We start from the raw sequence: 115,343 nt of genomic DNA on the forward strand, positions 1-115,343 counted from the left end.
AAACCATGGGTGTGTGATAGCCGGCAGGTGTTGCATTCGTGGGGTTGTGGGGTTCATTTTGTCAATACTGCCGTGTTGGCCAACAGTAAGAAATCACAGGGTTAGTGGAAGTGGTCTGGAACGGCCTGTCGTAGAGGGTGAGAATCCCGTACACGAAAACTTTGTGACTGTTGTAATGGAAACCCAAGTAGCACCGGGCCCGTGAAATCTGGTGTGAATCTGTCGGGACCACCCGATAAGCCTGAATACTCCCTGGTGACCGATAGCGGACTAGTACCGTGAGGGAAAGGTGAAAAGTACCCCGGGAGGGGAGTGAAATAGTACCTGAAACCGTGCGCTTACAATCCGTCAGAGCCTTCGAGCAGTTTACTGCTGGGGGTGATGGCGTGCCTTTTGAAGAATGAGCCTGCGAGTTAGTGGCATGTCGCGAGGTTAACCCGTGTGGGGTAGCCGTAGCGAAAGCGAGTCCGAATAGGGCGATCGTAGTGGCATGCTCTAGACCCGAAGCGGAGTGATCTACCCATGGCCAGGTTGAAGCGACGGTAAGACGTCGTGGAGGACCGAACCCACTTAGGTTGAAAACTGAGGGGATGAGTTGTGGGTAGGGGTGAAAGGCCAATCAAACTCCGTGATAGCTGGTTCTCCCCGAAATGCATTTAGGTGCAGCGTCGCGTGTTTCTCACCGGAGGTAGAGCTACTGGATGGTCTAGGGGGCCCACAAGCTTACCGAAATCAGCCAAACTCCGAATGCCGGTGAGTGAGAGCGCGGCAGTGAGACTGCGGGCGATAAGGTTCGTAGTCGAGAGGGAAACAGCCCAGATCGCCAGCTAAGGTCCCTAAGCGTGTACTAAGTGGAAAAGGATGTGGGGTCGCGAAGACAACCAGGAGGTTGGCTTAGAAGCAGCCACCCTTGAAAGAGTGCGTAATAGCTCACTGGTCAAGTGATCCTGCGCCGACAATGTAGCGGGGCTCAAGTACACCACCGAAGCTGCGGCATTCACGCAATAGCCCCCCTTCACTCTGCGGAGTGTTGGGCAGGTGTGTGGATGGGTAGGGGAGCGTCGTGTGGCCATGGAAGCGGCAGGGTGACCTAGCCGTGGAGGCCACACGAGTGAGAATGCAGGCATGAGTAGCGAAAGACGAGTGAGAAACTCGTCCGCCGAATGACCAAGGGTTCCTGGGCCAGGTTAATCCGCCCAGGGTGAGTCGGGACCTAAGACGAGGCCGACAGGCGTAGCCGATGGACAACGGGTTGATATTCCCGTACCCGTGTGAACGCGCCCATGGTGAATCAGTGATACTAACCATCCTGAAGCCACGAGAAGACCTTCGGGTCTCGAGTTGGTGGATGCATGGGACCTGATCTGGTAGTAGCCAAGCGATGGGGTGACGCAGGAAGGTAGCTGAGCCAGTCAGTGGTAATACTGGTGTAAGCGTGTAGGGCGTGACCTAGGCAAATCCGGGTCGCACATAGCCTGAGACGTGATGCGTAGCCGATTGAGGCGAATTCAGTGATCCTATGCTGCCGAGAAAAGCCTCTAGCGAGCTTTCACACGGCCCGTACCCCAAACCGACACAGGTGGTCAGGTAGAGAATACTAAGGCGATCGAGATAACTATGGTTAAGGAACTCGGCAAAATGCCCCCGTAACTTCGGGAGAAGGGGGGCCCTGTCTGGTGACGACATTTACTGTCTGAGCTGGGTGGGGCCGCAGAGACCAGTGAGAAGCGACTGTTTACTAAAAACACAGGTCCGTGCGAAGTCGTAAGACGATGTATACGGACTGACGCCTGCCCGGTGCTGGAAGGTTAAGAGGACCGGTTAGTTCCTTCGGGAGCGAAGCTGAGAATTTAAGCCCCAGTAAACGGCGGTGGTAACTATAACCATCCTAAGGTAGCGAAATTCCTTGTCGGGTAAGTTCCGACCTGCACGAATGGCGTAACGACTTCTCAGCTGTCTCAACCGTAGACTCGGCGAAATTGCATTACGAGTAAAGATGCTCGTTACGCGCGGCAGGACGAAAAGACCCCGGGACCTTCACTACAGCTTGGTATTGGTGTTCGGTTCGGTTTGTGTAGGATAGGTGGGAGACTGTGAAACGGTGACGCCAGTTATCGTGGAGTCGTTGTTGAAATACCACTCTGATCGAATTGGACCTCTAACCTCGGACCATGATCTGGTTCAGGGACAGTGCCTGGTGGGTAGTTTAACTGGGGCGGTTGCCTCCCAAAATGTAACGGAGGCGCCCAAAGGTTCCCTCAGCCTGGTTGGCAATCAGGTGTCGAGTGCAAGTGCACAAGGGAGCTTGACTGTGAGACTGACAGGTCGAGCAGGGACGAAAGTCGGGACTAGTGATCCGGCACCGGCAAGTGGAAGCGGTGTCGCTCAACGGATAAAAGGTACCCCGGGGATAACAGGCTGATCTTCCCCAAGAGTCCATATCGACGGGATGGTTTGGCACCTCGATGTCGGCTCGTCGCATCCTGGGGCTGGAGTAGGTCCCAAGGGTTGGGCTGTTCGCCCATTAAAGCGGCACGCGAGCTGGGTTTAGAACGTCGTGAGACAGTTCGGTCTCTATCCGCCGCGCGCGTTAGAAACTTGAGGAAGGCTGTCCCTAGTACGAGAGGACCGGGACGGACGAACCTCTGGTGTGCCAGTTGTTCCGCCAGGAGCACCGCTGGTTAGCTACGTTCGGAAGGGATAACCGCTGAAAGCATCTAAGCGGGAAGCCTGTTCCAAGATGAGGTTTCTCACCCCCTCGAGGGGGTAAGGCCCCCGGCAGACCACCGGGTTGATAGGCCAGAACTGGAAGTGCAGTAATGCATGCAGGTGACTGGTACTAATAGGCCGAGGACTTACCACAAAGAAGCTACGCGTCCACTGTGCGGTATCTGAAACAACACACAGATACTGATGAGAAACCCTGTTTTCTCCATCCCCCAACACCAGAAACTGGTGTTGACGGGTGGTGAAACCAGGTGATCAGAAGAAGGTTACTGTGACAGTTTCATAGAGTTACGGCGGTCATAGCGAAGGGGAAACGCCCGGTCCCATTCCGAACCCGGAAGCTAAGCCCTTCAGCGCCGATGGTACTGCACTCGACAGGGTGTGGGAGAGTAGGACACCGCCGAACACACATTAGAGAAGCCCCCCAACCAGTGATGGTTGGGGGGCTTTCTCGTACCCAAAACACCCCCCCCGAAACACCCCCCGACTTCGAGCGAACGGCACTGTCGTCGCCTCAGATCGACCCAACGTACCGTTCGCACCATCAAGGGCGGGAGCACCCCCGCCGGCACCCCCGCATCGAGTGAACGACACGCTAACCCTCTTCAACGAGATGAACGGTACGTTCACACCATCAGGGGCGGGAACACGACTGAGGACGACAGGCGCTTTGCCCGGATCAGTCGATGCCGTCGGCGGTGGCAGTCGCATACTTCGGCCGGCCAGCCGGCAGATACCTCTGAATCGTCACGCCCTTTGATGTGGCTCGCGATTCGGCCAGCTCGAGTGCGATGTCCGGTCCGGAGTCGGGAAACAGTCGCGTGCCCTGGCCTACCACCACCGGAACGATCAGCAGGATCATCTCGTCGACCAGATCGTTCGCGAGAAGCCAGCGGCACAGGTTGCCACTGCCGTGCACCTGAAGCTCACCGCCGGGTCTGGCTTTCAGTGCGCCGAGAGCTGTGGCGGTGTCACCTGAAAGGGCCGTGGTGTTCTTCCATTGCGGATCGGTGACCGTTGTCGAGGCAAGATACTTGGGCCGCGAATTCAGGGCGCTTGCAATGGGGTTGACGTCGGGATTCTCGAACGCGCCCCAATAGCCGGCGAAGATCTCGTACGTGTGTCGCCCGAACAGGAACGCGTCAGCTCGCTGGTAGACCTGGACGAGATAGTCCATGGCTTCGGTGTCCACCAATGGCGCGGACCAGCCGCCCCGCTCGAATCCGCCACGGCGATCTTCGTCCGGCCCACCGAGTCCTTGCATCACTCCGTCGAGAGTGACGATGGTAAAGGTCGTCAGTTTCATAGTCGTACCCATCTCCCAGGCGTCGTCGGATTTCCGCTGTGCCGATATAGACCGTCGAGAAGCGGGAAAGTCATCGAGCGAACGTGGCGTTGATCGCCTTGGATCGACCGAACGTGCCGTTCGCTCAGGGGGGAGGTGGGGTCAGGGCTGCACGGGCACGGAGTCTGACGGGCTGGTCTCGGACTCCAGAGCGTCGCACGGAATCGCGAGCTCGGTCTGTTCGAGGCGGCCGCGAAGGGTGATGTTCTCGGTGATCGACCACTGTGCAGCCTCGGCGCTGTCAGCGGCAGCCACAGCCCGACCGGATGCGGCGACGTTACCCGGAACCGTCTTGGCGACCTCGGACAGTCGCGCCGCTTCGTTGACGGGATCACCGATGACGGTGTACTCGAATCTCTCTCGCGCACCGACGTTCCCGGCTACGGCAACACCTGCGGCGACGCCGATTCCCGCGCTCACTTCCGGAACCTCGGCACGCAGGCGCTGCTGAATCTTGCGGGCAGCGGCGAGTGCGCTGCCGGCGTGATCGTCGAGTGTCGTCGGCGCTCCGAAGATCGCCAGCGCTGCGTCGCCCTCGAACTTGTTGACGAATCCGCCGTGTGCGTCGACCTCGTCGACGATGACGTCGAAGAAACGGTTGAGTAGAGCGACCACAGCCGTAGGGGAGTTGGTGGCCGCGATCGTGGTCGATCCGATGACGTCGACGAAGAGAACGGCAACGTCACGTTCTTCACCGCCGAGTTCCGGGTTTCGGCGAACCGCGTTTGCGGCAACCTCGTGTCCGACGTGGCGCCCGAAGAGGTCGCGTATCCGCTCTCGCTCGCGCAGACCCTCGGCCATGCGATTGAAGCCGGCCTGCAGTAGTCCCAGTTCAGTTCCGTCGTACACGACGACGGACGCGGTGAGGTCGCCACGGGTGACTTGTTCCATTCCTCGTCGCACGGACCGAATGGGGGCCGCGGCGGACCGAATGTTGATGTATGTCAGCCCGAGTCCGACGCACAGGGTGATTCCGCCAATGACGAGGATGGCGATCGCGAGGGCTTGCCACGATGCAGGCCGGATGAAGCTGAAGACCGCCACGAGCATCAAGCCGGTGACGGGGACTCCGCTTCCGAGCAGCCAGACGAGGATTGTCCGGCCGGTCAGTCCGAGAACGGCAGCCTTGCGGGGTGCTCCGGATTCGAGTGCACGCGCAGCAATCGGGCGGAGTGCGAACTCGCTGAGCAGGTAGCAGAAAGCGCACGTGGTGATACCGCTGAAAGCCACGGTGAACAGAACTTTCGGAATAGTGTCGGGGTCGACGATTCCGTACATGGTCGTGAAGGTGATGAGCGCGGCCGTCCACAGGACGGCTTGCACTCGGGTCAGTCGCCACGGCCCGCGCAGCGCCGCGCGTTGATTCTGCTCTGTCGGTGGGTGATCCTCGGTGGCCCATCGAAGATCCCGCATCAGCCGTTTGGTGCCCCACAGAAGTCCGATGAGAAAGACACACCCGATGAAGACGGGCACGGCAATGAAGTTGATCCATGCGAATTCGGGGTGGATGATCTCGGGTCCGGGAACCACGAATCCGATGAGCACGATCGCCAGTACCGCTCCGATCAGGTTTGTGACCAGGAGGGGCGCGGTGAGTAGTGCCTGGACGCGGATTCGGCGGCGCCTGGGGCTTTCGTCGGTGGATCCGAGCAGCCACGACCCCAGGGGCGCACTCGGGACACGGCTTCGCTGCATAGTGTGTCGAGAGTAGTCGTAATGATCGCTTAGGGTGGTCCGGTGCGCCTAGTTATTGCTCGTTGCCGTGTCGACTATGTGGGACGCCTGACCTCCCACCTCCCTACCGCAAGACGACTGCTGTTGGTCAAAGCCGACGGCTCGGTCAGTATCCATGCCGACGATCGGGCGTACAAGCCGCTCAACTGGATGAGTCCGCCGTGCTGGTTGGTCGAGACCACCGGGGACGGCGACGACATCCTGTGGGTCGTCACCAACAAGGCGGGCGAGGAACTGCGGATCACTCTCGAAGAGGTCGAGCACGATTCGTCGTATGAACTCGGTCTCGATCCGGGATTGATCAAGGACGGTGTCGAGGCACACCTTCAAGAACTTTTGGCGGAGCATGTCGAGACACTCGGCCCCGGCTACACGTTGGTGCGGCGTGAGTACATGACGGCCATCGGGCCGGTCGATCTTCTGGTCCGAGACGCGGACGGTGCATCGGTGGCGGTGGAGATCAAGCGTCGCGGCGAGATCGACGGCGTCGAGCAGTTGACGCGCTACCTCGAATTGCTCAACCGCGATCCGCTGCTCGCGCCGGTCACGGGAGTTTTTGCAGCGCAACAGATCAAGCCGCAGGCAAAGACTTTGGCCAACGACCGTGGGATCCGTTGCCTGGTCCTTGACTACGAGGCCTTGCGGGGCACCGAAAGCACCGAGTTCCGCCTCTTCTGACGCTGTTTAGACTCGAACCATGCCGCGCCGCAAACCTTCGCCGAAGCAAACCCGTCGAACGGATACTCGGCGTGCGCGGGATTCGAGCGCGGAGTCGGCGTCACCAAGCGGTGTGTTGTTCGGCGGGGCGCTGGTCCGGGAGGAACCCGGTCCGGGCGGTGAAATGTACATGGTGAGGCCGATACCCGGCTCCAACGCGACGAAGTTCTATCGCTGCCCCGGTTGTGATCACGACATCAGGCCCGGCGTCGCTCACGTGGTGACGTGGCCTTCGGAACCGGGCGGCGCGAACGAGCGTCGACACTGGCACACCGGATGCTGGTCAGGCCGCGGTACGCGCAGCCTGACCAGACGGTGGTCCTGAGCGTCGATCAGTTCCTGGACTGGGCTCGCTGCTCGACGGCGCGGGTGTCGATCTCGGCGGTGTTCGTCTCGTCCGAGTCCTCGAGAACGTCGTCTTCGTCGATACTCGGTTCTGATTTGACCGGATCTGCGTCGACCTTATCTGCGTCGGCCTTCTTGTCTTCGATCTCGAGATCTTCCTCGGCTTCGACGATGACCGGAGCGGGCGGTGCATCGAGGAGTTCGCTCTCCCGGTTGACCGATGCGAGCATGGCCGGAACCGAATCGAGTTGTCCGCGAATGCCCAAGAGCTGAGCCAGGATTCGGCCTCGGAGAACGCGCAGTTCTTCGGTGAGTTCCTTCGCGTGAGCGATCTTGCGCTCGGACTGATCAGTGGCGGCCTGCAGCCTGCGCTGAGCCTCGTGCGACGCATCGGCGAGTCGACGCTCGGCCTCTGCTTTGCTCGACGACTCCAGCTCGTTGACGGCGGCGACGACCTTGGCGCGGCGCTCCGACATCGAGATGTCGAAGTCTTCGCGGATCTGAGTGCGCTTGGCCTCGGACTCGGCAGCCAGTCGATCCCGCTCGGCCTGCGCGGCTTCGACGATCCGGGCGGCTTCGGTACGGGCCTGCGCCATGGTCTGCTCGTGCATGGTTTCCATCGCGTTGCGACGGTCCTCGAGTTCGGCGATCAGCGACTCGTAGTGCCCACGTAGGCGAGCGCCGTCCTGTTCGGCGATGGAGGTCATCTCGGCTGCGTCGGCCTCGGCCTTCGCGCGCACCTCCGAGGCCTCGTCGGAGGCAAGGCGCAGCATGCGGCTGATGCGATCGCTCATGCCCTCCGCAGTGGTGGGCGGTACCGAGAGGCGGTCTACGTCCTTGCGGAGGTCGTCGATGTCGTCGCGTGCATCGTCGAGCTGCTTGGCGAGGTCACGGGCCTGCGCAGCGGCTGCATCACGATCAGCCGCGGTAACTCGCAGCTCCGCGTCGAATCGCTCGAAGTAGTTACGTACCTCGTCGCGGTCGTATCCCTTCCGTGCGATCTGGAACGGAAGTTGGATCGAACCGCGGTCCTGCTCGTATGCCATGGCGACAATCTACCTGGCATACGAGCTGGAGTCGGGTCTGCTAGTGGCTCGCGTCGGGTTCGACCAGTTCCACCAGGACGCCGCCGGCGTCCTTCGGGTGGATGAAGTTGATGCGCGAGTTGGCCGTACCGCGTCGGGGAGCGTCGTACAGCAACCGAACCCCGCGGTCGCGAAGCTCGGCGGAGATGGCGTCGATGTCGGTGACCCGGTAGGCGAGCTGCTGGAGGCCGGGGCCGCTTCGGTCGATGAACTTGGCGATGGTCGAGTTCTCGTCCAGAGGCGCGAGCAGCTGAACGGCAGTGGATCCGGCGGGGGAGCCGACGACGGAGAGCATGGCCTCACGCACGCCCTGCGATTCGTTGATTTCCTCGTGGGTCGACACCATGCCCAGGTGCTGCGTGTACCACTCGATTGCCACGTCGAGATCGGGCACCGCGATCCCGACGTGATCGATCGCGACGACGAGGTCGGACGACAAAGGTGCGAGTGCAGAACTGGGGGAGGTCTGTGTCATACCTTTCACGGTAGCGCTACCGTTTGAGGAGTACACGTCGGGATGTGACTTGGCTCTTAGGCCGCACGGAACCGACGACTATCTCTCTTTTGCAGCCGGAGGAAATCGTGACCAGTTCTGTGATTGTTGCGGGAGCTCGTACCCCGATGGGTCGACTCCTCGGATCGTTGAAAGACCTCTCCGGGTCCGACCTCGGCGGCATCGCCATCAAAGGCGCCCTCGACAAGTCCTCAGTCGCACCCGAACAGGTCGACTACGTCATCATGGGACAGGTCCTCACCGCCGGCGCCGGCCAGATGCCCGCCCGCCAAGCCGCCGTCGCCGCCGGCATCCCCATGAACGTCCCCGCCCTGAGCATCAACAAAGTGTGCCTCTCCGGCATCGACGCCATCGCCCTCGCCGACCAACTCATCCGCGCCGGCGAATTCGACATCGTCGTCGCCGGCGGGCAGGAATCGATGTCCCGCGCACCCCACATGCTCGAAAAAAGCCGCGAAGGCTTCAAATACGGCGACGTCACCCTCCGCGACCACATGGCCTACGACGGCCTCCACGACATCTTCACCGACCAGGCCATGGGCCTGCTCACCGAACAAGTCAACCAACAAGAAACCACCCACATCACCCGCGCCGAGCAGGACGCCTTCGCCGCCGCCTCACACCAGAACGCGGCCCGCGCCTGGAAAGACGGCCTCTTCGACAACGAAGTCGTCCCCGTCTCCATCCCCCAACGCAAGGGCGAGCCCATCGTCTTCGCCCAGGACGAAGGCATCCGCGCCGACACCACCACCGAATCCCTCGGCAAACTGCGTCCCGCGTTCAGCAAGGACGGCACCATCACCGCCGGCTCCGCCTCCCCGATCTCCGACGGCGCCGCCGCCGTGATCGTGATGAGCAAAACCAAAGCCGAAGAACTCGGCCTGACCTGGATCGCGGAAATCGGCGCCCACGGCGTCGTCGCCGGACCCGACTCCACCCTCCAGTCCCAACCCGCCCGGGCCATCGCCAAAGCCTGCGCGAAGGAAGGCATCGACCCCACCGACCTCGACCTCGTCGAAATCAACGAAGCATTCGCCGCCGTCGGGATCGCCTCCACCCGCGAACTCGGCCTCGACCCCGCCAAGGTCAACGTCAACGGCGGCGCCATCGCCGTCGGCCACCCCCTCGGCATGTCCGGCGCCCGCATCGCCCTGCACCTCGCCCTCGAACTGCAACGCCGCGGCGGCGGCATCGGCGCAGCCGCACTCTGCGGCGGCGGCGGACAAGGCGACGCACTCATCGTCCGCGTCCCCAAGGCCTGAGTGTCTAAATACACCTGAACGAGCGCTCTCGCTCGGCGACGCCCCGTGGTTTTGCTCACACAACTACGGGGCGTCGTAGTTGTTCGGGCACAATGGCCTCATGGCGAACATCTTTGACGTATCCACTCCCGCGAAACGCTTCCGTCTGGTGGCGTGGTGGGAAGCTGTGACCTGGGCGGCCTTGCTGGTTGCCATGTTCTTCAAGTGGGTCCTCGGACACGAAGAAGCGATTCGCATCCCCGGAATGGTCCACGGAACCGCCGGCTTCCTGGTGTTCATCGTTGTTGCACTCCTGACCGCGTGGTCGCTCAAGTGGGACGTCAAGACCACGATCCTTGCGCTGATCTCGAGCGTTCCGCCCTTCGGCACCGTCATCTTCGAACGCTGGGCAGTGCGAAACGGCAAGCTCGGTGAGCTGTCCACGGAGTTCGATGCGTCCAAGGGCAACGCGGCGCTCGTCTGAGTGCTGCATCCCTCTACGTAGCTTCTCGCAACTCGTGACAAACTGGGAGCCGTGACTCGACCAGGTTCCAGGCCCCCCGCGCGTTCGTCCGCAGTTGCTGCCGCCATGAGCGGCGCAGTCGACTTGTCCGCCTTCAAAGAGCGGGCCACGGCCCCACCACCGCCGCGTAACACCAGCGGCGACGGGGCCGTTTCTGCTGTCTCCGGGGCAGTGATCGAGGTGACCGAGGAGAACTTCGAAAGCGAAGTCCTGCTGAAGTCGAGCCAGGTGCCGGTGATCGTCAACATCGGTGGCCGCGCATACGAGCCCTCGGTCGTATTCACCGAAGTTCTCGAATCATTTGCAGCGCGAGCCGGCGGCAAGTGGATTCTTGCCAACGTCGACGTCGACGTGAGCCCTCGTATCGCGCAGGCATTCGGTGTGCAGTCGGTTCCGACGGTTGTTGCTGTCGCGGCTGGTCAGCCGTTGGCCGATTTTCAGGGCGCTCAGCCAGAGGCGCAGCTCAGCCAGTGGTTCGACGCAGTCCTCCAAGCTGTCGAGGGCAAGTTGAGTGGGCCGGTCTCCGACGCGGACGAACCGGTGGAGGAGGTCGAGGATCCTCGCTTCGTGGCCGCTGAAACCGCGCTGGACGAGGGCGATCTCGACGCCGCCATCGCTGCGTACCAGGAAATTCTCGACGCCGAACCCAACAATGTGGAGGCCAAGAGCGCTGTCCGCCAGGTGAAGTTCATGGCTCGGGTTCAGGGTGTCGATCCCGAGTCGATTGCGGCCGCGGATGCTGATCCGTCCGATCTCGAACTGCAGTTCGCTGCGGCCGACCTGGAAATGTTCGCCCAGCAACCCGAGGCGTCGTTCGCCCGCTTGATCTCGGTGGTCTCGCGAACTGCCGGCGACGACAAGGCTGCCGCTCGGACGCGCCTGCTCGAACTGTTCGAACTGTTCGACCCGGCAGAACCGATCGTCATCGCGGCCCGTCGTAAGTTGGCTTCCGCTCTCTACTGACGTGTGGACCGGCGGTCGCTACTCCGTGTAGCGGCTGTCGCACACTTCCCGGCCACCGAGAACGCCGGTCCGGAACGCGTCGACACGTGCGAACCCGCTCGGAACCGTCTCACCGTTGACGTCACTGGCAGCCAGGCCGTCGGTCAGCAGCCCCGATACGGCTTCGTCGAGGTCGCCGGGGGAGAGTGTGACCTGTGCTCCGGACGCCGCGGCGTTGGTGGGACTGAGCGCTGCGGTGATGACGCCGGACAGGCAGGCGGCGCGCAGGGCAGTCTGCGGAGTGTCGAGCGATTGGCCGTTCTCCTTCTGCATCGCGAGGGTGTACCTCGACGCGAGCAGGACATAGGCGTTGTAGTCACCGGTGATGTTGGTCTGGATCAACTCGCGTCGCCCGACGCGACCCGGCGTGCCGCGCTCGGCAAGGTCGTCGACGCTGATTCCGATGGTGTTCGTCGACGGGCAGTACGAGACGGGTTCGGTCGCAACGGCATCGCTGCACCCGGTGTCTGCGCCGGTGAACACGACCTTCGGTGGCTGCGGTAGATCGAAGATCGCTTGGAAGGTCTTCACGAACTCGTCGAGAGTTGCCTCGGTGACGGGCAGTTCTCCGGAATCGTTGCCCTCGGCGAACTGCTGCGGGAGGTCTGCACGCCGTGACTCGATTTCGTCGGCGTCCATCTTCGCGCACGCACCGGCGCCGTCGGTGAAGCCGATCTGAGTGGCGGTGACGCGCTCGAACGCCGAACCATGGTGGCTCTCAGGATCATTAGGGTCTTCGTCGCGGATGGCGACCGCCGACGCCAACACCTTGTTGAGTCCGTCGGAGGTGTTCATCGTGAAGTGCGCGGCCTTGTCCTCGGCGACGTGCCGCAAGAAGGCGCCACCGAAACAGTCGGCTTGCTGTTCGCGCACCAGGGCTGCGTCTCGTTTACCGCCGACGATCCCGGCCTTGCGTTGAACGGCATGGCCGTACTCGTGCGCAAAGATGAACGCGACGGCCACTTCACCGAACTTCTCCCGCACCTCGGGCAGCAGCAATTCACGATCCCAACCGATGGTGTGATCGATGCTGCAGTACCCGGCGTTGATGAGTTCTTCGGTGGTCTCCTCACAGAAGTCCGGGCCGTTCGATTCGGTGGGGTCCCACGAGATCAGCTCGTCGACCGGTTCGAAGGGCTTGTCGAACAGAGCCGGGTACTCGGCGGCCCAGTAGGTTTCGATGTCTGTGATGGCGTTGGCTGCCAGCGCGTCGATGTCCCCGCCGTCGGTGCCGGTGATTGCTCGGTCGGCGTTGGGGGCTCCCGGACGCAACCCACTTGGTCCTGCCGTTGCGTCGAGTCCGGCGACGCGGAAGGGATCGTGATAAATCGAGACGGCGTGGCCACTCGTTCCCTGGGCACAACCGGCGAGCAGTGCTGCCACTGCCAACAGTGACGACGTGACAATGACTACTCGCCGGCCGACCATCAACGCTCCAGACTTATCCAAATCGCTCCAGCAGCTGGCAGCGCCACCTGTGCGGAGGCTGGCCGACCGTGCCACGAATGCGACGTTGCTGTGACCGCTCCGAGGTTCCCGACTCCGGAGCCGCCGTACACCTCGGCATCGGTGTTGAGAATTTCCACCCATCGGCCGGGCTCTGGTAGCCCGACGCGGTAGCTCGAGTGCTCACTGCCCGAGAAGTTGAACAGGCAGGCGACAATCGAACCGTCAGTACCGTAACGCAGAAAACTGAGGACGTTGTTCTCGGTGTCGTTGGCGTCGATCCAGGAGTATCCACCGGGCGAGGTGTCGAGGGTCCACATGGCCGGATGACGTCGGTACGCGGAGTTGAGATCGCCGACCAGTCGCTGGACGCCGCGATGGAGAGTGCCGGTGTACTGATGGTCGAGCTGCCACCAGTCGAGGCCGCGTTCTTCCGACCATTCCGCACTCTGACCGAATTCCTGTCCCATGAACAGCAGTTGCTTGCCTGGATGCGCCCACATGTATGCAAGCAGTGAGCGCAGGCCGGACGCCTTGGCGAAGTCGTTGCCGGGCATCCGGGTCCACAGAGTTCCTTTGCCGTGCACCACTTCGTCATGGCTGATCGGTAGCAGGTAGTTCTCACTCCACGCGTACATCAGTGAGAACGTGATCTCGTGATGGTGGTAGGTCCGGTGTACCGGGTCGTGACCGAGGAACCCGAGGGTGTCGTGCATCCACCCCATGTTCCACTTCATGTTGAATCCGAGGCCGCCGACATTGGTCGCCCGAGTGACTCCGGGCCACGCCGTCGACTCCTCGGCGACGGTGACGACTCCTCGATGGTTCTTGTGGACGGTGGCGTTCATCTCCTGCAGGAACGCAACGGCTTCGAGATTCTCGCGGCCGCCGTGAATGTTGGGAGTCCATCCACCTTCCGGGCGTGAGTAGTCCAGGTACAGCATCGATGCGACAGCGTCGACGCGAAGTCCGTCGATGTGGAACTCCTCGAGCCAGAAGAGTGCATTGGCGACGAGGAAGTTCCGCACCTCGCGGCGACCGAAGTCGAATACGTATGTGCCCCAGTCCAACTGCTCGCCGCGACGCGGATCGGCGTGCTCGTACAGGGGAGTTCCGTCGAAACGAGCCAGGGCCCACTCGTCTTTGGGGAAGTGTGCAGGCACCCAGTCGACGATGACACCTATCCCTGCGGCGTGCAGGTGGTCGACGAACCAGCGGAAGTCGTCCGGGGTGCCGAAGCGGGAGGTCGGTGCGTAGTACGAGGTGACCTGGTATCCCCACGATCCACCGAACGGATGCTCGGAGACGGGCAGCAGTTCGACGTGGGTGAATCCGGTTTCGGTGACGTAGACGGCGAGTTGCTCGGCCATCTGCCGGTAGTCGAGTCCCGGACGCCACGATCCGAGGTGCACCTCGTACACGCTCATCGGGGACTGCGAAGGATCGACACCGGCGCGGGTTTCGAGCCAGGCCGCATCGTTCCACTCATGCGAACTGGTGGTCACTCGCGACGCCGTCGCCGGCGGGACCTCGGTACCGAATGCCATGGGATCGGCCTTGTCGCGAACGGAGCCGTCGTGGCCGTGGACCCGGAACTTGTACAGCGAACCGACTGCGATGTCGGGCAGGAAGAGTTCCCAGACCCCAGTGGATCCGAGGACTCGCATGGGGGCGAATTGCCCACTCCACCCGTCGAAGTCGCCGACGACGGTCACGCCGCGGGCGGCCGGAGCCCAGACGGCGAACGAGGTGCCGTCGACGGGGCCGTCCGGTGTCTCGTAAGAACGCGGATGTGCACCGAGGATGTCCCACAGTCGTTCGTGCCGACCTTCGCCGAACAGGTGTAGGTCGAGTTCACCGAGAGTAGGCAGGAACCGGTAAGGGTCGGCTGCGAGAACCGTGTGTCCACCCGGGTACGTCACGGAATAGCGATAGTCGATCAGGTCGGGGTAGGGGACCAGAGCCGCGAAGATTCCGTTCGAAACATGTTCGAGAGGAAAGTTTTTGCCGCCGATGACGGCACTGACGGACTCGGCGTTGGGACGCAACGCTCGCAGAACGGTGCCGTCGGCGTGGGGATGGGCGCCGAGGACACTGTGCGGATCGTGATGTTCACCGCGCGCCAACAGCTCCAGATCGTGATTGTCCGGTGCGATACCCGAAGGGAACTTCTCGGTTGACATCACTTGCCTCCACCTGCGCGGTGCGCATTGCGTGCTTGGTAGGCCAGAGAGATCCGGGCCGGATACGGAACGGGTGGGAGCGCGAGGATGTGCGCCACCGAACGCCAGGGCTCGAGGCGGACGAAATTGGCTTGGCCCCAATTGAACTGCTCACCGGTTACCTCGTCGAGCACGGTCATGTGGTCGTGCCATTCGCGTCCGAGCGCCGGCATGTCCAACCAGACGGTGCCCTCTTCTGCAGCGAACGGGTTGAGGTTGATCACCGTCAGGACGGCGTCACCGGTCGAGGCGTCGAACTTCGAGTAGGCGATCAACGCGTCGTTGTCGATGTGGTGAAAGTGCAGGTTCCGCAACTGTTGCAGGGCCGGATGTGCACGCCGGATGCGGTTGAGCGCGGTGATCCACGGCTCGAGAGACTCGCCTCGCGCTGCTGCTTCGGCGAAACGGCGCGGCCGAAGTTCGTACTTCTCGGAGTCGAGGTATTCCTCGCTGCCGGGGCGAACGGCTTGGTGTTCGTAGAGTTCGTAACCGGAGTAGACGCCCCACGTCGGCGCCAGGGTGGCGGCGAGAGCTGCTCGCAGTGCAAACATTCCGGGCCCACCGTGCTGGAGGGACTCGTGCAGGATGTCCGGCGTGTTCACGAAGAGGTTCGGTCGGGCTTCGTCGGCCTTCGCCGCCAGCTCGTTACCGAATTCGGTGAGCTCCCACTTCGCAACTCGCCAGGTGAAGTACGTGTACGACTGTGTGAACCCGCGCCGGGCAAGGCCGTACATGCGCGCCGGACGAGTGAAAGCCTCGGCGAGGAACAAGACGTCGGGGTCAGTTTTCTTGACCTCCGAGATGAGTGTCTCCCAGAAGTTGGGCGGCTTGGTGTGCGGGTTGTCGACACGAAAGATCTTGACGCCGGCACTGATCCAGTGTCGGACGACTCGCAGGATTTCCTTGTCCAGACCGCGAGGATCGGTGTCGAAGTTGATCGGGTAGATGTCCTGATACTTCTTGGGCGGGTTCTCGGCGTAGGCGATGGTGCCGTCGGGAAGGACGTTGAACCACTCCGGATGCTTCTTGGCCCATGGATGATCCGGGGCACACTGCAGCGCGAGATCCAGTGCCACTTCGAGATCGAGCTTGCGGGCCACAGCGACGAAGGCCTTGAAGTCCTTGAGCGTGCCGAGTTGCGGGTGAACAGCGTCGTGCCCGCCGTCGACCGAGCCGATGGCCCACGGCGAGCCGACGTCACCGGGTTCGGGAGTGAGAGTGTTGTTGCGTCCCTTCCGGTTGATCTCGCCGATGGGATGGATCGGCGGAAGGTAGACGACGTCGAAACCCATTGCGGCGATGCGGGGTAGGTCTTCGGCCGAGGTTCGGAAAGTGCCGTGTTGCGGCACCCCGTTCTCGTCCCAACCGCCCGTCGAGCGGGGGAAGAACTCGTACCACGATCCGAACAGTGCACGGTTGCGATCGACGACGACGGGGTGCGACTCGCCCTTGGTGACCAGTTCACGGAGCGGAGTGGCGCGGAGCAGTTCGGCGACGTCGGAGGCGAAGGCCGGCGCGACGCGAGCAGTCAGTGCCTGATCGCTGCGCAGCGACGCCGTGACGGCCTCGAGCCTGGACCTGTTGCCCCGCGGTACCTCGTGCGCGGCCTGTTCGAACAGGCGCGCACCGATTTCCAGGTCGTTGGCCAACTCGGCCGCCCCTTGCCCGACGGCGAGCTTTGCTTCCACGGCGTGCTTCCAGGTGGCGATGGGATCGCTCCACGCCTCGATCCGGAACGACCACATGCCTTCGGCGGACGGCGTGAACACCGCGTCGACGGTGTCCGGTTCGGTCCCGGGATCCATCGGAATGCGCAGCGGCTTGGTACCGCGCGGACCACGCACGACAAGAGTGGCGGAAATGGCGTCGTGGCCTTCTCGCCACACGGTGGCGTGCACTGGGAAGACTTCACCGACCACGGCCTTTGCCGGATAGTTACCCGAGATCTCGGGTACCACGTCGTCGATACCGAGGCGTCCTGACACGGGAAGCTCCATTTCTGGTGATGGATCGCGGTAAAACTTTCTTTCGCCGGGTTCAACCGTAGTGGGTGCGGCGCTGGAGTGCTGATAACGACGAATTCGGGTCTGTCGGTGGTCAGGTCGGCTCGGGCGTTCGGTTCCACCGGACAGAGTGCAAGGAACTCGACTAGGGTTCGCGGGGTGAAAGCCTTGCGTCGGTTCACTGTCCGAGCCCACCTTCCGGAGCGCCTCGCCGCGCTCGGCCCCCTGTCCACCAACCTTCGGTGGTCGTGGCATCCCGAGACACAGGATCTGTTCTCGCGACTCGACCCCGAACTCTGGCAAGCAGTCCAGTTCGATCCGGTCCGCATGCTCGGGGAAGTCGACCCCACCCGTCTCGACGAACTCAGCAGTGACGAGGCATTTCTCGGTGACCTCGACACTGCAGCAGCCGATCTCGATGCTTATCTGAGCACCCCGCGTTGGTATCAGTCCCAGCAGGCCAAGGGCACATCGTTAGCCGGCGGAATTGCGTACTTCTCCATGGAGTTCGGAGTCAGCGAAGTTCTGCCCAACTACTCCGGTGGATTGGGCATCCTGGCGGGCGATCACCTCAAGGCCGCGTCCGACCTCGGGCTGCCGCTCATCGGCGTCGGACTGCTCTACCGATCCGGCTACTTCCGCCAGTCGCTGACCGCCGACGGTTGGCAGGCCGAGCACTACCCGCCGCACGACCCTCAAGGGTTGCCTCTTCGTTTGCTGACGGACGCAGGCCCGGCTTCCGAAGACGGATCGCCGGTCGTCATTCACGTCGCCATGCCCGGTGGCCGGGTGCTGCGTGCGCGAGTGTGGATCGCTCAGGTCGGACGAGTGCCGTTGCTGCTGCTCGATTCCGACATCGCCGAGAACGACGCGGATCTGCGCGGCGTCACGGACCGTCTCTACGGCGGGGACCAGGATCACCGCATCAAGCAGGAGATCCTCGCGGGTATCGGCGGCGTCCGCGCGGTGCGCGCCTACACCGCGGCGTACGGATTGCCCGATCCCGAGGTGTTCCACATGAACGAGGGGCATGCCGGATTCCTCGGCATCGAACGGATTCGGGAACTTGTCACCACCAGCGGTCTGGACTTCGATTCGGCTCTGGCCGCGGTCCGTGCCGGAACGGTCTTCACGACGCACACTCCGGTTCCCGCCGGAATCGACCGCTTCCCGGCGGATCTGGTCCGTCACTACTTCGGCGGAGCGAACGGCGAGAACGAATCGAGTTTGCTTCCCGGCCTGACCGTCGACCGCATCGTCGGGATGGGGCGTGAAGCCGATCCGTCGATCTTCAACATGGCGCACATGGGTCTTCGCCTGGGCCAGCGAGCCAACGGCGTCTCGAAGTTGCACGGCATCGTCAGCCGCGACATGTTCAACGGTCTCTGGCCGGGCTTCGACGCCGACGAGGTGCCGATCGGTTCGGTCACCAACGGTGTTCACGCGCCGACGTGGGCGGCGCCGGAGTGGATGGACGTGGCCAGGCGGATCGTCGGTCAGGAGCAACTCGAAGAAGCACGCGGGTGGGAGCGCCTGCACGAGTTGTCGGCAACCGAACTGTGGGAAACACGTAATGCGTTGCGCGGCAAGTTGGTCGACGAAGTTCGTCGTCGCGTCCGAGCGTCCTGGCTCGAACGCGGCGCGACCGAGGCCGAACTCGGCTGGACCACTGGAGTATTCGATCCCAACGTCTTGACAGTCGGATTCGCGAGGCGCGTTCCGACGTACAAGCGGTTGACGCTGATGCTGCGTGATCCCGAGCGTCTGCGTGCGATGTTGCTCGACGAGAAACGTCCGGTGCAGTTGGTGGTGGCCGGCAAGTCGCACCCCGCCGACGACGGCGGTAAGGCACTCATCCAGCAGGTCGTGCGGTTCGCCGACGAAGCGGATGTGCGTCACCGCATCGTCTTCCTGCCTGATTACGACATGTCGATGGCCCGCTACCTGTACTGGGGCTGCGACGTGTGGCTCAACAACCCGCTTCGCCCCCTCGAGGCGTGCGGTACTTCCGGCATGAAATCCGCGCTCAACGGCGGCCTCAACCTCTCCATTCGCGACGGATGGTGGGACGAGATGTACGACGGCGAGAACGGGTGGGCCATTCCGACGGCCGACGGTGTTCTCGACGACGTGCGGCGTGACGATCTGGAAGCCAGCGCCCTCTACGAACTTCTCGAGCACGCGGTACTGCCGACGTTCTACGACCGTGATGCAGCCGATCTGCCGACGCGCTGGGTCGAGAGGGTTCGCCACACTCTCGAGAATCTGGGCCCGAAGGTGTTGGCATCACGCATGGTTCGTGACTACGCCGTCGACTACTACGCCCCTTCGGCGGAATCAGCTCGAGCGGTAGTGGCGGACGATTTTGCCGGCGCGCGTGAGGTGGCCGAGTTCCGTCGTCGCATCGAATCGCAGTGGCCGTCCGTCGCCGTCGAGCAGGTGGACGGTTCCGGACTGCCGGACACTCCGGAGATCGGTGCGACCATCTCGTTGAAGGCCAAGGTCCGTCTCGGCGGCTTGTCGGTCTCGGATGCCCAGGTACAGGCAGTCCTGGGACGCGTCAGCCCAGGCGAGGAGCTCACCGACGTGGTGACGTTCCCGATGACACACTTCGGCGCCGAGGACGGAACCGAGATCTTCGAAGCCGAGGTTGCGCTTCCGGTCTCCGGCTCCGTGGGATACACCGTGCGGGTGCTGCCGCATCACCGGTTGTTGGTCGATGCGTCCGAACTCGGGTTGGTGACCACTCCGAGCGTCTGACGTATTGCATTCTGCCCCGGTCCGTTCGGTCGGTACCGGGGCAGAATTGTGCCCGCGTGAGAACTGGGTCAGCGACGTGAGTCGCGGATGCGGGCGAGCGCCTTGCGGACGACTTCGGGGTTGGTCGTCTCCCAGAACGGAGGCAGCGATGCGCGAAGGTAACCCGCGTATCTCGCCGTGGCCAGACGCGGATCGAGCACGGCCACCACGCCCTTGTCGTCGGTGCTACGAAGCAGACGGCCGACGCCCTGTGCCAGGAGCAGCGCCGCGTGATTGGCCGAGACGCTGAGAAAGCCGTTACCGCCATGGGATTCGATAGCCTGCTGGCGAGCCATCAACAGCGGGTCGTCCGGGCGCGGGAACGGAATCCGGTCCAAGATGACGAGGCTCAGTGACGGACCCGGAACATCGACGCCCTGCCACAGGGACAACGTGCCGAACAGTGACGTGGGTTCGTCCTTGGCGAAGGCCTTGACGAGGGTGCCGGTGGCGTCGTCGCCCTGGCACAGGATGGGGGTATCGAGGCGTTCACGCATCGCCTCCGAGGCGGCTTTGGCGGCGCGCATCGACGAGAACAGGCCGAGGGCGCGTCCGCCCGCAGCCTCGACGAGTTCGGCGATCTCGTCGAGATAGACCGGGGAGAGGCCGTCGCGGCCGGGCGTAGGGAGGTGGCGGGCAATGTAGATGATGCCGGCCTTTGCATGGTCGAAGGGCGACCCGACGTCGAGTGAGTTCCAGCGGAAAGCCGAAGCGTCAGAAGGTGCTTCGGTGCCGATGGCGGTACCCGAGTCGGGGCGCGCGGACGATTCCGCAGGAAGACCCCAGTTGACGGCGAGACCGTCGAACGATCCGCCGACGGTCAGTGTCGCGGAAGTGAGAACGACGGTGGATTCGGCGAACAGTCGCGAGCGCAGCAATCCGCCGACGGAGAGCGGAGCCATCCGGACGGAGCGCCGCACCGATCCGCGGAACTCGTCCGAGGACAGCCAGACGACGTCCTTGCGCTTGGCCGGGTCGGGTTCGTCGAAAGCGGTGAGAATACGCACGGCACTGTCGTGGACGTCGTCGACGGACGAGAGTGCGGCGTTGCGGGCCGCAGCGGCTTCGGGGTCTGCGGCTGCCATGCCCGGTTTGGCCGGACCGATAGCGGTGCGCAGCGACCAGGCCGCGTCGCGGATCGCAGCCAGTGCGGGTGCCGCCCCGTCCGGGAGGCCTTCCCAGCGACCTGGGCGCAATTCCTCGAGGAGTCCAGCCCACCCCTCGCCGGCAGCTTCGAGGCGATCGGCATCCTGTTCTTCGGCGATCTTGCCGCAACGCCGGGCCGCGGCACTGATCGAGGCGGCAGTGAGATCGGCCGTGGCGACGCCGGTGACGCGGTCGACCAACTCGTGGGCCTCGTCGATCACCACGACGTCGTGGTCAGGCAGGATCTGGATGCCGGTGATGGCGTCGATCGCGAGCAGTGCGTGGTTGGTGACCACTACGTCGGCCTTCGACGCCTCGACTCGGGCGCGCTCGGCGAAGCAGTCCTCACCGACCGGGCACTGGTTCTTACCGATGCATTCGCGGGAGGTGACACTGACCTGCCGCCACGCCTGATCGGATACGCCCGGCACCAATTCGTCCCGATCACCTGTTTCGGTGTCGGAGGACCATTCGGTGAGGCGGACGACCTCCCGGCCGAGACGCGAGACCGTGAACGGATCGAACAACTCGTCCTCGGGTGGCTGTTCGGACGCGCCGGTGTGGATCTTGTTCATGCACAGGTAGTTGTTGCGGCCCTTGAGGATTGCAAACTCGGCGCGTCGGCCGAGTGGCTTCTTCAGTGCATCGGCGAGCCGTGGCAGATCTCGATCGACGAGCTGGCGCTGAAGCGCGATGGTGGCGGTGGACACGACCACGGTGCGCCCAGACTCGACCGCATGGCGCAGGCTCGGAACGAGGTAGGCGAGCGACTTACCGGTACCGGTGCCGGCCTGGACGGCCAGATGCTCGCCGGTGTCGATCGAGTGCGCCACGGCGGACGCCATCGTCAGCTGACTGGTTCGTTCGGCACCGCCGAGCGACCGCACCGCTGTCTGGAGCAGTTCGGGAACGTTCGGGAGTTGATCGGCCACCCACGAAGGTTAATGGATCCCTACGTCAGAAACGTCCACGGATGATTCCCGGGGTAGTTCCCCGGCATTCGAGTCTTCTTGCGACGAGGCCTCGTCTCGCCCGATCAGCTGCACTCCCGCCTCCCGCATCTGCACCAATGCCGACTCGATCGTGGCGGTCGACACACCAGCGGTGAAGGGGAGAAGGACAGTCGTGGCGAACCCCGCGCGCGCGGCATCGACGGCCGTGGCCTTGACACAGTGATCCGTGGCAATTCCGATCACGTCGACGTCGGTGATCTCGTGGGCGCGGAGCCAGTCCTCGAGCGTCGTTCCGTCCTCGGCTGCTCCTTCGAAACCGGAGTAGGCCGCGCTGTAGGCGCCCTTGGAGAAGATCGCCGACCCGGCGACGGAAGCGTCGAACGCCGGATGGAACTCGGCGCCGGCTGTCCCGACGACGCAGTGAACCGGCCAGCTGTCGATGAAGTCGGGATTCTCGGAGAAGTGCGCCCCAGGGTCGATGTGGAAATCGCGAGTCGCGACTACGGCGTCGTACTCGTGGGAGTTGACGAAATCGTTGACGGCTCCCGCAACCGCAGCACCGCCGTCGACTGCAAGAGCTCCACCTTCACAGAAATCGTTCTGAACGTCGACAATTATCAGTGCTTTTGCACTCACTGGTGCTCACCTCCGGTGAATCGAACGGGCACAGCCGAGTCTCCGCGCGAGAGCTTGAGGCCTTCCCACGGCAGGCTCACGAGCCCTGCCTTCAGAACCGCTCTGCTCTCTTCGAGCGTCGGCGCGCTGTCGACGACCTTGCCTTCGCGAACCAGCGGGATCAGCAGTTCGGTCGCTCCGTCCGCCTCGGAGACAGGTGACGGTGATCCGGCGGGGTAGATGACTTCTTCGACGATCGTGCCGGTCGGACGCACTACGCGCAGTGCCTTCTTTGCGCCGCCGCGAGATGCCTTGTTGGTGCTTCTCTTCTCGACCGCGATTCCGTCGACCTCGACAAGTTTGTAGACCATGCCGGCGGTGGGGGCGCCAGATCCGGTGACCAGGGAAGTGCCGACGCCGTACGAGTCGACGGGTTCGGCGCGCAGAGCCGCGATCGCGTACTCGTCCAGGTCGCCTGAGACGACGATGCGTGTCTTGGTAGCACCGAGATCGTCGAGTTGTTGGCGTACCTGACGAGCAAGAACGCCGAGATCACCGGAGTCGATGCGAACTCCACCCAGTTCGGGACCGGCAACGGCGACAGCCGTTTTCACGCCCTCGGTGATGTCATAGGTGTCGACCAACAAGGTGGTGGATACGCCCAGAGCGGCGACCTGACCGCGGAATGCCGCTGCCTCGTCCGGACCGTCTTCGGTGGTGTGCAGGAGCGTGAAGGCGTGCGCGCTGGTACCTGCGCTGGGTACGTCGTGACGCCGCGCAGCTTCGAGGTTGGAGGTGGCGTCGAAGCCGGCGAGATACGCGGCACGTGAAGCGGCGACGGCGGCCTGTTCGTGTGTACGACGCGAGCCCATCTCGATCATCCGTCGACCGCCCGCTGCGCTCACCATGCGGGCTGCGGCCGAAGCGATCGCGCTGTCGTGGTTGAGGATCGAGAGAATCAAGGTTTCGAGGATGACGCACTCGGCGAACGTTCCGCGGACCGAGAGGATCGGTGATCCGGGGAAGTAGAAATCTCCCTCGCGGTAGCCGTCGATGTCACCGGAGAATCGATAGTTGCGCAGCCACTCGACGGTCGTGTCGTCGAGAAATTTTGCAACGATCGCCAGTTCAGGTTCACCGAACCGGAACTGCTCGAGTGCGTCGAGAAGGCGCTCGGTACCGGCGACGACGCCGTAGCGACGGCCGTCTGGCAGCCGCCGTGCAAATACCTCGAAACTGCAGTTGCGGAAGGCAGATCCGTCGGCGAGAGCCGCCGAGAGCATGGTCAGTTCGTACTGATCGGTGAGCAGTGCGGTGCTGGCACCGGCGTCGCGGATGTCGGAAATTTGCGTAGGCACGCACACAACTCTATGCGCGAGACGACGTGGGTGGGTGTTGTCGCCTCTCGTCGCGCCGTACCCTGGATACATGGTTTTCGGCGGCGCGACCGTGTCCGGCACTTACTCGGCGAACGTAACGATGAGAGGCGCTACGGCTTCCTCTCCTCAAGCCACGCCCGAGCAGTCGGAGGCTGTTTCGACCATCGAAGCCGCAGATCGGCCCTGGGTGACCATCGTCTGGGACGACCCGGTCAATCTCATGCATTACGTGACTTACGTGTTCCAGAAGTTGTTCGGCTACAGCAAAGCCAAGGCCACCGACCTGATGATGCAGGTCCATTCGGAAGGCAAGGCCGTGGTCTCGAGCGGTTCGCGCGACAAGATGGAGGCCGATGTTCGTCGCCTCCACGCTGCCGGTCTCTGGGCCACGATGCAACGCGACGACACCTGAGAAAAGCACTTTTTCGACCGATTTGTTCGCCTAACTCGTAGACGGGAGTCCGACGCGTGCGGACGTGGAGTAGGAAGAGTTCACTCGGCGGAGTGAAGTTCAAGTCCGAGATGGACGGCCACGAGGCGGCGGTTCTGCGCTCGCTCGTGGAGTCGGTGACCGGGCTTCTCGACGAGCGTGCGTCTTCGGCGCCGCAAGACGAGCTCGCCGCGCTGACGGGCCTTCGTACCGGAAATTCGGAGACGCCCGACAATCCGGTATTGGCGCGTTTGCTGCCCGACTTCCAGCGCACCGATCCGGACAAGGTCGCTCCGGACAGTGACGATCTCGACGACGCCGGTGCCAATGTCAACGGCGCGCTGCGCAGTTTGCACGAGCCCGAGATCATCGATGCCAAGCGTGAGTCCGCTCGCATGTTGTTGGCTTCGCTTCCGGAGGCCGGCGGCAAGGTTGTTCTCACGCAGGAACAGGCCGATGCGTGGCTGTCCTCGCTCAACGACGTCCGTCTCGCGCTCGGAACCAATCTCGGCATCGACGCCGACACACCGGAGAGCCTCGAACCCGACGACCCGCGAGCCCCGCATCTCGACGTCTATCACTGGTTGACGTGGATGCAGGACTCCCTCGTCCAGGCGCTCATGCCATGACCACAACGCGGACCGGGCCCACTGATTCACTGACAGATGTCGCCGGCCTCGCCGTCGGTCATCACCACAAGCTCGACGAGGGAGCCACTCTCGGAAGCGGCGCAGCCACCGGCTGCACGGTCGTGCTCGCGTCGGCCGGTGTGGTCGCCGGAGTCGACGTCCGGGGCGGCGGTCCGGGTACCCGCGAGACCGATCTGCTCGACCCGAGCCATTCGGTCCAGCAGGTCAATGCCGTGCTGTTGACCGGCGGTAGTGCCTACGGACTTGCCGCGGCCGACGGAGTGATGCGCTGGCTCGAGGAACACGATCACGGGATCGCGATGGGCGCTCCCGGCCAGGTGGTACCGATCGTGCCCGGCGCCGTGATCTTCGATCTGCCGGTGGGGGACTGGACCGTTCGTCCGACCGGCGATTTCGGATTCCTCGCTGCCGACACTGCTTCGCGCGAATTCGCCACGGGCACGGTCGGCGCGGGGGTAGGTGCCAGAGCCGGAGCGCTCAAGGGTGGGGTGGGAACGGCCAGCGTCGTGATCGCCGACGGCCCCGCCGAGGGGACGACGGTCTCCGCCTTGATCGTGGCGAATCCGGTGGGTTCGGTCTTCGACCCCAGAACAGGCCTGCCGTGGGGCGTCGGCTCGGACGGCGCGGAGTCGTTCGGCCTCAGGCTCCCCGACGCGTCCGAACTCGCGTCGGCCAACGCCGTTGCAGCCAAGGGAACCGTCCTCAACACCACGATCGGTGTGGTCGCCACTGACGCCGCCTTGACGAAAGCCGGGTGCCGACGCGTCGCCGTCGCAGGTCATGACGGCCTGGCCCGAGCGATTCGGCCCGCACATTCGCCGCTCGACGGCGACACGATCTTTGCGCTCGCCACCGGTGATCACACTCCGAACTCGGAGATCACGGTTCCGGACGCTTTCCCGAACGAACTGCCGATACTCGACGCGGTGTGCGCGGCTTCGGCCCAGGTGGTCGAACGTGCGATCGTCACAGCGATTCTCGACGCCACGTCGGTAGCCGGAATCCCGAGCTACCGCGAACTCTTCCCGTCCGCATTTCTCTAAGCAGCACTCCTGGAATCGGCGGTAATCTCGAATTGAGCCTGGTCGCAAGTGACCGGATCAGAAGACCGGATCGACGGTGGAGGACGCACACGATGACGATGGATTTCAACAGTCCGGACTTCGGCACCCGGACGCCGGCACGGAAATCCGGTCCGCCCTCGGTGTGGAAGCAGTCGGCCGTGTTGGTGGGCGGCTTCGCGATCCTGCTCTACGTGATCGAGATCGTGGATGTCATCTCCGGTCAGAACGTCCAGAACGCCGGCGTCACCCCGCGCACGCTCGACGGCCTGTGGGGAATCCTGTTCGCCCCGGTGTTGCACGACGACTGGGGTCATCTGATCGCCAACACCATTCCGGTGCTGATCCTCGGATACCTCGTGCTGGTGTCGGGAATTGCGCGGGGACTCGCGGCGACCGGCATCATCTGGGTGATCGGCGGCGTCGGGACCTGGTTGTTCGCCGGCTCGAACTCGAATCACGTCGGTGCGTCCGTGCTGATCTTCGGCTGGGTCACCTACCTGCTGGTGCGCGGGTTCTTCACGCGGAGTTTCACACAGATCCTGATCGGCGTTGCCGTCTTCGTCGTGTACGGCGGAGTGCTGTGGGGCGTTCTGCCGAGCGATCCACGGGTTTCCTGGCAAGGGCATCTGTTCGGAGCGATCGGCGGCGTGGTTGCCGCCTGGGCGTTGACGTCGGGGGAGAGGGCCAAGCGCGCCGGGTCGGCGCCGGCCGTTCGACCACCGAGTTTCTGAACGGACGTGGGTCACACCCTCACTGCGGTGTGACTTCGACGCGCCAAAACCACCAAGAGCTTTTTCCCAGACGGGTAGACGTGGCAGCATGACCGGTATGCGCATGACCGTCCTGGGGTGTTCCGGCAGCGTCACGGGTCCGGATTCACCGGCTTCGGGATACCTGCTCACGGCACCGGGAACTCCGCCGCTCGTGATCGACTTCGGCCCGGGAGTTCTTGGGGCGTTGCAGCGATACGCCGATCCGGGCGAGGTGACGATCCTGCTTTCGCACCTTCATGCGGACCACTGTCTCGACATGCCCGGCCTGCTCGTCTGGCGTCGCTATCACCCCAACCCGCCGGTCGGCCGTGCTCTGGTTTACGGCCCCACCGACACCGCGTGCCGCATCGGAGTGTCCTCCGCCGAGTGCGCCGGCGAGATGGACGACATCTCCGACACCATCGACGTCCGGCTCTGGGCCGAGAACGAGCCGGTGACGTTCGGTGAACTGAGCGTCGTCGCCCGCCGTATGAATCATCCACCCGAGGCCTACGGTTTCCGGATCACCGGCGCCGACGGCCGCGTCCTCGTCTATACAGGCGACACCGGTATGTGCGACAACGTCGTCGAACTCGCGCGTGGTGCAGACGTGTTGCTCTCCGAAGCGTCGTGGACCGACAGTCCGGATCGCCCCGAGGGAGTTCACCTCTCCGGTAAGGAAGCCGGCCGTGTGGCTGCCCTCGCCGGCGTCAAGGAACTTCTCCTCACGCACATCCCGCCGTGGACATCGCGTGAAGACGTGATCGCCGAAGCGAAATCCGAATTCTCCGGACCGGTCCATGCCGTCTCCGCCGGAAGTGTCTACGACATCTGATTCCCCTCACATTCGGTGCAGCGCTCACCGGGCGACCGCTAGGCTCACGAAGGTGACTACACGAGAAGACGGTAGGGCGGACGACGAGCTCCGCACGGTCAAGATCACCCGCGGGTTCACCAGTCACCCGGCCGGATCCGTTCTGGTCGAGTTCGGGAACACTCGCGTCATGTGCACCGCCAGCGTCGAAGAGGGTGTACCCCGCTGGCGCAAGGGCTCCGGCTTGGGTTGGCTGACAGCCGAATACGCGATGCTTCCCGCCGCCACGCACACACGCAGTGGCCGCGAATCGGTCAAGGGCAAGGTCGGCGGCCGCACGCAGGAGATCAGTCGACTCATCGGCCGATCACTTCGAGCGTGCATCGATCTCGCGGCAATCGGTGAAAACACCATCGCCCTCGACTGTGATGTCCTCCAAGCCGACGGCGGTACCCGCACCGCGGCTGTGACGGGGGCATACGTGGCCCTGGTCGACGCCGTGACGTACCTGCGCGCCGCCGACCTGCTCTCCGACCCTCAGCCCATCTCGTGTGGCATAGCGGCCGTCAGCGTCGGCGTCGTGGACGGACGAGTGCGTCTCGACCTTCCGTACGAAGAGGATTCGCGTGCCGAGGTAGACATGAATGTCGTGGCCACCGATACCGGCACGCTGGTGGAAATTCAGGGAACCGGTGAGGGCGCCACCTTCCCACGCTCGACGCTGGACAAGCTGCTCGACTCCGCTCTGGCTGGTTGTGAGCAACTTTTCGAGATCCAGCGTCAAGCGTTGGCCGAGCCGTATCCCGGGGTGCTACCCGAACCGAAGAATCCGGAACCCAAGAAGAAGTTCGGTGCCTGAGCTGTGAGCGTACGAGTACTGGTTGCCAGCCGAAATGCCAAGAAGCTGAAGGAACTTCACCGGGTGCTCGACGCCGCTGGAGTGAACGGAATCGAACTGGTCGGGCTCGACGAGGTCCCGCCGTTCCCCGAAGCCCCCGAGACCGGAGCGACGTTCGAGGAGAATGCGCTCGCCAAAGCGCGTGACGGAGCAGCTGCAACCGGAATGCCTTGCATCGCAGACGATTCCGGTGTCGAGATCGACGCACTCAACGGTATGCCCGGTGTGCTGTCCGCGCGATGGTCGGGCACTCACGGAAACGACGGCGCCAACACGGCTCTGGTCCTGGCTCAGCTGGGAGACGTGCCGGACGAGCGTCGAGGCGCGGCATTCGTCTCCGCCTGTGCACTGGTGATCCCCGGCGGCGACGAGACCGTCGTGCGCGGCGAATGGCGCGGGGTGATCGGCCGCGAACCAGCCGGCGACGGCGGCTTCGGATACGACCCCATCTTCCGTCCGGACGGCGACACCCGCTCGGCCGCAGAACTCACCCCGGCCGAGAAGGATGCGGCGTCACATCGAGGGCGCGCGCTCGTACAGCTCGTTCCCGCGCTGGCGGCACTGGCCGGCTGAACCGAATCCGAAAAGTAGAGCCCTGAACGCGTCTGCGCTCAGGGCTCTACTTTTTGAAACTCTCAGAGCTGATAAGCCTGCTTCACCTGGGCGGTTCGCTTGTGCTCGAACACGAACGACAGGAACGGGATCGTGCCGGCGAGCGCGGTGGCAACCGTCGTACCGGGCTTCCACCGGGCCTTGATCGCCAAGTCGATCGTGAATACGAGATAGAGCATGTAGAACAGGCCGTGGATCTGGCCGATGTAGAACAACCACGACGGTGCGTCCGCCGAATTGTCGAGTATCAGGTACTTGTAGACCATCTCACCGGTCAGGAACAGCAGCCAGAGGCCGGTGATCCAGGCGAGAACGCGGTATCGGACCAGCGCCGACGCAACCTTCTTTTGCTTGTCTGCGTTGACTGCGGGGGTAGCGATGCTCGCTTCCGAACCGGTACTCACGTCGTGCTCCTATCGGACTCGCGAGCGGCGAGCTGCGCAAGGTAGTCGTTGTATTCCAGCATTTGGCGGGCTTCAGGGTCGTCGACGTCGAGGTTCACATCGTCGAACTCGGCCTGCGGGCGTTGCGGCAAGAGGTCGGCGGGGATCTCACGCGGCTCCGCGGCGGCTTCCTCGGCTTCGGCCTCTTCGGGGTCCACGTCTTCGAGCTGAACGAACTTGCGGTACGCGTACACGACAAACGCCGCGAACAGCGGCCACTGGAACGCGTACCCGAGATTCTGTCCCGAGCCTCCGACGGCTTCGAAGCGCTCCCACTGCCACCAGCCGAGCGCGAGGCAGCCGGCAGCTGACACGATGACCAGCAGAATCAGCGCAGGTCGGCGTTTAGTAGCGTTCTTGGACACACTAAGACGGTACCTGAGAGCTATAGTGCCTCGCCCTGCGATCTCCGACACGGTGTCGTAGAAGCCGTGCCACGGCGTGTCGTAGAAGCCGTGCCACGGCGTGTCGTAGAAGCCGTGCCACGGCGTGTCGTAGAAGCCGTGCCACGGCGTGTCGTAGAAGCCGTGCCACGGCGTGTCGTAGAAGCCGTGCCACGGCGTGTCGTAGAAGCCGTGCCACGGCGTGTCGTAGGGGCCGTCCCGCAGCACCTGTGCGCTATGCCCATCCTCACCCGCAACGCCAGGGCACTGAACACATTCTCCCGGCTGTGCTGCATCGATAACCTCGGGGCGTATCCGAAAGCAGGGGAGTGTTTCATGCACATCAGAGTGATTCGCCCGGTCATCGACACCACACTGACTCCGGCGGTGACAGACGAGGTGGAGCACTGGGCGGCGCCCGGCACGACGGTCGACGTCGTGTCACTGCTCTCTGGCACGGCGAGCATCGAGTCCGAGTACGACGAGGCACTTGCCGGTCCCGGGATAGTGCAGAGGGTCGAGGAAGCGGCTGCCGACGGCGTGGACGGTGTGTTCATCACATGTTTCGCCGATCCCGGAGTGCATGCCGCCCGAGAGATCATCGACGCTCCGGTGGTCGGCGGCTTCGAGCCGTCATTTCTGACAGCGATGAGTCTGGGCGATCGCGTCGGTGTCGTGACCATCCTGCCGAATGTCGTGCCGATGCTCCGATCGCTCACTCGGCGGTATGGGCTCGATGGTCGGCTGGGCAGTATTCGAGTCGTGGACATGCCGGTGCTGGGCCTCACCGATCGGGAGGAACTGGTCGATCGACTGGCCGCACAGGCGTCTACGGCAGTGGAGAACGGTGAGGCCGATTCCGTCGTTCTCGGTTGCACCGGCATGCTCGGTGTGACCGGCGCAGTCCGAGACAGGCTGCATGGCAAAGGGATTCATGTTCCGGTTGTGGATCCGACGGCGTCGGCGATCACGTGGTTGGAGAGCTCGGTCCGTCTGGGGCTGACGCCGAGCCGGACGACGTACATGACTCCACCGGTCAAGGATCGAAAGCGCTGACCTTGCTCACGAGAACCGAAAAAGCCCCGCCGGATCAGATCCGGCGGGGCTCTTCGTTGTGCGCGAGGGGGGACTTGAACCCCCACGTCCTGAGACACTGGAACCTAAATCCAGCGCGTCTGCCAATTCCGCCACTCGCGCGCGGAATTCAAAGGATACGCGAGTGGAATCGCTCGCGGGCACACCACCCTGGTCGGGATGCGCCCGGGCGCTCTCACGCCGTTGTGGCAAGTGGATCCGCTGCCGGCGGCGTAGCGGATCTCTCCGATCGGCGCGGTTGCTCAGCGGTGCGTTGATATCGCCACGCAGCGTGGGTGAGCGTTTGAACATCGACATCGAGATGTTCGGCAACCGCAACGAGCAACTCGGCTGCGTCGGTGCTCGACAACAATTTCTCGCTACTGCTTGCTTCGGTGGCGAACCGTGCAAGCAGGTCGATCGAAGTTACCGTCAACCTCCCGGACAGGAACATCAGTGTCTCGAAGGTCCTGGGGCCGAGCCCCGGAACGGAGACGACTGCCGAACGGAGGCTTTCGGTGTCCTCGACGTCGGCACTGGACCGGCAACCGGAATCGACGAGCGCCTTGGCCGCACGAGCCGCACCCTCGGCTTTGGTGAAGTAGTTGCCCGGCACGCGCTGGCGATTGCCGAGAATCGTTGCGAGCTCGTCGCCACGGTCGGTGAAGGCGGCGAGGGCGGGCAAGCTGTCGAGGCGATCGTCGGCGGCTACCGAGCGGTGTGTGCGCCAACGGTCGACGACGGCGCGGACTCCGGTCTTCGGTGTTCCGTAGGCGGCGCGCGACGAGAAGATCGCGTCGAGAAGGGCGGCTTCGGACTCGCGCGGCCATCCCTGATTCCAATGCGGCCACGCCTCGCGCGGAAGCTCGGCGCCGATGAATTCGGCCGCTCTGACTACGTCTGTGTCTTTCATGATTTCTCCCCCCGAGAAGTTGTCCGGTGTGGACGCGCTGAACGTAGCGAGGGGGTCCGACAGATTGTGGCCCGGAACGCACGGGATCGACCGTCCGTCAAGGAGGTCACGAATTGGTAACAATAAATATGAGGGGTTCCTCAGGTTTCTGAAAATCCCGGTAACAGTCCCAGGCAGGGCGTTCGCGACCTACTCGCGAGTCACTTTCTCGAAGTCTCGTGAGGAAGATCACGGCCCCGAAAGTCCAGATTTCCAGGGTGCCGACAAACGTGAGGAAATCCTCATGATTCTGTGTAAACCTTGTCTTGCACGAACGCCCTGACTCCGTCGATTCTCTCGACGAATTCGCGAGCACTTCAGCCGGGCAGCACACCGCAAATCCCACCTCGCCGCAGAGGTGACCAGGAGAGGACGTACGCGTGACGATCGATGACACGACACCTACAGGAAACGGACGCGACTCGAAGGGTGGACGCCGTTTCGGCGTCGATGGGGGACAGTCCCGCACGACCAGCAAAGGTGCCCTCGTCGATTCGCTGAACAACGGCGTTTCCTACGCAATCGCTTTCGGTGGACAGGGCGCTCCCTGGCTCACCTCGCTCGAGGAGCTCAGCCGTGACAACGGACTGGAGCCCGTTCTGACCGATCTGGTCAACGACGCAGCAGCACGCCTCGCGCCCGTCGCACAGGATCTCCTCGTGGTTCGCCCGGTCGGATTCGATCCGATCGCGTGGATGCTCGAAGCCGAGATCGTCGACGAAGAAGAAGGTGAGAAGTCGGCCGGGCCTTCCGCTGCCGCGCTTACCGCAGCTCCGGTGTCACTCCCCGGCGTCTTCCTCACGCAGCTTGCGGCGTTGCGTGCACTCTCCGCTCAGGGCCTGGATGTAGCCGGTAACCCGCCGGCTGCCGTCATCGGCCACTCGCAGGGCCTTCTGGCCACGGCTGCCGTAGCCGCGCAGGGCAACGACGACGGTGAACTCCTCGCCGTCGCACAGCTCGTCGGTGCTGCTGCCAGCTTGGTCGGCCGTCGCCGCGGCGTCATCGCCGGCGCCTCCGCGAAGCCGATGGTTGCGGTCTCGGGCGTCGATCCCGAGCGTCTCGCCGCCATCGTCGCCGAGCTTGCCGAGGGTGTGGCGCCTGAGCGCGCGGCTGTCCTCGCCATCCGCAACGGCCGTCGCCGCGTCGTTCTCGCCGGGCCGCCCGCTCAGCTGGCACGCGTGCAAGAGCGTTGTGAACAGATCGAAGCCGAGGAAGCCCGCGAGCGTGAGGGTAAGAAGCGTGGCGGTTCCGTCTTCGCGCCGTCCTTCGATCCGCTCGACACCGAAATCGGCTTCCATCACCCCGCATTGACCGAGGCCGTCGAACTCGTCGGCAGCTGGGCGACCCGTTGCGGTCTCGACGCGGACCGTGCGCGTGAACTTGCACAGGGTGTCCTCGTCGATCCGGTCGACTGGGTCGAGGCTGTCGACGGCGCAATCTCCGCCGGCGCCAAGTGGATTCTCGATCTCGGACCCAGCGATCAGCTGACCCGTATGACGTCCTCTTCGCTGCGTGGACAGGGCATCGGCATCATTGCCGCAGCCACCCGCGGCGGACACCGCAATCTGCTCACCCCCGGTGCAGCACCTGAGGTCTCACGTTCGTGGTCCGAGTTCGCGCCGAAGCCCGTTGCGCTTCCCGGCGGCCGTATCGGCGTCGAGACCGCGTTCACGAAGCTGACCGGTCGTTCACCCATCCTGCTCGCAGGTATGACGCCGACGACGGTCGACGCCAAGATCGTTGCCGCGGCAGCCAATGCCGGTCACTGGGCCGAGCTTGCCGGTGGCGGGCAGGTCACCGAAGAAATCTTCGAAGACCGTGTCGCAGAGCTGAAGATGCTGCTCGAGCCGGGCCGCGCGGTCCAGTTCAACTCCCTGTTCCTCGACCCGTACCTGTGGAAGCTGCAGCTCGGTGGCAAGCGCCTCGTGCAGCGTGCCCGTACCGCCGGTGCTCCCATCGACGGCGTCATCGTCACCGCCGGTATCCCGGAACTCGAAGAGGCTGTTGCCCTCATCGACGAGTTGTCCGAGATCGGCATCACCAACATTGCATTCAAGCCCGGCACCGTGGCGCAGATCCGCTCCGTGATCCGCATCGCCAACGAGGTTCCGAATTTCCCGGTCATCGTCCACATCGAAGGCGGCCGCGCCGGCGGACACCACTCGTGGGAAGACCTCGACGACCTGCTCCTCGACACGTACGCCGAGCTGCGTACACGTCCGAACCTGGTCATCTGCGTCGGTGGCGGCATCGGAACACCCGAGCGCGCAGCTGATTACCTGACCGGTCGCTGGTCCGCCGCAGCCGGTTTCCCGGCCATGCCCGTCGACGGCATCCTGGTCGGCACCGCAGCCATGGCGACTCTCGAGGCCACCACCTCTCCCGAGGTCAAGCAGCTCCTCGTCGACACACCCGGTACGCCGGACTGGGTCGGTGCAGGTACCGCTGAAGGCGGAATGGCCTCCGGCCGTAGCCAGCTCGGTGCCGACATCCACGAGATCGACAACGCGGCTTCGCGTACCGGGCGCCTCCTCGACGAGGTTGCCGGCGATTCCGAGGCAGTGGCCGAGCGCCGCGACGAGATCATCGCCGCCCTCGACGTCACCGCAAAGCCGTACTTCGGCGACGTCGAGACCATGACGTACGCACAGTGGCTGCGCCGCTACCTCGAGCTGACCGTCGGCATCGACGCGGCGAAGGAATTCGACTGCGGCGCCGATCTTCAGGACGCCATCGTCGAGGCGACGTCGAGCCCGTGGCTCGACATCACCTGGCGTGCTCGCTTCGGCGAGATGCTCCAGCGCACCGAGGCGCGTCTGCACCCGGTCGACCGCGGCCCGATCCCCACACTGTTCGCTGACGCCGAGACCCTCGAGCGCCCCGAGGCTGCAATCTGCGCACTGCAGGCGTCGTACCCGGACTACTCGACGACCGTTCTGCATCCCGCAGACGTCTCGTTCTTCATCTCGCTGTGCAAGACGCCGGGCAAGCCGGTCAACTTCGTTCCCGTCGTCGACGGTGACGTGCGTCGTTGGTGGCGCAGCGACTCCCTGTGGCAGGCACACGATCCCCGCTACACCGCCGATCAGGTTTGCGTCATCCCCGGCACCGTTGCCGTCGCCGGCATCACCCGTGTCGACGAGCCGGTCGGTGACCTGCTCGATCGCTTCGAGAAGGCTACCTACGACGAATTGGTTGCTGCCGGAACCACTCCGGTGGCACTCGCGAGCCGTCGCCACCAGGATTCCGCACCCGGACTTCTCGACGCCGTTCTCTCGGCTCCTGACCTCCAGTGGGCCGGCCGCCTGACCCAGAACCCCGTCCGTCGTCTCGGCGACCTCGACGAGTGGAGTGCGGAGTCTGCCGACAAGGCAGTTCACGGCACCACCGGTTCCAGTCTGACCGTCGTCGATTCCTCGCACGTGCTGCTTTCGGTTCCGTTGGTGGCAGGCAAGTCCGTCGACATCACGATCACGATCCCCGAGTCCGTCGTCGACGGCGGCGCTCCGGTTGTCACCGAAGCCGACGCCGAAGGTGCGATGTCCGCGCTGCTGGCAGTTGCTGCCGGACAGGAACTTCCGACAGTCAAGAACGGCAAGGCCCGCCTCAACGTCGCGTGGGTTCCCGATCGAATCGCCGATCACGCCGGTGTCACCGGTTCTGGTCTGCCCGCCACGCTCAGTGTCAGCGGCAAGGCTGTTCCGGACGTCGTCGTCGGAGCATGCTGGCCCGCCGTCTTCGCCGTCCTCGGCGCAGCCAAGCTGGACAGTCTTTCCGTTATCGAAGGCATGCTCGACCTGGTCCACCTCGACCACACCGTCCACTTCGTCGGTGAACTTCCCTCCGAGACAAGCATTCTCGTGGTCAATGCCGAGGTCGCCTCGGTTCTCGACACCGACCTCGGTCGTGTCGTCGAGGTCAAGGTCGAGGTCGGTGCCATGCTCGGCGAGGGCCTCGACGCCCCCGCAGTCGTCACCATGACCGAGCGTTTCGCGATCCGCGGACGCACCGGTGCAGGCGAACTCGCCGACCCGGCTCGCGCCGGTGGATCGATCAGCGATGCGGCTGTCGACACCTCGCGTCGTCGTCGCCGTGACGCGAAGATCCTCGCTCCGGTCAGCATGGGCGCCTTCGCTCAGGTTTCCGGTGACCACAACCCGATTCACACCTCCGACAACGCCGCTCTGCTGGCCGGCCTCGGAACCCCGATCGTGCACGGCATGTGGCTCTCCGCCGCAGCGCAGCAGGTAGTCACCGCAGTCGACCCGGCCGAGACCCGCGTCCCGCCGCGCCGCCTGACCGCCTGGACCGCTCGCTTCCTCGGGATGGTTCGACCCGGCGCCGAGATCGACGTCCGTGTCGATCGTGTCGGTATCGACCAGGGCGCGGAAATCGTCGAGGTCGGCTGCCGCATCGACGGTGAACTGGTCATGGTCGCCACCGGCCGCACCGCCGCGCCGAAGACCGTCTACGCCTTCCCCGGCCAGGGCATTCAGCGCCCGGGCATGGGCCTCGACGCTCGCGCACGCTCCAAGGCCGCCCGCGACGTCTGGGAGCGCGCGGACAAGCACACTCGTAAGGCACTCGGATTCTCGATTCTCGCTGTCGTGCGCGACAACCCGGTGACCGTCAAGGCCCGTGGTGTCGAGCACAGGCATCCCGACGGTGTCCTGCACCTGACCCAGTTCACCCAGGTCGCCATGGCCGTTCTCGGTGTTGCCCAGGTTGCCGAGCTGCGCGAGTCCGGAACCTTCATCGAGGATTCGCTTCTGGCCGGTCACTCGGTCGGTGAGTACAACGCACTCGCCGCTGTCGCCGAGGTCTTCCCGCTCGAAGCGCTTCTCGAGGTCGTCTTCCAGCGTGGCTCGGCCATGCACCAGCTCGTTCCCCGCGACGAAGCCGGACGCTCCGACTACCGCATGGCCGCTATCCGCCCGTCGCAGATCGGTGTTTCCGACGACGACGTGCAGGGCTTCGTCGCCGGTGTCGCCGAGTCTTCCGGTGAGTTCCTCGAAATCGTCAACCTGAACCTGCGCGGCAGCCAGTACGCCATTGCCGGCTCGGTAGCCGGTCTCGACGCACTCGAGGTCGAAATCGACCGTCGCCGAGCAGAATTCGGTGGCAAGCGGGCATACATCCAGGTTCCCGGCATCGACGTGCCGTTCCACTCCACCGTCCTTCGCGGTGGCGTGGCGGACTTCCGTGTGTGCCTGCAGGACTTGCTCCCGCACGACATCGATCCGGACATCCTGATCGGCCGCTACATCCCGAACCTGGTTCCGAAGCCGTTCTCGCTGCGTCGTGACTTCGTTCAGGAAATCGCCGACCTGGTGCCGTCCGAGCCGCTGCAGGAAGTCCTCGCAGACTTCGACAGCTACGCAACGCGCACTCACGAGTTGTCCCGCATCATCCTGATCGAGCTGCTGGCTTGGCAGTTCGCCAGCCCGGTCCGTTGGATCGAGACGCAGGACCTGCTCTTCGGTGACGAGTCCGAAGGAGGGCTCGGGGTCGAACGCTTCGTCGAGATCGGTCTCGGCGCTGCCCCCACCGTCGCGAACCTCGCGTCGCAGACCCTCAAGCTGCCGGGCCGCTTCGGCTACCCGGTCGAGGTTCTCAACGTCGAGCGCGAAGCTGCGATCGTCTACGGCACCGACGTCGACCCCGCTGTCGATGACGACGACGAGATCGAAGCGCCTGCCGCGCAGGCTGCTCCGGCCGCCGCGGCCGCTGCTCCGGTTGCCGCTGCCGCGCCGGCTGCACCTTCGGGTGGACCGCGTCCGGACGACCTCACCTTCAAGGCGCCCGACGCCACGAAGGTCCTGATCAGCCTGTGGACCAAGCTCCGTCCCGATCAGGTCGGCCCCGCGGACACGATCGAGGCACTGTGCGACGGCGTTTCCTCGCGTCGCAACCAGCTTCTGGTCGACCTCGGCTCCGAGCTCTCCCTCGGTGCCATCGACGGGGCCGCAGACGCCGACATGGGCTCCCTGGGGGCAACCGTCGACAAGCTCGCCCGTACGTACAAGCCGTTCGGACCGGTGCTCTCCGATTCGATCAACGATCACCTGCGCAAGGTCTTCGGCCCCTCGGGCAAGCGTCCCGGCTACATCGCCGACCGCGTCAAGAAGGTCTGGGAACTGGGCGACGGCTGGGCACACCACGTCACCGCAGCAGTGGCTCTCGGTACCCGTGACGGCGCCAGCATCCGCGGCGGCGACCTCGGTGGCCTGAGCTCCGGCGCACTGGCCGACGCGGCAGCAGTGGACGCAGTCATCGACAGCGCAGTTGCCTCGGTCGGGTCTGCTCGTGGAGTCAGTGTCTCGTTGCCCGCTACCGGCGGCGGAAGCGGCGGAACCGTCGACGCAGCCGCTCTGGGTGAGTTCACCGAGAACATCACCGGTCGCAACGGCGTTCTGGCCTCGGCCGCACGCCTGGTGCTCGAGCAGCTCGGACTGAACGAAGAAACGGCAGTCGCGACGGTCGAGGACACCGAACTGGTCGACCTGGTCTCGGCTGAACTCGGCTCCGACTGGCCGCGTTTGGTTGCTCCGGCATTCGACGCGCAGAAGGCCGTTCTGCTCGACGACCGCTGGGCAAGTGCGCGTGAGGATCTCGCTCGCATTTGGCTCGGTGACACCGCGTTGTCGGTCGAGAACTTCATCGGTGCAGGCTCCACCGTCGCCGCACAGGCGAAGTGGTGGGCCACCCGTGCGAGCGACGAAGGCCGCACCGCACTCGCCGAGGTCTACACCCGCATCGCTGATGCGGCTGCTGCGGCAGAATCCGACGCACCCGAGTGGGCAGGCGAGGTCGCAGTAGTGACGGGCGCCAGCAAGGGTTCCATCGCGGCAGCGGTCACGGGCAAGCTCCTTGCCGGTGGCGCAACGGTATTCGTGACCACCTCGCGACTCGACGGTCAGCGTCTCGGCTTCTACCGCGACCTGTACCGCGAGAATGCTCGCGCCGGTGCCGCCCTCTGGGTGGTTCCCGCGAACATGGCGTCGTACACCGACGTCGACGCACTGATCGACTGGATCGGCAACGAAGCCACCGAGAACGCAGGCGGCGCAAAGAAGCTCATCAAGCCGGCCATGACGCCGACGATGCTCTTCCCGTTCGCAGCTCCCCGTGTCGGCGGCGAACTCTCCGACGCCGGCGCTCGCGCCGAAATGGAAATGCGCGTGCTGCTCTGGTCGGTGGAGCGCCTCATCGGCGGTCTGTCGAAGATCGGTTACGACAGCGACGTCGACACGCACCTGCACGTGGTGCTGCCCGGTTCGCCGAACCGCGGAACGTTCGGCGGCGACGGTGCATACGGTGAGGCCAAGGCTTCGCTGATCGCCGTGGTCAACCGCTGGAAGGCCGAGCGCAACTGGGCCGAGCGGGTCACGTTGGCACATGCGGTCATCGGTTGGGTTCGCGGAACCGGACTCATGGGTCACAACGATCCGATCGTCGACGCAGTCGAAGCTGCGGGCGTCCGCACCTGGTCCACCCAGGAGATGGCGACCCAACTGCTGAAGACGGCAACCCGCGAGTCGCGGCGCGCTGCAGCCGAGGCCCCGCTCGAGGTCGACCTGACCGGCGGACTGTCCGAGGCCAACCTGGATCTGGGTGCTTTGGCCAAGGAAGCTGCCGAGGTTGCCGAGATCGCCGAAGCTGTCGACGAAGCAGTGGACGAGTCCAGCATCCTGGCGCTGCCCGCGCCGGCTCGCATCGACGACTCGGTCAAGGCTCCGAGCTGGCCCGAACTGGACGTCACCCCCGCGGACCTCGTGGTCATCGTGGGTGCCGGAGAGCTCGGACCCTACGGTTCCTCGCGTACCCGCTTCGAGATGGAGGTCGACGAGCAGCTCTCTGCCGCAGGCGTTCTCGAATTGGCGTGGAACACCGGACTCATCGTCTGGGAGAACGACCCCAAGCCGGGCTGGTACGACGTCGAATCCGGTGACCTGGTACCCGAGGCGGAAATCGCCGACAAGTACCACGACGCAGTCGTCGAGCGTTGCGGCATCCGTCGTTACGTCGACGAGGGCGCGATGATCGACAACACCGCTCCGCTGCTCACCTCCGTGTTCCTGGACAAGGATCTGAGCTTCGTGGTCGGCAGTGAGGCAGAGGCTCAGGCCTTCGTCGAATCCGATCCGGAGAACACGACGTCGACGGTTTCCGCCGAGTCCGGCGACTGGACGGTCACCCGCCGCGCAGGCACCGAGATCCGCGTCCCGCGCAAGATGAAGCTGACTCGTAGTGTGGGCGGTCAGATTCCGACCAACTTCGACGTCACCAAGTGGGGCATCCCCGCCGACATGGCAGATTCGGTCGACCGCGTCGGCCTCTGGAACATCGTCGCAACGGTGGACGCCTTCCTCACCGGCGGCTTCACTCCGAGCGAACTGCTCCGCTGGGTACACCCGAGCCTGGTCGCCAACACGCAGGGCACCGGCATGGGCGGCATGACCTCCATGAGGAGCCTGTACATCGACACGCTGCTCGGCGAGAACCGTCCGAACGACATCCTGCAGGAAGCGCTGCCGAACGTCATTGCAGCGCACGTCGTTCAGTCGTACGTCGGCGGTTACGGCGCGATGGTTCATCCCGTCGCCGCCTGCGCCACGGCAGCGGTATCCGTCGAAGAAGGTGTCGACAAGATCCGACTCGGCAAGGCGCAGTTGGTTGTTGCCGGGGGGTTCGACGATCTGAGCACGGAAGGCATCATCGGCTTCGGCGACATGTCGGCCACTGCCAAGACCGAGGACATGCATGCCAAGGGCATCGAGGATCGCCGCTTCTCGCGGGCCAACGATCGTCGCCGCGGCGGATTCGTCGAGTCGGCTGGTGGCGGAACGATTCTCCTCGCTCGCGGTGACCTGGCACTCGAGATGGGTCTTCCCGTCCTCGGTGTGGTCGCCTGGGCCGGATCGTTCGCCGACGGTGTCCACACCTCGATCCCGGCACCGGGACTCGGAGCATTGGGTGCCGGACGTGGGGGAGCGGATTCGCAGCTCGCACTCTCGCTCAACGCACTCGGCGTGAGCGCCGACGACATCGCCGTGATCTCCAAGCACGACACCTCCACTGCCGCCAACGATCCCAACGAGGCAGAGCTGCACGAGCGCCTCGCCGGGGCATTGGGACGCAGTGAAGGCGCGCCGATGTTCGTGGTCTCGCAGAAGAGCCTGACCGGTCACGCCAAGGGTGGTGCCGCAGCCTTCCAGCTGATCGGGCTCTGCCAGGTACTGAGCCAGGGCATCGTCCCGCCGAACCGCAGCCTCGACTGCGTCGACGACAAGATGGCCGAATTCGAGCACCTCGTGTGGGCACGTCAGCCGCTCAAGTTCGGTGAGCATCTTCCGCTGCGCGCGGGCCTGCTGACCAGCCTCGGCTTCGGTCACGTCTCCGGACTGATCGCAGTCGTGCACCCGCAGGCATTCGTCGAGTCGGTTCCGGCCGACAAGCGTGACGCCTATGTTGCTGCGGCCCAGCAGCGGACGATCGACGGTCAGCGTCGCCTCGCGAAGGCGATGTGCGGTGGCGACAGCCTCTACGAGCGCCCGGCGGATCGTCGCCTCGGTGCCGACGGAACGCCGGCCAAGGCGTCGCGTCAGCTCGAAGCGGACATGCTGCTGAGCGAGGACGCACGACTCGGCGCAGACCAGGTGTACCGCTCGAATCTGCCCGGCTGCAAGTAGTAGTCACGGTATGGGAGTTCTGGGTATCGGTTTCGACCTCGTGACGGTGTCGGAGTTCGCCGAGCAATTGAACAGGCCGGGAACGGCAATGCTCGACAACTTCACACCGGGCGAGCGTCGAGACGCCGCTACCCGGAGCTCCGAACCGGCACGACATTTCGCCGCCCGGTGGGCTGCGAAGGAAGCAGTGATCAAGGCATGGTCAACTGCTCTCTTCGCCGGCCCACCGGTGCTGGGGGAAATGATCCACAATCAGATCGAGGTCGTCTCGGACGCCTGGGGGCGCCCCGGCATCCGGCTTCGCGGTGACGTGGCCAAACACCTGACCGGAGTGAAGATTCATATCTCGCTCACGCACGACGGGGACATGGCGGGCGCTTTCGCGGTCATCGAATCCGACCCGGAGTAGCGTTGCCGGACACGAAAGAGCCGGTCTCCCAAGGGGAGACCGGCTCTTTGTCGTTCGACTAGTCCTTCGTGCGGGATTCCTTCTCGGCGACGAGGAGATACGCGATCATCAACCTTTTCAGTTCGGCGACGGCGTCGGCATGCGACTGGCCGTCCTGAACCGAGAAATTGAGCATCGAATACACCACGTGGACAAGAACTTCCGCCATCATCAGGCGACGATCTCGCCGCGTACGAGGCGTCAACGGGCCGAGCATTTTCGCTACGGTCTCGGCGAACTGCTTTTCGTGAATGACTCCGGTTGCCCGCGTGGACGGCGTCGACTGCATCGCCAGCCAGACCTCGCGGCGCGACGGATCAGACGTCCACAGCCCGGCCATGTGATCGACGAAACTGTTCAGGAACCGCAACCAGTCGAGCGAGGGTACTTCGCCGCCGAACTGAGCAAGCTCGTGCTGGACCCCGACGAGGTCCTGGCGGTTCAATTCGCACACGATGACGTACTTGTTCGCGAAGAACTGGTAAAGCGTCCCAATCGGGACGTCAGCACGTGCCGCGACTTCTTCACAGGTGAACGATTCGAAACCGACATCGGTGAGGAGTTCCCGTGACGCAGCCAGGAGTGCGTCGAATTTACGCTGGCTGCGCTCTTGCGTCGGACGCTTGCGCGGCAGCAGTTCCTGCGGTTCTTCGAGGCTCTGGGGATTCTCCAGTGCTGGGTCGACTCGTCGCCGCGCGCGGTGACGAGTCGTGGGCTGCACGTCTTCCAGGCTATCGGTGTTTTCTGTCGAATTTGGGACTTGTGCATTATCCGGTGTCATCGGCCACCTACTTCGGCGGTCGTGATCGGTCGAAACGCACCGCGCAGGTGCGCGCACACGAGTCCCGATGCTGTTGCCACACCTCGATACTAGGTGACCAACTGTCCAGTAGCCGAAGAGGTTGCTGCGCGGTGTGGCGCAACGGCGATCCTGGCGCCTGCCTACGTCCGATTCGGGCAGACTGAGATTCTTCGGGCACACCGAGATTCGATGCCGAGGAGAGGGAGACGATGACGGAAGAACTGCGAACCGCGGTACGTGAACTCATGCCGCGTGCCCGTGAGGATCTGAGTGCACTTGTGGCGATGAAGTCCGTCGCCGATGCACGGCAGTACCCGCCGGAAGAATGCGCGGCCGCTGCGCATTGGGTCCTGGAGGCATTCCGGGCTCAGGGTTTCTCCGATATCGAGGCGATCGAGACCTCCGACGGTTCGGCCGCGGTTGTCGGGCGTCGACCAGGCCCGGGCGGTGCTCCGACCGTTCTGCTGTACTGCCACTACGACGTTCAGCCGCCCGGAAACGAAGAGCTCTGGGGCTCCCCGCCTTTCACGCTCACCGAGCGCGACGGACGGTGGTACGGACGGGGCGCTTCCGACTGCAAGGGCAACGTCGTCATGCATCTGACAGCTCTGCGAGCGCTCGCCGCAGCCGGTGTGGACCCGAGCGTCCACCTGACGCTCGTCGCCGAAGGATCCGAGGAGATGGGCACTGGCGGTCTCGAGGATCTGGTGCGAGAGCGGCCCGAACTTTTTGCAGCCGACATGATCCTGATCGCCGATACCGGCAACACCGAAGTCGGGGAGCCGACGATCACGACGTCATTGCGCGGGATCGCGAACGTTGTGGTCCACGTGTCGACGCTCGAGGGTGAGATTCACTCCGGTGTCTTCGGTGGACCGGCGCCCGATGCGATCACCGCGCTGGTGCACATACTCTCGACGCTGCACGACAGCGCCGGAAACACCACTGTCGAAGGCTTGACCAACGATCAGGAGTGGGCGGGTGTCAGTTATGACGGCGATCAGTTCCGCTCCGACGCCGGGGTGCTCGAAGGGGTGCAGTTGACTGGTTCCGGTTCGGTCGCCGAGCAGGTGTGGGCTCGTCCGGCGCTGACCATCCTGGGTATCGACTGCCCGCCGGTCGTGGGTTCGGCGGCGGCGATCACGCCCCGCGCGTCGGCGCGCCTGAATCTTCGTGTCCCGCCTGGCACGGATCCGGCGCAGGCACAGAAGTTGTTGACGGACCACCTCCGCGCGGCGGCGCCGTGGGGCGTCCACATCGAGGTCGTTCCGGAATCGACGGGATCGCCGTTCTCGTCCTCGACGGAGGGTGCAGGTTTCGCGCAGCTGAAGTCCGCGCTCACCGATGCCTACGGCCGCGAAGTCGGATTTGCCGGCCAAGGGGGATCGATACCGCTGTGCAGTGCACTGGCCGAGCAGTTCCCCGACGCGGAGATCGCGTTGATCGGCGTCGAGGAACCGCAATGCCGCATTCATGCGCCCGACGAAAGCGTCGACCCGTCGGAGATCGAGAATCTCGCTTTCGCGGAGGCTCTGTTCTTGAGCCGGTACGGGAGTTAGACCGACAGATCGCGTCGTAGCTTGGCGACGTGACCGGTGGCCCGGACGTTGTACTGGGCCACCTCGATCTTGCCTTCCTCGTCGACGAGGAACGTCGAGCGGATGACGCCCTGGACGGTCTTGCCGTACATCTTCTTCTCACCGAACGCGCCCCAGGCTTCGAGCGTCGCCTTCTCGGGATCGGAGAGCAGCGGGAAGGTCAACTCTTCGGTATCGCGGAACTTCGCGAGTTTTGCGGGCTTGTCCGGCGAGATTCCGATGACTTCGAGGCCGGCGCCGTTCAGCTCGGCGAGGCTGTCACGGAAGTCGCAGGCCTGCTTGGTGCACCCCGGGGTGCTGGCCGCCGGGTAGAAGTACACGATGACCTTGCGGCCGCGGTAATCGTGAAGGGAAACCTCGTTGCCATCGGCGTCTGGGAGCGTGAAATCCGGCGCGACGTCGCCGGCGGACAATCTACTGTTCTCGGTCACGGGAATCGAGGTTAGTCGAGAAATTGCGCGGCAGGTGGGCGCGAGGGCATTCTGCTCCTCTACGGTAGAGCGAAGTGTCGGCGCGCTGCGTCCGCACAGCAGACCCGCACACAGAGCAGCAGAACACAGACAAGTTGGAGGACACGTGCCCAGGGACACCGAGAGCATCGAACGCGAGATCGAGAAGGCGCGTAACCAGCTCGCGAGCACACTCGACGAACTGACGGTCCGCACCAACCCGAAGCGGCTGGTCGAGAACACCAAGAAGACGGTGCTCGCCAAGCTCAACGAGCCGGCAGTGAAGTACGCGCTGATCGCAGTCGGTTCAGTGGTGGGACTACTCGTGGTCCGGAAGATCATTCGCTGACCCGAGTTGTCGAAGACAGCACATGAAGAAGGCCCCCACCTGGTGAGGTGGGGGCCTTCTTGCAAGTGCGCCCACAGGGACTCGAACCCCGGACCCAGTGATTAAGAGTCACTTGCTCTACCAACTGAGCTATAGGCGCTCGCTCTTGCGAGACAGAACATTAGCCGACAGGCTCAGGAGTTTGCAAAACGCGTGTTCATCGTGGTGACGATGGTTACATCGCTTCCGGAATTCACGAGTGTGGAGGGTGCGAATCCGGCCAGCGGACGGTGCTTTCCAACTGCTGTGCGACGGCGAGAATCGTCGGTTCACCACCGCTGCGCCCGACCAGTTGGACGCTCAGGGGGAGTCCGCGTTCGGAGAACCCGGCGGGCACAGCGGCCGCCGGGTTGCCGCAGACATTCCAGATCGAACAGTAGGCGGCGATCGGCAACGCCTTGCGGACTGCTGACAGAAGGCCGGTTCCTTCGAGTTGTCCGATCGGGCGTGGCAGCGCGGGCGTGGTCGGCATCAGGACCAGGTCGAAGGTGTCGAAGACCTGGTTGACCGTCGCTGCGATTCGCTCACCTTTGCGGTAAGCGAATTTCCCGACGCGCGCGGGAGCGGCTATCCGGCCGATCGACGCGAGTGCTCGTGTGCGCTTCTCGAGTAACGCTGGATGATCGACGCGCAGTGCTTCGTCGCGGACGCCGCCGAGTACCTGCGGGAGAAACGCTGCAGTTGCGTCCGGGTACTCGGGATCGTGCTCTTCGACGTGATGTCCCAACGCGCTCAACATCTCTGCGATCGAATGCACCGCGGCAACGACCTCCCGGGACGGGCGGACGCCCCGGACCGGACTCCGGGTGGACACTGCAATGCGAAGCGGCCCGGGCGCCGACGCGGCTGACTCGGCAAAGCTGGTGCGGAGCGTTTCGGCTGTGTAGTCGTCGGTCCCGGTGGTACCGGTGATCACGTCGTACACGAGCGCGCTGTCCTCGACGGAACGAGTGAGGGGGCCGAGCGTGCCGAGTCCGCGCCAGAGGTTTCGGTTCGGCGCGGTGCTCACCCGACCGCGCTGCGGTTTGAGTCCGAACAACCCGCAGAACGCCGAAGGCAGTCGGATGGAACCGCCGCCGTCGCCACCGATTGCCGCTGCGACCATGCCTGACGCGACGGCCGACGCAGATCCTCCGCTCGATCCGCCCGTGGATACGCCGGTGTCCCAAGGGTTTCTGGTGTAGCCGTTTGCAGCAGTCTCCGTGAAGGGCCAGATGCCGAACTCGGGCATCGTCGTCTTGCCGACGATCACCGCGCCGGCCTCGCGCAACCGCCGGACGACCTCTGAATCGGCCGATGCGATGCGAGTTGCTGCCGCACCGCCGTACGTCGTCGGCGTTCCGGCGACGTCGTTCTCGTCTTTGATCGCGATCGGAACTCCGTGCAGTGGGCCCAGGCTGTGGCCGTCGGCCTGGCGCTGATCGAGACGTGTCGCTTCGTCGAGCGCTTCGTCTGCGAGAACTCGCACAAAAGCATTGAGCGTCGAATCGAGGCGTTCGATACGGCGAAGTGTGTTCTCGGTGAGCTCGCGGGCCGATATTTCTCCGGACCGGATCAGAGCGGCCTGACCCGCCACACCGGCAAATGCCAGCTCGCTGCCCGGTGTGGTTTCGCGCTCGGTCATCAATCCTCCAGGCCGTGGTTCCGATAACTGTGAAGTCTATTCACCACAACCTGTTCACCACGACACAAAGAAAAATCCCCACCTTCCGAAGAAGGTGGGGACCTTTGCAAGTGCGCCCACAGGGACTCGAACCCCGGACCCAGTGATTAAGAGTCACTTGCTCTACCAACTGAGCTATAGGCGCTCGCTCTTGCGAGACAGAACATTAGCCGAATCGCCGGTTCGGGAGCAAATCGCCAGGTGGAGGCGTCACCGCTGTAGTCCGATCGGAGGAAATCAGCTGAAAGCGGTAACAAAACGGACGGTTCGGAGCGATTGATACTTGAACGTTACTGACGGCGTGGCCTTTCATGACCGTTGGTAACGAGCGCGCCTGGCATCATTGGTGCAGCGCAGTCATACCGCAAGTCCCACTTGCCTTCCGGTAAGTGGGATTCGCATGTGACGCGGAAGTTAGTCGGAGAAATTGTGAAGCGGAGTCGAACGATGAGTCGTCAAAGGTGGGGTCTGTCCGTGCGCGGGGGGAACGGTCGAGCGTCGAAGGGCGCGGCGATGATCGCGGCGTCTCTCGGTGCTCTCGTTCTGATGACCGCGTGCACGTCGGGCGGCAAGGACGTCAGTACCGAAGGGTCGGCGCCGATCGATTCCAATCCGCTCACCGAACTCATCAAGCCGAAGCTCACCTCGACCGCTGTCGACGGCGCTGTCGGCTTCTCGCCGGGCGACCCGGTCAAGATCAACGTCGCTGACGGCGCTCTGTCCGACGTGACGATGGTCAATCAGGACGGCAAGGCAGTTGCCGGCGCGATTGCTGCCGACGGTGCGTCGTGGACCACCACCGAGCCACTCGGCTACAACCGCAAGTACAAAATCGAGGCCCGCGCATTCGGATTGGGTGGCGCAAGTACGACGGTCACGTCCTTCACCACCAGCGCACCCGGCAACGTCACCAAGCCGTATGTCTTGCCCAACGAGGGTGACGTGGTCGGCATCGGTCAGCCCATCGCGGTGCAGTTCGACGAGAACATCCCCGATCGCAAGGCTGCCGAAGCTGCGATCACCGTCACCACGACTCCGGCCGTCGAAGGTGCGTTCTACTGGGTCAACAATCGTGAGGTCCGTTGGCGTCCGGAGAACTACTGGGCACCGGGCACCAAGGTCGACGTGAGCGTCAACGTGTACGGGCGCAATCTCGGCAAGGGAGTCTTCGGGCAGGAAGACGCGAAGAGTTCCTTCACCATCGGTGATGCCGTCATCGCCACGGCGGACGACAACACCAAGCAGGTCACTTTCCAGGTCAACGGTGAGACCGTCATGACCATGCCCACCTCCATGGGCAAGGACAGCACTCCTACCGACAACGGCGTCTACATCATCGGTGACCGCTTCGCGAACATGATCATGGACTCGTCCACGTACGGCGTCCCGGTCACCTCGGCGCAGGGTTACAAGACCCCCGTCGACTGGGCGACCCGAATGTCCTACAGCGGTATCTTCTTCCACTCGGCGCCGTGGTCGGTCGGGCAGCAGGGCTACTCCAACACCAGTCACGGCTGCCTCAACCTGAGCCCGTCCAACGCCAAGTGGGTCTACGACAACACCAAGCGTGGGGACATCGTCGTCGTCAAGAACACCGTCGGCGGCACTCTCTCCGGCACCGACGGCCTCGGTGACTGGAACATCCCCTGGAGCGTCTGGAAGACCGGCAACGCGGACGTCTGAGTGCGTCCCTGAAGCCTTGAACGGCAGAATGCCCCCGACCGTCCGGTTGGGGGCATTCTGCATCTGCACACCTTTTGTGAGCGAAAGTGCCTCTCGGTCTATCTGAGGCGACGGGAGGTACGTTCGCTCGGTGTCAGCGTCGACCGAACGCGTCCACTCCGGTCATCTCAGCGGACAGTGCCCACAATCTGCGTGCGTCGGCGGGATCGGTAGCCCAAGGCTTCACGCCGCCGACGCTCATGTCATCAGTCTGCGCGACGTCCGCGATGTTGCAGTCCTGGAGATACGCGCCGGAGTGATCGGCGAGTATCGGTGCCGTCGCTGCCCACACCGTTGTAGCGGCGCCCTGGGAGGGAGTCTTGAACCCCGGCACGGCGTCGCCATTCGACGTCGTCCATCCGAGATCGTGTTTCTCCGATGCAGAGAAGTGACGTTGAAGGGGAGTGAGGATGCTCCCGGGATGGACGGAGAACGCACTGATACCGCGTGAAGCACCGGAGCTCGCCAGCTGTACAGCGAATAGAGCATTTGCAGTCTTGGCTTGACCGTACGCAAGCCAGCGGTCGTAACCGTTGCGGAAATGTATGTCATTCCAACGCACTCCCGACAGAAAATGTCCCGCCGACGAGACAGCGACTACGCGAGAACCGTTTGCGGGCATGGCTGGCACAAGCAGGTTCACCAGTACAAAGTGCCCGAGGTGATTGATCGCGAATTGTGATTCCCAGCCGGAGCCGACACGGAGTTCCGGGCAGGCCATGACCCCCGCATTGCAGATGATGATGTCCGGATTGATCCTGGATTCGAGAATCTCTCGCGCACACGATCTGACACTGCTCGGGTCCGACAGGTCGCACGCTCGCACTTCGATACCCGGAATGTCGGCCACCGCGCTCCGTGCCTGTTCTGGTCGGCGGGCAAGAACTACAACTCGCGCGCCGACCGAAGAAAGTGACTGCGAAACCTCATATCCGAGTCCGGAGTACCCGCCACTGACCAAAGCCGTAGTGCCGGCTAAATCTTGTCCGGCAAGTACGTCGTCGGCAGTGGAGACTCGGGAGTATCCGGTGCTGATTTTGCGCTGGATGGAATTCATGGCTGCGACCGTAAAATCTGGAGTGCACTCCAGGTCAAGGAAAGGTCGCCAGGCAATGCGCGAACTGTCAATCGGTGACGTCGCTGTCCAGACCGGAATCAGTATCGATTCCCTTCGATACTTCGAACGTGAGGAATTGCTCGTTCACGAGGTGGCGCGCTCGGCAGGTGGGCGTCGGGTCTACTCCGAAAGCGATGTCTCTTGGTTGAAGCTGTGCAATCGCTTCCGAGACTCGGGTATGCCGATCGCCACGATCCGCGAATTCGCCGCGCTCGTCAGGTCAGGTCCAGGAAACGAGAAGGAGCGGCTTTCACTTTTGCAGTCGCATGAGGAGTTGATTCGATCCAGGATCTCTGCGCTGCAGGACAACCTGACCGTCATCCACGACAAGGTTTCGGCGTACGAGCGACATGTTCGCGAGGGGACCGTCGCAGGTGTCTGGGAGCCGCAACCGTCGCCCGAGTGATCGACGGCTGGGGCTATTTGCGGCGAATTCCAGCTACCCCGATGTAAGCGAAAGTGGCTTTCGGTCTGTCTGAGGCGACGAGAGGTACGTTCGCTCGGCCCGGGCACGGGTTGCTCGGGAGCGCGCGATTTGTCGCGGTCGCCACCCCACCCGGCTGTGGAAGGGGAGATTGGGGCTGGCGCACAAACCAAAAGAACCCCCGAAAATGTCTTCCGACATTCTCGGGGGTTCCGCTTGGGTGAGCGACGGGACTCGAACCCGCGACAGCCAGGATCACAACCTGGTGCTCTACCAACTGAACTACGCCCACCATTGCCTCGGCCACCGGTTCGACCCGGCTGCTTTGACGAAAGAGATACTAGCGCGAAAGTCGGTCAGGAAGCCAATCGGCAGGTCAGGCGGGACCCAAGCCCTCTACGACGGCTGCAATCTCCGCGCTCGACGGTCCGGGCGCCGCGACGAATGCAGTGCCGCGGTAGTACTTGAGTTCGCGGATGGATTCCTTGATGTCGGCGAGTGCCCGGTGGGCGAGACCTTTTTCGGGCTGGCCGAAGTAGATTCGCGGGTACCAGCGGCGGGAGAGTTCTTTGATGGAGCTGACGTCGATCATCCGGTAGTGCAGGTATGTGTCCAGTGCCGTCATGTCCCGTGAGATGAATCCGCGGTCGGTGGCGATTGAATTGCCTGCCAAGGGAGCCGTACCGGCGACGGGAACGTGCTTGCGGATGTACGCGAGCACCTCTTTCTCCGCCTCGGCGAGGGTGACCGTCGACTTACGAACCTCTTCGGTCAGTCCCGACTTTGCGTGCATCTTCTTCACGACGTCGGGCATTGCAGCCAACGCGTCGTCGTCGGCGTGGATGACGATGTCCACACCTTCGCCCAAGATGTTCAAGTCGCTGTCGGTCACCAGAGCCGCAATCTCGATGAGTTTGTCCGACTCGAGTCGCAGCCCGGTCATTTCACAATCGATCCATACCAATTTGTCCTGCACCAGGAACACAGTAGTGCGCGCGGGCGCGGGATAAGGTCTGCGGTGGAAACTCGACGTGTGTAAGACGGCGTTCGGGTGATGACAAGAACTTCGCCGCATTGCAACGAGGAGGGCTTTTCGATGACCGTGGATCCGAAGGACGGAGCAGCGCCGCCGACGCCGGCGGAGAAGGCGAAAGCTGCCAAGGCTGCCGCTGCCGAAGCCGCTCGGATTGCAGCTGAAGCCGCTGCAGCAGCTGAGGAAGCCGAGAAGGAAGCGGCTGCCGCTGAGGCCGAAGCATCGGCCGGAGCCACCCCCGCTGCTCAGGTGCCCTCGGGTGCTGCCGCTGAAATCGCGGCGGGCTATTCATCCGAGGGGCGGGCACTCGAGCTCGGCTCGGTGGTTATCGACGGTGTGGCAGATCCCACCGCACGGGTGCGGATTCCGTTGGCGACGATCAACCGTCACGGTCTGATCGCCGGTGCGACGGGTACCGGCAAGACCAAGACGTTGCAGGGCATCGCCGAGCAGCTGTCCGCCGCGGGTGTGCCGGTTGTGATGGCCGACGTCAAGGGCGATCTCTCGGGTCTGTCGAAGGCGGGGGATCCAAGCGAGAAGATGAAGTCTCGCGCAGTCGAGACGGGCGACGATTCGTGGACTCCCGCTGGGATGCCAGTCGAGTTCTTGTCGTTGGGAACGGACGGAATCGGTATCCCGGTGCGCGCGACCATCACCAGTTTCGGGCCGATCCTGCTCAGTAAAGTGTTGGGCCTCAACGAGACCCAGGAGTCGACTCTAGGGCTGATCTTCCACTGGGCCGACACTCAGGGCCTGGCCCTGCTGGACCTCAAGGATCTGCGTTCGGTCATCGCGCACCTGACGAGCGCTGAGGGCAAGGCCGATCTGAAGGGTATCGGCGGAGTTTCCTCGGCGACGGCGGGAGTGATTCTGCGCGCGTTGGTCAACCTCGAAGCAGATGGTGGTGACACCTTCTTCGGTGAACCGGAACTCGAAACCGAGGATCTGCTGCGTGTCGTCGGCGGTGCCGGTGTGATCACGCTGTTCGAACTCGGTGCCCAGGCGGCGCGCCCGGCAATGTTCTCCACCTTCCTGATGTGGGTGCTCGCGGACCTGTTCCAGGCGCTGCCCGAAGAGGGAGATCTGGACAAGCCGAAGCTCGTGTTCATCTTCGACGAGGCGCACCTTCTGTTCGCGGACGCGTCGAAGGCCTTCCTTCAGCAGGTGGAACAGACGGTCAAGCTCATTCGTTCCAAGGGCGTCGGTGTGTTCTTCTGCACGCAACTTCCGACCGACATTCCGAATTCGGTGCTGTCACAGTTGGGTGCGCGGGTTCAGCACGCCCTGCGTGCCTTCACGCCCGACGATCAGAAAGCCCTCAACAAGACCGTCCGCACGTACCCGAAAACCGAGCACTACGACCTGGAAAAGGCACTGACTTCACTCGGCATCGGTGAAGCCATCGTGACCGTACTCTCGGAAAAGGGTGCGCCGACGCCGGTGGCCTGGACCAAGATTCGTCCTCCGAGGTCGCTGATGGACACCATCGGCAACGACGCGATCAAGGCGGCCGCGTCGTCGAGTCCGCTGAATCAGAAGTACGGCCAGACCATCGACCGCGAGTCGGCGTACGAGAAGCTGACGGCCAAGGTGGCCGGTGCTCCGACAGCGGATCAGTCCCTGGATCTTCCGTCGCTGCCCGATCTGCCGCCACCGCCGCCGGCCGAGCCGGAAGGCCCCAACATCGCCGAGCAGATCTTGGGCAACTCGGCTGTCAAGAGTTTCCTGCGCTCGGCGGCTTCGGCTGCGGGACGCGAGATTTCGCGAAACATCTTCGGCACCGGTAGTCGCCGCAGGCGCTGAGGCTCAGGCGCCCGCGAGGTCAGATGCCGACCTCGCGGGCCAGCAGGTCGTTGATCGATTCGCGCCTGATCAACGGCCGCGCAATCCCGCCCAGCACGGCGACGACCGGCGGCCGGCCGACGCTGTTGTAGGTGGAGGCCATGCTGTGGTGGTATGCGCCCGTACACGGCACTGCCAACAGGTCACCTTCATGTAGGTCGGCGGGAAGCCTTGCTCCGACGGCAATTTCGTCGCCCGATTCGCAGTGTCGCCCGGCGACGGTGACTTCCTGGAGCGGTGCGCGCGAATGTCGGTTCACCAGTTCGACGTCGTAGTGGCTGTCGTACAACGACACCCGAGGGTTGTCGCTCATCCCGCCGTCGACGGAAACGAAGGTTCGACCGCCGCTGATCGTCTTGATGTTCTGTACGCGATAGAGCGTGACTCCGGCGCGCGCGGCGATCGCTCGGCCAGGCTCGAGCACGATTTCGGGGCGAGGGAAGCGGTTTCGGATGCACGCGTCGTCGAGAGTTTCGTCGATGACGTGAGCGAGGCGGGTCAGATCCAGTTGGGCGTCTCCCGGCACGTAGGCGATCCCATGGCCACCGCCGAGATCGAGTTCGGTGAGGATGATTCGATGCGTGCGTCGTATGTCGTCCATCTGTGCGATCATCGTCTCGATCGCGGGGCGGAAGAGTTCGGGATCGGTGATCTGGGAGCCGAGATGGCAATGCAGGCCGATGAGTTGCAGGTGCGTCGCGTTGGCGACGACGGATACCGTACGTTCCAGTTCTTCGGAAAACGCTGGTAGGCCGAACTTTTGGTCCACGATGCCCGTGGACACTGCCTTGTGTCCGTGTATGTCGATGCCGGGTGTGACTCTGACCAACACCTTCTGTCGGTGGGTGCACACCGACGCGAGCCGTACCGCTTCGCTGGGGGAGTCGAGGACGATCCGGCCGACACCCGCGTTGACCGCCGCCCTCAGTTCGGAAACCGATTTGGCATTGCCGTGCAGGATGATTCGATGGGGGTCCACGCCCGCGGCAAGCGCGACGGCGAGTTCACCGGCGGAACAGACATCCACCCCGAGTCCCTCGTCGGAGACCCAGGTAGCCATCGCTCGAATCATCAGTGCCTTGCCGGCGTACACGATCTCCGAGTCGGGGAAGATCTCTCGATACGTGCGGCAGCGGTGCCGCACGTCCGCCTCGTCGACGACGTACGTCGGTGTGCCGTACTGGTCCGCGATCTCTTCGAGGGAGACGTCGCCGATGCAGACACGCCCGCTGTGGTCGTGGCGAGTACTGATGGGCCACAACGCAGGATCCATACGCGGTGTCATTGCGCCGCGTAGGGAGGGGAAGATTTCGAGTAGCGTCACGTCGATCTCCTGAAGGTGACCCGCCGTGTTGCGGGCTACTTTCAGATCTACTCCCGAAGATCACCGGTGGGGCGGATCTTGACGCTTACTTGACGCGCCGCCGAACGAGGTTGACGCGGCTCTGACGGCCTCGGCACTGTGCCCGTGGACTCACTGTGCCCGTCGCCGCCTCCATCCGAACCAACCGAGCACCGCGAGCAATGCCACCGCGGCGCCTCCGCCGATGACCGTCGATCGGTCGGCGGACACACCAACGGACGGAGTTCCGCCGGGGCTCGGGGCGTAACCGGCGCCGCACACGGACTCGACCGCCGCTTGGATGTCGAACCCGGTTTCGGTAGCCGGCCCGCAGCTGTGCCCCTCGTGCTCGGCGTCGACGTCGTACGGCGCAGAAACGAACATCAGCTGCTCGGTGCCGAGCACCTAGCTTGTGCCACAACCGTTCCCGTTCGCGAGTGTCCCCACCGACGTCACCGATGCCAGATCGCCTTTGTAGACCCGGCTGACGTCGAACAGGTAGGTGTCCTCGAACCCGTCCGAAGTTTTCTCCGTCGGAGTCCCGAGGAAAACGGTGCCGGAGACGCTCACGGCTTCTTCCGGGGTAGCCGATGATGCGCACGAACATGCATTCGCTGCCGAGGGCAGCAGTAAGGGCAACCCTCCGGTCAAAAGAAGGATTGCCCCGACTGCCAGTGTTCTTCGCATCGCCATTAACCGACTATATGGTCTGCTATGGCCTGCTCTGAGAAGTTTGAGTGAATCAGCCGCCGAGCTTCTTGTAGAACGTGCCCACGATGGGCGCAACGACGGCACGCGGGCTGTAACCGCCCGCGACGGACATCGCCTTGCTCAAGATGCCCGGTACGACGCGCATCTTGTTCTCGGCCAGGCCGTCGAGCGAGACCTTGGCGGTGTACTCGCTCGAGATCCAGAAGAAGTCCGGGACGAGCTTGTCGACGATCGACGCTTCGGCCGGGTCCGGGGTTTCGGTGCGTACGGGGCCTGGGGCGAGCAGGGTGACGTTCACTCCGGTGCCCTTGAGTTCACCTCGCAACGATTCCGCAAAGGTGTTCACGAACGCCTTGGTGGCTGCGTACGTCGCGTTGTTGGGGATCGGCATGTTGCCGGCCGCGGACCCGACCATCAGGATGGCTCCGGACTTGCGCGCGAGCATGCCGGGCAGCACGGCCAGCGTGAGATCGTGCACTGCAACGGCGTTGAGCTCGACCTGGTCGCGCTCGTAGGCCGGGTCCAGCTCGGCGATCGGCCCGAAGGTGGCGATACCGGCGTTGTTGCACAGGATGCTGATGTCGCGGCCACCGAGTTCCTCGACCAGAACGGCACGCGCCGCGCTGTCGGAGAGGTCCGATGCACGGACCTCCACCTCGACGCCGTGCGCGGCGCGAAGCTTCTCGGCGAGGGCCTCCATGACCTCGCCACGACGGGCAACGAGGATCAGGGAGTGTCCGCGTGATGCCAGATCAGCGGCCAGTGCCTCTCCGATGCCGGAGGAGGCGCCGGTCACTACGGCGCGGGCTGTGGTTGTGGGTGTCGGCAGGCTCACGATCAGTCAGCGTAGCCGGTCAGATCTTCGCGGCCAGTCGTGTGCCCTGTTCGATGGCACGCTTGGCGTCGAGTTCGCCAGCGACATCCGCGCCGCCGATGATGTGGGTCACCACACCCGCGACGGTCAATTCGTCCACGAGATCGCGAACCGACTCCTGCCCGGCGCAGATGACGATGGTGTCGACCTCGAGAAGTCGGGGCTTCTCGTGCTTCTCACCGAAGGTGATATGCAGGCCGGCGTCGTCGATGCGCTCGTAGTTGACGCCCGAGAGCTCGTGGACGCCCTTGTTCTTGAGGGCCGCCCGGTGGACCCAGCCGGTGGTCTTCGCGAGGCCGGCGCCGATGCGTCCTGGCTTGCGTTGGAGGAGGTAGACCTCCCGCTCGGAGAGTTCTGGTACCGGAGTGGTGAGAGCGCCCGGGGCCATTTCGGGTTCGGTGACGCCCCATTCCTGCTTCCACTCCTTGAGATGAAGAGTGGGGGAAGTGGGGTGCGTGAGGAATTCGCTCACATCGACGCCGATGCCGCCGGCGCCGATGACGGCGACGGACTTGCCGACGGGCTTGCCCTCTCGGACGACCTCGGCGTAGGTCAGCACCTTCGGGTTCTCGATGCCGGGGATCTTGGGAACCCGCGGCGTCACGCCGGTGGCAACCACGACTTCGTCGAAGGAGCCGATGAGATCTGCCGGTGCGACGCGGGTTTCGAGCTTGACCGTCACTCCAGCCACGTCCAGCATGCGGGTGTAGTAGCGAATGGTCTCGGCGAACTCTTCCTTACCCGGAATGAGCTGTGCGATCCCGAATTGCCCGCCGATCTTGTCCGAGGCCTCGAACAACGTGACCGAATGACCACGCTGAGCAAGGTTGAGTGCTGCGGAAAGTCCGGCGGGGCCGGCACCGACGACGGCGAGGTTCTTGGTCCGCCGGGTGGGGGAGAGGATCAACGTGGTCTCACGGCCCGCGCGCGGATTGAGCAGGCAGGAGACCTGCTTGTGAACGAAGGCGTGGTCGAGGCAGGCTTGGTTACAGGCAATGCACGTGTTGATCTCGTCGGACGCTCCGCGTTCTGCCTTGTTCACCCAGTCGGGATCGGCGAGCATCGGCCTGGCCATCGAAATCAACTGCGCGTCACCGCGGTTGAGGATCTCTTCGGCAGTCTCGGGCATGTTGATCCGATTCGAGGCGGCTACCGGAATGTCGACGTGCTTCTCGAGTTTGCCGGTGATGTCGACGAAGGCTGCTCGGGGAACCGAGGTGACGATGGTGGGCACCCGTGACTCGTGCCACCCGATGTCGGTGTTGATGATCGTGGCGCCGGCAGCTTCGACTTCCTTTGCCAATGAGACGATTTCATCCCAGGTCTGACCGCCCTCGACCAGGTCTGCCATCGACAACCGGAACACGATGATGAAGTTCGGGCCGACGGCCTTGCGTGTGCGTCGCACGATTTCGACTGCCATGCGTCGACGGTTCTCGGAACTGCCGCCCCACTGGTCGGTGCGCTTGTTCGTGCGCTCGCAGAGGAACTGGTTGATGAAGTAGCCCTCACCGCCCATGATTTCGACGCCGTCGTAACCCGCGGACTTGGCCAGACGCGCGCAGCGAACGTAGTTGCGGATCTGCCAACGCACCCCACGGCCGGTCAGCTTGCGCGGACGGAACGGATTGATGGGCGCCTTGATCGACGACGCGGAGACACTGAACGGCTGGTAGCTGTAGCGGCCGGCGTGCAGGATCTGCATGGCGATCTTTCCACCCGCGTCGTGAACCGCCTTGGTGATCCGGCGGTGACGGCGCGCTTCGATGCGGTTGGTCAGCTTGGCACCGAAGGGTAAGAGCCAACCGGTGCGGTTGGGCGCGTAGCCGCCGGTGATGATCAAGCCGACTCCGCCACGGGCACGTTCGGCGAAGTACTCGGCCAAGCGGTCGGTGTCCTTCGCGCGATCTTCGAGGCCGGTGTGGATCGATCCCATGACGACGCGGTTCTTCAGCGTCGTGAATCCGAGGTCGAGCGGTTCGAGCAGGCGGGGGAACTGTGTATCCGTCATGACTGAAGATGTCCTTCCGTGGCGTACTCGCCAGTGTCTTCGGTGGCGGGCTCGCCAGTGTCTTCGGTGGCGGGCTCGCCAGTGTCTTCGGTGGCGTACTCGCCAGTGGGCAGTGCGTCCAGAACTTCCTGGCACCAGTCGGTGAATCCTTCCTCGACGCGAATGCCGCCGCGAAGTACGAGGTACTGGTGCAGCGAAGAGCCGGAAAGCGCTGCTGGATTGGGGAAGTCACGCTTTTCGATGAGTCGGTAGACGTCGAGGCGGGCGGCGTGGCCGTCGCGGTGGCGAGCGACTTCGCGTCGTAGAGCGGGGAGATCGGCGTGCGCAGCGGCCCTGATCTTGATGGCCAACTCGTTGCGCAGGTGGTTCGGTTCGGACGGCTCTGCGATCCATCGGGTCAGTTCGGCGCGGCCGGCATCGCTGACGCGGTACATCTTCTTGTCCGGTCGGCCGTCCTGCGCGATGGCCTCCACCTCCACCCAGCCTGCCTCGTCCATTCGCTTGAGGACTCGGTAGATCTGCTGGTGCGTCGCGCTGTGGAAGAAGCCGATCGACTTGTCGAACCGGCGTGTGAGGTCGTATCCCGACGCATCCTGTTCGGACAGGGAGACGAGCAACGCATGTTCGAGTGCCATGGAAAAAGTATCTATGCACTCAGGTGCGTATGCAACTAAGTGCGTACTAACTCGGGTGCATAGAACGTCTTGTATGTCGACTTCGGAGAGAGGCGCCGAGTCGGCCGCGCGCAGTTAGGCTTCGCCGTATGAGCGCCGAGTCCACGAGCACGCAGGCCGAGCCACCCGCAGGCATCGGCGGTGCGGCCACGAAGAGTCAAGTGTTCGCATGGGGGCTGTGGGATTGGGGATCGGCCGCATTCAACGCAGTGATCCTCACGTTCGTCTTCTCGGTCTATCTCACCGACGCGGTCGGTGACGACCTTCCCGGCACGATTTCGGCAACTACGTGGCTCAGCTGGGCACTCGGAATCGCCGGCTTCTTCATCGCGATTCTCGCTCCGATCACCGGACAACGTTTCGATGCGTCGGGTAAACGTAAACTCTCGCTCGCGATACTGACCGGCATCACCGTGCTCTCGATGGCGGGCCTCTACTTCGTCGAGGACAACTACCGCTATCTGTGGCTCGGATTGGTTCTGCTCGCAATCGGTTCGGTGATCTTCGAGCTTGCCGGCGTTCCCTACAACGCCATGATGCGGCAGGTGTCGACACCGGAGAATTTGGGTAGAGTCTCCGGTTTCGGCTGGGCCATGGGATATTTCGGCGGAATCGTGCTGCTGTTGCTGTGTTACTTCGGGTTCATCGTCGGCGACGGCGACACTCGGGGATTCCTGGGATTGACCACCGACGGCGGCATGAACATCCGGATGGTGGCACTGCTGGCTGCAGTGTGGTTCGCGGTCTTCGCGATTCCGGTGTTCGTCAAGGTTCCCGAGTTGCCCAGCCCCGCGGTCGATCCGGGAGCGTCCAAGGCCGGGTTCCTCGACTCCTATCGGGTGTTGTGGCGCGATCTGCGCGAACTCTGGAACGTCGACAGGCGCACGATCTGGTACCTGATCGCGAGCGCGCTCTTTCGTGACGGTCTCGCGGGCGTGTTCACCTTCGGAGCCGTGCTGGCTGTCAACGTCTACGGAATCAGTGCGGCCGACGTGCTGTTGTTCGGTGTTGCGGCCAACGTGATTTCCGCAATCGGTGCATTGGTGGCCGGACGTTTCGACGATCGGATCGGACCCAAACAGGTCATCACCGTCTCGCTGGCGTCGATGATCGTGGTCGGCGCGATATTGATCGCGGTGTCGGGGCCGGTGATGTTCTGGATCTTCGGTCTCGCGCTCTGCCTCTTCGTCGGGCCCGCTCAGTCTTCGGCACGAACCTTCCTGGCGCGCATCACCCCGCCTGGGCGTGAAGGTCAGATGTTCGGCCTGTATGCGACCACAGGCCGAGCAGTGTCGTTTTTGGCACCGACACTGTTCGGCCTGTTCGCATGGCTCTTCGGTGCAGACCGTGCCGGCATCATCGGACTGCTGGTGGTTCTCGGCGTCGGTCTTGCCGCATTGTCGATGGTGAAGGCGCCGGAAGGGGACAGTGCGCTTCCCGTCAATCCTTGAAGTAGACCAACTGGTGTGTCGTAGCGAGCAATGCGCCGTCACTGCCCCAAATTTCGGCCGACTGATCGAAGTAGCCGTTTCCGAACCGTTGGGTCCGCGCCGTTCCCAGGACGGAATTGTCTGCCTGTTCGGTCAGCGTCTGAGCGTCGGCGTGGAAGTAGATGGTCATCGAGACCGTTCCAGCCGGAGCCATCTTGCCTCGGCGCAAGAAGACTCGTGGGAAGAAGACATCGCACAGTGCGGTCAGCGACGTGAAGTCGAGAGCGCGTGCCGGTTGATCGCGCACCCAGAGCGTCGTGGTCGAGTCGGGATGCTCGCCCGACTCCAGGTCGGGGATCGCACCCTCGACAAAGCGCATCTCGTAGTTCTGTGCCCAGGCGATGAACTCGGGGAACGGCAGCAGCGTAACGTCTTCGGCCGACGGAACTTCCGGCATCGTGATCTCGGTAGACGACCAGGTTTCACGCCTGGTACCGAACACTGCCGTCGCGGTAGTGGCGACGGTTCCGTCCTGAGACAGTTCGATGGACCAGTGCTGCGTCGAGCGGTTGGTGCGCACCGGCCGGGCGGAGATCTCGAAGGCGCCCTCGGTGATCGGACCGGCAAAGTTGACGGTCAACGACAGCGGATCGCCGAGGCGTTCGGGGTGCTTCAGTACGGATTCGAGCAACGTGGCAGCGGTGACGCCGCCGAACGGCCCGACCATGTTGTTGTACGCCGGATTGGTCTCGCCGGTCGACAGGCCGGCGGTGAGTGGCGTCAATCCGACAGCAGCGTCGAAAGGATGGGGTGGTGCAACGGTCTCGGTCATCGCAGAACTCCTGGTGATGGAATCAATTCGGCTCTATGTATGACAACATACATAGAGCCGAATTCGTCGCGGCGATCAGGATCCTGCACGTGCGAGGATCGCCTCGGCTAACTCTTCGGCTCGCTCTTCCGGAATCCAGTGACTTCCGCCGTCGAGCACGACGAACTCGTAGGGGGCGTCCACGAATTCGCCACAGCGTTCTGCGCCTGCGCGGCCGAGCGCTGTGTCGCCGGTGCTCCAGACGTACGTAGTCGGCACAGTGGTGCGATCGATGTCGCCGAAGTCGCGGGTCATCGCGCGGTACCAGTTCAAGGCGCCGGTCAGCGCGCCCTCCCCGCTCAGGACACGAATGTGCTCGTCGGCGAATTCAGGATCGATCTGGCCGTCGAACATGGCACGCAGCCGGCGAAAGTTGTCCTCCGACAACACTTCCTCGGCTTTTCCCTCCTGTCGGAGAAGTCCGATGTAGGACGAGCGTTGCTTCTGGTCCTCGTCCTCGCGGAGTGCCCAACCGAAGGCGGTGGGGTGGGGGACCGAGATCGCCGTCAGGCTGCGGATCCGGTTCGGATGGCGACCGGCGACCTGCCAGGCGACCGCCGAACCCCAGTCGTGACCGACAAGATGCGCGTCGGACAGGCCGAGCGCGTCGAGCAATCCGACGACGTCGGCTACCAGGTGCTCGATCTTGTAGGCATCCACCCCTTCGGGGCGTGCGCCGGCGGAGTAACCGCGCTGATTCGGTGCGATTACGCGGTAGCCCGCTGCGGTGAGCAGTGGTGTGACCTTGCCCCAGGATGCGGCGCTCTCCGGGAAGCCATGCAGCGCTACCAGCGGAATGCCGTCGTCCGGGCCCGAGATCAGTACGTCGAAGGTGAGGTCGCCAACGGGGATTTCGTATGTACTCGTGGAAGACATGACTCTCACCGTACGTCGAAAAGGTGAACCCGAGGTCAGTTTCGAGGTGGATTCCAGGTGGCCATTCCGAGCATGATGACTCGCAGTTGCTTCTCGGCTCGTGTGATGACGGCGGCTTCGTCGCGATACCCGGCGGTCCCGGCGTCCAGCAGTTCGACGACAGCACTGAACATCGTCGAGACGATCAGGTCGGCAGCCATTTCCAGATCGTCCGACGACCAGCTTTCCAGTCCGGCAATTCTGGAGAGGTCGATGGTCAGTTCGCTGACGAACAACCGCATTTCAGTGGCGATCGCACGTCGTACCTCACTGACGCCGCTGTAGCGTTCGCGGCAGAGGAACCGAAACTGTCGCTCGTGTGTATGCACTTGTCGCACAAGGATGCCCAGGGACGTAGCGGCGTCCTTGGTGCTGGGATTACGCCTTGCGTCGCGCAGCATCTGGCGCAACATACGCATGCTCTCTTCGACGAGGACGACACCGACGTCCTCCAGTGAAGCGAAGTGGCGGTAGAACGCCGTCGGAACGATCCCGGCTTCCCTGGCTACCTCTCGCAGGCTGATTCCGGCGAAGCCGCGATCGGCCGAGAGGTCCATGGCAGTGTCCAGGAGCGCTTGGCGTGTGCGTTCCTTCTTGGCGGCACGACTTTCCGGTTCCCTGTTGTCGGGCTCCCTGCGCTCTGGGTTCACCGGTCCGGCCTTCGTCACGACGTCGAGTGTAGGTACAGGCATTCCGGCTCCTTTCGGCAACTCGTGTAACTCGGATCACATTCTTGTTGACATGTACTTGTGTGCACCTGTCACACTATCTTCGGTGAACATTTGTACACTGAATTCACGCAGTCGGGGGAAGCTAGCCCAGCAATCGATACACCCGGCAATCGAAGTACGAGGAGGGTCATGACAATCGCATCTGCTCCTGAGAACACGACACCGAAGTCCGCACCTCGGCGCGGACTGTCCTTGGTGGGACTGATCGAAGCCATGGCTGCTCCACATCAGATCGATCGGTACCTCGAGCTGGTCAACCCGATGGCGACGGTTCGTGACATCCGCGCGCAGGTTGTCGCCGTCGACCATCCGACGGCTGACTCCGTCACTCTCACGCTGCGCCCGACTCGCCAGTGGCGCGGTTTTCAGGCGGGCCAGTTCGTGCAGTTGGGCGTGGTGATCGACGGTGTTCGTCACACTCGCTGCTACTCGCCGGCCGGGGGTGCGTCTACGCGCAGTGGGCTGATCGAGCTCACCGTGAAAGCGCATCCGGGTGGCCTGGTGTCGCAGTATCTGTACGCCAACGCGGCACCCGGACTCGTTGTCAGCCTCTCGCAGGCAGACGGTGTGTTCTCCCTTCCCGTCGACCGCCCGCGTCGGGTGTTGTTGATCAGTGGCGGCAGTGGAATCACCCCGGTCATGTCGATGCTTCGGACGCTGGTGGAGGAGCAGCACTCGGGCGAGATCGTGTTCGTGCATTACGCGAACACCGATGCCGACGTGGCGTACACGCGCGCGCTGAAGACCATCGCCGAGCAGAACCCGAACGTGAAACTGGTACTCGTGTACACCGAAAGCGGTGGAGGTGACCTCGAAGGTTTCTTCGATCGCGGGCACCTCGACGCGGTGGCTCCTTGGATCGCCGATCCGGACACGATCGACGCCCAGGCTTATCTCTGCGGACCTCCCGGACTGATGCGGGGAGTGCGTGAGGTGTTCCGTGAGGTCGACGTCGAGCACTTGCTCAACACCGAGGAGTTCGCGCCGGCGGTGGCCGAGCCGGGGGAGGCCGGCGGCGAGGTGTCATTCACCAAAAGTGGGGTGGCGGCCGAGAACTCCGGCGAAACACTTCTCGAACAAGCAGAAGCTGCGGGCCTCAATCCCGAGTACGGATGCCGGATGGGAATCTGCTTCTCCTGCACCTCCGTCAAGAAGGCGGGCCGTACCCGAAACGTGCGCACCGGTGAGACAGACGACGAGCCGGACAAGAAGATCCAGCTGTGCGTCAGTGCTCCCGTCGGCGACGTCACCGTCGACATCTGAAGTCCCATTTTCCACACGACTGTCTGGAGACCGACATGTTTGGACTTTCACTTCCCACCCTCCCGTTCCTCGGCAACGGTTCCGATGCGAAGGACGACGCTCCCGTCGTCCTGACGTACGAGCAGGTCGAGGAGATCGGCCGCGAGTTGGACGCATTGCGCGATCGCACCGTCGCCTCGCTCGGAGCGGAGGATCGGGAGTACATCTACAAGATCATCAAGGCTCAGCGCGGGTTCGAGGTCGCAGGTCGCGGCTTGATGTACCTCGGCTTCCTGCCTCCGGTGTGGCTCGCGGCAGTCGGTGCATTGAGCGTGTCCAAGATCCTCGACAACATGGAGATCGGCCACAACGTCATGCACGGTCAGTACGACTGGATGCGTGAACCAGGGCTCAATTCCGAAGTCTTCGAATGGGATACGGTGTGCCCGGCCGACCAGTGGCGTCACTCGCACAACTACATGCATCACACGTACACCAATATTCTCGGCAAAGACCGTGACATCGGATACGGCATCCTGCGTATCGACGACGCGCAGAAGTGGAACCCCTATTACCTCGGTAATCCGGTCTGGGCCTTCGCCTTGATGGTGCTCTTCGAGTGGGGCGTGATGATGCACGATCTCGAGATCGAGAACGTCATCCAGGGCAAACGCAAGTGGCACGACGTCAAGCCGCTCCTGAAGGGCTGGTGGAACAAGGCGGGCAAGCAAGTCCTCAAGGACTACGTCATCTTCCCGGTTCTCACGGGGCCGCTGTTCGTGACCACTCTCGCGGGGAATGTCACCGCCAACCTGGTCCGGAACGTGTGGACGTACTCGATCATCTTCTGTGGCCATTTCCCCACCGGTGTCCAGAGTTTCACCGAGGACGAGACGGCCGACGAGACTCGCGGGCAGTGGTACGTGCGTCAGATGCTCGGCAGCGCCAACATCGAGGGAAGCCCGCTCTTCCACATCATGTCCGGCAACCTCTCGCACCAGATCGAGCACCACCTGTTCCCGGACCTGCCTGCGCATCGTTATCCGGAACTCGCTCCCCAGGTGAAAGAATTGTGCGGGAAGTACGGTTTGCCGTACAACACCGGTGGGTTCTTCAAGCAGATCGGTTCGGTATGGGGCAAGATCTTCAAGCTCGCTCTTCCGCCCGGTTTGGTCAAGTCGACGACCCCTCCCGGTGTTATCGTCGAGCGCCAGCGAACTGCAGCCTGAGAGGCACACACTGATGGTCGGGAAATTCGAACGCCGCAAGGACACGGTCCAGGAACTGACCGAAAGTGCAGCCAACCACGTGGGCTCGATCGCGATGATCATCGCCGGGGCCGTTCGAGACGTGACGCGCGAGATCGGCGACTGGGTGTCCGACGGAATCGAGATGCGTGAAGCAGCGAAAAAGGCTGCAGCTGACGATCGTTCGGAGTCCGTGACCATCGAGCACGACGACAGCGATCCACCTGAAGACTGGCGTTGATTCACCGCGGCGGACGGCCTGATCGCGTAACCGCGAGCCGTCTCGCCTGAACGACCGCGTTGCCCTCCGTCACAGATGACGGAGGGCAACGCGGGTTTCGTGGACTGCCTCGGCGGCCGAAGACGCGGATCGAACGCCGATCACAAGTGAGGTCCTAAGCAGCGCTGCCGAGGCTCGCCGAGTCGAAGCTGCCGAGCCCGGTGCTACCGAGACCGCTGCTACCGACTCCGCCCAGTGCGAGTGCATTGCTGCTGCCCGCGCTCAGTAGCTGGACGATGATGTTGATGACGATGGGGTCGCCGGTGAGCGGAATTGTAGGCACAGGGGGACCTGCTTTCTGTTTCGAGATGTGGTGAGAAGGTGAGCGGCGACGGGATCGTCGACGTGGTCAGGCGGGCTGTTTCAGCCACTTCCGGTGCTGCCGAGCGACACGATGGAGCCGTTGCCGAAGCCGAGTGCTCGGGAGAGTGAGCCGAAGTCGATGACCAGGCTGCCCAGGGTGTGCTGGTTTATCACGGTGGTTCCTGTCTGTGCCGCGACTGTGTGATGCGAGCGGGTAAGTCGATCAGGGAGCAGGCGTCGTGGGAGTTTCGCCGCCGCCGCCAATCGGAGAGTTGTCGGTGTAGAGGAAACTGCTGCCGGCGTTGAACATCTGTAGGACGGTGTTCAAGACGACGGCCAAAGCGCCTGTGGTTGGTGCGGCGATCATGTGCTTGCTCCTGGTTTCAGCGGTGGCGACGTGGTGGTCACCGTGGTCACCGCCATCACAGTGTCAGGCGGCTTGGAGCGGGCCCTGTGCGAGAGATTCTCTCGCACAGGGCCCGAGATTCGTCCTAGGAGACGCCGCCGCCATCCGTCGAGCCCGTGCCGGTGCTGCCCGCGTTGAAGAGCTGCAGGATGGTGTCGAAGAAGGCACCGAGGAGAGCGTTATCCTGGCCGTTGATCATGTGTTTCCCCTTAATTGTTACTGGTTTGCGCGGTGATTCGCACCACACTTTTATAGCCCGGTTCGGAGCGGAAAAGTGGGGTCCAGGCGCCACACGTGGACAGCTAATAGCGAGGATGTGAGTGTTCACATTTTCGCTGGACGATTGTCCACATCAGTGCTTGCGAAGGTCAGCGAGATCATGGCAGCGCGCAGTTTGAGCAGTTCAGAGGGCAGGGCCGGATCCAATCCGGTCAGGGTTGCGATGCGCTTGATTCGATTGTCGACGGTGTTGGTGTGCAGGCCGAGCGCCGACGCGGTGCGCTGACGATGCTGGCCGTTGGCGAGATGTATGGACAATGTCTGCAGCAGTTCCGGATTGCCGTCGAGTGGCTTGAGAAGATTGATCAAGCTGTCGCGGCCTGCGCCACCCCGAGTGAGTTGATACTCGAGCGCGAGGTCTTCCATTCGGTAGGACCGCGCCGGCAGTCTCAGGCGCCGCACGAGTTGCGCCAATTCGTGAGTGGTTGCTTGGGCGGCGGCGATATCTCGTACCGCGGCGTTCTCGGCGATTGCTGTGATCTCCACCCCGACCGTTGCGCGTGCGCGTTGGATGACCTCGCACACTGTTCCCCAGTCGGGTGTGCCCTCGATCAGGACCAGACCACGCTGCGGTGCAGGAGCTTCGAGCAGCGCCGACCCGAAGTGGGCCGCGATTTTCGATTGAGCGACGGAGAGGTCACGGTAGGCCTGTATGCGCTGGTGGTTGCCGTTGCGTGCTCCCGGGCGGATGGGCGGCAGGTTCACCAGGAGCCGCAGGACGAGATAGCGGGGTGCGAGTTCAACGCCCATCTGCAACGCAAGCTGGGTGGGATCGTCGCCGTCCAGCATGGCTTTCACGAGAGCGCCGGCGGAGTATTCCCCGAGTTGGGAACCGGCAGGAAGAGCCGAAAGATAGCTGATCGAGATGAACGAGTGAAGCCGCTGCGCAAGTGCGAACAAGAACTCGTTGAGATCCCCGAGATTGGCGGAGTCCTCGGCGTCGGCCCGGCTGAGGATGAGGGTGCGAAAAGTGCTGATGCCCTCGTTGGTCAAGTTGAGGATCGCGCTGAGTGGCACGCCTTTCAATGCTTGTTGGACGGTCATCGTGTGAATGCCGTCCAACTCTTGGTCGGTGGGAAGTTTGCGGTGATCCAATAGCTGGATCCCCACTTGGAGCCCCTGCACGATCACCGCAATCAGTTCCCGACGTACTGCCTCCGTTTGGAGGGAAGTCAACGTCGGGTTGGCACGGGACAGGTGATCTACGAGATCGCTTGCCAGTGGGATGACGTCGTTGACCGCTGTGGAGGCGGGCTTGCCTCCCAACATGAGCGGTCCCGGGTTGTTCAGCAGCGCTGGGGACATGGGTGGCCTCCTCTAGACAGGTGCGTCGCCTGGCACAGGCACCCGGAGGCTCGGCGCGTTACGAAGCGGGGTACACGCTGAGGCCTTGTTCGGGGGCATACTCGCCGCTGAAATTTGCGGATCGAATTGCGCCAGGCGTTGTGATTTCTACCACATGAACGATCGTCCAACTGTGAAATGGACAAATGTGAAGATAAGTCCATATGCCCCACGCGCTGCGGACCTAAACAATCGTCCACTTACGGTGTTTTTCGACGTCAGAGCGGAAAACGGTTTCGGAGGACACCACGAGTTCCGTCTGGGATCATTGCCGCGCCTACGGTGCTCGTCGCGGGCGATTTGCTCGGAGCAAGCTCGAGGGCCCTGGGTCCTCGCGGACCCAGGGCCCTCGAGGCCTAGGTATTGATTCGACCAGTCCGATGTACGGGAACCGGTTCAGGGTGAAATCACCCTTTTTGTACTGCTGTCTGTGGTGCGGAAATCTCTAGATGACGCCCAGTGAAATCATGGCGTCGGCCACCTTCACGAAGCCGGCAATGTTCGCGCCGTGCACGTAGTCGCCGGGCTTTCCGTACTCGGCAGCGGTGTTGATGGTGCGCTTGTGGATGCCGCGCATGATTCCGGCGAGACGCTCGTCGGTGTACTCGAAGCTCCAGGAATCACGCGAAGCATTCTGCTGCATTTCGAGAGCGGAGGTTGCAACGCCACCGGCGTTGGCCGCCTTGCCGGGTGCGAAGGCTACGTTCGCGTCACGGAAGAGCTGGATGCCACCGGGGGTGGTGGGCATGTTCGCGCCTTCGGCAACGGCTTGAACGCCGTTGGCGATCAAGGTCTTTGCGGCATCTTCGTCGAGCTCGTTCTGAGTCGCGCAGGGGAGTGCGACGTCGCACGGCACGTCCCAGATGGAACCGTCGGCGATGAACTCGGCATGCGGAACTGCGTCGGCGTACTCGCTGATGCGGCCGCGGCGAACTTCCTTGATCTCCTTGAGGAGGTCGAGATCGATGCCCTTCTTGTCCACGATGTATCCCGAGGAATCCGAGCAGGCGATCGCGACGCCGCCGAGCTGGTGGATCTTCTGGATTGCGTAGATGGCGACATTGCCGGATCCGGAGATCACGACGTTCTTGCCTTCGAGGCCTTCACCCTTTGCCTTGAGCATTTCGGCGACGAAGTACGCGACGCCGTAGCCGGTGGCCTCGGTGCGAACCTGCGATCCGCCCCAGGTGATGCCCTTGCCGGTGAGGACGCCCGACTCGTACGTGTTGGTCAGCCGCTTGTACTGACCGAACAGGTAGCCGATCTCGCGACCGCCGACGCCGATGTCGCCGGCCGGAACGTCGGTGTATTCACCGATGTGACGCTGCAGTTCGGTCATGAAGGACTGACAGAAGCGCATGACCTCTGCGTCGGAGCGGCCCTTGGGATCGAAGTCCGAGCCACCCTTGCCGCCGCCGATGGGCAGGCCGGTGAGTGAGTTCTTGAAGATCTGCTCGAAGCCGAGGAACTTCACGATGCCCAGGTTGACGCTGGGGTGGAAGCGCAGGCCGCCCTTGTAGGGGCCGAGTGCACTGTTGTACTGCACGCGGAAGCCACGGTTGACGTGAACGTTGCCCTGGTCGTCGGTCCACGGCACGCGGAAGATGATCTGGCGTTCCGGCTCGCAGAGCCGCTCGATGAGTCCGGCGTCGGCGTAGCGGGGGTGGCGTTCGAGCACTACGTGAAGAGACTCGAAGACCTCTGCGGCGGCCTGATGGAACTCGGGCTCTCCTGCATTGCGAACCAAAACCTGATCGTAAATCTGCGCTACGCGGTCACGTACGGACACCGCTCACCTACCTCGTTGTGAGAACTCTTTTACATTTCCGTTACATACTAGGCGCCTTTATTGCTGTATCGGACAACTGTCCTGTGAAGGTGAAATCGGACACAGCTGTCACTTGTGTCAGTTGAACGGGCGATTTATAACAATTTGCTCAGCTTTCACTCTCTTAACACAGTCCAAATGGTTTGCTTCTGCGGTCGGGGATCACTGTGCCTGTGGTCCGAACGGGAGTCGAAATGATCAGAGGGGCTGCACGTGCGTAAAAAACACTCCATGTCGGCGATGTTGTCGATAGGCGTCGTCACGATTGCCGCGACGATTGCCGCAGCACCGTCTGCGTCGGCGATCGGCGGACCGTGTGGGTCGGGAGGAAGTGGTTCCGCCGGATCGATGACGGGTTCGCTCGGCTCGCTGACCGGATCACTTGGCAGTGGTTCCGCCGGTACCGGCTCCCTCGCCAACGCGTTGCCGTGGATTACCGGCGCCCCCAACGGTGCTCTGCCGGTGCTGACCGGCCGGACCAAGGCGATCGAAATGGTCACTGGCCCAGGCAGTCCCAACAACACCATCGAGCGGTTCAACGTGTCGGGTACCGACCTCGGAATCATGTGGGACAACGGTCTTTCGGGGCCGGATCACGACGTGCTGATGGCATTCGGCGACACGGTGGGCGACTGCGACACCCCGGGTGACGACTGGCGCAGCAACGTATTGTTCCGCAGCAACGACACCGCCATCGCCGACGGCATGAAGATCGACAGTTCTCCTTTGGACGGCCCCAATCATTCCAAGGAGATCATTCCGGGATTCGGCATTCCGGGCGAGTTCACCACCATCCCGACCGCTGGAATCTCTTACGGTGGTGTGCAGTACATCAGATTCATGTCCGTTCGGTCGTGGGACGAACCCGGAGCCTGGACCACCAACTACTCGGCTCTGGCCTTCTCCACGGACAACGGTGAGAACTGGGAACTCGATCCGGCGACAGTTCGCGCCAATACCGAAGGACTTGGCATTCCGGGGATTCCGGCAGTATCGCCGATCAATTCCAACTTCCAGCAGAGCGCCTTCCTCGACGGTCGGGACGGCTACATTTACGAATACGGAACTCCCTCAGGTCGTTTCGGTAAGGCGATCCTGGCGCGAGTGGCCGGCGCCGACATCAGAAATCTCGGCGCCTACGAATACTGGGACGGCTCCGGTTGGAGTCCGCGAGATACCGATGCCGTTCAGGTCATCAAGGCACCGGTCAGTGAACTTGCCGTGCAGTGGAACGACTACCTGAACAAGTACGTTGCCATGTACACCAGTGCCGAGGGCAACCTGGTGATCCGTCAGGCCGACCAACCGCAAGGCCCATGGAGTGGTACGCAGACCCTGTTGAGTGGAATCACGTTGCCCGCGTTGTACGGCGGATTCATGCACCCGTGGGCGAGCGGACAGTTCCTCGAATTCGTCGCCACCACGTGGGACCGTTACAACGTCATCTACATGCGGACCGATTTGAACGGACTCCAGATGGCGTCGTCGGATTCGCGCGATCGTCCTGACCCCGCGACCACCGGTGAGGCTCGCGTCCTCGAAGTCACGATGCCGGAAGACCGCTAGCCCGAGCAAGATTCGACAACTGTGGCCTGCAACTCGATCGAGTTGCAGGCCACAGTTTTGTGAGCGTTGATTTCGGTGATGCTCAGAGAATGAAGAGCATTTCCTGATACGTCGGGAGTGGCCAGTGATCGTCGGCGACGATGGTTTCGAGGAAGTCGGCCGCTGCACGTACCTCTGCCATGGCGGGCAGGAGTGCGTCCTGTGCGTGCTTGGCCTGATCGAATGGCGACTCGCCGGCATTGGTGTCGATCGCTGCGCGCAGGGACGCGAGCGCTGTGCGCAGAACCGCAACGGGCGCCGACACTTCTTCGAGCGGAGCAGAATCCGGTTCGAGGCCGGCGGACTTCAGCGCGACGAAGTTCTGCGCAACTTCCGTCTGGTGGCGCACTGCGGCCGGAAGGATAAGTGTCGTACCGATTTCAGCGGCCAGGCGTGCCTCGACGCCGATGCTCAGTGCGTACTGTTCGAGGCCGACCTCGTAGCGACTGTGCATCTCTCGGTGGTTGAAGACCTTGTACTTCTCGAAGAGTTCCATCGAGGACTCGGTGATCAGTTCAGGAAGGGCGTCCAGCGTCGTGCGAAGGTTCGGCAGACCGCGAGACTCGGCCTCGATCTGCCAGTTCTCCGAGTAACCGTCGCCGTTGAAGACAACCGCACCGTGGTTGGTGATGATCTCGGTGAGCAGATTCTGGACGGCGGTGTCGAAATCCGCGCCGTCGGCGACCGCGGCCTCCAGTTCGGTGGCCATGTAGTCCAAGGCCTCGGCCATGATCGTGTTGATGGTGACCATCGGGCCGTTGACTGTTTGCAGCGATCCTGGCGCGCGGAACTCGAAACGGTTGCCGGTGAAGGCAAATGGGCTCGTGCGGTTGCGGTCGCCCGGATCGGTCGGCAGGACGGGAAGGGTGTCGGCTCCGATCATCATGGTGCCCTTGTCCTTCGACGATGTCGCCGCGCCCTTGGCGATCTGCTCGAAGACGTCGGCCAGTTGATCGCCGAGGAAGATCGAAATGATGGCCGGGGGAGCCTCGTTGGCGCCGAGGCGGTGATCGTTGGTTGCCGATGCGACCGACGCGCGCAGGAGGCCGGCGTATTTGTGGACGGCCCGGATGACGGCGGCGCAGAATACGAGGAACTGGGCGTTGTCATGCGGATTGTCGCCGGGGACAAGCAAACTGCCGAGTTCGGAGTTGCCCAGCGAGAAGTTGACGTGCTTGCCGGAGCCGTTGACACCGTCGAACGGCTTCTCGTGGAACAGACATTCCATGCCGTGCTTCTTGGCGATGGTTTTGAAGGTGGTCATCAGCAACTGCTGGTGGTCGGCGGCGATGTTGCCTCGCTCGAACATCGGGGCGATTTCGAACTGGCCGGGCGCAACCTCGTTGTGCCGTGTCTTGGCGGGGATACCGAGTTTGAACAGTTCCCGCTCGGTGTCCATCATGAATCCGAGCACGCGTTCCGGGATCGCCCCGAAGTAGTGGTCGTCGAACTCCTGGCCCTTGGGCGGCTTTGCGCCGAAGAGTGTTCGGCCGGCGTTGAGGAGGTCGGGGCGGGCGAGGAAGAAGTGTCGATCGATCAGGAAGTACTCCTGCTCGGGACCGCAGAACGATACGATGTGCCCGGGGTCGTCGTGGCCGAACAACTTCAGGATTCTTTCGGCGTGGAAACCCATTGCCTGTTGTGAACGCAGCAGGGGAGTCTTGTGGTCGAGCGCTTCGCCGGTCATCGAAACGAACACGGTCGGGATACACAGTGTGTTGCCGTTGGGGTTTTCGAGAACGTAGGCCGGGCTCGTGACATCCCAGCCGGTGTATCCGCGAGCCTCGAATGTGTTGCGCAGCCCGCCGTTCGGGAAACTCGAAGCGTCGGGTTCACCTTGGATCAAGGTCTTGCCGGCGAACTCCGCCAGTGCACTGCCGTCGCCGACCGGCTCGAGGAAGCTGTCGTGCTTCTCGGCCGTCAACCCGGTCAGTGGATAGAAGACGTGGGCGTAGTGGGTTGCGCCTTTCTCCAACGCCCAGTCCTTCATCGCCGACGCGACCGCATCGGCGACCATGGGATCAAGCGGTTTGCCTTGCTCGATCGTCGCCATCACCGACTTGTAGACGAGCTTGGGCAGTCGCTTCTGCATGACCACCTTGTTGAAGACGTTGGCACCGAACACCTCGCCGGGTGTCTCGTCGGTGGTGAAACTGACCACCGGAGGTGTGTAGGCCTCGACGTCCTTGATCGCTTGCAAGCGAACTGCATTTCCACTCATGTGCTTACCCCTCGCCCGGGCCCAGGGCTGCGCTGCTGATTGCGAGCCCGACTTCGGCAAACCCTACGAACCTCCGGTATCGGGGGTGTTTCGTAGGTATTGCGCCTGTCCGCAAACTTCGAGTCACAACGGAAATGTCGATCTGTCGGAGGTCTACGGCAGACTTCGAGCGGAGGGGTCAACGCGGGTCAGACGAATCGGAGAGTCTTTGTGATCAGGGTTTTGGTGCCAACCACAGTGGAGCAGGGCGATCTCGCGGAAGTGCTTCGGTTGTACGACGAACTTGTCACCGAGACCCGAAAAGAGGACGGCTGCATCAATTACGAGTTACTGCAGCGCACCGACAATCCCTGCGAGCTCGTGTTGGTGGAGGAATGGGAATCTCAGGAGCACCTCGACGCCCACACCCATACCGAGCACTTCGTCAGGTTGGTTGAGGCGCTGGCCAAGCTCGAGACGGCAGCGCCGGCGCAGATCTTCACGAAGGTTCTGTAGCGGCGGAGTCAGGTCTCAGTGCTCGCTCAGGCGTCGAACGAACATTCCGGAGAGCCTCGAGTGTCAACTAGGCGACCCGTTCCGACACACGCGGAAACTGGTTTGCATCGACACGCCAGAATCATCGTAGGTCCGTCGAGTCCGCTGTAGGACAGCGCCTTCGGGCGCCAGCCGGGCCTCGTGCCGGTGTCGGCCGACCTGCACGGGCGCTCTATACGGTGACGTCGGAGTAGGGCATATGCTCTGACACCCAAGGAAATACGAATTCCATGAGTAGCAGCACCACCGCGACCACGAGAACGATCGCCAGCAGGGCCTTCACTGGTCGGGGGCCGGGGAGCGCTCCCCAGAGGTATCCGTACATTCATTGCTCCTGGAATGCCGCGGGAATGGTGCCCGAAGTCTTCGAGATTGTTTCGACGAGAACCGCGTGGACGATCAAGCGTTCGCTGTTCGAGTAGAGCGGATGGCACGTGGTCAGTGTCAACATACTTTCCAGCGTGGCGTCGGGCTCGGCCCAAGGGTTTCCGGGCAGCGGGTTGACGACCGCAACATCCCCGGGCACGGTGATGTGCCGCCCGAGGAGATGGACGTAGTCGCCTTCGGAAACACGATCGGCTTGCTCGGGATTCAAGCAGGCTTTCGCCGCAGCGCGACGTTCGGGCGAGGCCTGGTCGAGTGGGAGCAACCGGTACGTCATCCATTGGAACTCGGTCTCCACGACGACGGCATCGCATGCATCGAGTCGATCCAGGTGTTGGAAGACTGCGCCGGAACCATTGCGGTGCCCGGCGAGCGCGAAGTTTCCGGCTTCGCCGGGCATCTGCGAGTCCGGGTAGTGGCCGGGGCCGGCCCGCAGGTCCTCGTTGCGTGTGCCCTCGACGATTGCGTACGCGGCGCCGAGTGTGGGGAAATGCACGCGCGCGAATCCCTCGCCGAGCACAGGGATCAGCGGGGACACCGGCTGACCATCGATCGCTCCTGAGGCTTCGGGGACTTCGGCCCAGGATTCCTCCAGACTGTTGTTGAGCTCGTCCTGCAGCCGCCCTGAGACGATATTGGTCCAGAACGCCTCATAGATGACGAACAGCAGGATGACGACCCCGGCCGTGAGGAGCAGTTCGCCGATTACCTGGCCTGCGCCCGGCCGACGACGCCCTGGAACTTCGGTATCGCTCACGGACCGGGGTCTCCTCTTCACAGATCTACCGAGCTAGCTGATGGGTCGAATTGGTGCCGTATCGAACTAGCTGCCCGCGTTGATCGTGGCGCTTCCGGTACCGCCGAGGAGATCGTAAAGGAGTACGGACAGGCGACCGAGGCCGTCGATCGCGGCAGAACCAGTGGTCTCGATGCCTTCGATGACGATCGGGAACGGGAGGAATGACATGGTGTTTCTCCTTCGAGGGGTGGGCCGCGGCGGCGGCCGCGAGATAGATACGTCGTCACGGTGAAACAGGGCGGGTGCGACCAGGTGTATGTCGCACCCGCCCTGTTTCGGTATTTCTGGTTGGGAGTTACTCCTGGCCGGGTGCACGCTTGCGGTTACGCAGGGTGAGCCATGCGCCACCGCCGATCAGTGCCAGCGCTAGACCGGCGAGCCAGATGACGTTCGCGCCGGTTACCGGCAGGGACGATGACTGGTCCGGTTTGGCCTGAGCAGGATTTCCCGGAGCAGGTGTGCCCGGAGCACCGTTGTGTCCACCACCGTTGTTGCCGGGAGCGTTGTTGCCGGGAGTCGACACGTCAGTGCCTGGTCCTCCGGGTACTTCAGAGCCCGGCCATGTCGGGATTTCCCACGGCGGCAGCGGGATCGGGATCGGGATGATGATCAGCCCATTGCTGCTGGTTTTGTTCTCGAGTCCCAGGACCACCGACTTGTTTGCTTCGCCGGTGAGCTTGACGGAAGTTGCGGTCGGTTCGCCGTCGATCTTCGAGACATCCGCCTTGCCTTCCTTGACGCCCCAGATCACTTCACCCCACTTGACGTTGGTGACGTCGGTGTGAGCACCGGTTTCTGTGAAAGTGATGTCGGTGTTCAGCGGGAACTGGACCCGGCCGTCGATGACGGCTGCGTCGCACTGGGCGGTCGGAGTGACCGAAGCGCCCGGCTTGACATCGAGAACACAAGACCGCGCCTCATTGTCGATGTCCGTCCACGTAGCCGTGACCTGGAAGATCGTGGATCCGTCTTTGGCTACCTGGCTGCCCTTGGGGCCGGTCACGATCTTGTCGATATCCACCTCGGTGGTCGGGATCGGGCGGTTGTGGATCTCCACCACAGCCTTCTCACCCGCCACCGCCTTGACGGTGTCGCGGTAATCGGCGCCACCGGCATCCGCGGAGACGTAGTAGTACGGCCGCGCCCAGTCGATACCGGCCAGTGGCTTGGGGTCGACCTCGGAGAAGGTGATCACGGTGTTCCGCGGCACAACCTCGTCGGACGTCCAGCTCCAGTCGTTTGCGGCATCGAGGGTGATGGTCTGGCCCACTGCCGGGAAATCAGTTCCAGCGGGGAGTGCCGGATCGATCCCGTCGATACGGACCTCGAACGTCGCGCTGTCAGGCAGGTCGGCCTCGGGTGCGCGGACGGGGTTGCCGTCAGCGTCGAGGATGAACTTCGTGAATTCGACCGATCCGAATTTCCACAGCGCCTCGTTCGACAGCGTGATCAGTCGACCGTCGGTCGGGTCGTCGGAGACTATGCCCGTCGCGGTGCCGTCGAGGTTCGAATGCAGCCACGATTCGCCTTCCGGGCTGGTGCCCCAGGAGATCGTGCCCCACTCGACTCCGTCGACATCGGGACGGCCGGTCTCAGTGAAGGTCACCTCGGTGCCGACAGGGAGGTCGACGCCGAGCGGTGTGGTCTGTCCCTGCTTGACGCTCAGCACCTGGGTGCGGTACTCCACACCGTCGCGCCAACGCGCCTCGACCGTGAACTCCACGTCGTCGCCGACGGCCTCGGCGGCCTCACCGCCGACCTGCTTTGCGATGCGCAGAGTGCCGTCGTTGACGTCGACGAAGTTCGACACCTCGATCTTGCGCAGATCCTTGCCGATGGTCACCACGGCTGCGTTGTCCGGACTGATCCTGACATTCCCGGAGTATGCGGGCACGCCATAGGCGAGACCGTCACCGTTTGCCGGAACCAGCTCTGTCAGTGTGACTTCGGTGCCGCCCGGCAGGTTCTCGCCGAACGGAACCGGGGTGCCGTCGGACGGAAGAGACAGCGTCTTGCTCTGCGGGTTGTCGTCCGTATCGAGCCAGGTGGCAATCACGTCGAAGCTCGCCGGTACGGCCTTGTCGGACGCCTTCGGGCCCGTGAGCTTTTTGCTCACTTCGAAGGTGCCTTGCGTGATCGTGGCCTCGTTGGTGACGGAGACCGTGTTCGCCGACGCGTCGGTGCCGATGGTGAGCGTCTTCGGGCTGATCACCGGCAGCGACCACGTCACGAGGTCGGTGTTCGTCGGTTGGACCTCGGTGAAGGTGACTTTCGCTCCGATGGGCAATTTGCCCAGGTCGTAGTGCTGACCGTCCTTCAGGGTGAATTGACGCAACTCGTTGCCGGCGGCGTCGTCACCGAAGGCGATCTCTGCGTTGACGACGAAAGCCTCGAGCCCCGTGCGCGCTCCGTCACCGATGACGGATTTGGTGATCCTCGCCGATCCCAGGCTCGCTTTGTTGAGCAGTGTGACACCGACATTGCTCTTCGGCGTGATGGTCACCAGCGCCTCGGTGCGGTCCCCGTTGAGCGTCACACCCTCCGACGGGCGGAACGTCCCTCTCTCGAAGTACACACCGTCAACGGTCGGGAGGTTGATCTCGGACAGGCGGATCTGCCAGCCGGTTCCGCGGGGGTTGATCCCACTGACGGGTGTCCCGTCAGCCTTCACCTTGATCTCGTAGGAGCTCACCGGGGCGTCGGTCGCTGGATCTTGCCCGGGGGCGAACTCCTCGACTTTCACAGTGAACTCGGTGTCTTCCGGGAATTTCTCGGAGAAGGGAGCGATCTCCTTCAGAAGCGAGAACGAGCCCCGCGACACACCTTGGCCGGTGCCGCCGCCGCCCCATTCCTGCTTGACGCTCTTCGACAGCGTCTGCTTGCCGGCATAGGTGAGGGTGTTGGAGTATTCCGTGTCGCGCTGGTCCAGTCCGCCGCTGCTGGTGCACAGGGTGTAGCTGACGAGGTACTTCGTCTGACGGCTGTAACCGTCCGCGTCCCGAGGGAGGGTGAGATCGAAACCGCCGTCGGCGCGCGCCACCGAGGTGGCGTCGGTTATATCGCGTTTCTTGTTGCCGTCGAAGAAGTCTTGCGCGACGACCTTGAGATTGAGGTTGCTCTTGAGATCGCCGCCGATTTCACACACCGTCATGTTCGGTGAGAACCTGTCGTTGATGACCGCCGGTTCCGTAAGGCCCTCGAGATCGTGTCCGGAGATTTCCACGGTCCAATTGAGGGTGGTGCCTGCCGGCTGCTCCACACCGCCGATCGTCTGCGACGTGGTGTTGATCGCGCCGTTCTTGCCGCTCGTGAACCCAGGTCCCTCAGTCTTTCCCGTGATCGACGTCTTGTTGACGACCGCCGAGTTGGTGAGATGGTCCTCGGAGTCCGGCACCTCGGTGGTGGTCAGGCAGGTCCGGTACGTGAAGTAGTAATACTGTTCTTCGTTGAATGTGTCCGGGTTATCCACAGTGATCGCCGCGGTGAAGGTACTCGCGCCGGCTACTGCGCCGATGGGAGCAATGGTGAATCCTGCGGCAGGAGTGCGGTAGTTGGGTTCGTTCTCCCGCCCTGGGAGGTAGTCAGACTTCTCGATGACTACCTGCACGCCCGAGGCACAGACCGCATGGGGGCCGCCGAAGGTGTCGGTGATGTCGATCTTGTGGTTGTTGGCGGCAATGTCGGTGCCCGGAACCACAATCGTCCAGACGGCTTCCATATTGCGCTTACCGCCGTCGAGGTAGCCGCCCTTCCAGGGCTCGGTCTGCGGCGCGTAGTCCTGTCCCACGCCATCCGAAGCCACCGTGTTGTCACCGATCGTCACGGAGTTGGTGTACTGAGTCCCCTTGAGATCCACAACGCCGCTGGTCGTGCATGAGGTGTACTCGATGCGGTAGAGCTTGCTGCCCTCGAAGGGCCCGCCGTTGTTGATGTTGATGGTGACCTGATCACCCGCGTCGGGTTGGGTGACGGTGACGCCACCAGGGGTCTCTTTGAGATCGCCCGGGCGACCGGACCACAGCTTCGCGTTGAGCAGGCTGCCCGCACACACCTTCATGTTGTCGGAGAGCTCGTCGCTCAGGGTCACCGAACCGGTGTTGCCTGTGTCCAACTTGGCCAGATCTGCGCCGGGGATGTCGATGGTCCACCGCACTGACTGCTTGTTGTCCTGGAGTTTGCCGGACTTCGTCGACTCGCCGATTACGCGGCCGTCGGTGATGCCGCCCGTGCCGGGCAGGTCGACCTGCGTGACCTTGTTGTTGATCGTGAAATCCACAGTCTCTGACGTGGTGTACTCGACTGCCTTCGTGTAGACGAAGAAATCGCCCTTCACCTCGTCCGGCCGATCCGCCACAGCGTCGGAGAGCACGCAGGTCATGAGATTGGTGGAAGCAGCCAGATCGCATGTGCCCCAAACCGTCCCATCGTCGCCCTCCAGCGCGATCGTCGGGTTGGACTGAAGCTTCAGCTCGCCAGGGAATTCAATGGTGAACTGGTCGCCCGGCTGCGGACTCGCGCTTGACGCGTCCCAAATGCCCTTCACCGTGACGGAGTCCCCGACCGTGATCTGCTGGTCGTTCTTTCCTTCGACCTGGACGTCGGTGATTTTCACATCGATGCCGGGATTGACTCCGCGTGCGGCCAGTCGCTGCGCCGCCACAGGAGTCGTCGACGAGGACGCCGTCGTGATCGGCGGTTTCGCAGAAGTGGGTGACTCCGACGTGGAAGTAGGCGGTGCCGTCGTCTTCAGTGGCGCCTCCGTCGTAGTCGCGGGCGGCTTCGGTGTGGTCGGAACTATTGTGGTCGGAACTATGGTGGTCGAGGTCCCGACGTCATCGGCCGAGGCAACCTGGACGAAAGAGAACGACGATACGACCAGCGCCAGGACCGCAACGATCATCCCCAAAGCTGCCCACCGAGACACCACCCCCTCCCCGGCACGGCGTGGGAAGACACGGTTACGCATGACGAACACCTTTCGTTCAGAACACATGATTTAGGCCCCGTTTCCGGGGCCGTCGAATAGGGAAACGGGACCTTTGAGCCGCTCTGGAGCCTGGTTGCGAGCGTTGGTGATTCTCAGGCGACCTATTGCGGAGCCGAACAGTTGGTAATCGGACCTGGTTGGCGCCAGCGCAGACCGACGGCCGGCTCTGGGTAGGCCAGGAAATTCCAAGAAAAATCGACCGCCGGTATTACCTAACGCGACGACCTTCGAGGTACTAAAGGCTGCGGCCGAGGATCTTTCCTGCGCGATTCATTGCAGTTCGAGCATGAGTACCATCCCGGATAGCAAAAGCAACAGTGCGATGGCTCCGAGGGGGAAGTCTTCGTGCTACGTGCTTCGCTGCCGTGACGGTTTTCATGAAATTCCTTTCTTAGGCACAACGTAAAGAAATGTGCGCGGGGCCGTTCGCGAGAAGATGCAAATTCCGCGCAAACAACGCAGAAGGCGCAAACCGGGCGATGCGCAATCAGGAATCTAACACGAGCAAATCGCATAGCTGGACACGCCATGGACGTGCGTCCATGCAAGAAAAACTGCGCTTACCGGGGTATATCTATCTTCCGTTGATTTCTTTCAAGTTAACTGGCTGGTTCATCACAATTCGATCTCGACCATCAGTTGCATGCCTGCCTTGGCACTTGTCGACAATCGGTGAGCGGCCGAGCCGAGTCGGCGCTGCTGTACCGAATGAGCCTTTATGCAGTTCACTGCCCCTTATTTGCTGTCGGAACGACAAGGTGTGGAGCGAATTATCTGTGTACACACGCTCGACATAAATGCAAATCATTTTTCTGTGTGTAGGAGGAGGGTGAATTAGGGGGTGAATTCAGTCGCGGGTCATCGAAACCCCTGTTCTGAAATGATCCAGAGATAGGGGTCACATTAGATTCGTTTTTCTTAGCAGATTGGATTCCCGGCCTCAGTTAACTGTCGATAATGCTTCGGGGGCCGACATGGCATTTCGAGACGAAGAATCGCCCAGCTTTTCGTAGAAGGCCTTCGGTACGGTTACGTCAGTCCAGCTGATCACGCGCCGCAGCGATTTGGGCGACGCTCTTGTGCGCACGGATGAGGCACTGTCTGGGATGTGTGTGTGGATCTCGGAAAATGCCACGTCGGAGGCTTCTTCGAAGATCTCGAGACCTCGCAAGTTCAGGTCGTTCTCGCGCGCCTCGGCACGATGAACTGGCTTACTTTTCAAGCGCTTTCGATGCCCGGAGTCAAATGGTGACGGTCGTTGCGTAGTTGCTGACGGTGGATGCGACCGGTTCGATCGGCGTGCAGTCGCCACATCCGAGCAACCGCACCGAGTGGCCGCGAGGTCCCTCAGCCGGTACTTTTCGCAGCTCTCTGGACACTTCGCGAAATCGGACCTTCGAATCGAGTTCTCGCGCAACCATTCTGACGCAGCTTGTGTCAATGGCGCTACACCCGCGGCTGCCCGCAAGGTTTGACTGCCCCGGCTGCTGTGACGCCTTGGGATCCGGAGCGCAGAGATTCTGTGACAGTCGCGGCCGCTCCGCGCAGCGTGTTGCATGCGACTCAGCCGCCATTGGTGGACTCTTGCCTACCGACTCGTCGTCGTAGAACTTCGTGAGACGACCTTGTCGCAGGGAAGGGCTACAACGATTGGTCGGGCCCGGTCAACGAGGCGGGACCGGTAGTCGGTTGGTGTGCGCCGGTGAACCGCTCGACGACGGATACAACGACGATCGCGAGTGCCAGGATTCCAACGGTCCGGGCGAGTGACTTCAGTGTCTTCGGAAGTGCCTTCTTCATGCGAGGCAGATTACTGCGGACGGCACGCAATTTGTGGGCTAGGTTTCGATCCGAATCGGACTGTTCTGCCCAGTGGCCGCTCGTCCACGCAGTGTGACTATCCGTGAATCAAATCTTGTGGTGCCCCCGGCAGGATTCGAACCTGCGACCAAGAGATTAGAAGGCTCTTGCTCTATCCCCTGAGCTACGGAGGCGCGTGGAACATCATACTCGAGGGTTCGGGATGTGACGCGCGCCGCCCAACTCCGACGCGTTGTCGTAGTCGGTTCGCGAAGGTCCTACCCTTGAGGTATGGCTACACCCGACCTCGCGCCGACAGATTCCCCACCGGAGTCCACACAGCACAGCGGTGCACCCGCTTCTTCGACCGCGATATTCGTGGTCAGTGGACTCATCGCAGGGCTCACCGCAGCCATCGTGGTGGGATTCTCCGCGTCGCAGGCACTGACTCTTCTGGGTATTCCGGATCCAGGCCCGATCACCACGTACGGCCTGCCCGCGATGCGGGCACTGGGGGAGATCGCCGCGGTCATCGCGATCGGGTCACTGCTGCTGGCCGCGTTCTTCGTGCCGCCGCAGAAGTCGGGCGTCCTCGACGTCGACGGCTATCGGGCAGTCCGAACTGCATCGCACGCCGCGATCGTGTGGGCGATCTGTTCGTTCATGATGGTGCCTCTGACGCTCTCTGACACGTCGGGTCAGCCGTTTGCCGAAGCGATCAAACCGGCGAACCTGTGGTCGGGACTCGATCAGGTCGAGATCGCCGGCGCTTGGCGTTGGACTGCGATCATCGCGGTTGTTCTGGCGATCCTGGCCCGACTGACACTGCGCTGGTGGTGGACCCCGCTACTGCTGCTGGTCGGTCTTCTCGGACTGATGCCGCTCGCTCTCACCGGTCACTCGTCTTCGGGCGGGTCGCATGACATCGCTACCAACAGCCTGATCCTGCACCTCGTGGCGGCTTCGCTCTGGGCCGGCGGCTTGTTCGCGCTACTGGCACACGCGCGGCGCGGCGGCGATTACACCGACGTAGCAGCCCGACGCTTTTCGACGGTCGCATCCATCTGCTTCGTCGTCATGGGATTCAGCGGCGTCATCAACGCGATTGTCCGTCTGCCTCTCGACGACGTATTCACCACGACGTATGGACGATTGATCGTCGCGAAAACAGTTGCACTGATCATCCTCGGGTTCTTCGGTTGGGCTCAGCGGAGTCGGGCGCTACCGGCGCTGGCGGAGAATCCGAAGAGTCGCTCTGCCCTGATTCGATTTGCCGGCGCTGAAGGCATCGTGATGGCGGCGACCATCGGTCTCGCGATCGGCCTTGGTCGTACCCCGCCGCCCCCGCCTTTGTCGATTCCTTCGATTCCCGAGGTCGAACTCGGTTACAACCTTCCGGACCCGCCGTCGTTCATGGCCTTCGTGACGGACTGGCGATTCGACCTCATGTTCGGCACCGCCGCCGTTGCTGCGGCGATTCTGTACGGAATCGGTCTGCGCAAGCTGGCCAAGCGTGGGGATTCCTGGCCTGTCGGCCGAACCATCGCCTGGATGAGCGGTTGTGCGGTGCTCCTGATCGCCACGTCTTCGGGCGTCGGCAAGTACGCGCCGGCAGTATTCAGCGTTCACATGGGTGCGCACATGGCGCTGTCGATGTTGGGCCCAGTCCTGCTGGTTCTGGGTGCGCCGATCACTTTGGCTCTGCGGGCCCTGGATCCGGCAGGCAAGGACGGCGTGCCCGGCATTCGCGAGTGGATTCTGACCGCTCTGCACAGCCCGTTCTCGCGATTCATCACCCACCCGATCGTGGCGGCAGTTCTCTTCGTCGGCGGTTTCTACGCGCTGTATCTCGGCGGAATCTACGGTGCGACGGTCGACTCGCACAGCGCTCACCTGCTGATGAACCTGCACTTCATCCTCAGCGGCTATCTCTTCTATTGGGTGGCGATCGGAATCGACCCGTCACCACGTCAATTGCAGCCAGTGACCAAGCTGGCAATGGTCTTCGGCTCACTTCCGTTCCACGCCTTCTTCGGCGTGGCATTGATGAGCACCACCGCCGTCATGGGCGGCGCGTACTTCCGTTCGCTCGGCCTCGGCTGGAACAACGACCTGATCGGCGATCAGCAGCTGGGCGGCAGCATCGCGTGGGCGACCGGCGAGATCCCGCTCATGGTGGTCATGCTCGCGCTACTGGTTCAGTGGTCGCGCAGCGATGGCAGGACAGCGCGGCGAACCGACCGTGCGGCCGAGCGCGACCACGACGCCGACCTCGCCGCGCACAACGCGATGTTCGCCGAATTGGCCAGGCGAGACCGCGAAGGGTGGAAACCCCGTGAGGCTGCTGACGCGGAGACTGCAAGCGAGGACTCTGCGGACGAGACACCCAGCGAGAAGAAATCCGACGAATCCTCCACTAGCACTTAGCTCCGACACTGCCCGGGCCGTTTGGCTCGGGCAGTGCTGTTTCTCCACAGCTGTTCCACCGATGCACAGGTGGAAATCGAAGATCCCGAGCCACGCGTTTGTCGTTCCACAATCGAAACTGCCGACGCAATGATCGGCCCCGCGGCAGTTGGCGGGTTCTGGAGTTCGAAGGGGGATCGGACATGTACGAAACGCATGCAACGGTTGTCGGAACCGTCATCACCAATCCGGTGAAGCGGCAGACCACCAATGGCGAAGAGGTGCTGAGCTTTCGGATGGCGAGCAACACGCGTCGCAAAGACACGGTGACCGGAGAGTGGACGGACGGAGCGACCCTCTATCTCACGGTCAGCTGCTGGCGGCGGTTGGTCACCGGCGTCGGCGCATCCATCATGAAGGGTGATCCGGTCATGGTGGCGGGGGAGTTGCGCACCAACGAGTACACGACCAAAGAGGGTGTGCCTCGTTCCGATCTCGAGCTACGGGCGACTGCGGTAGGCGCGGACCTTGCTCGTTGCATCTCGAAGATCGAGCGTCAGAGCAAGCCGACGTCGGCGGAGAATGTCGAGGACGCAATCGACACCGTCGCTGCGTGAGGACTCAGACCGAAGGTTTCGGGCAGTCGCGGGGCCGCGAGTCGTGCCCCGCGTCCACTCGCTCGAGAAGTTCGGTGAGAGTTGCTCGCTCCGATTCGTCGAGGTCGTCGAACACATCCGAAGATTCGCGTCGTTGAGCTTTTGCGACGTCGGCAGCGAGGGTAGCGCCGGCGTCGGTGAGCTCGAGTAACACGGCTCGCCGATCGTTCGGATCGGGAGTGCGGCGCACCCATCCGGCCTCTTCGAGGGAATCCACGACGTCGGTCGCCGACCGCGGAACGATGCGCAGTCGCTCGGCAAGAAACCCGAGTCGAACCGGCTCGCCCACTCGGGTCAGTACTCGCAGCGCTCGGCTTTGCGACGGCGAGAGACCGAATGGTTCCAGCGCTGCCACCTGACGTCGGCGGATGAGCCGTGCCACGGACATCACGACGTCGGTGAGTTCGCGCTCTCGGGAATGCATGGCGTCAGTCTAGCGTTGTTGGTGTCAGCCTCATAGTGAGGTAACCTCATCAATATGAAACTAGGGTGAGAAAGCCTCCAGGAGGTAGAACGTGAAACCAGATCGCATGCGAAACATCGAACGATCCGCTGTCGAGATCACTCCGGCGGAATCCGTACCGGCAAAACGCGTACTCGGACTGTTCGCGCCGTATCGAACTCAGATCGCCATCGTCACCGCGGTCATCACACTCAGCGCGATCGTGGCGCTGGGCAGCCCGCTGCTCCTACGCGAAATGCTCGACAAGGCGATCCCGGACAAGAACCTCGGACTCGTGAGCGTTCTGGCCATCGGCATGATCGCTATTGCCGTGATCACGAGCTGTCTCGGCGTGGCGCAGACCTGGATGTCCAACAGCATCGGCCAGAAACTGATGCACCAACTGCGCGTGCGGGTCTACTCGCATCTGCAGAATCAGTCGCTCGGATTCTTCGCTCGAACCCGAACCGGAGAAGTTCAGTCGCGTATTGCCAACGACATCGGCGGTATGCAGTCGGTGGTCACCAACACGGCAACATCCATCGCGCAGAATGCAACGACCGTGGCAGCCACCATTGTTGCTCTGTTCCTTCTGGATTGGCGGCTTGCCATCTTCTCGCTGGCGATCTTGCCGGTGTTCATCCGTATCGCACGCAAGATCGGTGACGAGCGCCGCAAGATCTCTGGTAAGCGGCAGAAGCTACTCAGTGATCTGTCGGTCCAGGTGGAGGAATCTCTCTCCGTCAGTGGCATTCTCCTCGGCAAGACGACCGGCGCGAAGTCGGCTCTGACGGATCGATTCACCGAGCGTTCAGCGGAAGTCGCAGACGTCGAACTCCGAGCCATGATGGCCGGCAAGTGGCGCATGGCGACCATGTCGATCACCTTCGCAGCCATGCCTGCACTGGTCTACTGGTTTGCCGGTTTCACTCTCGATCACGGCAACACCATCACCGTCGGCACCCTCGTCGCATTCACCACGTTGCAAACACAATTGTTCCGCCCCACCATGATGCTGCTCAACACGGGCGTCGAGGTGCAGAGCTCGATGGCACTGTTCAGTCGCGTGTTCGAGTACCTGGATCTGCCGATCGACATCGCGGATCCGGAAGAGTCGAAGAGCTTCGACCGCACCAAGATGTCCGGCGAACTTCGGTTCGACCACGTCGACTTCTCGTATCCAGGAACCGACAGCAAGACCCTCGACAACATCGACCTCACGGTCCCGGCCGGCGGAACCTTGGCGCTTGTCGGCTCCACGGGTTCGGGCAAGACCACTCTCGGATACTTGGCCGCACGTCTGTACGACCCGACTGCGGGATCGGTGAGAATCGACGACGTCGATCTGCGGGACCTCGATCTGGCGACGGTCTCCGACCTGGTAGGTGTGGTGTCGCAGGAGACGTATCTCTTCCACACGACGATTCGTGAGAACCTTCGGTTCGCGAAACCCGACGCCACGGACGCCGAGATCGAGCAGGCAGCGCGCATCGCGCAGATCCACGAGTTCATTTCCGGTCTCGACGACGGGTACGACACCATGGTCGGCGAGCGCGGCTACCGATTCTCCGGCGGTGAGAAACAGCGCATAGCGATCGCGCGCACAGTCCTGCGGAATCCGCCGATCCTCGTCCTCGACGAGGCGACGAGCGCCTTGGACAATCGCACTGAACGTGCGTTGCAGGACGCGCTCGACGAGCTGATGGTCGGACGCACCACTCTTGTTGTGGCGCACCGACTCTCCACGGTTCGAGATGCGGATCTCATCGCGGTCCTCGACCAGGGCGTGGTTGTGGAAAAGGGCACCCACGACGAACTGGTGAAGCAAGGCGGGCGGTACGCGCAGCTGCTTGCGGCTTCGGGTAGCGACGCGGTCGAACTGCCTGCGGAATTGCAGACTGTGTGACAGTGCATCCATCGCGTTGGCGAGTCACCGAGCACCGACCAGAGGTGGCATGGATGTTCGTCCAGGCCACCTCCGCGTGGTTGTACGTCGTGCCGACGGGAACGGGAACGACTCCGATCTATCGCGGGTCCTGTCGGCGGTCAGCTGCGTGGCGCGCCGCGATGTATCCGAAAACCATCGCCGGCCCGATGGTCGCGCCTGCCCCGGCGTAGTCGTTGCCCATGACCGCGGACGAGGTGTTGCCCGTCGCGTAGAGACCTGCAATCGGTTCACCGGAACTGTGCATGACCTGTGCATGTTTGTTGTAGACGAGCCCGCCTTTCGTTCCCAGATCGCCGGTTCGTAGTCGAATCGCGTAGTACGGACCTTCGTCGATCATGTCCATCGAGGGGACTGGCAATGTCGGGTCCCCGTAGTAGTTGTCGTACGCACTTTTTCCACGCTCGAAGTCTTCGTCTACACCGTTGTGCGCAAACCTGTTGTATCGATGCACAGTGAGAGCTAATTGTTTCTTCGGAAGTCCGAGGCGGCCGGCCAACTCGTCGAGCGTGTCGCCGGTGTAGAGGAGTTCGTTGTCGAACCAGGATTTCGGGAACTTATGCCCCGGCATGATCGCTCCGATCTGATAGCGACTTTTGGCCTTCGCGTCGAAGATGAACCACGCTGGGTCGTGACCCCCGGCAATCTGGTTGTGGACGAATGTCACGTAGGGAGCGGATTCATTGGTGAACCGAACTCCGTTCTGGTTCACGATGATCGATCGGGGAACCGACCGTTCGGAGACCAATCCGTGCATGATCCCGTCAGGTCTCTTGAACGAGGGCATCCACCACGCGTCATCCATCAGGTCAACTGCGGCACCGATTTGTTGTCCCGCGCGGATGCCGTCTCCAGTGTTGTCGACTGAACCGAGGCTGTAGTTGGCGCTGGCGTTTTCCGGGAGATATTGCCGACGCATCTCGTCGCTCTGTTCGAAACCGCCGCAGGCGAGCAGTACGCCTTTGGAAGCTCGGATTCTGACAGTGCGGCCGCTGCGCTCGGCCACCACACCCACCACGCAATCATCGTCGTCGGTGATCAGCGATTCCATCGCAGTGTTCAGCCAAAGCGGAACGCCGGCTTGTTTGATCGCCAGGCGCAGACGGCCGACCAGGGCCTGCCCGAGTGTCTCCATGTGCCTTCTGGTCAGAACACTCTTCGCTGCACGCCACCCGGTTGCCAGCGCGGCACGTCGCCCTGCCCAGGTACGCATGACCATGTTCAGTTTCACGAACTCTTTGGATGTGATGTACAGACCGGCGGGAGTCGGAAGTGCGCCGGGGCGCAGACCGGACTCGTCGGTGCCGAGCATTTTCAGGTCGAAAGGAAGCGGTTCGATGGTACGTCCACGTGGGCGACCGCCCGGCTTCTCCGGGTGATAGTCCGAATAGCCCGTACACCATTGGAATCGCATGAGCGGGCTGGTCTTCTCGAGGAACTCGAACACGCGTGGACCTTCGTCGACGAATGCGTCGATGTTGTCCTCGGGAACTCCATCACCAACGACAGCTCGCATGTACGCCCGGACGTCGTCACGGCTGTCCGAGAGCCCTTCGCGGATGAGAGTTGGATTGTTGGGCACCCAGATGTTGCCGCCCGACAGCGCGGTGGTGCCGCCATAAACGTCTGCTTTTTCGATGACGAGGGTGTTCAGACCATTGGCGGCGGCTGCCAACGCCGCGGTCAACCCACCGGCACCGCTGCCGACAACGAGGAAGTCCACTTCGTGATCGAAGGACACTTCCCTTGATTTTGACGCGCGAGGCATTTGCCTCTCCTATTCAATTGGTTGAGGTTTTCTCTTCACGGGCCGCAGCCCGAAGCGGTTGACCGAGGTCAACCATGCGCTCGAGTGGACGAAGGCTGATGATTCAGCAATACAACGGCTTTCGCGGGCCTCGAACACCAATCGCCGTCAGCGGTGCTTGCGCAACTCGTGGCGTGCGACGCTCCTGATATGCACTTCGTCTGGTCCGTCGGCGATACCGAGGATCCGGGCACTCGCCCACATTCTCGCGATCGGGAAGTCGTCGGTGACACCGCCACCCCCGTGGCACTGGATCGATCGATTCAGGACGTTGCGCGCCACACGAGGACCGATGACTTTGACTGCCGCGATCTCGATCTGAGCGCCCTTGGCTCCGACCTGGTCGATGAGCCATGCTGTCTTCAGCACCAGAAGGCGGGCCTGCTCGATTTCCATTCGCGATTCGGCGATCCAGGTCCGGACAACTCCCTGATCCGAGATCGGCCCGCCAAAAGCGTTACGAGACTGGGCACGTCGAACCATCAAGTCCAATCCGCGCTCCGCCATGCCGATACAGCGCATGGCGTGGTGAATTCTGCCCGGACCCAGGCGCGCCTGTGCGATGGCGAACCCGTCTCCTTCGGACGCAAGCATATTTGTTGCCGGTACTCGAACGTTATCGAACCGAATTTCACAGTGGCCGTGTTGGTCGTGGTATCCGAATATCGGTAAACTGCGCACGATTTCGACTCCAGCGGTGGCGACGGGCACCAAGATCATCGATTGCTGCTTGTGGGGCTCTGCCTCGGCATTCGTCTTCCCCATGACTACCAGAATTTCGCACCGTGGGTCTGCTGCACCGGTCGTCCACCATTTTCGACCGTTCACGATGTATTCGTCGCCGTCCCGAACAATCGACGTCATGATGTTTCGGGCATCGGAGGACGCAACATCGGGTTCAGTCATGGAGAAGCCCGAACGCATTGTGCCGTCGAGCAGTGGTTGAAGCCATCGCTCCTTCTGCTCGCGGGTTCCCACCAGGTGCAGGATCTCCATGTTTCCGGTATCGGGCGCCGCGCAGTTGAGGGCTTCGGGGGCAATGTAGGGCGAGCGTCCCGTCACCTCGGCGATGTGGGCGTAGTCGAGGTGAGACAGTCCTGAGAGCGCCGGCATGAACAGATTCCACATGCCCTGGCGTCTCGCTTCCAACTTCAGCGACTCGACTACGGGTGGCAAGACGTGACTGCGAGGTCCTGCGGCCTCGAGTTGTTCGGAGTAAACCGACTCAGCTGGGTAGACGTGTTCGTCCATGAATGCTTCTAGACGCGCGATGATTTCGCGCGCAGCGGGGCTCGGAGCTAAGTCCATTGACGGCACCTTTTGTCGTGAATTGTCATTCGGGGTTGGTTGAGAGGATGACTTTGCCCAGCGCTCGTCGACTCATGACTTCCTCGAGTGCGGTAGGAGCATTGATCAGCTGGTGGATGCTGTTCACATGAGGAGACAGAGCGCCACCGTCGTACATGTCGAAGAGCGCTCGCATGTTGTCCGCGTTGCACTCCGGATTACGCTTCGCCCATGCGCCCCAGAGAACTCCATGTAGCGCCCCGCCAACGACGAGGAGGCGATTCATGCCGATCTTCGGAATCTGCCCCGAAGCGTAGCCAACCGTCAAATATCTTCCTGCGGTGGATAATGCGCGCACCGCTGTAGCGGCGTGATCTCCACCGACCGGGTCGTACACAACGTCTACACCGGACGGTGCGACCTGTGCGACTCGTTCGCGAAGGTTGCCCGTTGTGTAGTTGATCAACTCGTCTGCTCCATGTTGCTTACAGACCTCGAGTTTCGCTTCGGAGGACGCCGCCGCCACCACGCGTGCACCCAATGCTTTGCCGATCTCGATTGCGGTGAGCCCGACGCCCCCGGAGGCACCCAGGACGAGCAATGTCTCTCCTGGTTGGATCGCAGCTCGGTCGACGAGTGCGTGGTAGGACGTTCCGTAGGTAACCACGAATCCGGCAGCGTCGGAGAAACTCATGGAATCAGGGATGACAAAGACCTTGTCACTGGTGACCGCCACGAGTTCCGCGTATCCGCCCATGCCGCAGAAGGCCATGACTCGCTTCCCCGGGGCGACCCCTTGGACGTCCGAGCCGACACTGTGCACTACACCCGCGACTTCCGACCCGGGAATGAAGGGGAGTGGGGGTTTAGTTTGATACGTTCCGGCGACGATCAACCCGTCGGGAAAATTGACACCCGCCGCCTTGACCGAGACGAGAACTTGGTTCGGTGTCGGCGTGGGATCGTCAATTTCTGTGAACTGCAGTTGATTCGGCAACCCCAGCTGGGTACATACGTGCGCCTTCACGGCCGCTCCGACGGTACGAGGGGCGTCCGCACGAAGGTTGCCCACGCCTTGACCGCCAATCCGCCGGTCTGCCGCGTGCAGGCGAGTTCGACGTCGATCTTGTCACCTTCGTCGTCCGCATAGGTTCGTTCGACAAGCGCTGAGCATGTCAGAGTGTCATCGGGCCAAACCTGTTCGAGGAACCGAACTCGTATCGCTCGGATGTTCTCTGCACCCAGCCAATCGGTGGCGAAGGTGGCCAGGAGCCCAGCTTGGAACATCCCGACCGAAAACGGACTCGGGTACCCCGCCGCCTCGGCGAAAACCTGGTCGTGATGAATCGGATTCATGTCTCCCGACGCACCTTGGTACCTGACGAAATCGGTGCGGGATACCGGACCGACAACCCACGGGGTCGGGACTGACACTGTGTTGATCAAGATTCCTCCACAGTCGGTCGAGCAGTTTCCACTCCGGTCATAGTTGCCCGAGCAATGAGATTTCCCTGTTCGTCTTCGAAATCCGTTGTCATCACGGCAAAAGTCATCTCGCCGCCCTTCCGTCCCTGCTTCGTGTAGATGTCGACGATCCGCGAAGTGCAGTTCAGACGAGTACCTGCGCGGGGAGGTGGACCGAAGAACTCGTACTTCTGTTCGGCATGGAGTCCGCGTTTGCCGTCGAGCTCTACCTTCCGCCACGGATCCGAGCCCTCTGTCTGCCAGAGGAGGGTCGTGGTGAGAAACGTCGGGGGCACTACCGGGAACTCGTCTTCGACATAGTTCCGATTGCTCGAATACGTGGCAACGGCGAACTCACGAATCTTGCCGCGCTCGATGTCCATACGGAACGGGGTGCCCGTGATACCTAGTGACTCTTTGTCGACCACAGCTTCTCCTTCAGAGCCCATGGGTGGCTATGCATGTTGGCTACTTACCGAAACGACTTCGCCCGTCATGTACGACGAGTAGTCGCTTGCAAGAAAGACCATGACGTTGGCGACCTCCCACGGCTGTGCCGCACGACCGAAAGCCTCACTCTTGCTGAGCTTTTCGAGCAGTTCGTCGCTGGTCACCTTGGCAAGGTGAGGATGCATCGCGATGCTCGGTGCAACCGCGTTGACCCGGATTCCGTGCGGTGCCACGTCGAGGGCAGAGCATCGTGTGAGCGCCATGACGCCGGCTTTCGCTGCGGCGTAGTGCGACTGCCCTTCCTGCGCACGCCAGCCGATGACCGACGCGTTGTTGACGATCACCCCCGACCCTCGTGGAATCATGACTCTCAACACTGATCGTGTGGTGCGGAAAGTGCTCGTCAGGGTCACATCGAGTACCGAACACCACTGCTCGTCGGTCATACTTTGAATGCTCGCCGTCCCGCCGAGGCCTGCGTTGTTGATGAGGACGTCGATGGATCCATACTCGGCAACCACCCGATCGACCATTGCGTCGATCTGCTGATTGTCCGTGACATCGCAAGGAACAGTGAGTGGGCGGGTGCCGAACTCGGACTCGATGCGGTCGGCGGCCGCGATCAATCTGCGCTCATGCCGGTCACTGATCGCCAGTCGGGCACCTTCGGCAGCAAAGCGTTGTGCCGCTGCGAATCCGATTCCAGTTCCCGCTGCTGCTGTCACCAGAACGGATTTGCCTTCAGCAAGGCCGTGTCCCGGACCAGGGATCGGCGCAGTCGTCTCAGACAATTTCACTCATCGCCTCTGTCAACTCTTCCACCGTCCATCGCGAGTCTCTGGCGATGGTCTTTCCGTACTGCCACCCGAGAAACTGGCGGACTTCGCCGCCTTTGGCGTAAAACACCTGACCAGTGGCGGGGCACTTCTCGGTGAGCAGATAGGCCACAACTGGCGAGACGTTGCCTGGATGATAGGTGTCGAATGTACTCGGATCGTCAGGTGCTGCAACAAGTTCCTTGATACCGGGAACGTTCTCGGTCATCCGTGTCCTGGCCACAGGCGTAATTGCGTTGACTCGCACACCGTATCGGGCGACCTCCTGTGCGAGGATCGTTGTCAACGCTGCGATCCCGGCCTTCGCGGCGCCGTAGTTGCTCTGACCGACGGCACCGAGCAGCCCGGAGGTGCTCGATACGTTCACGATCGACGCCGCGACGGTTTCGCCCGACTTCGAACGCTCGCGCCAGTAGTTGCCGAATACAGTGCAGGGCGCGAATGTAGCGCGTAGTTGTCCCGAGATCACGTCGTCCCAATCGGCCTCGGGCATGTTCAGAAACATTCGATCACGCAGGATGCCGGCATTGTTGACCAGGCCGTCGACCGAGCCGAATGCCTCGAGGGCCAGGTCCAGGAGTTCGCTCGCGCCGTCGATCGTCGTGACGTCCGCGACACTGGCAACTGCGATTCCTCCGGCCGCGACGATTTCGTCGACGACCGATGCCGCAATACTGATGTCGTTTCCGTGCCCGTCCGGTCCGGCGCCGGTGTCGTCGACAACCACTTTTGCGCCTTCGGCCGCAAGTAGCAGGGCGTGCTCCCGGCCCAAACCACGACCGGCGCCGGTTACTATGATTACTCGATCTTTCAGCTGATTCATTTCAGTTCGTTGTTCCTTTCACGTTTTCAGTTGACAAGACTCGACTGTCCAATTCGGGTGCGGGTGTGAGTCGAGCAAGGACGGCCTCCGCGTCCTGCATGATGCGTTCGACGAGTTCTGCGCTACTGGGGATGTCGTCGATCAGTCCGACGACCTGCCCGGTCGCCATGACTCCGATATCCGTGCGGCCGTCGAGGAGTGCGGATCGGTACAGCATCGGTGCGTTGGCGGCCATCACAACTTGCCGCCAGCCGAGTTCGTGGCTCTTCCGCATTTCCAGGCCTTCACGTATCAACTTCGACCAGGGTGTTCCCGAGAGACGTTGGAAAGCAACAGCATTGCGGGCAGCACGTAACATGCGCGTCGGTCCGTGGCTTGATTCGAGTTGATCGATCGTTCCTGCGCGCAGCACACGCTGAGGAACCCCGTCGATCTCGAGTGTGACCACGGTGTCGTTGACCGACTTCGAGAGATAGACATCTTTGACTGCCTGAGACACCGGCGAATCGCTGGTGAGCATGAAGCGAGTCCCCATCGCGATTCCGTCTGCACCGTAGGCGAGTGCTGAGACGAGACCTCGGCCGTCGAAATATCCGCCTGCCGCGATCACGGGGATGTCGACGGCGTCGACTACCTGTGGCAGAAGCAAACTCGTGGGGACTGCGCCTGTGTGTCCGCCGCCCTCGCCGCCTTGAACGACAACTGCGTCAACTCCCCACGCTGCAACTTTCTCGGCATGTCTGCGAGCTCCGATCGACGGCACGACAACAAGGCCTGCATCTTTGAGTCGGCCGATCAGCGCCTGGTTCGGTGCGAGCGCAAAGGAGGCGATCTTGACCCCCGATCGAATGAGAAGTTTGATTCTGCGATCGATGTCGTCCTGGTTGGCTCGCAAGTTCACGCCGAATGGTTGGTCGGTGCGGTCTTTGACGTAATCGATGGCGCTGACGAGTTCGTCGTAGGTCAGCATCGCCCCGGCGATGATTCCCAAACCGCCGGCTTTGGTTGTGGCCGCCGTAAGTCGGGCGTCCGAGACGTACCCCATGCCGGTCTGCACAATCGGATACTTCACACCGAAGAGTTCGCAGATACGGGTGTGCAGTGGCCCGGTACCTGAGTTCGGCACGGTCATGCCGGTACTTCCTTGTCACGTAGGTTCCGTGGATCGATGACGTTGCGAATCAGGTCGAGTTCCTCGCTTGTGGGGGTTCGAGTAGTGGGTACGGCTTTGGGCAGGTGGAGTTCGAACCCGGTTGCGGCTACTACTTCGTCGACGGTTACGCCGGGGTGAGTCGACACCAGACGCAACTGTCCGCTATCCGGCTCGAAGTCCAGAACTGCGAGATTTGTGACAACTCGTCGTAACTCGTGGTATCGGCTGGCCGACGGTCCGGCCTTGCGTGCATTGTCGTTTCCGACACCGGAAACCATGTCGACCTGTGAAGTGAGAACGCGTGCACTGTGTTTCGGCACCCAGTAACTTGTCGGGTGATGCACGGTATTGCTCGGCGCTCCGCGGACTCCCAAGAGTTGCACTGTCGGCCGCGAATGATCACCTATCGCGGAGATGTTGCAGTTCCCATAGGAATCGAGCTGCGTGGGAATCATCATGATGTGCCGTTTGCCATTCCAGACGAGATTGAAGATCTGGTTGAAGGGCAACCACGATTCGACCTCGCCTGCCGGAGTTCGGTCGACGGCCCACGTGCCGCGCACGGCTGACGCTTCTCCGTCGGACAAAACGAGATCGGGTTCGAAAGTGTGACGCGCCAATCGCACACCGATTGCAGGTATCACGCCGAATGCGCTCGCGATCACTTCACCGTTGCCTCGGTACGCCTCGGCGCACGCGATCGCGCAGACCTCTGCCCGAGTGGCGTCACTCATGCCGGCACTCCTTCGAATTCCGCAGCGACGAGTCTCTGGTAGTCGGCCTCGGAGCCGGACAGATATCGGTCGACGAAGCGTTGCCAAGCTTCTGGATCTTTTGCTGCAGTGGCATATTCGAGTTGGAAAGCCTCGTCACGATCGTAGTCGGGTACGCAGGATGTGAAATGCGCACCACCTGGAGCGTGAACGACTCCCGATACAAGCAACCGGGGAATTCGAATCGTCGACGGATGTGCATCCGCGGTCAACTCCGCAGTGGGAACCACTTGTTCGCAAGAGACATAGACCGATTCGGCAGCCAGGCAGAACAGGTCGTCGAAGTACAGGTCCGGCCCGAGGTATTGGGCATTGCCATGCATGTCCGCGCGGTTCATATGTACCAGCGCGGCATCGAGGGGGAGCGCCGGCATCGCAACCAATGATTCGCCCGCATAAGGATCGACGATCGTCTGCAGTTCCGGATTCACCCGGAGGACGTCGGAACCGAGTCCCGCGCGAGTCGGCAGGTAGGGCATACGGATCCCGGCCGCGTACAGGCCCCATTGGAGCATGCCCTCGTCGTATTCGCTGACCTCGATACGACCAGCCTGTCGGGCTGCTCTGAAGTGAGGGTCCAGGGGGATCGAGTCCAGCGAGACGAAACCGAACACAACCTTTCGAACCTTTTCGGCTGCGCACAACAACCCCACATCAGCTCCGCCGTACGACACAACGGTCAGATCGGTCAGTTCTGACTTGAGGATCTCTCGGATGAGTGACATCGGCTTCCGGCGCGAACCCCACCCGCCGATTCCGATTGTCATTCCCGATCTCAGTCGACTTACGACATCTGCTTCCGACATTGTCTTGTCCGACACGCGTCCGTCCTCTCCTGGTATTTCACGAGCGCTCAAAGTCTCGTATCAAACGTTTGCTACGCGGTACGGAGCGACTGTAGCAAACGTTTGATTCGCGGTATAGAGTCAAAATTGCAACCTCGTCAGAGGTGACACGTGAAGACTCGTCAGGAGGACTTGAATGGAATGGTCGGATCGTCACGACTTGATACTCGAACAGGCTGCAGAACTGTTCGCCACCAAGGGGATCGCGGGCACCAAAGTTCGCGATATCGCTGATGCGGTGGGAATTCTGTCCGGAAGCCTTTATCACTACTTCCCATCGAAGGATGCAATCGCGAATACGATTGTCACACAATATCTTCAGGCGCTCACGAGCGCATACGGGTCGATCCTGGAATCTGCCGGTGACCCACGTACTCGCCTCGGTTCGCTGGTTCGAGCTTCGTTTCAGGTCAGTCAGGCGCACCCACACGCCTCCGAGATCTATCAGAACAACAGCACCTATCTCCGGAAACTTGACTCCTATCACGACATCCGTGAGGCCGCCCGTAGCACCAAGGACGCCTGGATCGCTGTTATCGAATCCGGAATGAGCGCAGGCGAGTTTCGATCGGACCTGCCGGCGGAGATTCTCTACGGACTGATTCGCGACGCTGTGTGGTTGTCGCTCCGATGGTTCAGCCCCACAGAGGAGTTCGGTCTTTCAGAGCTCGCCGATGCCGTCGTTTCGGTGTTTCTCGACGGCATCGATGCGCCGCTGAAATCAGCATCTGTCGGAAGTGGTCCCGCGCGTGAGGGTGTGAGGTCGTGAACCTGGCACCGCAGGGCGACAACGGTTTGTGTGAGCCCCTGGTGGCGGCGTGGTTCCGTGAGTATCTGCCCGATGCCACGCAAGGATTGCTCGAATTCGAACGGATCGCCGGTGGACGCTCGAACCTGACTTACTCGGTGAGCGACGAGGCAGGTTCTCGATGGGTGCTACGTCGACCCCCGCTCGGAATCAGGCATGCATCCGCCCATGATGTAATTCGCGAAGCTGACATTCTCGAGCGACTGCAGAACGTGCCGGTTCCGTCACCGATCGTTGTAGGCAAGTGCATTGACGAATCTGTGACTGGTGCTCCGTTCTTTGTCATGGACTTCATCGACGGCGCAGTCCTGCGTGATCCGGAGGTAGTACGCGCGAAAATCCCGTACGAAACGCGAGCCGGATTGGCCGCGGAACTGGTTCGCAATCTTGCCGCCCTGCACTCGGTCGACCCTCGTGAGATCGGATGGAATGCTCTGGCCGATCGGACGGACTACATCGATCGTCAGTTGAATCGGTGGTTGCGGAACTGGAAGGGTGATCGTGTGCGAGATAGCCTCGACCTCGAACGCACACATGCCAAGTTGTCTCGAAATATTCCCCCTCAGTGCAGTAGCAGCGTCGTGCACGGTGACTTTCGCCTTGACAACTGCATTGTCGGCGCCGACGGCGTGATCGCCGGAATACTGGATTGGGAACTGGCCACGGTGGGTGACCCCTTGGCAGACCTGGGCCAACTGTTGGTCTATTGGGCCGAACCCGATGACGATGTTTGTGCATTGGAGAATGCTCCGACTCGAATCGAAGGTTTCCCGTCGCGCGATGAGCTGTTGGACGTCTATATCTCTGCGGCCCAACAAGATGCGGACTTCAATATCGACTTCTACATTGCGTTCAACTGGTGGAAGATCGCATGCATTGTCGAGGGTGTGTACAGCCGCACGCTACGTGGCGCGATGGGCGAAATCGAGCGGTCGGCGGAATCGTTCGGCGCCCAGGCGGACAGGCTTGCGGCACAAGCGTGGCGAATGGCCCAACGGATTTGACGGAAATCTTCCGTGCGACTTTCTGGTCTAGTGGAATATGCCTCCGGGGCAACGTATTTCGCCATTCTCTGTTCATGTTGCGGCGTTAACGTCCACCGTGATCCTTCTGTGAATGCTCCTGAGGTTTTTCTCTTCACACCCGATGTCAACATGGCACAATTTGTCACACTGAGATCGTTCGAACATCCGACGGTGACGGACGGCCTGGTGTCGCGGTGCTGTTGCAGCGGGCCGTAACCAGTAAGCCCGGTAGCGCTTTTCGGCTCCACGTGCCCCACATGCACCATAAATTGTGGGAATGACTTCAAGGAATTCGCATGCAAGCTTCCGCTCGTGCAGACGCTACGACCCCGGCGGGGTTCCTGGATCGACTGGCGTCGGTCATGGATGCTTTCGAAGTGTCCGGACAGCTCACTCTCAGTCAAGTTTCGCGAATTACCGGCTTGCCTCGTTCGTCGGTGCATCGCATGCTCGAGCAGCTCGTCGCCAAGAAGTGGCTCCGGCGGGATGGCACTGATTACTGCCTTGGAATCAGATTGATGGAGCTGGGAAGCCTTGCAATACAACAGGATCGATTGTATTCGGTCGCTTTGCCCTTCCTCCGCGAGTTGCATCGAGTGACCGGACTGGTAGTGCAGTTCGGAGTGCTGGACGCGCCGGATGTCGTTTACCTCGACAAGATCGGCGGAATGCTGTCCGGTGTAGTTCCTACTCGTGTCGGCGAACGTTCTTCGGCCGACAGGTCGGCTCTTGGACGTGCGCTCCTTGCGTTCGGAGGCTCCCCTGTGGGCGCTGAAGCGCCGATGACTCTAAGGCAGGAACTCAGTCGAATACGTGATACCGGCGTAACGTACGGCGCGGGGCTGTTGAGTCCCGGCCTCAATTGCGTTGCTGCACCGGTTGGGCCGCAAGGAAACGCGATTGCTGCCGTTGCTGTTTCCGGTCCGTCCGCGATGCTCAAACTCGACTACCGAAGTGCGGTACCTGTCCGCCTTGTAGCGTCATCGATTTGGGGGGCGGTTGGCCAAACTGCGACACATTTCGATGTTCAACGCACCATGCGTGAACTGCGAGCGTTGCCGTCGGCGGGACCCAGGCGTATGCGTTCGTGAACGTCGATGATCCGTAGACTTGGTCCTGCGCTGCCGCCTCGAATCGCGTCAAATGGCGATGGGGGTGAGACGAGGTGGCCTGGCGTCTCGATGTCCAGCCGGTGGCGGAACTGATCGAAGGCGAAGTGGACGGTACATGGCTTCCGCAGCCGATGCCAGGGTTCTTCCTGTTCGACTCCGAAGCACGGTGGCGCACCGTGCGATACTGGCATGAGCATGGTTCAGTGTCTAACTCCCCGTCGCTCACCCAACGGCGGAAGGAGCAGGCAAAGTTGGAGATATCACGTTGTGCTGCAGAGCTTTTTGTCCTTCGCGGCGAGAATCCGGTGACCGCCGAGGGCATTGCACGCGCAGCTGGAATCGGACTTCGCACGTTCTATCGATACTTCGGACGAAGGAAGATGCGGTGAGGCCGATACTCGCCAACGGGATCGACGAATGGCTCGGGTATATCGCGTCCAGTTCGCCGGGTACGCCTGTTGTTCAGGTGATGGCATCCGCCGCCCGCGTCGCACTGAATTCACCTGCCGCAACACCCGATGCGATTGCGTTGATTCGCCGACTTCAAAGGATTGTTCCTGGCGATCCGGCGCTTCGGAACGCGTGGTGAGCTTGGTCAACGACACCGAGACTGCTTTGGTGCTCGTACTGCGTGATTTGATGGGACCCGGCGCAGACCCACTGGAAGTGCGTTTGCTTGCAATTGCAGCGAACACGGCCCAGCGGATGGCCGTTGTCGCGTGGGTTGACGGGGACTCCCCGGCGTATGGCGACGGCTCGCCTGCGGAAGTTGCGATGAGGTGTATTCGCATTCTGACCGCGGGACTGGGGCACGTGTCGACCTGAACGCCACTGGCCTTGTCGCATTCGTATTGATCGGCGCTGAACGAACTGGCCGTTCTACTTCCGCATTTTTCTAGAACGTGTTCTACTTTATTGAAGGTTGGCGGGCTATCAATGGAGGCGGAAGATCATGGGTCAGGTTCTGGACAATATCTCACAGTTCGCCGACGAGATCCGCGCCGACGGGGTCGAGGGTGACAAGCTGATGCGCTTGACGGACGGCAGCGCGAAGCGTTTGCGCGACTCCGGCGTCATCCGGATGTTGCAGCCGAAGGAGTTCGGTGGCCTCGAGGCGCATCCGCGTGAATTCGCCGAGACGGCAATGGCTATCGGTGCGATGGATGGTGCCACGGGCTGGGTCAGCGGCATCGTCGGTGTGCATCCGTGGGAGCTTGCGTTCTTCGACCGCAAGGCTCAGGAAGAGGTGTGGGGAACCGATCCCGATACGTGGATGGCGTCGCCGTATGCGCCGATGGGTGTGGCGAGGCCGGTCGAGGGTGGGTACATCCTCAACGGTCGTTGGTCGTTCTCGTCCGGTACCGATCATTGTGACTGGATCATGATCGGTGCGATGGTCGGTGACGAGTCCGGTAAGCCGTTGATGCCGCCGAAGATTCTGCACGTGCTGTTGCCGCGCTCCGATTACGACATCGACCAGGACAGCTGGAATGTCGTGGGCCTGCGCGGAACCGGGTCGAAGGATCTGATCGTCAAGGACGCGTTCCTGCCCACCTACCGCACGATCGACGCCGGAAAGGTTTTCGACGGGACGGCGTGGAAGGAAGCGGGTCGTACGGAGACGTTGTACAAGTTCCCGTTCTCGTGCATTTTCCCGTTGGGGATCACTTCGTCGTTGATCGGTATCGCCGAGGGTGCGTTGGCGTGCAACATGGCGGCGCAGCGTGAGCGGGTGACGGTCAGTGGTGTTCCGATCAAGGAAGATCCGTACGTGCTGTTCGCGATCGGTGAGGCGGCGGCCGAGATCGCTGCTTCTCGGGCTGCGATCTTGGAGACGGTGGATCGTTTCTGGGACATGACGGAGAAGGGGCAGGAAGTTTCGTTCGAGCTTCGTGCGATCGGTCGGCGTACGCAGACTGCTGCTGCGTGGCGGGCGGTGCGTGCGGTGGACGAGATCTTTGCTCGTTCCGGTGGTGGGGCTTTGCAGTTGAGCACGCCGATGCAGCGGTTCTGGCGTGATGCTCATGCCGGTTTGGCACATGCGATCCACGTACCTGGCTCCATTTTCCATGCGTCGACGCTCTCGCAGCTCGGTGGCGAGCCGAAGGGCATCCACAGGGCAATGATCTGAGCCGTCCTGGGGGCACCCGGAGGTGTCCCCATCGCGGTTTTCGTGGGGGTCGATGAGCATGTCGGTGAATCTGGTCGATGACCTCGGACTGTCCGCAGAACCCGCATCGGAGTGACGGCCAACGCGCAATGTGGGTTATAGGGCAAACACCGATAGGCTGGCGGTCATGGCTGAGTTCATTTACACGATGAAGAAGGTGCGCAAGGCGCACGGTGACAAGGTCATCCTCGATGACGTCACGATGAGCTTTTACCCCGGCGCGAAGATCGGTGTCGTCGGACCGAACGGCGCTGGTAAATCCAGCATCCTCAAGATCATGGCCGGACTGGACCAGCCGGGCAACGGCGAGGCATTCCTGGCTCCGGGCGCGACCGTCGGCATCCTCATGCAGGAGCCGGAGCTCGACGAGACCAAGACTGTTCGCGAGAACGTCGAGGACGGTCTCGGAGAGACGATGGTCCAGCTCAAGCGGTACAACGAGATCGCCGAGCTGATGGCTACGGATTACTCCGACGAGCTCATGGAAGAGATGGGCGAGCTGCAGGAGAAGCTCGATCACGCAGATGCGTGGGAGATCGACTCGCAGCTCGAGCAGGCTATGGACGCCCTGCGCTGCCCCCCGCCGGAAGAGATGGTCACCCACCTCTCCGGTGGTGAGAAGCGACGCGTTGCGCTCTGCAAGCTGCTGCTGAGCAAGCCCGACCTCCTGCTCCTCGATGAGCCCACCAACCACCTCGACGCCGAATCTGTCCTGTGGCTCGAGCAGCACCTCGCTGCTTACCCCGGCGCAATCCTCGCCGTGACTCACGATCGCTACTTCCTCGATCACGTCGCGCAGTGGATCTGTGAAGTCGACCGCGGACGCCTGTACCCGTACGAGGGCAACTACTCCACCTACCTGGAGCAGAAGGCTGCACGCCTCGAAGTTGCCGGCAAGAAGGATCAGAAGCTGCAGAAGCGCCTCAAGGACGAGCTCGCATGGGTTCGTTCCGGCGCCAAGGCCCGCCAGGCCAAGAACAAGGCTCGTCTCGATCGCTACGAGGAAATGGCGAACGAAGCCGAGAAGACGCGCAAGCTCGACTTCGACGAGATCCAGATCCCGGCACCGCCGCGCCTGGGTGACGTGGTCGTGGAGGTCTCGAACCTCGACAAGGGCTTCGACGGCCGCGTGCTGATCAAGGATCTCTCGTTCACGTTGCCGCGCAACGGAATTGTCGGCGTCATCGGCCCCAACGGCGTCGGTAAGACGACGCTGTTCAAGACCATCGTCGGTCTCGAGGAGCCTGACGCCGGTGAGGTCAAGATCGGTCAGACGGTCAAGCTGAGCTACGTCGACCAGAACCGTTCCGGAATCGACCCCAAGAAGACGGTCTGGGAGACCGTGTCGGACGGGCTCGATTTCATCGTCGTCGGCCAGACCGAGTTTCCCTCGCGTGCGTACATCAGCTCGTTCGGTTTCAAGGGTCACGATCAGCAGAAGCCGGCCGGCGTCCTCTCCGGTGGTGAGCGCAACCGCCTGAACCTGGCGATGACGCTCAAGCAGGGCGGCAACCTGATCCTGCTCGATGAGCCCACCAACGACCTCGACGTCGAAACCCTCGGCTCGCTGGAGAACGCTCTCGAAGAGTTCCCCGGCTGCGCCGTCGTGATCTCGCACGATCGCTGGTTCCTGGACCGGACCTGTACCCACATCCTTGCGTGGGAAGGTGGCTTCGGCGACAACGAGGCAGCCTGGTACTGGTACGAGGGCAACTTCGAGGGCTACGAGGCGAACAAGGTCGAGCGACTCGGCCCCGACGCCGCACGCCCGCACCGCGTCACTCACCGCAAGCTCACCAGGGACTGATCCGGTGTCCGACGTATACACAGCGCAGATCCAGGTCCGGTGGGGCGATTCCGACCGGTTGGGTCACGTCAACAACACGCGTTACGTCGAGTACATGCAGGAAGCGCGCATCCAGTTCCTGGAAGCGAAACTGGCGCCGCTCGGCGGCCGGCCGGGATACCTCGTGGTTCGAAAGATGACCGTCGAGTTCCTCAAGCCGGTCACCGATCGGTCCGGTCCCTTGAATGTGGAGATCTTCACGACTCACGTCGGGACTTCCTCGTTCACGGTTCGGCACGTCATCCGTGACAACGCGGGTGTCGAATGCGCTTTCGGCGACGCGTTGATGGTCGGATTCGACACGGTGTCCGAAAAGTCCAGACCGCTGGCGGACAGCGAACGCGCGGTGCTCGAAGCATCGCTTGTTCAGATGACGACATCGTAGATTTCGTTTCTCAGTTCACCCTAGGTACTGGTTGCCGCGGCTAGTCTCGAGTCAGAGATTGGTCGCGGCGATCAGAACCCACAAGGATGTGAGCCAGGAATGACAGACCGTGTACGGCAGCAGGGCACAGGCCTCGACGAAGCGACGTTGTTGACGCGTCTTCGCGAGGCCTTTTTCACGCATATCGACGAGGGTGACAGCGACGACGTCATCAACGGTCGATCGGATCGAGTCCTGCTCGCGCATCTTGCGCTCGGGAGGCAGCGGACCCCGGGCACGGCCGTATGGCGTGTGTACCGCCCGTCAGGATCCGAGGGTCTCGGCGCTGCCGTCCAGATCGTCACCGACGACATGTCGTTGCTCGTCGAGTCCGTTACCGCGATGCTCAACCGACAAGGTGTGGGAATCAGTCAATTCGCCCATCCGATCCTGACGGTTGAACGCGATGACTCGGGCAATCTGATGTCCTTGGGCGACAGCGGTATCCAAGAATCCTGGATGCACGTCCAGTTGGACTCCGAAGTCGAGGATTCCGCTCTCGACGCGATCGAAGCACACCTCGGCAAGGTGCTCGCGGACGTCCGCCAGGTGGTTGGTGACACCCCGGACATGAAGGCATTGCAACTGCGCGTTGCCGACGAGTTGGAGAGTGCTGCAGAAACTGCCTCCGGGAGGATCACCCCCGAAGAATTCTCCGATACCGCTCGGCTGCTGCGGTGGATGGCGGACGGAAACTATGCCGTGCTCGGATACCGGCGATTCGAGGGTACGAAGGACGGTTCACGCACGGTCGCCGGCAGCGGGCTCGGCGTGCTGCGCTCCGACGCGGTCACCGAAGGCCCGATGAGTTTGCCTCCCGTCGCAGATCTCCCGGATCGACCGCTTCTGGTCCTGACGCAGGGATCGTTCCCCGCCACGGTGCACCGCGCTGTCTACCCGTACTTCGTGGGTGTCTCGATCCTCGACGACGAGGGAAACATCGTGGGGGAGCACAGATTCCTGGGTGTGTTCACCGTGGTCGCACTCCACGAGAACGTCCTCGCGATTCCTCTGATCGAGCGCCGCGTTCGCGAAGTCATCGCGCGTGCCGGTGTCGACCTGCATTCGTACTCCGGTCAGGCGATGCTCGAGGTCATCCAGTCGTTCCCACGCACCGAGTTGTTCTCGAGCGACGCCGAGACCTTGTTCGAGACCGTCCACGCCGTGCACAGCATCGGGCTGCGTCGACAGGTGCGACTCTTTGTCCGCGAGGACACGTTCGGACGCTTCGTGTCCTGCTTGGTGTACCTACCCCGCGACCGGTACACGACGCGGGTGCGACTGGCGATGCAAAACCTGCTGTGGCGCGAATTCGGACCAGGCACAGTCGATTACACCGCCCGGGTTACCGAGAACGATCTTGCGCTGTTGCACGTGACGATCCGGCGCGATCCGGACAGTGAGCCGGTTCATCTGGATGTCTCCGAGGCCAACCGCGAGCGAGTTCAGGCTCTGTTGACCGAAGTCAGTCGTAGCTGGGACGACCGCATCAACGACCTTGTTCGTGAAAGTCCGGGTGTGGATCCGGAACTGGTGCAGCGGTATTCGCGGGTGCTTCCCGATGGATACAAGGAGGACTTCGAACCGTCACGCGCGTTGGCCGACATCGCCCGACTCGAGGCGTTGGCGCCAGGCGCGATCGACGTACTGCTCTATCGTGCTGTGGACTCCGCGCCCGGTGCCTGGCGCTTCACGCTCTTCGTCGGCGGCGACGGTATCTCGTTGAGCCAGGTGCTACCGGTGCTGCAGTCACTCGGCGTCGAAGTTCTCGACGAGCGGCCGCACGTCGTGCAGCGACTCGACGGCGTTCAGTGCTGGATCTACGATTTCGGATTGTCGGTACCGGCGGATCTTCGGGCGTCGGTCGAGATCGACCTCGATGCGCAGGTGCCGCTCGAGACCAGTACCGCCCCGCTGACCGAGGTCCAGAAGCGATTCACGGCTGCATTCGGTGCAGTCTGGTTCGGCCGGGCCGAAGCTGACCGATTCAACGAGTTGGTGCTGCGGGCCGGAATGTCCTGGCGGCAAGCCGTGGTGCTGCGTGCTTACGCAAAGTATCTGCGCCAGGCCACATTTCCGTACAGTCAGTTCCACATCGAAGGAATCGCGCTTACACACCCGCAGACCGCGTTTGCATTGGTGCAGTTGTTCGAGGCGATGTTCGACCCCGAGAAGCAGGACGACATTCGCGTCGCCGAATTGGACGAGCAGTTGCGTGCGTCCATCGACGAGGTACTCAGCTTGGATGCCGATCGCATTCTGCGTGGAATGTTCTCCTTGGTGAAGGCGACCTTGCGTACCAATTTCTACGTCGTCGACGCCGATGGCCGCTCTCGCGACTACCTGTCGGTCAAGCTCGATCCCTCACGGATCAGCGAGTTGCCCAAGCCGCGGCCGGCTTTCGAGATCTACGTGTACTCACCCGAGGTCGAAGGCGTCCACCTGCGATTCGGCGCAGTCGCGCGCGGCGGGCTCCGCTGGTCCGACCGGCGCGAGGATTTCCGCACCGAGGTGCTCGGCTTGGTGAAGGCTCAGGCCGTCAAGAACGCGGTGATCGTGCCGGTCGGCGCCAAGGGCGGCTTCGTCGTGAAGAATCCGCCTCTGCCGACGGGTGATCCGGCCGTTGATCGAATGGCGACGCTGGAAACCGGCAAGGCCTGCTACACCACGTTCATCTCCGGATTGCTCGACATCACCGACAACGTGCACGCGGCTACCGGCGAAGTTGTGACGCCGGATCGAGTGGTGCGCAAGGACGATCAGGATCGCTACCTGGTGGTCGCCGCGGACAAGGGCACGGCGACGTTCTCGGATCTCGCCAATTCGGTTGCCGCCAAGTACGACTTCTGGCTCGGCGACGCGTTTGCCTCCGGTGGCTCCGTGGGATACGACCACAAGGGCATGGGTATCACCGCTCGCGGCGCCTGGGAAAGCGTCAAGCGGCACTTCCGCGAACTCGGGGTCGACACGCAGACCGAGGATTTCACGACGGTAGGCGTCGGCGACATGAGCGGAGACGTGTTCGGCAACGGAATGCTCCTCAGTCGGCACATCCGTCTGGTGGGCGCGTTCGACCATCGACACATCTTCCTCGATCCGAACCCGGATGCAGCGAGCTCGTTCGTCGAACGTCAACGACTTTTCGAGTTGCCACGGTCGTCATGGGCCGACTACGACAAGAGCCTGATCAGTGAAGGTGGCGGCGTCTGGGACCGCACGGTCAAGTCGGTTCCGATCGCCGAAAGCGTCCGGATCGCACTGGGTCTGGCCGAGGGGGTCACGAAGCTCTCGCCGCCGGAATTGATGCAGGCGATTCTGTCGGCACCGGTGGATCTGCTGTGGAACGGCGGAATCGGTACATACGTCAAAGCGTCGACCGAGACCAATGCGCAGGTTGGCGACAAGAGTAACGACGCCGTGCGTGTCGACGGTCAAGATCTGCGGGTCAAGGTGATCGGGGAGGGCGGCAACCTCGGCGTCACTGCTCTGGGAAGAATCGAGTTCAGCGCCAGCGGCGGTCACATCAACACCGACGCCATCGACAACTCGGCCGGCGTCGACTGCTCCGATCACGAAGTGAACATCAAGATTCTTCTCGATTCGCTCGTGCGTTCGCAGTTACTGCCCACGCAGGAACGGAATCCGTTGCTGGCGTCGATGACCGACGACGTGGCGGCGCTGGTGTTGGCGGACAACATTGCTCAGAACGCGCTGCTCGGAATCTCCCGCGTGACCGCTTCTCAGATGCTCGGTGTTCACCGCCGTCAGTTGACGGATCTGACCAAGGCACGTGGCCTTGACCGCAAGCTCGAGGCGTTGCCGACCGACAAGGAGATCGAGCGTCGACTCGAGGCCGGTATGGGTCTGACGTCGCCGGAATTGGCGACGCTGACGGCGCACGTGAAGCTTTCACTCAAGGACGATCTGCTCGCAACCGAGTTGCCGGACAACGATTTCTTCGCCCAGCAGATCCCGCAGTACTTCCCGACCGCTGTTCGCGATCGGTTCGAAACGGAGATCAAGGCACACCCGTTGCGGCGGCAGATCGTCGCGACGATGCTCGTGAACGAAGTGATCGACAACGGCGGAATCACGTACGCCTACCGCTTGGCCGAGGAGACCGGAGCGAGCAGTACGGACTCGATCCGTGCCTACGCCGCTGTGCGAGAGGTGTTTGCGCTCGACGAGGTGTGGTCGCGAATCCGCTCGGCGGGCGTCAGTGCAGAGATCGAAAACGAGTTGATCGTTGAGTCGTGCCGCTTGCTCGACCGCGCGTCGCGGTGGTTCCTGGCCAATCGGCCCCAGCCGATCGCCGTCGGCGCCGAGGTTGCGCGTTACTCGGCGGCGTATCGGGCTACGGCACCTCTGGTCCCGGGGCTGCTTGCGGGCCATCAACTCGACGATCTGCTGGTGCGGGCTCAATCGGTGATCGATCGCGGGGCTCCGGAAGCGTTGGCGCTGGACGTGTTCCGACTGCTGGATGTCTACTGCCTGCTCGACATCGCGGATATCGCCGACATCGCAGATCACGACATCACCGAAGTCGCGGAGCTGTATTACGCCTTGGACGCGCATCTGGGAATCGACTGGTTGCTGAGCGCGGTCTCGGGACTCGAGCGCGGCGATCGTTGGCACTCGCTCGCTCGGCTCGCGTTGCGAGACGACCTCTACAGTTCGCTGCGGCAGTTGACGATGGAGGTTCTGGCCGGCGGCGAGCCGGGGGAGTCGCCGCAGGAGAAGATCGACGAATGGGAGTCGACCAACGCCTCGCGGCTGAGTCGGGCGAGGGCAGCTCTCGTCGAGATCTTCGAGTCTGGGACGCTTGACCTCGCGACGCTCTCGGTGGCGGCGCGTCAGGTTCGTAGCATGGTGCGCAGCATGGGCACCCGATCGGAGGTAGGACGTTGAGCGAAGGATTCCACGCCGAAGTTGTGGTTCGGTGGTCCGACATGGATGCCTTCCAGCACATCAACCACGCACGGATGGTGACGTTGCTCGAAGAGGCGCGGATTCCTTGGTTGTTCGAAGACTCGCGCCCGACGGTCACCCTGCGTGACGGGGCCGTGATTGCCGATCTCCATGTGCGGTACCGCGGCCAACTGCGGCACGACGATTCGCCGCTCGACGTCTTCATGTGGGTGGAAAAGGTGCGCGCGGTGGACTTCACCATCGCGTACGAGGTTCGCCCCCGCGGTGCGGATCTCAGTGTCCCGCCGTCCATCGTGGCGTCGACTCAGATCGCGGCCTTCGATATCGACACTCAACGTTTGCGTCGCCTCAGCGGGCCCGAGCGCGAGTACTTGGAGAGCTGGCAACGTGCATGAACGTGTACTGACCGTGCCCGAGGAGGCCGAGCGAAAGAACTTGGCCGGCTTCATCGGTCATGCCTTGCGTTTGGACGAGTCCACGGTCATCCGGATGCGTCGACGCGGAGATGCTCACCTGAGCGTTTGGGCGTCAACGGGTTTCGACGCTCTCGCTACGCGAACCGTGGCGGGCACCATCAACCCTGACGACACCTCGGCTGCCGGCGATCAGTTGCTCTCGGCGGTGGAGCAGGCGACAAGTGAGCTGATCGATCCGGGGTTCGCCATGGATTCGGCGTGGCGTGGGGCGTTGCCGCCGATGGACGGCTTCGAGCACCTGGACGACGTACCCGCCCGGGTGCTGATCGAACTGGCGCAGCGGGGCAACGCCTTGGCACTGGAGCATGGAAGTAGTCACGGTCCGCCGGCGTCGTTGCTCGATCAGGACGTGCTCGAGGTCAGTGGTCCGTCCGGCACGGTCGGGATCTCGATGCGGGTTATTTTTGCCTTGACCGCAATGGGATTCGTTCCGCACGCCGGGTCCGAGGCGATGACCGCCGACATCGACCTCGAGCAGATCGACGCCTCGGAACTGGTGCGGGTGCGGGCGAGCAAATCCTGGGTGCGGCTCGATGCACGGTTCGGTTCGATCTACCGTCACCGCGGTGGTTCGATACCGCTGATGGTCGCACGATAGGAGTTACAGGTGGCGGGTGCGGTGTTCTCTCAGATCAGCCACGCCGCAGCGTTGACGGGTAGTTGACCGTCGACGAGTGGCGCGCTGCTCAACAGCAGCTGCCCGTTCGGCAGTGCGATCGGCACCTCCGTGGTGTTGAGAGCACAGATCAGACCACCGCGTCGACGGAAAGCGAGGCAGCCGGGGGGACTGCCGTACCAATCGATGTCGGCGCCGGAGAACTCCGGCCTGGCGCTACGGAGTTCGAGGGCGGCGCGATAAAGCGAGAGCATCGAGTCGACGTCCTCGATCTGCGCCTCCACCGTGAGTGTCGACCACTCGCGTGGCATCGGCAACCAGGTGCTCGCACCGGTGGTGAATCCGAACGGGGGTTCGCTTCCTTCCCACGGAAGGGGCACTCGGCAGCCGTCGCGTCCTCGCTCGGCATGTCCGGATCGTTCCCAGACCGGGTCCTGTAGTGCCTCGTCGGGCAGGTCGACGTTCGGCAGGCCGAGTTCGGCTCCGTTGTAGATGAAGCTCGCGCCCGGAAGCGCCAGTTCGACGAGGATCATCGCCCGTGCGCGTTGGGTTCCGATCTCACCCCCGCCGTAGCGCGTGACTTCACGTTCGACGTCGTGATTCGACAGCGTCCACGTGGGCACACCCCCGACCTCGGCGACGGCCGCAAGAGAGTTCTCCACGGCCTCCCGGACGGACTCGGCGGAGAATTCGGTTTCTGCAAGTCGGAAGTTGAATCCGAGATGCAGTTCGTCTGGCCGGATGTATTCGCCGAACTTCTGGTTGTCCTTCACCCAGATCTCGCCGACGGTCATCGCCTCCGGGAACTCGTCCATGACCTTGCGGATGCCGCGGTGGATTTCGTGAACTGCCGGGTTGTTGAACCGCGGGTCGTCGTCGGAATTGCGCATGAGCTCGTTGAGCTCCCAGTCGTGGTCCGGCAAACCGTCGGGCTTGGCCATTCCGTGGGCCACGTCGATGCGGAATCCGTCGATTCCGCGCTCGAGCCAGAACCGCAGAGTCTTGGCGAGGTCGTCGAAGACCTCGGGGTTGTCCCAGTTCAGGTCGGGCTGTTCCTTGGCGAAGATGTGCAGGTACCACTGGCCGGGTGTTCCGTCGGCTTCGGTGACGCGGGTCCACGCCGGGCCGCCGAAGATGCTCGGCCAGTTGTTCGGCGGTTCGTTGCCGTTCTCACCTTTGCCGTCTCGGAAGATGTAACGGGATCGCTCCGCAGAACCGGGCGCCGACGCCAGGGCTGCCTTGAACCACTCGTGCTGATCACTCGTGTGGTTCGGGACCAGGTCCATCGTGACCTTGATTCCGCGTTCGTGGGCTGACGTGATCAGTGAATCCATCGTCGCCAGATCGCCGAACAAGGGATCGATGTCGCGAGGATCCGAGACGTCGTAGCCGTGGTCTGCCATCGGTGACTTCATCACCGGGCTCAACCAGATTGCATCGATGCCGAGCAGTTCGAGGTAGCCGAGTTTCTCCTCGACTCCGCCGAGGTCGCCGATACCGTCGCTGCCCGAATCGGCAAAAGAACGCGGATAGATCTGATAGAAGACCGCCTCGTTCCACCACGGGGCTTCGGGCCGGCTTACAGAGGACGAATCCGCGGGGGTGCTCACAGCAGTTCATAGTGCCAAACGTCTGGCACTCTCACGACTTGGACACGGCAAAAGCGTGACTCTTTACCTAGCCTTGGTGTACTTTGCATTCACGCGGTGACACCATGTGGCAACTTTGGTGTTACTGCCGGGGGAGAAGTATTCGGGAATTCAACCAAGGGGGCTTGGCCTTGACTTTGTCGGCAATCGAAGCGGTCAGTTTGGATCATGTACTGCTCGAAGATGATCCGATCAACCGCGACTGGATAATCTTCGGCACACCGGTTGCACGGTCGGCGCAATGGTCGGCGAGTAAAGACGGGACCACGACTACACACGTCTGGGATTGCACGAAGGGGCGCTTCCGCTGGTACTTCCACGCGGACGAAATCGTGCACATCATCGAAGGGTCGGTCACCGTTCAGGCCGACGGAATCGCCGAGCGAACCCTGAGTGTCGGCGATGCCGCACTCTTCCGTGCGGGCAGTTGGTCGGAGTGGGAGGTCGAAGAGTACGTGCGCAAGCATGCAATCTTGAGTTCGCCCCTGCATCCCACGGTGTCGTTCGGGGTACGAGCAGCCCGCCGGGTCGCGCGCGTGTTCAGGCCGAAGGCTGAGTAGACGGTCAGATAGCGGAGTTCACCATGGACGCGGCAGCCATCTCCATGTAGTCGATCAACTGCTTGCGGTGCACCGGGCTAAGAGTCTTCTCGTCGATGGACGCGATGGCGACGTGCATGCACCGCAGCCACGCATCACGCTCGATCGGGCCGATCACGAATGGATTGTGGCGCATCCGCAGACGCGGGTGTCCACGCTCCTCCGAGTACGTGTGCGGTCCGCCCCAGTACTGCTCGAGGAACATCCGCATCCGCCGCTCGGCCGGGCCGAGGTCGGCCTCGGGGTAGAGCGGGCGTACAACCTCGTCCTTCGCGACTTCTTCGTAAAATCGCGCGGTGAGCTTGTGAAACGTCTCGGCTCCGCCGACGGCGTCGTAGAAGGTCTGCTGCACGTCGTGCTGTACGTCATTCATGGCAAGTTCCATTGTGCCTGACGGCCGTAGTGGTCGGTTTCCGGGTCGACGACGGTTGTATCGAGTCGGAGTGCGTACCCATTCACCGGAAATTCACCGGCCGTCCTGGCAATTTTGTTCGAAATGGGAGTGCGTAACGCGATCATCCGTGGTCAACTTGGGGGCAGTCTCCCGGAGGTCGTATGAAGAACCGACATGCTGCACGCAATCACCGACAACTCCAGCCCACTAGCGCGCGGAACGACCACGCGTTAGGGGCTGTTCTGGAAGTTGTTCCTGACGGGTTCGCGCACACTGCTGACCCACTCTTTTCCGACGAGCATTCTCACCTCGAGATGTTCCCTCCCGATCGCGTCGTCCCCGAGTGGGTGAAACGTCGGGTGCTACTGCTCAACGTCACGTACGAACCGCTGACCGCCCTTCCTGCCAGGCGCGCGGTCGTACTGATGGCCTGCGGCAAGGCCGATACCGTTCACGAGGACGAACAGGGCCCGGTAGTCCATTCCGCGGACTGGTCGGTGCAGGTTCCCTCGGTCATTCGATTGCGCACCTACGTGCGCGTTCCGTATCGCGCCCGCATCCCCATGACTCGTGCCGCGCTGATGCATCGTGACCACTTCCGATGTGCGTACTGCGGAGCCAAAGCCGAAACCATCGACCACGTCGTTCCTCGCAGCAGAGGTGGCGGGCATTCGTGGGAGAACTGCGTCGCGTGCTGTGCCCCCTGCAATCACCGCAAGGCCGACAAGATGCTCAGCGAACTCGGATGGACCCTCCGTGCGGAATTGGTCCCGCCGTCCGGACCTCACTGGCGTCTGCTCGCGGCGACCAAGGAATTGCATCCGGCGTGGATGCCTTATCTCGGCGTGGGCGCAGCCTGAGCTATGTGTCGGCGTGGGCGCAGCCTGAGCAATGTGTCGGCGTGGGCGCAGCCTGAATTGAGTTCTAGCGTCACCGAAACGAAATTGCCCGAGAATTTGTGGCCCTGACGCTTTCCTTCCTGGCGTTCTGGGCTACGTTATCTGGTGTGAGCATTCTCGAGGTAGTACTGATATACGTTGGGATTCCGGCCTTGATCACCGCGTTCTTCGCGGCTGCGTCCTTCCTCGGGAAGAAGACGCCGGGACCGGTTCCGCCGGCGTTCCATCTCGGTGAGTCGTGGGATCACGCTCCCGTGCTGTGGAGTGCTGTCGACGAGGTCACCGTTCGCGGTGGCCATCACGGCAGTGCACACGCAATCGAAGCCGGTTCGGCTGATCTGATCGGAGGGTCCGCAAGTGGCAAGTGGTGATCATTCGACCGCGCTCGCAGTAGCGCCCGAGGACCTGCCCGTCGGCAGCGTCGTCACGTCCAGTGGACGCGTATCCGGTGTGCATCGCATCGGCGAGCCGTTCACCGACGATCTTCCGTTCGAGACCATGGATCTGGTCGCGCTCGACGTCGCGATGACCGAAGCGACGCGGGCCACCAAGGTGCGGTTCAACGCGTACGTCGGTGATCTCGGTTCTGATCCGGCAGCGGGTGCCGACGCATTGTTCCCGACCACGCCCGAAGCCGAGCGTTCCGTCCTGATCGCCGTTTCGCCCAACCAGCGCACCGTCGAGGTTCGCAGCGGTCGGGCAATCGCCGATCGGGTCACCGATCGTGTTACCCAGCTCGGAGCAACGGCAGCTGTTGCATCCTTCAGTGAAGGCAATCTGATCGACGGACTGATCAGTGCCATCCGCGTTATGGCAGCCGCAATTTCAGCGCCGTAACTGTTTGTCAGACACAGGCCGGTGCCCGCGTCGATTCGTGAGAATCGACGCGGGCACCGGCCTTTCGCATGTCAGCTCGCGTCGAACTTTCGTGCTGCGAGTGAACGAACCACGCCGGCCTGGCCTTCGACGACCAGGCGACGCAACGCGGGAGGGATGTCGCCTTCGAGGAACCGGTCTGCTGCCGCTACGGATTCGTCCGAGATCGACCACGACGGGTACAGCCCGATGACGACGGTCTGTGCCACTTCGCTCGAGCGTCGTTCCCACACCGCCGCGATATCGGCGAAGTAGCGGGAGACGAAGGGCTCGAGCAATTCGTCCTGGCCTTCGCGAGCGAACCCGCCGATGATCGATCGCGCGGTGATGTTGGGCACGGAGTCGTCGCCGACGACCTTCGCCCAGACCTCTTCCTTGACAGCGGCCTGCGGACGTCCGGCCGCGGCCGCCGCGGCTTGACGAGCGCCCGCAGCGGTCGGGTCACGCTGAGCTTCGGCGTCGATGAACGGAGTTGTGGTTCCTTCGGCGTCGATCTCACCGGCGGCCGCGAGTGCCCCGACGATGCGCCAGCGCAGGTCCGTGTCGACGATCAGGCCGTCGAGCCCAACGGTGGAGGGATCGGCGTCGAGCAATTCGCGCAGTACCTCGGTGTGCCACGGGGAGAGTGCTGCGCCGGTGAGTGCGTTGACGAATGCCAGCTGGTGGTCGGACCCGGCCTCTGCCTCACGTGCGAGCTCGAGCAACCGATTGGCGAAGCTCGCCGCGCCTTCGGCCTCGGCCCAGGTCGGATCTGCGAAGAAGCCGATGG

The 115,343-nt window shown here is 62.6% G+C and carries 96 protein-coding genes, 5 tRNA genes, 2 rRNA genes and 1 pseudogene (2 of these 104 running past the window's edge); 48 read left to right on the forward strand and 56 right to left on the reverse strand.

The genetic code is table 11. The annotated features are described in order from the left end of the window. A 23S ribosomal RNA gene (locus ABIE52_RS03190) occupies nucleotides 1-2,863 on the forward strand (it extends 272 nt beyond the left edge of the window). 153 nt (nucleotides 2,864-3,016) lie between these two features. Continuing rightward, nucleotides 3,017-3,133 (forward strand): 5S ribosomal RNA (gene rrf / locus ABIE52_RS03195). Nucleotides 3,134-3,406: 273 nt separating this feature from the next. On the opposite strand, the gene ABIE52_RS03200 is transcribed toward rrf, so the two are convergent. Beyond that, nucleotides 3,407-4,033 carry a dihydrofolate reductase family protein gene (locus ABIE52_RS03200; protein WP_192713748.1) on the reverse strand — a complete coding sequence of 209 codons (627 nt, stop codon included), beginning with the start codon at nucleotides 4,031-4,033 and terminating at the stop codon, nucleotides 3,407-3,409. Nucleotides 4,034-4,174: 141 nt separating this feature from the next. After that, complete coding sequence (locus ABIE52_RS03205; protein ID WP_063316266.1) at nucleotides 4,175-5,767, reverse strand: adenylate/guanylate cyclase domain-containing protein; 1,593 nt, start codon at nucleotides 5,765-5,767, stop codon at nucleotides 4,175-4,177. Between the two features lie 42 nt (nucleotides 5,768-5,809). Between ABIE52_RS03205 and nucS the strand changes: the two genes are divergently transcribed. After that, entirely contained in the window at nucleotides 5,810-6,484 is a 675-nt protein-coding gene (nucS, locus tag ABIE52_RS03210; protein WP_007733244.1) for an endonuclease NucS, read from the forward strand. A gap of 19 nt (nucleotides 6,485-6,503) precedes the next feature. After that, on the forward strand, nucleotides 6,504-6,848 hold the full coding sequence (locus ABIE52_RS03215) for an Rv1322 family protein (protein ID WP_054828484.1): 345 nt from the start codon (nucleotides 6,504-6,506) through the stop codon (nucleotides 6,846-6,848). A gap of 7 nt (nucleotides 6,849-6,855) precedes the next feature. On the opposite strand, the gene ABIE52_RS03220 is transcribed toward ABIE52_RS03215, so the two are convergent. Next, nucleotides 6,856-7,914 (reverse strand): hypothetical protein, encoded by a 1,059-nt coding sequence (locus tag ABIE52_RS03220; protein ID WP_007733248.1) that lies wholly within the window; start codon nucleotides 7,912-7,914, stop codon nucleotides 6,856-6,858. Nucleotides 7,915-7,954: 40 nt separating this feature from the next. Further along, entirely contained in the window at nucleotides 7,955-8,428 is a 474-nt protein-coding gene (gene mce, locus ABIE52_RS03225) for a methylmalonyl-CoA epimerase (protein WP_007733251.1), read from the reverse strand. Nucleotides 8,429-8,535: 107 nt separating this feature from the next. Here mce and ABIE52_RS03230 point away from each other — a divergent pair, with 107 nt between their 5' ends. From ABIE52_RS03230 to ABIE52_RS03240, 3 genes are all read left to right on the forward strand, one after another. Beyond that, complete coding sequence (locus tag ABIE52_RS03230) at nucleotides 8,536-9,729, forward strand: acetyl-CoA C-acetyltransferase (RefSeq protein ID WP_047269845.1); 1,194 nt, start codon at nucleotides 8,536-8,538, stop codon at nucleotides 9,727-9,729. 100 nt (nucleotides 9,730-9,829) lie between these two features. Continuing rightward, nucleotides 9,830-10,192, forward strand: coding sequence for a DUF3817 domain-containing protein (locus tag ABIE52_RS03235; protein ID WP_007733255.1), 363 nt, complete (start codon nucleotides 9,830-9,832; stop codon nucleotides 10,190-10,192). A gap of 105 nt (nucleotides 10,193-10,297) precedes the next feature. After that, nucleotides 10,298-11,194 carry a co-chaperone YbbN gene (locus tag ABIE52_RS03240; RefSeq protein WP_065456252.1) on the forward strand — a complete coding sequence of 299 codons (897 nt, stop codon included), beginning with the start codon at nucleotides 10,298-10,300 and terminating at the stop codon, nucleotides 11,192-11,194. Between the two features lie 18 nt (nucleotides 11,195-11,212). Here the strand turns inward: ABIE52_RS03240 and ABIE52_RS03245 are convergent, their stop codons facing one another. The 3 genes from ABIE52_RS03245 to ABIE52_RS03255 are packed head-to-tail and all read right to left on the reverse strand — an operon-like array spanning nucleotide 11,213 to nucleotide 16,886. Further along, nucleotides 11,213-12,661: a neutral zinc metallopeptidase gene (locus ABIE52_RS03245; protein WP_003945377.1), complete on the reverse strand. Its 1,449-nt coding sequence runs from the start codon at nucleotides 12,659-12,661 to the stop codon at nucleotides 11,213-11,215. Beyond that, nucleotides 12,661-14,862, reverse strand: coding sequence for a 1,4-alpha-glucan branching protein GlgB (glgB, locus tag ABIE52_RS03250; protein ID WP_192712936.1), 2,202 nt, complete (start codon nucleotides 14,860-14,862; stop codon nucleotides 12,661-12,663). The genes ABIE52_RS03245 and glgB overlap by 1 nt, the downstream gene beginning before the upstream one ends. Next, on the reverse strand, nucleotides 14,862-16,886 hold the full coding sequence (locus ABIE52_RS03255) for an alpha-1,4-glucan--maltose-1-phosphate maltosyltransferase (protein WP_054828118.1): 2,025 nt from the start codon (nucleotides 16,884-16,886) through the stop codon (nucleotides 14,862-14,864). The genes glgB and ABIE52_RS03255 overlap by 1 nt, the downstream gene beginning before the upstream one ends. Before the next feature lie 177 nt (nucleotides 16,887-17,063). On the opposite strand from ABIE52_RS03255, the gene glgP reads away from it, so the two are divergent. Beyond that, entirely contained in the window at nucleotides 17,064-19,664 is a 2,601-nt protein-coding gene (gene glgP / locus ABIE52_RS03260; protein ID WP_192712938.1) for an alpha-glucan family phosphorylase, read from the forward strand. A gap of 68 nt (nucleotides 19,665-19,732) precedes the next feature. Here the strand turns inward: glgP and ABIE52_RS03265 are convergent, their stop codons facing one another. Genes ABIE52_RS03265 through ABIE52_RS03275 form a run of 3 tightly spaced genes read right to left on the reverse strand, consistent with a single transcriptional unit; the run spans nucleotide 19,733 to nucleotide 23,775 of the window. Then, nucleotides 19,733-21,781 (reverse strand): ATP-dependent DNA helicase, encoded by a 2,049-nt coding sequence (locus ABIE52_RS03265; protein WP_116056499.1) that lies wholly within the window; start codon nucleotides 21,779-21,781, stop codon nucleotides 19,733-19,735. Nucleotides 21,782-21,790: 9 nt separating this feature from the next. Continuing rightward, nucleotides 21,791-22,438, reverse strand: coding sequence for a nicotinamidase (locus tag ABIE52_RS03270; RefSeq protein ID WP_003945331.1), 648 nt, complete (start codon nucleotides 22,436-22,438; stop codon nucleotides 21,791-21,793). After that, nucleotides 22,435-23,775, reverse strand: coding sequence for a nicotinate phosphoribosyltransferase (locus ABIE52_RS03275; protein ID WP_030537905.1), 1,341 nt, complete (start codon nucleotides 23,773-23,775; stop codon nucleotides 22,435-22,437). The genes ABIE52_RS03270 and ABIE52_RS03275 overlap by 4 nt, the downstream gene beginning before the upstream one ends. A 121-nt stretch (nucleotides 23,776-23,896) precedes the next feature. On the opposite strand from ABIE52_RS03275, the gene clpS reads away from it, so the two are divergent. From clpS to rdgB, 7 genes are all read left to right on the forward strand, one after another. Then, entirely contained in the window at nucleotides 23,897-24,208 is a 312-nt protein-coding gene (gene clpS / locus ABIE52_RS03280) for an ATP-dependent Clp protease adapter ClpS (RefSeq protein WP_037132099.1), read from the forward strand. 56 nt (nucleotides 24,209-24,264) lie between these two features. Continuing rightward, on the forward strand, nucleotides 24,265-24,855 hold the full coding sequence (aosR, locus tag ABIE52_RS03285; RefSeq protein WP_003945318.1) for an oxidative stress transcriptional regulator AosR: 591 nt from the start codon (nucleotides 24,265-24,267) through the stop codon (nucleotides 24,853-24,855). Then, nucleotides 24,852-25,919 (forward strand): P1 family peptidase, encoded by a 1,068-nt coding sequence (locus ABIE52_RS03290; protein ID WP_162113781.1) that lies wholly within the window; start codon nucleotides 24,852-24,854, stop codon nucleotides 25,917-25,919. Before aosR ends, ABIE52_RS03290 begins: the two co-directional genes overlap by 4 nt. A gap of 92 nt (nucleotides 25,920-26,011) precedes the next feature. Next, nucleotides 26,012-26,671, forward strand: coding sequence for a rhomboid family intramembrane serine protease (locus ABIE52_RS03295; RefSeq protein ID WP_030537907.1), 660 nt, complete (start codon nucleotides 26,012-26,014; stop codon nucleotides 26,669-26,671). Nucleotides 26,672-26,768: 97 nt separating this feature from the next. Next, nucleotides 26,769-27,527: a cyclic nucleotide-degrading phosphodiesterase gene (locus ABIE52_RS03300; protein WP_007733274.1), complete on the forward strand. Its 759-nt coding sequence runs from the start codon at nucleotides 26,769-26,771 to the stop codon at nucleotides 27,525-27,527. A 52-nt stretch (nucleotides 27,528-27,579) separates the two neighbouring features. After that, the gene (gene rph, locus ABIE52_RS03305; protein WP_003945332.1) at nucleotides 27,580-28,365 is read left to right on the forward strand and encodes a ribonuclease PH; all 786 of its coding nucleotides are present in this window, start codon (nucleotides 27,580-27,582) and stop codon (nucleotides 28,363-28,365) included. Nucleotides 28,366-28,368: 3 nt separating this feature from the next. Beyond that, nucleotides 28,369-28,977, forward strand: coding sequence for an RdgB/HAM1 family non-canonical purine NTP pyrophosphatase (gene rdgB / locus ABIE52_RS03310; protein ID WP_019749148.1), 609 nt, complete (start codon nucleotides 28,369-28,371; stop codon nucleotides 28,975-28,977). A gap of 62 nt (nucleotides 28,978-29,039) precedes the next feature. Here the strand turns inward: rdgB and ABIE52_RS03315 are convergent, their stop codons facing one another. Together ABIE52_RS03315 and ABIE52_RS03320 are read right to left on the reverse strand one after the other, a co-directional pair. Beyond that, on the reverse strand, nucleotides 29,040-29,420 hold the full coding sequence (locus ABIE52_RS03315) for a DUF3817 domain-containing protein (protein WP_125051494.1): 381 nt from the start codon (nucleotides 29,418-29,420) through the stop codon (nucleotides 29,040-29,042). Then, nucleotides 29,417-29,824 (reverse strand): hypothetical protein, encoded by a 408-nt coding sequence (locus tag ABIE52_RS03320; protein WP_021333455.1) that lies wholly within the window; start codon nucleotides 29,822-29,824, stop codon nucleotides 29,417-29,419. Before ABIE52_RS03320 ends, ABIE52_RS03315 begins: the two co-directional genes overlap by 4 nt. A 354-nt stretch (nucleotides 29,825-30,178) precedes the next feature. On the opposite strand from ABIE52_RS03320, the gene ABIE52_RS03325 reads away from it, so the two are divergent. Beyond that, nucleotides 30,179-30,898, forward strand: coding sequence for an aspartate/glutamate racemase family protein (locus ABIE52_RS03325; protein ID WP_054832213.1), 720 nt, complete (start codon nucleotides 30,179-30,181; stop codon nucleotides 30,896-30,898). Between the two features lie 59 nt (nucleotides 30,899-30,957). Here the strand turns inward: ABIE52_RS03325 and ABIE52_RS03330 are convergent. Together ABIE52_RS03330 and ABIE52_RS03335 are read right to left on the reverse strand one after the other, a co-directional pair. Beyond that, nucleotides 30,958-31,039: transfer RNA gene (locus ABIE52_RS03330), tRNA-Leu, on the reverse strand. Nucleotides 31,040-31,112: 73 nt separating this feature from the next. Then, nucleotides 31,113-31,829 carry a DUF8548 family protein gene (locus ABIE52_RS03335; protein WP_054826558.1) on the reverse strand — a complete coding sequence of 239 codons (717 nt, stop codon included), beginning with the start codon at nucleotides 31,827-31,829 and terminating at the stop codon, nucleotides 31,113-31,115. 419 nt (nucleotides 31,830-32,248) lie between these two features. Between ABIE52_RS03335 and ABIE52_RS03340 the strand changes: the two genes are divergently transcribed. Together ABIE52_RS03340 and acpS are read left to right on the forward strand one after the other, a co-directional pair. After that, nucleotides 32,249-41,560: a type I polyketide synthase gene (locus ABIE52_RS03340; protein WP_003945349.1), complete on the forward strand. Its 9,312-nt coding sequence runs from the start codon at nucleotides 32,249-32,251 to the stop codon at nucleotides 41,558-41,560. Between the two features lie 10 nt (nucleotides 41,561-41,570). Then, nucleotides 41,571-41,969, forward strand: coding sequence for a holo-ACP synthase AcpS (gene acpS, locus ABIE52_RS03345; RefSeq protein ID WP_003945362.1), 399 nt, complete (start codon nucleotides 41,571-41,573; stop codon nucleotides 41,967-41,969). A gap of 58 nt (nucleotides 41,970-42,027) precedes the next feature. Here acpS and ABIE52_RS03350 read toward each other — a convergent pair whose 3' ends face one another. Next, nucleotides 42,028-42,729 (reverse strand): TetR family transcriptional regulator, encoded by a 702-nt coding sequence (locus ABIE52_RS03350; protein WP_003945379.1) that lies wholly within the window; start codon nucleotides 42,727-42,729, stop codon nucleotides 42,028-42,030. 290 nt (nucleotides 42,730-43,019) lie between these two features. Here ABIE52_RS03350 and ABIE52_RS03355 point away from each other — a divergent pair, with 290 nt between their 5' ends. Beyond that, entirely contained in the window at nucleotides 43,020-44,369 is a 1,350-nt protein-coding gene (locus tag ABIE52_RS03355) for a dipeptidase (RefSeq protein WP_003945354.1), read from the forward strand. On the opposite strand, the gene bcp is transcribed toward ABIE52_RS03355, so the two are convergent. Next, nucleotides 44,366-44,839, reverse strand: coding sequence for a thioredoxin-dependent thiol peroxidase (gene bcp / locus ABIE52_RS03360; RefSeq protein ID WP_007733290.1), 474 nt, complete (start codon nucleotides 44,837-44,839; stop codon nucleotides 44,366-44,368). The two genes, ABIE52_RS03355 and bcp, sit on opposite strands and share 4 nt — an antisense overlap. A 145-nt stretch (nucleotides 44,840-44,984) precedes the next feature. Between bcp and ABIE52_RS03365 the strand changes: the two genes are divergently transcribed. Further along, nucleotides 44,985-45,206 (forward strand): DUF3618 domain-containing protein, encoded by a 222-nt coding sequence (locus tag ABIE52_RS03365; RefSeq protein ID WP_003945299.1) that lies wholly within the window; start codon nucleotides 44,985-44,987, stop codon nucleotides 45,204-45,206. 66 nt (nucleotides 45,207-45,272) lie between these two features. On the opposite strand, the gene ABIE52_RS03370 is transcribed toward ABIE52_RS03365, so the two are convergent. From ABIE52_RS03370 to ABIE52_RS03380, 3 genes are all read right to left on the reverse strand, one after another. Continuing rightward, nucleotides 45,273-45,345: transfer RNA gene (locus ABIE52_RS03370), tRNA-Lys, on the reverse strand. Between the two features lie 93 nt (nucleotides 45,346-45,438). Then, a complete protein-coding gene (locus ABIE52_RS03375; protein ID WP_192712939.1) occupies nucleotides 45,439-46,869 on the reverse strand; it encodes an amidase in 1,431 nt (476 codons plus the stop codon). 111 nt (nucleotides 46,870-46,980) lie between these two features. Next, nucleotides 46,981-47,053, reverse strand: a tRNA-Lys gene (locus ABIE52_RS03380). Nucleotides 47,054-47,421: 368 nt separating this feature from the next. Here ABIE52_RS03380 and ABIE52_RS03385 point away from each other — a divergent pair. Next, on the forward strand, nucleotides 47,422-48,591 hold the full coding sequence (locus ABIE52_RS03385; protein ID WP_397525145.1) for a L,D-transpeptidase: 1,170 nt from the start codon (nucleotides 47,422-47,424) through the stop codon (nucleotides 48,589-48,591). 133 nt (nucleotides 48,592-48,724) lie between these two features. Here the strand turns inward: ABIE52_RS03385 and ABIE52_RS03390 are convergent, their stop codons facing one another. Then, nucleotides 48,725-49,687 carry an oxidoreductase gene (locus ABIE52_RS03390; protein WP_192712940.1) on the reverse strand — a complete coding sequence of 321 codons (963 nt, stop codon included), beginning with the start codon at nucleotides 49,685-49,687 and terminating at the stop codon, nucleotides 48,725-48,727. Between the two features lie 55 nt (nucleotides 49,688-49,742). Between ABIE52_RS03390 and ABIE52_RS03395 the strand changes: the two genes are divergently transcribed. Further along, nucleotides 49,743-50,153, forward strand: coding sequence for a MerR family transcriptional regulator (locus ABIE52_RS03395; RefSeq protein WP_161120692.1), 411 nt, complete (start codon nucleotides 49,743-49,745; stop codon nucleotides 50,151-50,153). Between the two features lie 237 nt (nucleotides 50,154-50,390). Here ABIE52_RS03395 and ABIE52_RS03400 read toward each other — a convergent pair. Then, nucleotides 50,391-50,463 (reverse strand) — tRNA-His (locus ABIE52_RS03400). An 84-nt stretch (nucleotides 50,464-50,547) separates the two neighbouring features. Beyond that, nucleotides 50,548-51,147 (reverse strand): oligoribonuclease, encoded by a 600-nt coding sequence (gene orn / locus ABIE52_RS03405; RefSeq protein WP_024487359.1) that lies wholly within the window; start codon nucleotides 51,145-51,147, stop codon nucleotides 50,548-50,550. Between the two features lie 120 nt (nucleotides 51,148-51,267). Between orn and ABIE52_RS03410 the strand changes: the two genes are divergently transcribed. Next, entirely contained in the window at nucleotides 51,268-53,007 is a 1,740-nt protein-coding gene (locus ABIE52_RS03410; protein WP_192712941.1) for a helicase HerA-like domain-containing protein, read from the forward strand. Nucleotides 53,008-53,026: 19 nt separating this feature from the next. Here ABIE52_RS03410 and lysA read toward each other — a convergent pair whose 3' ends face one another. The 6 genes and pseudogenes from lysA to ABIE52_RS03440 form a co-directional block, all read right to left on the reverse strand. Then, complete coding sequence (lysA, locus tag ABIE52_RS03415) at nucleotides 53,027-54,370, reverse strand: diaminopimelate decarboxylase (RefSeq protein ID WP_192712942.1); 1,344 nt, start codon at nucleotides 54,368-54,370, stop codon at nucleotides 53,027-53,029. 150 nt (nucleotides 54,371-54,520) lie between these two features. After that, nucleotides 54,521-54,772, reverse strand: a complete 252-nt coding sequence (locus tag ABIE52_RS03420; protein WP_256083113.1) for a hypothetical protein — start codon at nucleotides 54,770-54,772, stop codon at nucleotides 54,521-54,523. A 21-nt stretch (nucleotides 54,773-54,793) separates the two neighbouring features. Continuing rightward, nucleotides 54,794-54,958, reverse strand: a complete 165-nt coding sequence (locus ABIE52_RS03425) for a hypothetical protein (RefSeq protein WP_231915833.1) — start codon at nucleotides 54,956-54,958, stop codon at nucleotides 54,794-54,796. A gap of 172 nt (nucleotides 54,959-55,130) precedes the next feature. Further along, on the reverse strand, nucleotides 55,131-55,934 hold the full coding sequence (gene cmrA, locus ABIE52_RS03430; RefSeq protein ID WP_007733327.1) for a mycolate reductase: 804 nt from the start codon (nucleotides 55,932-55,934) through the stop codon (nucleotides 55,131-55,133). Between the two features lie 19 nt (nucleotides 55,935-55,953). Further along, entirely contained in the window at nucleotides 55,954-57,984 is a 2,031-nt protein-coding gene (locus tag ABIE52_RS03435) for an NADPH-dependent 2,4-dienoyl-CoA reductase (RefSeq protein ID WP_084324804.1), read from the reverse strand. A 110-nt stretch (nucleotides 57,985-58,094) separates the two neighbouring features. Next, a pseudogene (locus ABIE52_RS03440) lies at nucleotides 58,095-58,619 on the reverse strand (PadR family transcriptional regulator); the annotation flags it as partial. Nucleotides 58,620-58,747: 128 nt separating this feature from the next. Between ABIE52_RS03440 and ABIE52_RS03445 the strand changes: the two are divergent. Beyond that, nucleotides 58,748-60,109: an MFS transporter gene (locus tag ABIE52_RS03445; protein WP_030537590.1), complete on the forward strand. Its 1,362-nt coding sequence runs from the start codon at nucleotides 58,748-58,750 to the stop codon at nucleotides 60,107-60,109. Here the strand turns inward: ABIE52_RS03445 and ABIE52_RS03450 are convergent. From ABIE52_RS03450 to ABIE52_RS03460, 3 genes are all read right to left on the reverse strand, one after another. Beyond that, on the reverse strand, nucleotides 60,099-60,920 hold the full coding sequence (locus ABIE52_RS03450; protein WP_007733332.1) for an acyl-CoA thioesterase: 822 nt from the start codon (nucleotides 60,918-60,920) through the stop codon (nucleotides 60,099-60,101). The genes ABIE52_RS03445 and ABIE52_RS03450 overlap by 11 nt on opposite strands. A gap of 75 nt (nucleotides 60,921-60,995) precedes the next feature. After that, nucleotides 60,996-61,835, reverse strand: a complete 840-nt coding sequence (locus ABIE52_RS03455; protein ID WP_003945355.1) for an alpha/beta fold hydrolase — start codon at nucleotides 61,833-61,835, stop codon at nucleotides 60,996-60,998. A gap of 35 nt (nucleotides 61,836-61,870) precedes the next feature. Continuing rightward, nucleotides 61,871-62,566, reverse strand: a complete 696-nt coding sequence (locus ABIE52_RS03460) for a TetR family transcriptional regulator (protein WP_003945327.1) — start codon at nucleotides 62,564-62,566, stop codon at nucleotides 61,871-61,873. A 168-nt stretch (nucleotides 62,567-62,734) separates the two neighbouring features. Between ABIE52_RS03460 and ABIE52_RS03465 the strand changes: the two genes are divergently transcribed. From ABIE52_RS03465 to ABIE52_RS03475, 3 genes are read left to right on the forward strand one after another with little or no spacing between them, the layout of a single operon-like run. Then, nucleotides 62,735-63,868: a ferredoxin reductase gene (locus ABIE52_RS03465; protein ID WP_075833685.1), complete on the forward strand. Its 1,134-nt coding sequence runs from the start codon at nucleotides 62,735-62,737 to the stop codon at nucleotides 63,866-63,868. Nucleotides 63,869-63,903: 35 nt separating this feature from the next. After that, nucleotides 63,904-65,076, forward strand: a complete 1,173-nt coding sequence (locus ABIE52_RS03470; protein WP_003945297.1) for a fatty acid desaturase family protein — start codon at nucleotides 63,904-63,906, stop codon at nucleotides 65,074-65,076. 13 nt (nucleotides 65,077-65,089) lie between these two features. Further along, complete coding sequence (locus ABIE52_RS03475) at nucleotides 65,090-65,335, forward strand: hypothetical protein (RefSeq protein WP_003945295.1); 246 nt, start codon at nucleotides 65,090-65,092, stop codon at nucleotides 65,333-65,335. A 154-nt stretch (nucleotides 65,336-65,489) separates the two neighbouring features. Here ABIE52_RS03475 and ABIE52_RS03480 read toward each other — a convergent pair whose 3' ends face one another. The 4 genes from ABIE52_RS03480 to gdhA all read right to left on the reverse strand — a co-directional run bounded on the left by ABIE52_RS03480 (nucleotide 65,490) and on the right by gdhA (nucleotide 69,495). Then, nucleotides 65,490-65,657 (reverse strand): hypothetical protein, encoded by a 168-nt coding sequence (locus ABIE52_RS03480; protein WP_003945367.1) that lies wholly within the window; start codon nucleotides 65,655-65,657, stop codon nucleotides 65,490-65,492. Nucleotides 65,658-65,900: 243 nt separating this feature from the next. After that, on the reverse strand, nucleotides 65,901-66,044 hold the full coding sequence (locus tag ABIE52_RS03485) for a hypothetical protein (RefSeq protein ID WP_003945326.1): 144 nt from the start codon (nucleotides 66,042-66,044) through the stop codon (nucleotides 65,901-65,903). A 363-nt stretch (nucleotides 66,045-66,407) separates the two neighbouring features. Next, nucleotides 66,408-67,667, reverse strand: coding sequence for a PucR family transcriptional regulator (locus ABIE52_RS03490; RefSeq protein WP_003945374.1), 1,260 nt, complete (start codon nucleotides 67,665-67,667; stop codon nucleotides 66,408-66,410). 484 nt (nucleotides 67,668-68,151) lie between these two features. Next, nucleotides 68,152-69,495: an NADP-specific glutamate dehydrogenase gene (gene gdhA / locus ABIE52_RS03495; protein WP_003945368.1), complete on the reverse strand. Its 1,344-nt coding sequence runs from the start codon at nucleotides 69,493-69,495 to the stop codon at nucleotides 68,152-68,154. A gap of 270 nt (nucleotides 69,496-69,765) precedes the next feature. On the opposite strand from gdhA, the gene ABIE52_RS03500 reads away from it, so the two are divergent. Then, on the forward strand, nucleotides 69,766-71,100 hold the full coding sequence (locus ABIE52_RS03500) for a glycoside hydrolase family 183 protein (RefSeq protein WP_007733338.1): 1,335 nt from the start codon (nucleotides 69,766-69,768) through the stop codon (nucleotides 71,098-71,100). Nucleotides 71,101-71,182: 82 nt separating this feature from the next. Here ABIE52_RS03500 and ABIE52_RS03505 read toward each other — a convergent pair whose 3' ends face one another. Then, nucleotides 71,183-73,360, reverse strand: coding sequence for a glutamine synthetase III family protein (locus ABIE52_RS03505; protein WP_192712943.1), 2,178 nt, complete (start codon nucleotides 73,358-73,360; stop codon nucleotides 71,183-71,185). A gap of 225 nt (nucleotides 73,361-73,585) precedes the next feature. On the opposite strand from ABIE52_RS03505, the gene ABIE52_RS03510 reads away from it, so the two are divergent. Further along, nucleotides 73,586-73,855 carry a putative quinol monooxygenase gene (locus ABIE52_RS03510; protein WP_231915233.1) on the forward strand — a complete coding sequence of 90 codons (270 nt, stop codon included), beginning with the start codon at nucleotides 73,586-73,588 and terminating at the stop codon, nucleotides 73,853-73,855. A gap of 211 nt (nucleotides 73,856-74,066) precedes the next feature. On the opposite strand, the gene ABIE52_RS03515 is transcribed toward ABIE52_RS03510, so the two are convergent. From ABIE52_RS03515 to ABIE52_RS03540, 6 genes are all read right to left on the reverse strand, one after another. After that, nucleotides 74,067-74,219, reverse strand: coding sequence for a hypothetical protein (locus ABIE52_RS03515; RefSeq protein ID WP_003945315.1), 153 nt, complete (start codon nucleotides 74,217-74,219; stop codon nucleotides 74,067-74,069). After that, on the reverse strand, nucleotides 74,220-75,035 hold the full coding sequence (locus tag ABIE52_RS03520) for a class E sortase (protein WP_058038880.1): 816 nt from the start codon (nucleotides 75,033-75,035) through the stop codon (nucleotides 74,220-74,222). Nucleotides 75,036-75,101: 66 nt separating this feature from the next. Further along, the gene (locus ABIE52_RS03525) at nucleotides 75,102-75,245 is read right to left on the reverse strand and encodes a hypothetical protein (protein WP_003945342.1); all 144 of its coding nucleotides are present in this window, start codon (nucleotides 75,243-75,245) and stop codon (nucleotides 75,102-75,104) included. 127 nt (nucleotides 75,246-75,372) lie between these two features. Next, nucleotides 75,373-79,977 carry a DUF5979 domain-containing protein gene (locus ABIE52_RS03530; RefSeq protein WP_192712983.1) on the reverse strand — a complete coding sequence of 1,535 codons (4,605 nt, stop codon included), beginning with the start codon at nucleotides 79,975-79,977 and terminating at the stop codon, nucleotides 75,373-75,375. A 1,728-nt stretch (nucleotides 79,978-81,705) separates the two neighbouring features. After that, entirely contained in the window at nucleotides 81,706-81,864 is a 159-nt protein-coding gene (locus tag ABIE52_RS03535; RefSeq protein WP_003945304.1) for a hypothetical protein, read from the reverse strand. A 118-nt stretch (nucleotides 81,865-81,982) separates the two neighbouring features. Then, nucleotides 81,983-82,058, reverse strand: a tRNA-Arg gene (locus tag ABIE52_RS03540). Between the two features lie 97 nt (nucleotides 82,059-82,155). Here ABIE52_RS03540 and ABIE52_RS03545 point away from each other — a divergent pair. Continuing rightward, nucleotides 82,156-84,291 carry a bifunctional copper resistance protein CopD/cytochrome c oxidase assembly protein gene (locus tag ABIE52_RS03545; protein ID WP_007733346.1) on the forward strand — a complete coding sequence of 712 codons (2,136 nt, stop codon included), beginning with the start codon at nucleotides 82,156-82,158 and terminating at the stop codon, nucleotides 84,289-84,291. Between the two features lie 182 nt (nucleotides 84,292-84,473). Continuing rightward, complete coding sequence (ssb, locus tag ABIE52_RS03550) at nucleotides 84,474-84,887, forward strand: single-stranded DNA-binding protein (protein ID WP_064113153.1); 414 nt, start codon at nucleotides 84,474-84,476, stop codon at nucleotides 84,885-84,887. A gap of 4 nt (nucleotides 84,888-84,891) precedes the next feature. Here ssb and ABIE52_RS03555 read toward each other — a convergent pair whose 3' ends face one another. Next, nucleotides 84,892-85,350, reverse strand: coding sequence for a MarR family winged helix-turn-helix transcriptional regulator (locus tag ABIE52_RS03555; protein WP_003945320.1), 459 nt, complete (start codon nucleotides 85,348-85,350; stop codon nucleotides 84,892-84,894). 106 nt (nucleotides 85,351-85,456) lie between these two features. On the opposite strand from ABIE52_RS03555, the gene ABIE52_RS03560 reads away from it, so the two are divergent. Beyond that, the gene (locus ABIE52_RS03560) at nucleotides 85,457-87,274 is read left to right on the forward strand and encodes an ABC transporter ATP-binding protein (RefSeq protein WP_007733348.1); all 1,818 of its coding nucleotides are present in this window, start codon (nucleotides 85,457-85,459) and stop codon (nucleotides 87,272-87,274) included. Between the two features lie 118 nt (nucleotides 87,275-87,392). Here ABIE52_RS03560 and ABIE52_RS03565 read toward each other — a convergent pair whose 3' ends face one another. From ABIE52_RS03565 to ABIE52_RS03610, 10 genes are all read right to left on the reverse strand, one after another. Beyond that, a complete protein-coding gene (locus tag ABIE52_RS03565; RefSeq protein WP_192712944.1) occupies nucleotides 87,393-89,081 on the reverse strand; it encodes an FAD-dependent oxidoreductase in 1,689 nt (562 codons plus the stop codon). A 147-nt stretch (nucleotides 89,082-89,228) separates the two neighbouring features. Continuing rightward, nucleotides 89,229-90,428 carry an acyl-CoA dehydrogenase family protein gene (locus ABIE52_RS03570; protein ID WP_030537580.1) on the reverse strand — a complete coding sequence of 400 codons (1,200 nt, stop codon included), beginning with the start codon at nucleotides 90,426-90,428 and terminating at the stop codon, nucleotides 89,229-89,231. 25 nt (nucleotides 90,429-90,453) lie between these two features. Continuing rightward, on the reverse strand, nucleotides 90,454-91,479 hold the full coding sequence (locus ABIE52_RS03575) for an NADPH:quinone oxidoreductase family protein (protein WP_354541460.1): 1,026 nt from the start codon (nucleotides 91,477-91,479) through the stop codon (nucleotides 90,454-90,456). Further along, a complete protein-coding gene (locus ABIE52_RS03580) occupies nucleotides 91,431-91,853 on the reverse strand; it encodes a MaoC/PaaZ C-terminal domain-containing protein (protein WP_007733354.1) in 423 nt (140 codons plus the stop codon). Before ABIE52_RS03580 ends, ABIE52_RS03575 begins: the two co-directional genes overlap by 49 nt. Continuing rightward, complete coding sequence (locus tag ABIE52_RS03585; protein WP_003945322.1) at nucleotides 91,850-92,299, reverse strand: FAS1-like dehydratase domain-containing protein; 450 nt, start codon at nucleotides 92,297-92,299, stop codon at nucleotides 91,850-91,852. The genes ABIE52_RS03580 and ABIE52_RS03585 overlap by 4 nt, the downstream gene beginning before the upstream one ends. A gap of 27 nt (nucleotides 92,300-92,326) precedes the next feature. After that, on the reverse strand, nucleotides 92,327-93,112 hold the full coding sequence (locus ABIE52_RS03590; protein ID WP_256938604.1) for an SDR family oxidoreductase: 786 nt from the start codon (nucleotides 93,110-93,112) through the stop codon (nucleotides 92,327-92,329). Next, entirely contained in the window at nucleotides 93,105-93,980 is an 876-nt protein-coding gene (locus tag ABIE52_RS03595) for an SDR family NAD(P)-dependent oxidoreductase (protein WP_030537576.1), read from the reverse strand. Before ABIE52_RS03595 ends, ABIE52_RS03590 begins: the two co-directional genes overlap by 8 nt. Nucleotide 93,981: 1 nt before the next feature. Continuing rightward, on the reverse strand, nucleotides 93,982-95,112 hold the full coding sequence (locus tag ABIE52_RS03600) for an NAD(P)H-dependent flavin oxidoreductase (RefSeq protein WP_054826992.1): 1,131 nt from the start codon (nucleotides 95,110-95,112) through the stop codon (nucleotides 93,982-93,984). Continuing rightward, entirely contained in the window at nucleotides 95,109-95,867 is a 759-nt protein-coding gene (locus tag ABIE52_RS03605; protein ID WP_042446091.1) for a CoA-transferase subunit beta, read from the reverse strand. The genes ABIE52_RS03600 and ABIE52_RS03605 overlap by 4 nt, the downstream gene beginning before the upstream one ends. Beyond that, nucleotides 95,864-96,727: a CoA transferase subunit A gene (locus ABIE52_RS03610; protein WP_007733364.1), complete on the reverse strand. Its 864-nt coding sequence runs from the start codon at nucleotides 96,725-96,727 to the stop codon at nucleotides 95,864-95,866. Before ABIE52_RS03610 ends, ABIE52_RS03605 begins: the two co-directional genes overlap by 4 nt. A gap of 160 nt (nucleotides 96,728-96,887) precedes the next feature. Here ABIE52_RS03610 and ABIE52_RS03615 point away from each other — a divergent pair, with 160 nt between their 5' ends. From ABIE52_RS03615 to ABIE52_RS03670, 12 genes are all read left to right on the forward strand, one after another. Continuing rightward, on the forward strand, nucleotides 96,888-97,520 hold the full coding sequence (locus tag ABIE52_RS03615) for a TetR/AcrR family transcriptional regulator (protein ID WP_007733365.1): 633 nt from the start codon (nucleotides 96,888-96,890) through the stop codon (nucleotides 97,518-97,520). Then, on the forward strand, nucleotides 97,517-98,563 hold the full coding sequence (locus ABIE52_RS03620; protein ID WP_042446088.1) for a phosphotransferase family protein: 1,047 nt from the start codon (nucleotides 97,517-97,519) through the stop codon (nucleotides 98,561-98,563). Before ABIE52_RS03615 ends, ABIE52_RS03620 begins: the two co-directional genes overlap by 4 nt. A gap of 317 nt (nucleotides 98,564-98,880) precedes the next feature. After that, a complete protein-coding gene (locus ABIE52_RS03625) occupies nucleotides 98,881-99,675 on the forward strand; it encodes an IclR family transcriptional regulator (RefSeq protein WP_192712945.1) in 795 nt (264 codons plus the stop codon). A 74-nt stretch (nucleotides 99,676-99,749) separates the two neighbouring features. Beyond that, nucleotides 99,750-100,085 (forward strand): TetR family transcriptional regulator, encoded by a 336-nt coding sequence (locus ABIE52_RS03630; protein ID WP_308252543.1) that lies wholly within the window; start codon nucleotides 99,750-99,752, stop codon nucleotides 100,083-100,085. Beyond that, nucleotides 100,082-100,285, forward strand: coding sequence for a hypothetical protein (locus ABIE52_RS03635; protein WP_256938605.1), 204 nt, complete (start codon nucleotides 100,082-100,084; stop codon nucleotides 100,283-100,285). The genes ABIE52_RS03630 and ABIE52_RS03635 overlap by 4 nt, the downstream gene beginning before the upstream one ends. Then, nucleotides 100,282-100,521: a hypothetical protein gene (locus ABIE52_RS03640; RefSeq protein ID WP_007733370.1), complete on the forward strand. Its 240-nt coding sequence runs from the start codon at nucleotides 100,282-100,284 to the stop codon at nucleotides 100,519-100,521. Before ABIE52_RS03635 ends, ABIE52_RS03640 begins: the two co-directional genes overlap by 4 nt. A gap of 127 nt (nucleotides 100,522-100,648) precedes the next feature. After that, nucleotides 100,649-101,827, forward strand: a complete 1,179-nt coding sequence (locus tag ABIE52_RS03645) for an acyl-CoA dehydrogenase family protein (RefSeq protein ID WP_192712946.1) — start codon at nucleotides 100,649-100,651, stop codon at nucleotides 101,825-101,827. Nucleotides 101,828-101,993: 166 nt separating this feature from the next. Further along, the gene (gene ettA / locus ABIE52_RS03650) at nucleotides 101,994-103,673 is read left to right on the forward strand and encodes an energy-dependent translational throttle protein EttA (protein WP_007730925.1); all 1,680 of its coding nucleotides are present in this window, start codon (nucleotides 101,994-101,996) and stop codon (nucleotides 103,671-103,673) included. A 4-nt stretch (nucleotides 103,674-103,677) separates the two neighbouring features. Then, the gene (locus ABIE52_RS03655; protein WP_003944475.1) at nucleotides 103,678-104,097 is read left to right on the forward strand and encodes an acyl-CoA thioesterase; all 420 of its coding nucleotides are present in this window, start codon (nucleotides 103,678-103,680) and stop codon (nucleotides 104,095-104,097) included. A 99-nt stretch (nucleotides 104,098-104,196) separates the two neighbouring features. After that, complete coding sequence (locus ABIE52_RS03660) at nucleotides 104,197-109,044, forward strand: NAD-glutamate dehydrogenase (protein ID WP_192712947.1); 4,848 nt, start codon at nucleotides 104,197-104,199, stop codon at nucleotides 109,042-109,044. After that, nucleotides 109,041-109,460 (forward strand): acyl-CoA thioesterase, encoded by a 420-nt coding sequence (locus ABIE52_RS03665; RefSeq protein ID WP_003944573.1) that lies wholly within the window; start codon nucleotides 109,041-109,043, stop codon nucleotides 109,458-109,460. The genes ABIE52_RS03660 and ABIE52_RS03665 overlap by 4 nt, the downstream gene beginning before the upstream one ends. Then, on the forward strand, nucleotides 109,453-110,139 hold the full coding sequence (locus ABIE52_RS03670) for a DUF8010 domain-containing protein (protein WP_007730934.1): 687 nt from the start codon (nucleotides 109,453-109,455) through the stop codon (nucleotides 110,137-110,139). Before ABIE52_RS03665 ends, ABIE52_RS03670 begins: the two co-directional genes overlap by 8 nt. A 29-nt stretch (nucleotides 110,140-110,168) precedes the next feature. Here ABIE52_RS03670 and ABIE52_RS03675 read toward each other — a convergent pair whose 3' ends face one another. Continuing rightward, nucleotides 110,169-111,767, reverse strand: coding sequence for a glycoside hydrolase family 13 protein (locus ABIE52_RS03675; RefSeq protein WP_007730939.1), 1,599 nt, complete (start codon nucleotides 111,765-111,767; stop codon nucleotides 110,169-110,171). Between the two features lie 170 nt (nucleotides 111,768-111,937). On the opposite strand from ABIE52_RS03675, the gene ABIE52_RS03680 reads away from it, so the two are divergent. Continuing rightward, nucleotides 111,938-112,366: a cupin domain-containing protein gene (locus tag ABIE52_RS03680; protein ID WP_256938606.1), complete on the forward strand. Its 429-nt coding sequence runs from the start codon at nucleotides 111,938-111,940 to the stop codon at nucleotides 112,364-112,366. A gap of 4 nt (nucleotides 112,367-112,370) precedes the next feature. Here ABIE52_RS03680 and ABIE52_RS03685 read toward each other — a convergent pair whose 3' ends face one another. After that, a complete protein-coding gene (locus ABIE52_RS03685) occupies nucleotides 112,371-112,778 on the reverse strand; it encodes a globin (RefSeq protein WP_003944464.1) in 408 nt (135 codons plus the stop codon). 182 nt (nucleotides 112,779-112,960) lie between these two features. Between ABIE52_RS03685 and ABIE52_RS03690 the strand changes: the two genes are divergently transcribed. The 3 genes from ABIE52_RS03690 (at nucleotide 112,961) to ABIE52_RS03700 (ending at nucleotide 114,535) form a co-directional block, all read left to right on the forward strand. Next, complete coding sequence (locus ABIE52_RS03690) at nucleotides 112,961-113,659, forward strand: HNH endonuclease (RefSeq protein ID WP_003944465.1); 699 nt, start codon at nucleotides 112,961-112,963, stop codon at nucleotides 113,657-113,659. Nucleotides 113,660-113,805: 146 nt separating this feature from the next. Next, entirely contained in the window at nucleotides 113,806-114,069 is a 264-nt protein-coding gene (ctaJ, locus tag ABIE52_RS03695; protein WP_007730943.1) for an aa3-type cytochrome oxidase subunit CtaJ, read from the forward strand. Continuing rightward, a complete protein-coding gene (locus ABIE52_RS03700) occupies nucleotides 114,056-114,535 on the forward strand; it encodes a DUF5130 domain-containing protein (RefSeq protein ID WP_003944512.1) in 480 nt (159 codons plus the stop codon). Before ctaJ ends, ABIE52_RS03700 begins: the two co-directional genes overlap by 14 nt. A gap of 71 nt (nucleotides 114,536-114,606) precedes the next feature. On the opposite strand, the gene pepN is transcribed toward ABIE52_RS03700, so the two are convergent. Then, nucleotides 114,607-115,343: the final stretch of an aminopeptidase N gene (pepN, locus tag ABIE52_RS03705; RefSeq protein WP_192712949.1), read on the reverse strand. The gene runs 1,843 nt beyond the window's last position; 737 of the gene's 2,580 nt are visible here — the last part of the coding sequence; its start codon lies beyond the right edge, outside the window — the gene reads right to left on this strand; it ends in the stop codon at nucleotides 114,607-114,609.

Source organism: Rhodococcus sp. OAS809 (genome assembly GCF_040546695.1).
GTDB classification, from domain to species: Bacteria; Actinomycetota; Actinomycetes; order Mycobacteriales; family Mycobacteriaceae; genus Rhodococcus_F; species Rhodococcus_F qingshengii.

Coding starts and splice junctions, on each gene's coding strand:
- ABIE52_RS03215 (WP_054828484.1), top strand. CDS start 6,504: ATGCCGCGCCGCAAACCTTCGCCGAAGCAAACCCGTCGAACGGATACT.
- ABIE52_RS03455 (WP_003945355.1), bottom strand. CDS start 61,835: ATGTCTTCCACGAGTACATACGAAATCCCCGTTGGCGACCTCACCTTC.
- ABIE52_RS03325 (WP_054832213.1), top strand. CDS start 30,179: ATGCACATCAGAGTGATTCGCCCGGTCATCGACACCACACTGACTCCG.
- ABIE52_RS03545 (WP_007733346.1), top strand. CDS start 82,156: ATGGCTACACCCGACCTCGCGCCGACAGATTCCCCACCGGAGTCCACA.
- ABIE52_RS03475 (WP_003945295.1), top strand. CDS start 65,090: ATGGTCGGGAAATTCGAACGCCGCAAGGACACGGTCCAGGAACTGACC.
- ABIE52_RS03470 (WP_003945297.1), top strand. CDS start 63,904: ATGTTTGGACTTTCACTTCCCACCCTCCCGTTCCTCGGCAACGGTTCC.
- ABIE52_RS03500 (WP_007733338.1), top strand. CDS start 69,766: ATGTCGGCGATGTTGTCGATAGGCGTCGTCACGATTGCCGCGACGATT.
- ABIE52_RS03245 (WP_003945377.1), bottom strand. CDS start 12,661: ATGGTCGGCCGGCGAGTAGTCATTGTCACGTCGTCACTGTTGGCAGTG.
- ABIE52_RS03515 (WP_003945315.1), bottom strand. CDS start 74,219: ATGTACGGATACCTCTGGGGAGCGCTCCCCGGCCCCCGACCAGTGAAG.
- ABIE52_RS03445 (WP_030537590.1), top strand. CDS start 58,748: ATGAGCGCCGAGTCCACGAGCACGCAGGCCGAGCCACCCGCAGGCATC.
- ABIE52_RS03390 (WP_192712940.1), bottom strand. CDS start 49,687: ATGAATTCCATCCAGCGCAAAATCAGCACCGGATACTCCCGAGTCTCC.
- ABIE52_RS03460 (WP_003945327.1), bottom strand. CDS start 62,566: ATGCCTGTACCTACACTCGACGTCGTGACGAAGGCCGGACCGGTGAAC.
- clpS (WP_037132099.1), top strand. CDS start 23,897: ATGAGAGGCGCTACGGCTTCCTCTCCTCAAGCCACGCCCGAGCAGTCG.
- ABIE52_RS03615 (WP_007733365.1), top strand. CDS start 96,888: ATGGAATGGTCGGATCGTCACGACTTGATACTCGAACAGGCTGCAGAA.
- ABIE52_RS03535 (WP_003945304.1), bottom strand. CDS start 81,864: ATGAAGAAGGCACTTCCGAAGACACTGAAGTCACTCGCCCGGACCGTT.
- ABIE52_RS03645 (WP_192712946.1), top strand. CDS start 100,649: ATGGGTCAGGTTCTGGACAATATCTCACAGTTCGCCGACGAGATCCGC.
- ABIE52_RS03555 (WP_003945320.1), bottom strand. CDS start 85,350: ATGCATTCCCGAGAGCGCGAACTCACCGACGTCGTGATGTCCGTGGCA.
- ABIE52_RS03600 (WP_054826992.1), bottom strand. CDS start 95,112: ATGACCGTGCCGAACTCAGGTACCGGGCCACTGCACACCCGTATCTGC.
- ABIE52_RS03565 (WP_192712944.1), bottom strand. CDS start 89,081: ATGCCTCGCGCGTCAAAATCAAGGGAAGTGTCCTTCGATCACGAAGTG.
- ABIE52_RS03295 (WP_030537907.1), top strand. CDS start 26,012: ATGACGATGGATTTCAACAGTCCGGACTTCGGCACCCGGACGCCGGCA.
- acpS (WP_003945362.1), top strand. CDS start 41,571: ATGGGAGTTCTGGGTATCGGTTTCGACCTCGTGACGGTGTCGGAGTTC.
- ABIE52_RS03625 (WP_192712945.1), top strand. CDS start 98,881: ATGCAAGCTTCCGCTCGTGCAGACGCTACGACCCCGGCGGGGTTCCTG.
- mce (WP_007733251.1), bottom strand. CDS start 8,428: ATGACACAGACCTCCCCCAGTTCTGCACTCGCACCTTTGTCGTCCGAC.
- ABIE52_RS03385 (WP_397525145.1), top strand. CDS start 47,422: ATGATCGCGGCGTCTCTCGGTGCTCTCGTTCTGATGACCGCGTGCACG.
- ABIE52_RS03595 (WP_030537576.1), bottom strand. CDS start 93,980: ATGAATCAGCTGAAAGATCGAGTAATCATAGTAACCGGCGCCGGTCGT.
- ABIE52_RS03660 (WP_192712947.1), top strand. CDS start 104,197: ATGACAGACCGTGTACGGCAGCAGGGCACAGGCCTCGACGAAGCGACG.
- ABIE52_RS03465 (WP_075833685.1), top strand. CDS start 62,735: ATGACAATCGCATCTGCTCCTGAGAACACGACACCGAAGTCCGCACCT.
- ABIE52_RS03240 (WP_065456252.1), top strand. CDS start 10,298: ATGAGCGGCGCAGTCGACTTGTCCGCCTTCAAAGAGCGGGCCACGGCC.
- ABIE52_RS03505 (WP_192712943.1), bottom strand. CDS start 73,360: ATGAGTGGAAATGCAGTTCGCTTGCAAGCGATCAAGGACGTCGAGGCC.
- ABIE52_RS03690 (WP_003944465.1), top strand. CDS start 112,961: ATGAAGAACCGACATGCTGCACGCAATCACCGACAACTCCAGCCCACT.
- ABIE52_RS03220 (WP_007733248.1), bottom strand. CDS start 7,914: ATGGCATACGAGCAGGACCGCGGTTCGATCCAACTTCCGTTCCAGATC.
- ABIE52_RS03605 (WP_042446091.1), bottom strand. CDS start 95,867: ATGAGTGACGCCACTCGGGCAGAGGTCTGCGCGATCGCGTGCGCCGAG.
- ABIE52_RS03685 (WP_003944464.1), bottom strand. CDS start 112,778: ATGAATGACGTACAGCACGACGTGCAGCAGACCTTCTACGACGCCGTC.
- ABIE52_RS03450 (WP_007733332.1), bottom strand. CDS start 60,920: ATGACCGAGACCGTTGCACCACCCCATCCTTTCGACGCTGCTGTCGGA.
- ABIE52_RS03560 (WP_007733348.1), top strand. CDS start 85,457: ATGCGAAACATCGAACGATCCGCTGTCGAGATCACTCCGGCGGAATCC.
- ABIE52_RS03435 (WP_084324804.1), bottom strand. CDS start 57,984: ATGACGGATACACAGTTCCCCCGCCTGCTCGAACCGCTCGACCTCGGA.
- ABIE52_RS03490 (WP_003945374.1), bottom strand. CDS start 67,667: ATGTCCCCAGCGCTGCTGAACAACCCGGGACCGCTCATGTTGGGAGGC.
- ABIE52_RS03355 (WP_003945354.1), top strand. CDS start 43,020: ATGACGGAAGAACTGCGAACCGCGGTACGTGAACTCATGCCGCGTGCC.
- ABIE52_RS03395 (WP_161120692.1), top strand. CDS start 49,743: ATGCGCGAACTGTCAATCGGTGACGTCGCTGTCCAGACCGGAATCAGT.
- ABIE52_RS03570 (WP_030537580.1), bottom strand. CDS start 90,428: ATGGACTTAGCTCCGAGCCCCGCTGCGCGCGAAATCATCGCGCGTCTA.
- ABIE52_RS03525 (WP_003945342.1), bottom strand. CDS start 75,245: ATGTCATTCCTCCCGTTCCCGATCGTCATCGAAGGCATCGAGACCACT.
- ABIE52_RS03530 (WP_192712983.1), bottom strand. CDS start 79,977: ATGATCGTTGCGGTCCTGGCGCTGGTCGTATCGTCGTTCTCTTTCGTC.
- ABIE52_RS03200 (WP_192713748.1), bottom strand. CDS start 4,033: ATGAAACTGACGACCTTTACCATCGTCACTCTCGACGGAGTGATGCAA.
- ABIE52_RS03485 (WP_003945326.1), bottom strand. CDS start 66,044: ATGATCGCCGCACCAACCACAGGCGCTTTGGCCGTCGTCTTGAACACC.
- ssb (WP_064113153.1), top strand. CDS start 84,474: ATGTACGAAACGCATGCAACGGTTGTCGGAACCGTCATCACCAATCCG.
- ABIE52_RS03375 (WP_192712939.1), bottom strand. CDS start 46,869: ATGACCGAGCGCGAAACCACACCGGGCAGCGAGCTGGCATTTGCCGGT.
- ABIE52_RS03420 (WP_256083113.1), bottom strand. CDS start 54,772: ATGTTCGTTTCTGCGCCGTACGACGTCGACGCCGAGCACGAGGGGCAC.
- ABIE52_RS03335 (WP_054826558.1), bottom strand. CDS start 31,829: ATGAAAGACACAGACGTAGTCAGAGCGGCCGAATTCATCGGCGCCGAG.
- ABIE52_RS03205 (WP_063316266.1), bottom strand. CDS start 5,767: ATGCAGCGAAGCCGTGTCCCGAGTGCGCCCCTGGGGTCGTGGCTGCTC.
- glgB (WP_192712936.1), bottom strand. CDS start 14,862: ATGTCAACCGAGAAGTTCCCTTCGGGTATCGCACCGGACAATCACGAT.
- ABIE52_RS03300 (WP_007733274.1), top strand. CDS start 26,769: ATGCGCATGACCGTCCTGGGGTGTTCCGGCAGCGTCACGGGTCCGGAT.
- ettA (WP_007730925.1), top strand. CDS start 101,994: ATGGCTGAGTTCATTTACACGATGAAGAAGGTGCGCAAGGCGCACGGT.
- ABIE52_RS03410 (WP_192712941.1), top strand. CDS start 51,268: ATGACCGTGGATCCGAAGGACGGAGCAGCGCCGCCGACGCCGGCGGAG.
- ABIE52_RS03290 (WP_162113781.1), top strand. CDS start 24,852: ATGACCACAACGCGGACCGGGCCCACTGATTCACTGACAGATGTCGCC.
- ABIE52_RS03235 (WP_007733255.1), top strand. CDS start 9,830: ATGGCGAACATCTTTGACGTATCCACTCCCGCGAAACGCTTCCGTCTG.